The following is a 115,343-nucleotide window of genomic DNA, read 5'->3' as shown; positions in this document are numbered from 1 at the left end:
ATTGGAGCTGCATACTTGGTAGTTAAAAAGATAGATTTCGTATTAACGTCCATAATCCGATCCCATTGTTCTATACTTAAATCCTCTACCTCTGTGAAGACCTGAGGTACACCAGCACAATTCACTACAATGTCTAATCTTCCAAAAATGTCCTCCACTTCCTGGAACAGTGCAGCCACATCTTCGTTATTAGAAACATCGACCTGAACGGCCTTGACATTTTCGCTAGAAAACGAATCGCTTGCTGCTTTTGCTGCCTCGATATTCAAGTCTGCGAAGATTACATTTGCTTTTTGTTCAACAAATAATTGTGCAATGGCTTTCCCCATACCTGACCCTGCTCCCGTTACAATGGCTGTTTTCCCCTGTAATAATTTCTCAATCATAAGTTAATCACCACCATTTTTTCATCTGTCATTTCTTCAATCGTATATCTTGGTCCTTCCTTACCAATTCCACTTTTCTTAACTCCACCATATGGCATCATATCGTTGCGGTAGGTTGATACGTCATTCACGATTACTCCACCATATTCCAGCACCTTGACTGCCTTTAAGGCTAAAGCCAGATCTTGTGTAAAAATGCCTGCTTGAAGACCATAATCCGATTGATTGGCCGACTCTAATGCTTCCAAAATATCCTCGTAAGGGATTATCGCCACTACCGGTGCGAACACTTCCTGACAAACAACTTTCATGTTCGGTGTTGTTTGAGTTAATACAGCTGGATAAAACAGTGAACCTTCTCTAAGAATCGGCGTAAGCGCAACAGCACCTTCTGAAATAGCCTCATTGACCCACTGTTCTACGCGAATCGCCTCTTTTTCATTAATCATTGGACCTATATCCGTGTCCGGTTCTTCCGGATTCCCAACTTTCAGTTGTTGAACATATGAAAGATACTTTTCTGTAAAATCATCCAATACAGAATTATGCACATATAAACGCTGAACAGATATACATGCTTGCCCTGCATTGTGAAAGCTACGGGAAGCCGTAAGCTTGGCCGCTTGGTCCAAATCAGCATCAAAATGAATAATGTTTGGAGAATTGTTTCCTAGCTCCAAGGTTACTGGGCGCATTCCACTTTTCTCTTTAATATATCTTCCAACTCCTGCTGATCCAGTAAAAGAATACATGGCAATCCGTTCATCCTGTAAAAGCCATTCACCAACTTCGGCACCACCATTTACCACATTTACATATCCTTTTGGCAGACCAGCCTCTTCAAACAGTTCTACTAATTGAAATGTGGTCACAGGTGTGTTTGGTGCTGGTTTTACTACCACTGTATTTCCTGATGCTAGTGCTGGGGCGATTTTATGTATCGCTAACAATAATGGGTAATTAAAGGGAGTGATGGCTCCAATGACTCCTTTAGGGACACGGATTGTGAACCCCAATCGATTATCCGCTCCTTCGACAGCCTGTAACGGAATCATTTCACCAGTAATTCTTTTTGCTTCTTCCGCGGACAAACGCAAAGTTTCAATTGTGCGATCCAGTTCACCTTTGGCATCTTTAATGGTCTTACCTACTTCTCTCACCAAGGTGATCTCAAATTCTTCTCTACGTTCTTGGAACAACTCGGAGGCTTTCAATAAAATTTGATACCTTTGAAATGCAGTTAATTGATCTTGTTTAAAGCATTTTCGTGCCTCTGTTATAGCATTATAAACATGTTGCTTTTCTGCCTTAGCAACATGAGTTAATACTTCACCTGTATATTTGTTATATACAGGAATCGTTTCTTCTGTAGGTACTTGCTGTCCACCAATAGATAAATGATAGTCTTTTATAATCATTTTTTCTCCCCCAAATTGGTTTTTAAACTCATTTCCCGTATTTTTGAAACAATTGCATCTCCCATTTCCATGGTATTAGCCGTTCCTCCGAGATCAGGAGTCCTGACAGTACCATCGAATAACACTTCTTCTATGGCGTTCAACACCAATTTTCCTAATTCAGGAAGTCTAAGATGATCCATCATGAGACTAATACTCCAAATTTGTGCAATTGGATTGGCAATCCCTTTTCCTGCTATATCTGGTGCTGAGCCGTGTATTGGTTCAAACATCGAAGGATATTTCCTTTCAGGATTGATGTTTCCAGAAGGTGCCAACCCCAGTCCCCCAACTATAGCGGCTCCCAAATCTGTTAATATATCCCCAAACAGATTGCTTCCCGCAACGACATCAAAACTTTCAGGCTTTGAGATAAAATAAGCAGCAAGTGCATCTATATGATAGAGTTGAACATCTATCTGAGGGTACTCATTTCCAATTTCTTTAACGATTTCATCCCAAAATGGCATGGTATGATTAATCGCATTGGACTTTGTTGCGACCGTCAGCCTTTTCTTTGGTCTACTTTCAGCCACTGAATAGGCATACTTGAGAATCCTTTCACTTCCATATCGGGTAAATACATTGTTTTGTATCGCTGTTTCATAAGGTGTGCCTTCGTGAAGGCGACCACCTATATTCGAATACTCCCCTTCCGTATTTTCTCTAATTACGACAAAGTCTAAATCATCATGTGATTTATATCTCAATGGGCTTTCCAACCCTTTAAGCAGTTTGACCGGTCTCAAGTTAACATATTGCTGAAAATGCCTGCGGATTGGAAGAATAAGTTCCCATACCGAAACATGATCTGGAACAGTAGGAGCTCCAACGGCTCCAAATAAAATCGTGTCGTAATCCTCTAATAAATTTAGTCCATTCGTTGGCATCATCCTTCCATGTTTTAGATAATACTCACAATTCCAATCATAGAAATCGTAAACAAATCTTACATCTGAATGTACTTCTTCAAGCACTTTTAAAACCTTCAACCCTTCATTAACTACTTCTGGACCAATTCCGTCCCCAGGAATAATTGCGATGGAAAAGTGTTTTTGCAATTTCTTCACCTCATTATGTTTCATAATAATGTGCTACAATTTCATAACTTGCAAAAACCGTGCCAATAAAATCAAAATACTGAAAATTCAGATATATTAAGCGACAAAAGGGTTTTCTATTTTATTAACCCTTCGATAAGTGTTTTAAATTACAACAAGGTGTTGAATTTTGAAACACTACAGATTATATTCTTTTAGTTTTCTCCATAGAGTAGATCGGTCTACTCCAAGTGCTTGTGCAGTCTTAGTTTTGTTATTGAAATATTTTTTTAATGCCTCCTCAATCAGTTCTCGTTCCTTCACTTTAATGCTTAAATCAGAAAGATCTTTCTGACTTTTGTTCCTATTAAGCTTTTGTAAAAGGAATTCGCCGCTTTGCACTGTTAAGGTTGTTCCCTCTTCAAGCAGTACCATTCGTTCAACTATATTTCTGAGCTCCCTTATATTTCCTGGCCAGTCATATGCCTTAAATAATGTATATACCTCTTGGTCAATACTAACGATTTTCGATTCGCGTTTTTCGTTGAATTGATTAACAATTGCCTCCAATAGGTCAGGAATATCGATTAATCGATCGCGCAAAGGTGGTAACTCAACATTCAAAACGTTAATTCGGTAATAAAGGTCAGTTCGAAACTTTTTTTCTCTAATTTCTTCCTCTAATTTTCGATTTGTTGCAGCAATAATTCGAACATCTACTGGCACAACACGTTCTCCCCCGACCCTTCGCACTGTTCTTTCCTGAAGAACACGCAATAATAGAGCTTGGATATGAAGAGGCATTTCACCGATTTCATCTAAAAATAAAGTACCACCGTGAGCAAGTTCAAATAGACCTACTTTTCCTCCCTTATTCGCCCCTGTAAATGCACCCTCTTCATAGCCAAATAATTCACTTTCCAACAGGCTTTCTGGTAATGCAGAACAGTTTACAGCAACAAAAGGACCCAGAACACGTGGACTTGCCAAATGAATACCTTGTGCGAATAGTTCTTTTCCGGTTCCAGATTCACCTGTAATTAATACAGTTGCTTCAGTTTGAGCAAATCTTTGGGCTAATTCCTTAGCCTTTATCAATTCCTTGGATTGACCAACAATATCACTCAGTCTATGTTTTGCTTCAAGTCCACTTTGATGTAACATCTTTCTAAGTTTAAGCTCCATTTTTTGAATATTAGTGATTTCTTTAAAACTTGAAACTACCCCAACAATTTTACCTTTGACAATCACTGGGAATCGGTTAATGACAATTTGCCTCCCCTTGACTGTTGCAATATCCCCCATTTCAATTTTTCCAGTTGCAAGAATGCGCATCAAATCGGAATGAGGGATAAATTCCGTAATCTTATGTCCTTTTACTCCATCTTGTAGACCTAATAATTTTTTCGCATGTTCGTTAGCTACTGTAATTCTTCCCTCATGGTCTACTGCCACAACTCCATCATGAGCAGATTTAACAATAGCTTCTACCTGATACCTTTCCATGGCTATACTTGCTGTTAATTTGTCTATGGAAATTGCCATTTGTATACTAGAAATCAAAGAAGATAGGGAGGGTTTGATAAGATGTACGGTTCCTGAATGTGAATGAGTGAGTAAGTCTTTCATCCAAACGGGAGCTACATACACCCTATCCGGTTGAATACCAGCTGAAAAAAACTCTTCTTTACTGACAAAATGTAATGGGATTCGTGGATTCTCATCATATTCTTTTTTTAGCCATTTAATTTCTTCTTCTGATGCAACAACACAACATATTTTGTTAGAATCATTCATTAGACCTTCTTTTTCTTTCGTTTTCTCAATATCATCCAGACGAATGGAAAGCGGTAGAATTGGAACTTGAAGAGCTGCTAATTCTTTTTGATAGATTGCGGGCGTTATAATGACCATCGGGTTCATAATCTGCTCTAACAAAGCATTCACAGAATAAAAACGAGCAGTTTTGTATCCTACTCCTCGAAACAGCTTTCCAATTTGATTTTCCAATGAGTCACTCATTTTATATAAGGCAATCATTACACTTCTCCTTGCTACACAGATTTGGGATTCAAATCTATCATTTCCATTACAATTATACACTTTACATACAATTTATGGCACGATAACTTCATGCCTAAATATATATATCAAAGGTTTTCATGTTTGCAATTCTTCCTCCATAAAGCAGCCTGAAGTGAAAAAAGTATTAAAATTAACATTCAATTTCTATAGATGCCCTGAAAAATCAAGAATGTGAACTGTTTATAAGAGTACTATCACCCTCTGGCTCTCTTGCTTTAACGCTTCGTCTTCAGGTTTATTGAAAAAATTCCGGTTTCAAGTGAAGAGAAAATCCCCTTTATTTTTTTGTACCTTTTTTCATCTAGATTATTTCCACTAATATGACATTCCGCGAAACAAAATAAAAAAACCTGAATCTATTTTTCAGGTTTTTTAGTGTTCTATTTTATTTTACTACCAAAGAAATGCAAGAAAGATTAAGGACGAAATAGCCCCAAAGGCAAATCCATTAGCAGCCCCCCGACCAAATCCTGAATTAAAACCAAAACCATAACCAAATCCTCCAATGTTACCACCATCATCAATTGGGCGAATATAAACACGGTTAGGAGTAACCCGATGTATAATTCCACGATGAACCGTCCCTCTATTTGTACGAATTTCTACTGGTCTTCCAACACCTTGCCTGCACTTATGATAATAATTGTGGTTTCCCATTTTAACACTCCCCTTGTTAATCGTTCTACATCGTATGCATCCGGGGACTAGCCTGCATAGATTAAACACCCAATACAAATGAAAAGTCTGTTTCAAATTTACCTTTTTGTTGAATTCAATCACGCATTGATTCAGCTGCATAAAATAAATGAATTACTTTTTAAAGGAGACAATGCAATGAATCATTCATACCAAGACGCCTTAGCATTCTTAGGAATTGAAGGGGCTCATCCTGGAGGATTTGAACTAACTAAACAACTCTTAAAGAATGAAAAAATAGACCAATCCACAATAATCCTTGATGCTGGATGCGGAACAGGGCAAACATCTCAATTCTTGGCTCAACACTTTCTTTGCCAAGTTTACGCATTGGATAATCACCCTGAGATGGTAAAACATGCAAACCAACGATTTCAACAAGCTAACATACCCAGTAATGTTTATATGAATTCCATAGAAGATTTACCTTTTACTAATAATTATTTTGATTTTATCATGGCTGAATCCACAACAGCATTCACTAATATTCAACAATCGCTTTGTGAATATTACAGAGTCCTAAAACCTGGTGGTACTTTGATTTCTATAGATATGACGGCAGAGACTGAACTTAACCTTAATCAAAAAAAGGAAATAATGAAATTCTATAATTTAACGAATGTCTTGACACAATCGGAATGGTTAAAAGCATTCAAAAAGGAGGGATTTAAAAATCTAAAAATTCTAAAGTCGAATACAGTTTTAGAAGAATTAAAAAATTCATCAGCTGTCGATAACCTCATTCTTCCTTTAAATGAATCTTTGGAACAAATCATAGAGGAACATTATCGGCTTGTCCTAAGTTGTGGAAACAGTTTGGGATATAGAGTATTTAGGGCAAATAAGGAATAGCCCACTAAAACTCTAATATATATATGCAAATATTTTTATGGAACAAATCTGATAAAGGAGTTGTTTTCTCCATTCATCTCTATCAATTATACATTCCACTTGAATTCGTAACTAACAAACTGTGCAAAGTTAAATCGGCTTCATATTTTCATCTTTAAATTAATTAATAAAAAAATTTAAAGAGGCTGTCCGAATTTTGAAACAACCTCTTTTTCATTTTAAATTCCTTAATTTTCTTATTACATCTAAGGACTCCGCTTCATTTAGAAATAGCTTAAATAAAATTTGTGTTAGCTAAATTAGTGTTTTTGTCCTGTGGAAGAATTATGCCCTTCAAAATCCTAATTTAGGTTATACAATTATTATTTGGTAATTTATAATAGTTTCATAACCTTTGTAGCTTCGGAGGTGTCCCAAACAGGAATTTTAGTTTATGCTTTCTCTTTTGAACGAACGAATTGATTAAAGAATGAAAGTATCTTTTGATAGACGGCAATTTCATTTTCTTTCTTGGAAAAGCCATGCCCTTCATCTTCTAATAGCATATACTCAACATCTCTTCCTTTATCCTTTAATGCTTGCACAATTTGGTCTGATTCTTCTTTGACCACACGAGGATCGTTTGCGCCTTGAATAACAAGCATTGGCTTTGTCATAGAGTCTAAATAAGTGATTGGAGAATATTCAGTAAGCTTTTCTTTATCTTTTTCCGGATTCCCTACCCATTGATCCATAACTGGCTTCCAATCTTCAGGAACCGAATTGATAAAAGAAAATAGATTAGATGGACCGAAAATATCAACAACCGCTTTAAAGTAATCAGCATGACGACCGTGTAGAAGAAGAGCCATATAACCACCATAGCTTCCACCCATTAATAAAATATTTCCTTTATGCGCATATCCTTGTTTTATCAACCAGTCGAGACCAGCGACATTATCTAAGCGTGGCCCATATCCCCAGTCTCCTTCTACCATTTTCATGAATTCCAAACCATAACCAGAAGAACCACGAAAGTTTGGAGCGAAAATACTGTACCCATGATTTAAAAAGAACTGAAATGAAGCTCTAAAAAATTTCCGTTCTGCCGCTTGTGGACCTCCGTGAGGCCAGAAAATAACTTCACCATTATCATTTTCCTTTTTTGCCCTAAAAAATAACGCTTCAATCTCCATACCATCAAATGATGGGTATGTTATGACATCCGGTTCAACTAAGTCATTTGAATCTACTCCAGGAACAGAATACTGAGTTAATGATATCCACTCATTTCCCAATCGTTTATAAATATTATGAGGATTAGTTGCACTCCTTCCTAATAAGTACAGAGTGCCTGATTTAGCGACTTCAAGCTTTTCAATGACACTGCAAGGGGACGAAAGCTTTTTCCAATCGGTACTTTGGAGATTGTATTCATATAAATGATCCTCTACACCCTTTTGACTAGTTACATATAATAATTGATGCTCTTTACTATATTTTAAGCCATCAAAACTCTCATTTTCCAATTCTTTAACTTTACTGAATTGGTCTGTTTCAAGGTTGTATGAAGCCAAATAGGTAAAATCTGAATCATAATCAGTCAATAAATATACCATTGAATCTGAAACAAAAACACCATCATTAACTGTGTGTTGTTTCTCAGTAGGAGGCGTAAGCAGGATATTTTCATTGCCGCGTTTCGCATATAGAAGAGTATATGTATTAGCAAAGTGTTTATAGTAAAGTAAGGTTTCTTCATCTGGGCTTAAGCCATATAAATACGTTGCTGCATCCTTTCCTTCTAGAACCTTTGTTTCACGCCCCGATTCTAAATCTAAACAATAGGCATTCAAATAGGACGGATTTCCTTTCGATGAAGTGTAATATAGTTTATTGCTGTCTTCCGATAACATCGGCATAAAATTACGAGTATCTTCATGATAGACAATTTCCTTCATCGCCCCACCTTGCAAAGGAATCCCGTAAAATTGAGTATTTTCATTGCCGTCTTGGTCAAATCCAGCAATAATAAACCTGCTTTGCTTATCATATAAAAGACCTTGGCAGCTTTGATCCACAAATGTGAGCGGATAAGGGAAGGTGTTTGGCAGATTCATCCCCCATAAATTATACTTACCACTCAAATTCGTACTAAAAACCAGCTGCTTTTCATCTGGACTAAGTGCAAAATCACCAATAGAAAAAGTTCGCAAAAACTGCTCAACATCAGGCTTAGGAAATGAAATCATCGTTTGCAACTCCTTATATTTTTAATATAATGAAAAATCTGTAATTAATATACCATATTTTACCTTATATTTAAAAATAAAACTACTATTTTTACGATCATTGCTCCGATCTAAAGTACCAATCAATTTATTCGGATGATTCGTAATTATATAATCACCATTACAAGATAAAATACTTCTCAACAAACCATTATAATTGAATTAGTTAATACGAAGATTTCATGGAACTCTTTGTACACATCCCAATAACGAATCAATTACAAGACATAAAAGCGACACTTGTTATCATAGGGTATTAAGCCAGATCCAGATGGAAAGGGACGGCATTCAGAAAAAGTAAAAAGAGAGCGACTCCGCAATGGAATGGCTCTCGGTTGACAAATCCACAAAAAAAGAGCTAGGCTTGTTCTGAAGAAATATATATCATCTAATCATTATATGATGATAAAAGACCACTTCTAATACCAAATAGTTACCGCTTTCTTATAGGCGTCACTATTAGGGATTGCATGTATCCCCTGGGCCTGTGCCTTGCGCGGGTCTAAGTCATATACCATTGGTGTATAACATGAGGTCTGCCCTTTATTTACAACTCCATTTCCTCCTGTGCTGTTACACGTATAAGCTTTACCATCTGTGCTTCTAACGATTCTAGCATCCGCTTCATGATTGTATACAGCCGGACGCGTAACAGTAACTTTCGCCCAGGCAGTTTTACAGGTAGTGCTGAATTTCAATTCTACATACGAAACGGAATCAATCCATTTTGTATCCTTCGTAACAGCCGAGCTTGCACAACTATTATAGTTAGGGCTTTTTCCATCATAATTATGATTTTCGGCTAGTGCTTGATTATTCCCAAATATAAAAAAATCAATAACGAACATCGACAACATCATTACTAACGATAAACCTATCATTTTAAGTTTATGATTCAAGTCATTCATCCTTTCTTTACATAAAAGTAGAAGAAGGCTTTTGCTTTATCATTAATACCAGCCGGTTTCACCTGCCGTATATGGCCAAAATGCAACTGCTTTCGCCTTTCGCGGATCTAAATCATATACCATAGGTGTATAACATGTTGTTTGACCTTTATTAATCTCCCCATTTCCTCCAGGAGATGCACAACTAAATTGTTTATTATCAGTGTTCCGGACGACTAATGCCGTTGCCTCTCCGTCAGTTTTAGCTGGCCTGCTTAGAGTAATCTTTGCCCAAGCGGTTTTGCAAGTTGTACTGAATTTCAACTCTAAATTTGCAGAAGCACCGTTTGCATAAATTTTCAAATTCTTCTTCGTAACCGCACTAGCCGCACAACTATTGTAGTAAGGGCTTTTTCCATCATAGGCGTGGGTTTCTGCAGATGCCTTGTTGGTAAAGAAATCAAGGGAGCCAAAAAGGACAAAAAAAGCTACAAAAGTCAATGAAATACATAAAACCATTCTATTCATTGCATCAATCATTCCCTTCATGAAATTCATTCACCCTTTATATTACAATTATGGGATATTTCTGTAAGTGTAAAATTCCCTAAATTTATGAAATACTTTACGGACGGTTTTTGTTACTGCTCTTACAGTCTGATATGTCTCGTTTTTTCATCTGTAAAACAGACGTAAAACTAACTGTCCTCATGAGCTTTTGATTATAATTAGTTGTAAAACTAAGAAAATATACACGGACCTTTCGTATAAAGTTATCCATCTGGTTACCGTTAGCGGGGTATTTGGCACGGACCCAAAGACATAATGGTTTTGGGTCGTTCTTTGTTTGTTGAAAACGGGACAGGAACCAATTGAATGTAGGCAAGATCATTAAAGAAAAACGAGCATTTGTAAGCATTCTTTTCCGTTTTTTTATAAACCATAGAGGGAATTTTTCTGATAAAAATCGAGTCTTTAGTTAGCGTCGTCTTAACACTCCAACTCTATTAGGTGATAAGATGATTAACTTTTATTTTTGGGGGAATTTAAAACGTTGATATTCGGTATTCAGCACAGATGTTGAAATTTACAACAACTTTTACGGTCCTTATCTAAAGAATTCTAAAAAAAATTTTCTTAGCAAGTATTAGCACTAGAAAATTGGGAAAGAGATCTCTTTCATCGCTAGCCAAACATGTCATTTAATCAGCTACCACAAGAACATCGAGATGTCTAGCCTCTCTTAGTAGACGTGCAACAATGGAACCTTGTTTAATTTCTTGCCATCTCGATCTTGCTGAATGCCCTATGATAACTTGTGTCGCTTTTTTATCTTGTAATTGTTTAGTTATTTCACCAACCACTAATCGTCTGTCTGCAGTTGAATATAATTCGAAATTACCACCTAATCGATTCGTAAGACTTATGATTTTATCGAGTATATTCTGCTCATCATTTGACAGAGATGGTTGATCTTTAACGTACACAACAAACCACTTAGCTTTAAGACGATAGGCAATACGAAATCCCCTTCTAATTAAGCGCTCAGAATCTGGTCTAAGATTTACACAGACAAAGATTACTTCTTCTTTTCTCCACGGCCCTCTTACTCCCTCTTTTCGTTTTAATGACTCTAATCTGTCATCCACATCATCTGCTAATTCACGGAGCGTAAGTTCTCTCAATGCTATAAGGTTTCGTGTCTTAAAGAAATTGCTAAGTGACTGTTCTACTTTATCTCTAGCATATATATATCCTTCCTGCATCCGTTGTCTGAGTGCCTTTGGGGAGATATCAATTAACTCTAGTTCGTCTGCTAAATGAAGAAAACTGTCTGGAACAGTTTCTCTTACACACACTCCTGTTATTTGCTTTACACTATCATTTAAACTTTCTACATGTTGAATATTCATTGTAGAAATAACCGAAATTCCGGCATCCAGAATGGCAATTACATCTTGATACCGTTTTTGGTTGTTACTTCCGGGTACATTCGTATGTGCTAATTCATCTACCAGCACTACTTCAGGATTGCGAATAATTATGGCCTTAAGGTCCATTTCCTCAAGTACTACGTTTTTATATGTAATATGTTTTCGAGGTATGATTTCTAAAGTTCCAATTTGCGCTCGCTGTCTCTTTACGCCCGTGTGTTTCCAATAATCCAATCACAACATCAATTTCGTTTTGATTCAATTGATTTGCTTCCCTCAGCATGGTATATGTTTTTCCTACACCAGGTGCAGCCCCAATATAAATTTTTAACGTACCTCTTTTTACTCCTTGTATTTTTTCTTTTATTTCATCAGGAGAAAGCCTTTGATATGGATTTTTTTTCCTTGTTTTTGACTGAATAGCGGGTATTACTCTTTCTCCATGTACTTCTGCACGGTCTGCTACAATAAACACATCAATATTTTTCGTTTTTCTCAATATTCTATTTACTATTGAACCGTGAATAATCTCTTCCCATCTCGTCCTTTTAGAATGACCAAGGATAATTCGAGTTACATAATGTTGCATGGCATATTCAACTATTTCTTCAGCGATTTCTTCCCCTTTTATTGTCATTTCCTCAAATTTTCCATTTAATTTATTAATGAGTTTTTGCATGGATCTTTTAAACATTTCTTCTTCTTTAGATAATTTTCTTTGAGTTGGAACAAAGCTAACAATCAATAGCTCCCCACCTAAACGCTTGGCTATTTGATCCCCTCTTCGTATTAAGATGGATCCATTCCAATGATATTGTACACATACCAAAATCCGTTCAGAAGCACCTGAAGGTCCCAATAACCCTTCCTCTTCTCGATATTCAGTTAGATCCTCTTCCACTTCTCCAGCCAAAAACCGGAGTGACAGTTCCCTAAGTACCGCTAGGTTATCCTTATTGTATAATTGCACAAGTCCTTTGGCTTGTTCGTCTTTTTCTTCAATTTCCCCTTCCTGGAGACGTTTTAAAATTGCTTCAGGAGTAACATCTAAAAGACGTACTTCATCTGCCTGCGTCAATGTATCTTCGGGTACAGTATCATTTACATGAAGTGGCAGTTGTAGTAATTGCTCTGCAACTTTTTTCACTCCTTTCAACTCGTAAATATTTATTGTTGTTATGACACTAATCTCATTGTTTATTAATTCCTTAACATCTTCTAATCTAGTTGGGTTTTTAGCAGATGAATGATTTTTATGAGCTAATTGGTCAACTAAAATTACTTCCGGGTTTCGTTTGTAAATTTCCTTCATATTCAAATCTTGTCTAACATGACCGTTTTGCTCCCATTCGATAGAAGGTATAATTTCTAGGCAGCCTAATTGCTCAAGTGTTTTAGGACTACTCGATGTGCAAACTACCCCGACAACTACGTCAATCCCACGTTTTTTTAACTCATTTCCTTCAAGGAGCAAATGATAGGTTTTCCCTGAACCATATACAGCCCCAAGTATGATCTTCAGCCTGCCTTTTTTAATATTAGAGATCGACTGTAGAATTTCATCTGGTGTTTTTCTACGAAATAGATCTGGCATATTACTACCTCCAGTTTCATTCTAAGGTAAAAGGAGAGTAGAAAAACTCTCCTAATTAAAATTATTCTAGTTCGTCCAATGCTATATTTAACTTCAAAACATTAATTCGAGGTTCACCAAAAAGTCCAAATGAACGACTTTCCGTGTATTCGTCAACAAGATTATATAAACTTTTTTCAGATAATCCTCTCTCATTTGCAATACGGGGAACCTGAACAATCGCTCCTTGAGGAGAAACATTTGGATCAAGTCCTGAAGCCGAATTTGTCATTAAGTCAGAAGGTACATCTGCTTTATCTACTGTAGGATTTTCATTTAAAAATTCTTCAATATCATTTAATGTCCGTTCAATCATTTCTTTATTTGATGGAGAATAGTTTGGCGTACCTGAGCCAGTTGCGTCGTAATTAATGGAAGAAATACGACCATGGAAGTAACCCGGATCTTTATAAGATTGACCAATCATTTCGGAGCCTATAATTTCACCCGATTCATTTTTAATTAAGCTACCCTCTGCTTTTACAGGCATTATCACCTGAGCTAGCATTGTCATCAGTAACGGATACGCAATTCCACAAATAAATAGTAGTACGAAAACTGTACGTATATTCTTTAACATGAATTCTCACCCTTATTTTTAATTTTAAGCTACTCTAAACATCACAAGAATTAAATCAATAAATTTAATTCCGATAAAAGGAACTAGCACTCCTCCTAATCCATATAGAGACAAATTCTTTGTTAATAATCTTGTGGCGCTCATAGGAACATATTTGACACCTTTCATAGCTAATGGTATTAGCAATGGAATGATAATGGCGTTAAATATCAAAGCTGATAATATAGCACTTTGAGGTGTTGCTAATCCCATAATATTTAGAGCTTTCATTTGAGGAATAGCCAACATGAACATAGCAGGGATTATCGCAAAATATTTAGCCACGTCATTCGCAATACTAAAGGTGGTTAAAGCACCTCGGGTCATGAGCAACTGTTTTCCAATGGCTACCACTTCAATGATTTTTGTAGGATCTGAATCCAAATCCACCATATTAGCTGCTTCCTTTGCTGCATTTGTTCCTGTATTCATTGCCAATCCAACATCAGCCTGTGCTAACGCAGGCGCATCATTTGTACCATCACCAGTCATTGCTACAAGTTTACCTTCCGCTTGTTCCCTCTTAATAACAGAAATTTTATCTTCAGGCTTTGCTTCGGCAATAAAATCATCTACTCCGGCTTCTTTAGCAATAGTCGCAGCTGTTAACGGGTTATCACCAGTACACATCACGCTTTTAATGCCCATTTTTCGTAATTCATCAAAACGTTCCTTCATACCTGGTTTTACTGTATCTTTCAAGTAAATAACACCTAGTACACGATTTCCTTCTATAACAACAAGTGGCGTCCCGCCTTGCATGGCTACTTTATCACTAATGTCTTTTAAATCACTTGGGAATTTTCCCCCCTGATACAGGATGTTTTCGATTATTGCATCAACTGCACCTTTTCTGACCTTTTTCCCATCAGTAAAGTCAGTTCCGCTCATCCTGGTTTCAGCTGTAAACTCTATTCCTTCCGTACCATTTTTATTTAATTCTTTTTCAGACAAGCCGGATTTTTTTGCAAATTCTATGACAGAACGGCCTTCTGGAGTTTCATCATGTAAAGATGAATATACCGCAAATTTGTTAAGCTCTTCTTGACTTATACCACTAACCGGTAAAAGGGCAGCAGCCATGCGGTTCCCATGTGTGATGGTTCCCGTTTTATCAAGGATGATCGTATTAATATCACCAGCTGCTTCTACCGATTTTCCAGACTTCGCAATTACATTATATTGTGTTACTCTGTCCATTCCCGCTATTCCAATAGCAGAGAGTAGACCTCCGATTGTTGTAGGAATCAAGCATACCAGTAATGCTATTAAGGTAGCGATTGGCAATGTCACTTTGATATATGAAGCAATAGGTACTAGCGTAGTACATACAAGCAAAAAGATAAGTGTCAAACTAACAAGCAGAGTACTAAGGGCAATTTCATTAGGTGTTTTTTGTCTTTTAGCTCCTTCTACCAAGTTAATCATACGATCAAGGAAAGATTCCCCAGGATCAGTACTTACTTTGACTTTGATATAGTCACTAATAACTTTTGTTCCACCTGTTACCGAACTAAAATCCCCACCAGACTCTTTTATTACAGCAGCTGATTCACCAGTAATTGCTGATTCGTCTACAGCAGCCACTCCTTCGATTACATCACCATCCGTTGGAATTATATCATTGGCTTTCACTAAAACTGTATCGCCCTTGCGTAGTTCTGTGGCATCGACTATTTTTATGCTGCCATCTTTCTGGATTAACCTTGCTTTAGTATCCTGCTTTGTCTTTTTAAGACTATTAGCTTGTGCTTTTCCGCGTCCTTCTGCCAGAGCTTCAGCAAAATTAGCAAAAATAATGGTCACAAATAAAATGATGGTCACTGCAATGTTATATCCTCTTTCTGATATTCCACCAAAAAGTGCAGGGTATATTGAAAGGAGAAGGGTAATAACAAACCCTATTTCAACTACAAACATAACTGGATTACGAGCCATTACTTTTGGATTTAATTTTTTGAACGCATCTTTAATCGCCTCTAAAACAATTTTCTTACTTACGTTTGCTTTACGCTTTGTACTCATTTGGAATACTCCTTTTCAACATTTATCTAATCGTTAGCCACTCAGCGACTGGCCCAAGTGCAATTACTGGGAAGAAAGTCAATGCTCCAATAATTAAAACAGTAGCTAAAAGAATAACAAGGAACGTACTATTATCTGTTTTAAATGTTCCGATTGTTTCTGGAACACGTTTCTTAGCGAGTAATGATCCAGCGACAGCAATCATTGCAATCATTGAGAAGTAACGGCCAAACAACATGACTAAACCAGTGGAAATATTCCAAAATGGTGTATTGTCACCTAAACCTTCAAAACCAGAACCATTATTGGCTGCAGAAGAAGTAAACTCATAGACTACTTGAGAAATACCATGAAAACCAGGGTTTGAAATAGCCGATGAACCCAACTGTGTTGCTAAAGCTATGGCAGAGGGTACTAAGATGATTAATGGATGCAGAAGAATTGCTATTGCTATTAATTTCATCTCCTTTCCTTCAATTTTCTTACCTAAAAACTCAGGTGTACGGCCAACCATAAGTCCGGCAAGAAATACAGCCATTACTGAATACATAAGGATATTTACCGTTCCTACTCCATCACCGCCAAACACACAGTTCAACATCATCATGGCCAGTGGTGCTATGCCTCCGAGTGGAGTAAGGGTATCATGCATATTGTTAACAGAGCCTGTAGTAGCAGCTGTTGTCACACTTGTAAATAATGCACTCTGAGCAATACCAAAACGAACCTCTTTTCCTTCCATACTCCCATTCTCTTGTGAAAGACCTATTTTCTCTAATGCTGGATTACCATTTTTTTCATTGATATAAGTAATACTTAAGAAGACAAGCAACATTAATCCCATCGCTGAAAAAAGGATCCAGCCTTGTTTCTTATTTCTCGCCATATATCCAAAAGTGAATGGAAGAGCTGCAGGTATCAGAAACATAGATAATATTTCCAAGACATTTGTAAAACCGTTAGGATTTTCAAATGGATGGGCTGAGTTGACCCCAAAGAAACCTCCTCCATTTGTACCAATGTGCTTGATAGACTCCAATGCAGCTACAGGCCCTCTTGCAATATTTTGCGTGGCTCCTTCTAATGTGGTAGCAATTGCCGTAGGATTAAGTGTTTGCGGCACCCCCTGTGACACTAGAACTAAACCAATCAAAATAGATAATGGAAGTAGCACCCGAGTAATTGAACGAATTAAATCCACATAAAAGTTTCCTATACTCCGCTGATTCGTTAACCCTCTAAAAAATGCCATACATAATGAAAGACCAGTAGCGGGTGTCGTAAACATCAAGAATATAATTACTGCCATTTGAGATAAATAAGAGAGACCCGATTCTCCACTATAGTGCTGTAAATTGGTATTTGTAAGAAAACTTGCAGCAGTATTAAATGCCAACAATGGCTCCATGCTGTCTATCTTACTAGGGTTACCTGGTAAAACACCTTGAAAGCGAATGATAATGTACGAGATAATAAACATTACTAAGTTACTCAATAGCAGTGCCTTGGCATACTGCTGCCATCTCATATCATTTGTATCAATGCCAGATAGTTTGAAAATAACTCGTTCTATTTTTCCAAACATGCTATCTTGTTTGGTTATTTCAAGAGAATAAACATTCGTTAAATATTTGGCCATTGGTATGGAGAATATAACGACAAGTGCCAATACCACGCCGATTTGTAAAAAATCCATTTACTTTTCCTCCGTTAGTAACTATTAATATTTTTCTGGATAAATTAGAGCATGAATTAAATACAATGTAATCGCTCCGACGATAAGAAATAAAAACATTTTCTACTCTCCCTCTTTTTCTATAACTTTGTTACAAAAAAGAATAAATCCTAAAAAGAGAAAAAAGTTATAGCTATAAGTAATATCGATACAAAATCCATGTAAATTTCTCCCTTCTTCTTCCAAACAACCATTAATAATAATTTTCTTTTTTCCACCGCTTAATAATTACTGGCAATTAAACTAAAGAACATTGTTTGTTAAAAGCCGATGACACAATCAGCTCCCCTTCTTTAACACATGCTAATATATTGGTTATGACAAGTGACAACTATTAGTCTGAAAGGTTTGAACTCTGAAAAAATTCTAACAAAGTTATTTCCATCAATAAGAGAATTAGGAAAGAGATATAGTTATAAAAAGCTAGTGCATTCGGGCAAATTGATAGTGGTCTTAAACCACTTTTTGTCATAGTCAAATATTTGCAGATTATTTGTGTGCATATGGCTTGCCAAGATGCTTATCTTTTCTAAATTTGAATAATTTCTAATCAGTACTTTTCCCATACAATCGCTCCATTTACTTTTTTTGTTTTCCACGCTTAATTTTTTCTTGGTTAGATAATCCTAACTACTAAAACATAAAAAATAGACCAATGCTTACTCTCTCTCCAGTATGCAGCCATGCAAATTCTATTCAGATTCCAGCAGCGTAAAAAACATTCACGCAGCGGAAAAAAGAATGACTTGCACAAACAAACATATTGTTGGAGAAAAAGTACTCATTGGTCTACTTAACGCCTAGCAAGCTATACAGCTCTCTCTGCGATCAGTCTTCCAAGAAACCTTTTCATTTATAGGCATAATAAAAAGACCTACTGAAATGACAGGTTGCTTTTTTGCTTTAATCACAACAAAAAAAGCCTCCTGAATTAAGGTGGTCTAATGACCTCCTTCGCTTTAGCCGACGAAGTTAGCTGACGGGTAGGATGGCGAAAGAGTGTCTCATCCCTTCTGCAAATGCAGAATTAACCCCAATAATAGTGGGTCCTCCGTTCTCAATTACTTGAGATTTGGCCGATATCAAATTGTTATTTATGAGGATTATTCTACGCTCACCATTAAAGGTTTGTAAACCTCATTAAATCTCGAAAAAACTTCAAATTCATTCATATAAGTCCATTTCAATCAAATTTATCCATAAAAACCTTTATTTACTCTTAAATCCTATATATTACGGATTTTTCTAAAGTTTTACAAACTCATATTGACAAGAACTTAGATTGGGCATTATGATAAACCCCATAAATTCCTGAGATAAAATGGAGGCAATATGTTAAATTCTAAAAAGAAACTTGAGGCTGAAATAAGTGAAGCATTTATTAAATTCCAGCGTGATCTTATTGGCAGAGGACCACAGGAAGCCAAAACATATTTAATTAATGACATGTTGATTACTCGTTTTAAAGGTGTTCTGACAGTGGAAGAAAAGCACCTTGTCAGTCACAATTCCGGCAAAAAACTTGTAAAAAAAATGCGTTCGCTTCTTCGTGAAATGTACACCAAGGATTACGAAAAAATAGTTGAAGATCATACTGGATGCAAGGTTCTTTCCTCCCATAGTGATATTAGCACTAAAACAGGTGAAAGAATCGAAGTTTTTATTATGGATAAGGATTTAGAGAGGTACTTAGAAACTATCAAATAAATAATAGTACTTGATTTGAAATTATGAAGATAAAAAGTATTGAAGTTTTTGAACGAACTTGTTTAGTATTAGTACAAAATATATCCTTAAAGGCTCAAGATTACGATTATAATAAATTACTATATTAAGATTATTTTTATTTGAGAATTTGTCGGATGTTTATCCTATTCATCAATAACATCCTGTAACCTATACGGTCAAAATCCGGATTATTTTTATTGAGCTTTTTTAATAAAAACATCAGTAGGATGACTATGAATGTTGTCATCTTAACCGATGTTTTTTACGTTTTCGTTAAATCAAAAGACCGTAATTTGTACTTATTATGTTTCTGCATTTTAAATTCCAGCAATTTAATACTTTTTATAGGTGTAAGGATTGTCAGAATCTTCAAGTGTATTCCAATCTTGGGCTATGAGATACGAAATAGTTGCTTTGAATGGCTGGTAATAAATTGAGGATAATTCCCCCTAAATCAGCGATATAATGTATAACTCGGAATCATATTACAGAGAGCAGTTTAGCACTCACTGCTTCTCCATAAAATGTAATACCATAAAACTCAATAGTTTTGTCCATAAAGTTACCTGGGAAATTATATAGGATATCTAATCCTTATAGGTAGTTTTTATCATTTAAAACCATACTCTCTTTTTTTGTGGAGAGTGCCTTAAATTCTTCCTCCCTTAACTCTTAATAATCTTCATCTCCGTAATAACTACTGTATTAGGTTGTCTTCGGCACTACTTTCCCAACCATTTCTTCACTAACAAACATCTTTATTTTTTCAGCCACAAAAACATCGATTAACACAAACGGAAATGCTTATATTAAGATATTAATAAATAGTGTATTCAATTGTAAAAAGGTTGACATAGCAAGTATCCTCACCTTAACTTTGTTTATAATTTGAGGAATATATTATTATGATAAAATTAATCTTATGACATTGAATATAAAAACTTAACAACATCAAATTACTATATCATTGTGAAAGCAGGTATATTTATTGCTGAGTAAGCCATTAATAAGCCACGTACTTCCATCATTTCAACTTCATTACGATAGCTCAATTCGTACCGCGTGGGTATCATCTCACTGTTAGCAATCCATGTTTGGGTGATAATGTTACTATAAACAATTTTGGTTTTCCATACAGATCCAACACATTTTGTACAGTAGTAGTATCATTATGTCTAAGATTTAGAGAATACTTGCATTTGTCCTGAATTTTTTTGCATCAGAACTCAATAGAGTATATAATTACATTATATACAAAATATGTAAAAAGGAAACAAGGGTTATACCTGTGTTATGTTTACCATTTTAATATTTAAGGAGGAAATGGGTATGAGCATGAAAAAATCCTTAATAGGAGTGTCTACAGCTGGATTCATAGCACTTCAAATTTTACTCCCTACAATGACTGAAGCCTCAACGGCTGTCAAATCCAACATCACTCATTATGTAAATGCAAGTGATCCTTACCCGGGTCATGTCATAAAATACGGGGATCAAGGACCTGAAGTGAGGAAAGTACAGAACCAATTAAACAAGAACAACGTCCCAATCTCAGTGGATGGCATTTTTGGTTCGATTACGCTTAAGAAGGTCAAAGAATTTCAAATGCGAAGACATTTGAACACAGATGGGATAGTTGGACCGTCCACTTGGACTGCACTTTATCAAACCGAGTTTCCTTATCCAGGTCATGTTATTAAAATTGGAGATCGAGGTATGAATGTGACTAGAATTCAAGCGCGGCTTAATGACGCAGGGGGATCAATTAAAGTGGATGGTATTTTCGGACTAAAAACTCAAGTCAAAGTGAAGGAATTCCAGAAAAAATTCGGTTTGCAAGTAGACGGAATTGTTGGTCCAGAAACCTGGGACATTCTCTTTAATTATCAAGAATAGGCTGTGTGAATAAATAAGCCATCATGTGAATCAACTCAACAAATAGATAAGGCTGTCGAGGGTTTCTCGACAGCCTTACATTACCATAACAATAGAGTCTATTTAACAAAATATGTTGTACATTATTTCAGCAGCATATAAGGCTCATACTTTGTATAAACATCTTTACGGCGCTTTCTATCTTTAAATGTTGTTGCTGCACCACTTTTCCGATTCTCATAGAGTTCGTCAATATCCACTGTACCGGTAATTACTGTATGTTTATTAACTTCTGCTTCAGCTACTACCCCATTGGCTAGCCAAGCTTTGTCACAAGGACTTAATATGCTTGCACGCCCATATCCATTAGGTAGGGGGTCTCCTGGTTCACCAACAGTAGGACAATGAACAAAATATACTTGGTTTTCAATCGCACGTGCATGAGCACAATGGCGTACTCTCCAAAAACCAGCCTCAGTAAAAGTGTATGATGGACAGAAAATAATGTCTGCTCCGTTTACACTTAGTATTCTTGATATTTCTGGTATCTCAGCTTCATAACACACAGCTATGCCAATCTTAACCGGACCCATAGAATACACTTCAAGTGTATTCCCTTCAGAGGTTTGCCAATTTGCTTCAGCAGGAAAGATATGAGTTTTTTTATGTTCAACATAAGATCCATCTTTATCAAAAATGTATGCAATATTAAAGTACTCATCTTCACGACATTCAAGATGTGAGCCTGCAATGATAACCTGCTTTCTTTTTCTTGAAATCGAACTAAAAAGTTCTTTATATTGAGTGGTATATTCGTCGATCTTGATTAATGACGAAGCATTCTGATCCGGAAAAGTCGCTAATAACCCGATAGTTAACAGTTCAGGAAAAATAATATAATCTGAGTTTTCGGGAACTTGATTGATTAAGTCTTCTACTTGTTTCTGGAATTCATTAAACGATGCTACTTTTTCTACACGAAATTGACAAGCAGTAATTTTGACTTTCACAGAACCCCTCCCAATTTATTTCTTTTTGTAGCAATGATATAATCATTAATTTCATTTATATGCCCAAAGCCCTCCTTGGTCTAGTTAACCATTTCAACGATAGTGTATGACATGACAACTTCAAACTAGAGTAGGAATTAGGAAATATTACTTTTATTCATATTATTCATTTGCTTACCATGAATAGTGATGTTTTTAGTTAGTCCACTTACAATAAACGTTACTATTATATTTATTAACAACGCTATTACACCTGTACTGATGTCATTAATTACGTGTGGTATATTCGGCAGAAATGTAGCTATTTTCACACCTGAAATTGTCGCATATAAAACAATAAGCACTCCAGCAAATATCCCAGCAATTGCTCCATATTTATTAATTATATTGCTTTTTGGTAAACTGCAAAATAATGCAGGTGCTAATTGAGTAATTAAACTATATGACATGATATTCAAGATGGCTAGCGCTTCGCCACCTGTTACCGTTACGATTAAGGCAATGATTGAGATACCTATTATTATTAATCTTGAGACAATTAATTGTTGTTTCTCATTAGCTGCCGGAACCAAAACTTTGTAAAAACTATTTGTTAGCCCTACCGATGCAGCCATTAGCATAACGGAAGCCGGAACTAGAGCGGTCAATAAGCCTGCAGCTCCGATTAATCCGATTACCCATGGATCAAATGTTTGTATCGCTAATCTTAAAAGCGAAAGATCTCCATCAGCCCCTTGCAAACCCGGGATTTCCATAATAGCTGCAAAGCCTATGAAAAAAACAAAGAGCAATAACAAGGTGTATAGTGGTAAAGCAATTGCATTTTTACGAAGCGTTCTTTCTCCATTTGACGAAAGAACAACCATGAATGTTTGTGGTAATAAATAAAACCCTAAAGCATTTAACAAAACCGTGGAGATAAACCAGGATTGACTCAACCCTTGATCAGCTAAGATTAGCATTTCAGGTTTAGCAGACTGAACCGTCTCAAACATTGGCTGAATTCCTCCAAAGTAATGGAACGGAATATAAATACCTAAAAATATTACAACTACCAATATCATAAAATCTTTAAGTATAGCGGTCCATGCTGAGCCATGAATACCTGATATCATTACATAAGTTGTTACAACGATAGCACCTATTATACTAGCTGCAACTGGTGAAATTGCTCCATAAGAAGCTTCTGAAACAATTATCCCTAACCCTTTGAGTTGTATAACTATATAAGGTACAAGTGCCAAACTTCCCAAAACAGCCACTAACATCCCCATTGAACGACTGCTGTATTTTGATGCAAAATAATCTGGCTGAGAAATAATTGAATGTTGCTTTGAATATCTCCATATTTTGGGCACTAACCAATAAGATAGTACATAGGCTAAGAATATATATGCAGGAACGTAATAAGCCGCTGCTCCTTTTGAGTAAGCCCATCCACTTCCACCAAGAAACGTAAATGTTGTATAAATTTCACCTGCAATTAGTAGAAAAATAAAGAATGTACCGAAGCCCCTGCCGCCTACGGCAAATTGCTCCATATCCATATCCTTTCCTTTTCTTGCTTTTATCCCTAAATAAAGTGCTAGAACTAAGAAGATAGCAATAATAAATAATGAGATATTCATTCTAGATCACTTCCTTTATTATCAGGATCGAACTTATATACAATCATTAAAATAACCGAAGCCATCACCATCCAAAACGCAACCCAAAATAACAAAAAAGGCATTCCTAATATGTAAGGTTCTATTTTATTTGCATAGGGCAGAAAAACTAAAAACCCTATGAATGGTACCCAGAGCAATAGCTTAATAGCATTCAAATTATACCCTCCCTGTAATTCGTAGGTTCAATAGTTAATCTTTAGATTATGAATCACCATCAGTAAGGATTCTTTTATCCATTACTGATGGTATGATGGATAAACATTAGTCACCCTTTTATGTTCTTAAATCCATACAACAAACAAATTACAAATCAATTCTATTTTAATTATTCTTACTAAGAATTCTTATTTAGACAGTATGGCAAGTACAGTTTCTAAAATCACATTTACTCCTTTTTCACAATCTTCCCATGTGGTAAGCTCTTCTTCACAATGACTTTTACCGTTAATACTTGGGACAAAAACCATAGCAGTTGGAATGTAACTAGCTATGAACTGGGCGTCATGACCAGCTCCACTTACCATTCTTTTATATGAAAGACCTAATGAATTAGTAGATTGTTCTAACAAATCACAGATTGACTTATCGAACCAAACGGTATCCCGGTCCCATAATTTTGTTACTTGGATTTCACATCCATCTTTTGAACCTGGTGTTGTAAGTCCTTCAATTATTTCCTCTACCTGCCTAATAGTTTTTGGATCCTTATGTCTAGCTTCTAACGAGAAAATAACTTTATTTGGAATAACCGTATGAATATTAGGAAACACATTTACCCTTCCCATCGTAAAAACTAAATCGTCGTCAAGCATACCCAGTTTTTGACGAGCCTCTGTGATTAAGCTATTCGTAGTAAAGAAAGCATCTTTTCTCATATTCATAGGAGTGGTTCCGGCATGATCAGATTCCCCTGTTACTTCGATTTCATAGCAAACCATTCCAAGCACACATTCAACAACACCTATGGTTAGTGATTCACGTTCAAGAATAGGTCCTTGTTCAATATGCAACTCTAAAAATGCTGTAGCTTCTTTTAAACGAGACTCTACTTCACCTGCATACCCACTAGCATTTAATGCTTCTTCAAAAGTAGTTCCCTCACTATCTGTTTTTTGCAGCATAATAGTTTTTTCGAATTTTCCTGAAAGAATTCCCGATGACATCATAGAAGGTTCAAATCTAGCTCCTTCTTCATTAGTAAAATTAACAATCATAACCGGAATTTTGGGTTTGATATTATTTTCTACTAGGGTTCGCACAACTTCTAAACCAGCAACTACTCCTAAGATGCCATCAAACCGTCCACCCTTTTTTACTGTATCCATATGTGAACCCATTACAATCGGCGGTTTGTCTTCTATTCCTGCTAAAGTAGCGTAAATATTCCCCAAATCATCAACTTTAATGGTCATTCCCAATTCTTCACAACAAGAGCAAAAGTAATCACGAACTAAACGATCTTCTTCAGTCAGTGATAGGCGAGTGACTCCATTGTTTACTGTTCGTCCAAAATCCGCAAATTTTTCAAGTGTTTTACTTAGCCTTTCACCATTAATTAATAATTTTTGTTTTTTCATAGAGCATATCCCCTTTCAAATAAACTGCTAAATTTCTTAAAGCGATTTTTTCGGCTTTTCACTTTTAAAAAAAATGTAAGCTCTTTGGGAAATCCTTGCAGTGAGAATACTACCCTTGCAGTGAAAAAGTAATGTGAAGGACCCACTACGATAGATTATATTTCCACTAATGATTCTCTATATATAGAATCTCACCATCTATAATCGTTGATTCTACTTGTAAATCTTTAATATGAAGCGGGTTAACTTTTAAAATACTGTCAGTTAAAACCACGAAATCTGCCAACTTGCCTACCTCTATGCTGCCTTTAATATCTTCTTCAAAACTCGTATAGGCGCCATTCCAAGTGTATAGTTTAATGGCTTCCATTACGCTAATCGATTGAGCAACACCTATTTCAGAACCAGATTGGCTTCTTCTATTAACAGCAACGTGAATACCTAATAAAGGGTTATAATCAGTAACTGGAGCATCTGAACCACCTGCTGCAATGATGCCATTATCAATAAAATCACGAACAGCATACATGTGGTTGACTCGATTACCATAGTGTTGGATATATATATCCCCGAATTCATAAGGAAATGGAGGGTTTGGGATAGGGATGAGTTCGAGATTTTTCATTCTCTCTTGTAAATCTGGCGATGAGATCCCCGCATGCTCAATTCTGTGGCGATGATCTTTTCTTGGTGATTCCTCCAACGCCTTTTCTACACAATTTAAATACATTTCAATCGCTCTATCCCCTTGAGCATGCACAGTGATTTGATAGCCTTTTTTATGTGCTTGTCCTAAAACTTGATAGATTTCTTCTTCACTATAATAAAGAATGCCAAAATTGTCAGGGTCACTGGAGTATGTCTCACGAGTGGCAATCGTAGGACCAGTACTACTTCCATCTGTAAATAATTTAGCCGGTCCAATTTTGAATCTTTCGTCCCCGGTACCGGTTACTACACCTGCTTCTACCATTTTATTAACAAATTCATGAGAATTATTTAATGAACCAATCATTGCATATATACGAACACGAATATCCTTACTTTTAACAGCTTGTTGAAGTAAACGGAAACTCTCAGGACCATAAGCACCTGCTTCATGAATACTTGTTATGCCTGCTGCAACGAAATGCTCTGACGCAATTTTCACTGCTTTCATAAGTTCACTTTCTGTATAACTTGCAATCTCAGTCATTATCATATTTGCTGTTTCAATTAATCTGCCTGTAAACCTTCCCGTCTTATCCTTTTCAATAATCCCTCCTGTAGGATTTTCAGATTTTTCATTAATTTTGGCAATCTCTAACGCCTTGCTATTAACCACGCTTATATGACTGCATGTACGGGATACTATAATTGGATGTTCGACTGAAATTGCATCCAACTCGGCTATTGTTGGATAACGCTTTTCTTTCACAACCGTCTCATTGAATCCCCAAGCACGTATCCATTCACCTTTTGGGATGGTTGATGCTTTCTCCTTCAAATCATTTAACAAATCCTCTATAGATTTGATATGCTCATCTTTACAACTTACTGCCAACTGATTAACCCCGTATAAAATAAGGTGAATATGAGCATCAATAAATCCTGGAAGTAGTGTCTTTCCTTGCAAATCAATCACTTTCGTTTCTTCTCCGATAAAGTCCTTAACTTCTCGGTTTGAACCAACTGCTGAGATACGATTCCCTTTCACCGCTACCGCTTCGACTACTTTATTCCTTTGATCAACTGTAATAACTTCTCCGTTAATGAACACAATATCAGCTTGCATAAACACACCCCTTATTGAACTTCGCTTTTAAAGAGACAGTATTTAAAACCTTATTTCTGATCTGTAAATCCCTTTTTCATAACCAAAATAATGCTGACTAGTATTCTCACAATACTTACACTCGTCCGATACCTCCAAGGACCTCAATTTTGAATATTCAGTTTTCAGTAGTTTCATTATATCTACATTAGGAATTATATACATTAGACAAAAAGTTAAAAATTTCATCGATTTTTTATACTTTTCATATGATTATGTCTTATTCGCAAATTATCCAGTGGTAAAATTACCTATTAGTTGAGGCATAATAAAGGAGGATATAGAGAAAGCAAGCATTGATATCCACCTACATGTAACCTCTATTGAACAGGAATATTCTAACTCGCAATACGAATTATAGAATTCAATTCACACAAAACTAAATCTCCTGCAGAGTGGTATTCCTTTTTACTTTGAAATGTTTGAAGGAAGACTTTTTCTTACTAGAAAAGGATAGATAAAGCCTATGAGATGGCTTTATCTATCCTTTTAAATTTCTTCTTTTTATTTCAACTATTAAATCTGTTGAAACCTCCCAATAAGCCCCATAGTCAAATACTGTTTATTTTCATTAAAGTCCCATGGCCAATATCTAAGGGATAGTTCACTTTTATCCACTTTTTCCATAAAATCTTTTATTCCAATCAGGGCTGCACCATACCCTACATTAGAAGCTAAAGCAAAGATGGCATTAAGCCCTTTATTAAAAGTATCCATATACTCAGGCTCTATCTTTAAAATATCAGACCATGTAATATAAAACCCATTTTCAACGCAACATTTAGAAATTGAGTGATGTAAGGTAAGTACAATCTGATCTCTTAAGTCAAGAAAGCCATCCTTAATCTTTTCTATTTCTTCCCTCTCATATTGGTGCTCATATTCAGAAAGTGTATCTATTGCCCAATTATAAAATAATTGGGTATAAATTGCGGATGTTGCAACGATATCAAAATGATTAATATAATCAGCGAAAACTCCATCCGCTATCTGACCTAACTGACTCTCAGTATCTTTCAGAAATCTTACAATATCATCGGCTTTTTCCCCGCGCTCTAGCAAAAAAGAAAGCTTATGTTCAAAATCTATTTTATTCAACCCTGTTACATCGAATTCAATCAGTTTGATTTTATTACGAGTACTTTCTGAAAAATGCTTCGTACCTTTTTTCATACTTTCTATATCTATATCGAATAAATAAATGGAGTTACATTTAGTCGCAAGATGGTCAAGATCTAGATCATCGCAATTGCCTGCACCAAATATTGCTACGTTATCAACTAAACCTTTTTTCAAAAAAACAGCATCGAATAATCCTGTAACTTGTTCACGATGCATTGTCCATCTAGTTCTTCTGAATTCATCTCGATTATGATTCATTTCTCTTTGAAAAGTATCCAAGAAAATCGCTCCCTTTGAGGTCCTCTTTACTAAAATATTGTATCAAAATATTTCTATTATGTAGAGGGATTCAAATAGTTTCACAAAGCACAGAAAACAAAACTGCTAATATTCATGAGGTCTCTCAAATTTCTTAGACTTTCAAGTTCATATATTCTAATATTTTTAGGATCTTTATATGCTACACAAACGTTAGGATAATATGGAAAATAATGAAATTAGGTGTTAAAGAAAGGGGGATTTATGAGTAAAACTAAGAAGATTTTGCTAAGTTTACTCGGAATTTTTCTTATAATCTTGGCCGGTGCTTCGCAATACTAATGGTTTCGTTTACGCAAAGAATGAAAGCATTTGTCCATAAAATCATCGCGAAAGAGATAAAGAATCCTTTCATTATCAAAAAACCTACCTCCTTTAAGGAAGTAGGCGTATTCAAATTCATTTTCAAAAAAGCTTCGAAATAGCTTAGAGTGTTAATCATTGCAATGATTAACACAACTAACTAACAATCCTTCAGGACTATCTTTGATAAACAGATGAGATAAGCTGTCCTAGTCTTCGAATTCCCTTGATTATTTCTTTCTCATTGGCATAACTGAACGAGAGCCTGAGAAACTCGATTCCATCCTTTTGATCCAAGAAAAAGTATTTCCCTGGAACATATGAAACACCCTCAGCTAAAGCTTGTGATAATAAATGCGACGTATCAACACCTGGAATCCTCACCCATACAAAGTAACCACCATCTGGTACATACCAGGAAACGGATTCTGGAAGAAATTGTTCCATCGAACGGATTAACGCAGTACATTTAGTACGATACACATCTTTTAAAAGGTCGAGTCGTTTCTCAAGATCGGTGTTTTCTAAGTATACAGCCATTGTACTTTGAGCAAATGGATGGTCTAAATCTTTTTTAAACCACTCTAAAGCCTTAATGAATTCACTTTCTCCTGCTATCCATCCAATTCGCATTCCTGGCGCCACAACCTTGGATAATGAACCCACGTGAAGGACTCGTCCGCGTTTATCAAAAGATTTTATTGGCAGCGGACTTTTATCGAAGGATAATTCTCCGTATGCATCATCTTCTAAAATGAGGAAATCAAACTCGATGGAAAGCTCCAATAAATGCTTCCGACGCTCAGTTGTCATAGTCGTCCCAGTTGGATTTTGAAAGGATGGGATGGTATATAGAAAACGCGGGAGGGGGAGACCTGTACGTTTCCTTTCATCCAGCATTTCTTTTAATCGGTATGTTTGGAGTCCGTGTTCATCTATAGGTATACTAATAATTTGCTTCGTATAGTTTTGAAAAATCTCTAAAGCCTCCATGTAGGTGGGAGATTCCACCACTACGACCGCTTTATCATCAAGGAGAATGCGGGCAATAAGATCAATCGCCTGGCAAGCTCCTGATGTAATCAAAAGCTGTTCTTCCAAAACGCAAATTCCACGCTCTGCCAGTCTTATCTGGAGTTGCTGCTTCAGTCTTGCAATACGTGGACTTCCGAGATAATGGAGCGGCAAATCCTGCTCCTCATCAAGAAGTCTTACTACTGCTCCCTTGAGCTCCTCAGCAGGAACGAGAGCAGGATCCGGATAGCCTGAACTCAAGCGAATACAACCATCTGGAAGATCTGGCATCCATGCACCGGGCGGATCATTCTTAAGTGCCGCTTTAATGTTTTCAGATAAAAAAGATTCAACATTCACTTTGACCATACACCCTTCCGTAAAAGTGAAGAAAGGCAGATCATCCGCCTTACTTCACTTTTTATGCAACTCATTCCATTTCTTAACCAAACGCTTCGGTGCCGCCCGTAAATAGGCTTCTTGTATTAGATCGGTCAATTCATCCCAGTCTTCCCTATCCGGATTTTGAATAGAGACCCAACCGTGATGTCCTATATACGGTGTTTTGAAAAAATTCTCATTCTGTAGCAATAACTCTTGAGTGTCCCGATCTGACTTGAAAGATAAGCTGAATCCTTTCTCTCTTTCACCTGAAATCACGAAGGATTTTCCATTGATTTTAAAAGTATTGTGACCGAAACCGTCAATAAGTTCAACAGCTTCGGGCAGCGCAAGACAGATATTGCGTACATTTTCAAGCATGCCTGCCGTGTCTTGTAATTTCATGTTTTAAATCACCTATTATCGAATCTATTTTGCATTCACATCTGGTTGATGAATTCCGAATATATTGCCTTCGGTATCAATATAGTATCCTTGCCACGCCATTCCAGGCAGGGCATATTTGGGCTTTGCGACCTTGCCGCCATTCTCCATAATTTTAGCTTCCGTTAAATCGTAATTTTCCACTCCCATTGTACAAGCAAATGCATTTAAAGCTTGGTTTGTTTCCGGCGGAGCACTTTGACGCTGCATCAAAGCACCATTGATCCCAAGTTCATTCTCATCGCCAGTTACTGCTCCAAAGTAAGGCATTCCTGCATAATCACTCCAATCTTGAAATGACCATCCGAATACCTCTCCATAAAACTTCTTTGCCCGTTCCATGTCATTCACATGAATTTCGAAATGAACTAATCTTCCCATGATTTCCTCCTATTTTTTACAAGAATTAAAATTATACAGTGTGTTCGCTTACAAATTCCTATTTATTATTATAACGGGTGTGGAAATAAATTCAATTTTTATAAGAATATATTATTTTTAGTTGAGATTAAATCAATTTTTAGAGCCTCATCATACATCCTGTCATAAATTTTTAGAAAGACCACAGGAACCGTTCTTCAAATATAGTTAGTTCCGACCAACAGAATCGGTTTGTTTGAAGTGACACCGGACTCTCTTATCCAGCTCAGGACCATATTGATGGACCCACCGCATAATGGTTGTGTAAGCTATGGATAAGCCTCGTTCCTCCATTTTCCACCAAATCACGAAAACTCAGGTTGTACCGTATGTACCATCTTACTGTGAGAAGAATCATTTCTGTTTCATACAGGTACACATCCTTTTTTTAGACTGATAGTATCAGTATGCCCAAGATTTAGAGATTCATTGCAAGTGTCTTAAATTTTTTCACCAGAACCGTTTTGTATAATAGATACATCTTGAAGAAAAAATAAAGGACTAAATAGCTGTGCAATTTAGTCCAGAATCAGTTGATATTAATCTATTCAAGAGCTGATCTAGATTCTGACTTAGCTCTATCGTTTGGAAATCTATAAAGCCATTTTTAAGGGCAGTAGATATCATTCGTTCTCTGATTGTTTCTATTTGTAATAATAAATCACATTGGGGACAACATGTCTTAGTGTGGTTTTTAAATAACTAGATCATCACCTAGCCTATTTTTTAAAAAGTATTATTATAATCGGTTAGGTATTTACAGTGTTTATAATTCATTGGGAATTTTGTCATTTTAGGAAGTTGAAAGATTTTTAGTCTCTCCTAACGGCTTTCATATAAACTAAAAGTTTATACAGTATGCATCATACTGATCATGCACCTATTTTAGAGTAATAGTATCAAAGATTTAGAGATTAATTGTATTTGTCTTGAAGTTTTTGCATCAGAACCCCATATATTATTAAATCTTTTAGGTTAAGGCCCGATTCAGTTCCTGTTTATACCCTACCCCAGCACTCCTTCCTGGTTCTGAAGCAACAGGGTTTTGAATTTGTTCATTTAATTCCATTCAACATCCTCCCCTTTTTAAAATCTATTCAGGTAACAATGCTACATAGCGAAGTTCTAAATACTCTTCAAGTCCCTGATGTCCTCCGACTCTTCCCAATCCGCTTTCTTTTGTTCCTCCAAATGGTGCTTGAGGACACGCTAAAGAAGTGGTATTAACACCAACATTTCCAAAGTCCAAACGGGCCATTAACCTATGCATTCGAGCTGCTTCTTTTGTATAGACATATGCAGCTAGAGCATATGGCGTTTCATTGCAGCCCTGTAAAACTTCGTCCTCCTCTTGAAACGCCATCACCGGAAGAATGGGACCAAAAATTTCGTTCTTTGTGAGGTTCATCTCTGGTGTGATTCTGCTTAATAGGGTGGGCTGATAATAGTATCCGTTACGGTACGGTTCTTCAACTACACAGTTGCCACCAGCCAGAATTGTCGCTCCCTTTGCTAAGGCATCGTCTACTAAATCCTGAATTTTCATTCTATATCCTTCATCAATCATAGGACCTACGTCACCTTCATATTGACCGTCTAACCGGAAAGTTAGTTTACACATTTTTTGTTGAAGGGCATTAATCAATGCATCATGAATGGTTTCGTGAACATAGACGAGATTGATTCCGTTACAAACCTGTCCGCAGTTTTCAAATTTGTTAGCAATAATTGCATCCGCAACTTTTTCAATATCTGTATCTGGGAACACAATAATTGGACAGTTACCGCCTAATTCTAGTGTTAACCGTTTAATATGTGAGGCAGCATTCTCCATAATCAATTTGCCAACTCGTGTAGAACCAGTAAATGCAATCTTCTTCACGCGCTCATCTTTAACTAATTGATCTCCAATCAGCTTACCATTACCTGTCACGATATTGACAACCCCATTAGGGATTTCAGTTTTTATCAATTCTTCTATAAGAGCAATGGCAATGAGCGGCGTCTGATCAGCAGGCTTTAAAATTACCGTACAGCCGGCAGCTAGCGCTGGAGCAACTTTGTTTGCCAAGATAGCAGCTGGAACATTAGATGGCGTAATCAGCCCTACTACTCCTACCGCCTTTTTAAGAACGTATAGCTGTTTACCCGGTTGAGAAGAAGGGACAATCTCCCCATACACCCGTTTGCCTTGCTCGGCAAACCATCGAATAATGAGCTGGGTCCCATATATTTCTCCCATCGCTTCGTTTAGCGGCTTCCCTTGTTCCATAGATAAAAGACGGGCTAGTTTTTCTTGGTTTCTTAAAATCCTATCGGCCCACGCCTGAAGATAAACAGCTCTTTGATCAGCCGGAAGCTCTGCCCATTTTTCAAAGGAATCGGAAGCTGCAGTAATGGCTTGATCCACTTGGCTTTCATCTGCATCTGGAACCTTTCCTATAATCTTGCCTGTGCTTGGATTGATGACATCCATCTCCTTAGATGCCGTTACTTTCTCTCCATTAATCCACATAAAATTCCCATCCGTAGCTCTTAGCATTACTTCCTCTCCCTCTATATTAAATAAACTCAAAATATTTTCTTCGCTCCCAGTCAGTTACTTCAGATAAATAACCCTGAATTTCCATCTTTGCAGCTGTTAGATAGTGATCAACGACATCGTTACCCAGCAAGGCTCTTACTCGTTCACTGTGGTCTAAGCGTTCTACAGCCTCCATAAGGTTAAGCGGCAGAGACCCTATATTGCTTAGGTTATATGCGTTCGTTGTTGTACATGCAGGTGGTTCAATCTTGTTTTCAATTCCATAGAGTCCTGAAGCAATGCATGCTGCTATAACTAGGTAAAAATTAGCATCTGCTCCTGGTACACGGTTTTCAAGGCGCATCGATTTCTCTTTTCCATCACTGCGGAAAGAGGTTGTGCGATTGTCTACTCCCCATGTTAACGTATTGGGTGCTCCCATTCCTGCAATCAGCCTCTTATAAGAGTTGATATAAGGCGCATAAAAAAGCATGAACTCTGAAGCTAATTCCATTACACCGCCTAGGAAATAGCGTCCAGTATTCGAGATGCCGTGCTCTTGCAACGGATCATAGAATAAGTTTTTCCCACTTTGTAAATCCCACAAACTAATATGAGTATGTCCGCTGCTTCCGGAGTCATCAGTTACTGGTTTGGCCATGAAAGTTGCCGTTAAACCATCCATGGCAGCCAATTCTTTCACGGCATTTTTGTATACGGCTGTATGGTCTGCCATCCTAAGTGCATCCGAGTATTTTAAGTTAATTTCGTATTGTCCCTTGCCCCATTCCCCTTTGATGGATTCCACAGGTATGCCTGCCATCGTCAAATGGCGAGTAATCTTGCTTAGAAACCTGTCGTCACGTGTGAGGCGATTAATTGAATAATCAACAGGATAAGGGAACAGCGGTGAAAGCTGATGATAGTTTTTTTCTCGCAATGTATCTTCAGTTTCCTTAAATAAATAGAATTCTAGTTCACTCGCAGCGTTCACTTTATATCCGAAATCCTTTGCGCGCTGAATTTGCCTTTTTAAGATTGTACGGGGAGCAACTGAAATTTCAGTCTGATCCTTATTTTGTAAATCTCCTAAAACAAGGACCGTTTTTTCACACCACGGATAGAGCCTTAGCGTTGACATGTCAGGTTTGATCACCATATCATGGAGTCCATTGTCTAAACTGCAAAATTCATAGTTATCCTGAAAATCGAGGCTGACGTCCCAAACAAGATTAACCGCGCAGGCGTGAATTCCCTTCTGAGCTGACTCTAAAAAATAGTCTGCAGTAACACGCTTTCCGAAAAGCTTCCCTTGCATGTCTGCAGCTGCAATAATAACGGTTTCAATATGTCCCTTGACAACCATATCCTGTAAACGATTGAGATCTATCATGATTTATATGCCTCCTTGTGTTTTAGTTCATCATGGGAGAAGTTGTTCTCCCATGAACTTATTGAATGGTCCAACCGCCATCAACAAACAGTGTCGTTCCTGTTATATAACTGGATTCGTCAAGTGCTAAGAATAGCGCTGAATTGGCAATATCTTCCGGTTGTCCAACTCTTCCAACCGGAAGACGCTCGATGATCCAATCCCTCACTTGTGGGATCTTAAGTCCTTGTTCAGTAAATGGTGTTTGAACTACCCCAGGCGCCAAGCTGTTTACTGTAATGCCATGACGTGCTAACTCAAAAGCAGTTGCTTTTGTCAAAAGATTAAGCCCACCCTTTGAGGTATTATAGTGCGGCTGACAGCTTCCACTGCTGGAGACAATAACATGCGCTTCAACTGAGGTGATATTAATAATTCTACCCTTTGTTCCCTGGTTGATCATTTCCTTGGCGATCGCCTGAGTACAGAAAAACGGACCTTTTAAATTCACATCATGAATACGATCCCATTCTTCTTCACCAAGTTCAAAAAAAGGAGTGAAGCCAACAATTCCAGCATTGTTGACAAGAATATCGATTCTTCCAAACGTCTCCATTGTCTTCGCTACCAGTTGTTCCACATCCGCTTTTTTGGTTACATCCGTTTTAACAATTAATACCTTAGATTCTTGCGGAGCCATTTCTGCTGTTTCCTGAGCCCCTTTTTCATTCACATCTGCGATAACAATATGAGCCCCTTCTTGCATAAAACGAAGAGCAATCCCTCTTCCGTTGCCAGATCCTGCACCTGTAATAATTGCTACTTTATTTTTTAATTTCATATCTTTTACTCCTCCATTTTTACTAGATTAATAGCAAATAGCTTTAAAATTTCCTTAAAGCTATAAAGTGATTCGATTTCAACGTATTCCTCGGGACCGTGATGTCCTGCCCCCACCGGCCCAAATTCAATCGCTGGTATTCCATAGTTGGCGTAAAATCTTGTATCTGCAGTCCCGTCTTGACCAAAGAATTCAATTTTCCGGTTCAAAAAATGTTCAGTGACTTGTTTTAACTGGACTACATAGGGGTGACCTTCATCCGTCAGCACAGGTGCACCTTGAGCGAGAATTTCCAGATTTGCATCGGGAGCAGCACGTTGAATTTGCTCTATGATTTCGCTTACTTCTTCACCTGGTAGATATCGAATATCTAAATGGAACGTGCATTGATCAGGAACCTGATTGATGCCCTTGCCCGCTTCAATCTTCGAGAGATTAAAGGAAGGGCGTGTAAAAAATAAATTGGTCTTTTGGATTTGCTCGATAGCTTCAATAGCCTCACAATATTTCATCGCCTTAAAAATCGCGTTTTCCCCTAGCCACGGTCGACTGCCGTGAGCAGCTATGCCAGAAACCTCCATCTTCAATTGCAGTACACCTTTAGCTTGAACAGCAATTTTATAATTGGTAGGTTCACCGCAAATGGCAATTTCCCCACGATATCCTTGGTCAACTAAGAAGCCTGTTCCATCAAATCCACCACGTTCCTCATCTGGTACTATACAGAGCATGATTTTTACCAGAAGGTCCATTTTAGACAAATCAACCATAGCGTGCATCATTGCAGCAACGGAACCCAGCATATCATAGCTTCCTCGCCCAAATAACTTCCTTTCTTCAATCCGAGGGCTGAAATCTTCCGAGGCAGCTGACACAACATCTACATGTCCGTTTAGTATAATAGTAGGACCCTCTCTCTCTTCATTTACGATACAAACAAGGCTCATTAATCCCTGATTCTCCAACAAAGTTATAGTAAGCCCTCTTTGTCTTAGCCATTCTGCACAATATCCAATGGAGGCATTAATACGTTCTGATGTGGTAGCTTCCATACGAATAAGTTCACAGGCAAGCCCTTCAATAGAATCTTTATGTTTAATGTCGCAAGCCGGCACAACTTCTTTATTCAAATCAAATCTCCCCTTTTTTTTAAAACCGTTCACCTCTTTCTTAATATTACGTCAATTAGGAATACTCTAACTTATAATGCAAAAAGTATGCCAACTTTTATTAAACCATGCAAAGGGATTTTTTCTCTAATTTAATGGGATAAACGGTTTTAAGAGTTCATTAAATCCTGTTTATCCCGTTTACCCCATTTTGTAATTGGTACAATCCTTTCTCTGTTATATGGCATCCTTGTCTTCCCTTACCAACCTTAATCCATTGCTTTTCATGAAGCTCTTTTAGTAGAATACGTATTTCAGTTTCACTGGTAAGCAGCGTCCTCTGTTGGGCTATATTCCATAGGCCTCGCCTGCCAATACTTCTACCTTTTTGTCTTTCACTGAGGATTGACTGGAGAATAAATAGGCTTAAGTCTTCTTTGGACAGTTTAGAAAATTCGCTTAGGGGTTTATCCACATTTGTAGTAGCCATGGGTTTGTAAGCAAGAGAATCAAGAAACGGTAAATCTTTAGTTGTAATATGACCATTATTCATAATCGATAAGTATTCCATAGTATTTTGTAGTTCCCTGATGTTTCCTGGCCAATGATATTGCAGAAACACTTCCGACACGGCTGCTGATAAATTCTTATTCCATCCGTTACGACGAAGAAAAAAGTTAGCTAGTTGAAGGATATCCTTTCCTCTCTCTCGCAAAGGTGGAATGGACAGGGGTAATACCTTCAAGCGGTAATATAGATCAGCTCTAAATTTCCCTTCTTTGACGAAATCTAAGAGGTTACGATTTGTAGCAGAAATAACCCTCACATCAATAGGAATCACTTTTGTTCCCCCTACTCTTAGGACTTCTCTTTGCTGTAGAACCCGAAGGAGCCGTTTCTGAAAAGATAAGGAAATATCTCCGATCTCATCAAGAAAAATGGTTCCTCGATGTGCTTGCTCAAATAGTCCAGGCTTGCCTCCTTTTCTGGCCCCTGTAAATGCCCCTTCTTCATAACCAAATAATTCACTCTCAAGCAGTGATTCTGATAAAGCACTGCAGTTCACTGCAACAAATGGGAATGCTGCACGAGTCGAGTACTGATGAATGGAATGGGCAAACAATTCTTTTCCCGTTCCACTTTCTCCTAGAATAAGTACATTTAGATCGCTCTGAGCCATCTTTTTTGCCATATCGATCAGCATCATCATCTCTTCGGATTCTGTAATAATGTCCTGAAATGTATATTTGGCCTGATGACCGGACGTCTTCAACTTGGTTCTTATTTTTAACTCAAGTTCTTCTAACTTCTTTGCAACTTGAAGGATTAGAACTCCTCCCGAAACGGTTTCTACTTCCCCATTTTCAATACTTATATGGTTCATGATCACCTGTTGGTTTCTTATTATAAAAGGAACTCCTGTAAAAGGAGTGTCTAAAGTCTCTCTTGTTAGTTTTTCGTCGTGAAAAAGAGAAAGAATATCTCTTCCTGCCACCTCCCAAGAGGAAAGAGCAAATATTTCTTCCGCAGCTTTGTTAAATATCGTGATATTCTTTTGGTGGTCATAGGCGATTACTGCATCTTGGACCATGTTAACGGTTTGCTGAAGAACCTTTGTTGTTTTTATCAATCCTTCCATCGTGACATGGAGTCCCTGGCTTCGAGTAATTATTTTTTTCGTGTAATCGGAAACAATATGCTGTGTATCTTCCTGCAATAAGTCAAACCGAGTCAATATATCGACAATGGTGCTTACATCAATTACCCGCTCCCCTATGTTAATAACCTCTGTGATGTTTGGAGGTATAATTTTATATTCATTTGGCGTTATTGCACTTGTAATAGAAGGGATTTTCTCCATAGACGGAAAAGCTGGAATAAGTTCGATATGCCTAGCTCCAAGCTCGTAAAGTAAAGAAACAGTTTCTTCTGCCGATTCTCGTTCATCGTTATAAAGCAGCCATTTGCTACCGGATTGGATCGATAAGACTTTGTCCCAGCTGGATTTTAACAGCGTACGTCTGATAACCATGCTCTCTAAAGATGTTTTTACTTTTAGGAGCGGCTGGTGGGTAAAGATCGTCTGGGTACTTAGTAGTATGAGATCATAATCTGTCTCATTCTTCACCCACTCTTCCTTCGAAAAAGGAACGAAAGATAAATATTTGCCTAAAAGGTCACTCAACTGCCTGGCTAAATATTGACTGGTATTCTGTGAACCTGAAATAATCGCAATATTAATAGAACGCATATTTCCATTCTCCTTTTAATCTGGATGAAATAATATTCTATATAGGGTTCTGGTGCAAAGATGATTTCAAAAAAACATAGGACATGAATTTCCTGCTAACTTACGGATTATGATGCGATGCCAAACAGTTTATCAATGAATTCTTTTCGATTTTGGGCAGACTTCACCCCTTGGTGAACTTGCCCTTTTTTCATCATATGCATGGCTTCAATGCCACGTACTATTGAAGTAGCAGTTTCATACGTTTTGAATCCCAGCATGGAGCGTACTCTTTTCTTAATGAAACGATGATCTTGTTCTACGATATTATTAAGATATTTCACTTGTCTCATTTGGATGCCTTCAGGCACCTTTTACTCGTCTTTTAGCTGTTGAATGGCTACAGGATACGCTGGATTTTTATCGACAGTTACGACACGAGGCTTAGAAACATGAAAAGACCGCAAAGCTTTCTTGAAGAAGTACTTTGCAGCCTTTTGGTCTCTTGTTTTACTCAGGTAAAAGTCAATGGCGTTTCCTTCGGAATCTACTGCACGATACAGATACATCCATTGAAACCTTTTACTTTGATAAACGTTTCGTCTACTCTCGATGAATCATTTGTACGTTTTAGATGACGACGAAGTCGCCTGTCTAATTCAGGACTATACTGATGAACCCAACGCATAATTGTCGTGTGAGCCATCGATAATCCTCGTTCCTCCATCATTTCCACAAGATTACGAAAGCTCAAGTTGTACTGTAGGTACCATCTGACGGTTAGAAGAATAATATCGGGTTGATAATGTTTCCACTTGAATAAATTTTGCTTTTCCATACTGATCACGCACCTTTTTTAGATTAATAGTATCAGTATGTCCAAGATTTAAAGATTAATTGCCATTGTCTTGAAGTTTTTGCACCAGAACCGTTCCTTCTGCAAAAGCATGTGAGTTTGCTATACCCAAGGATAAAGATAAAATTCCAATTGATAATAGATTCTTTGCTGGTTTAATTATAATTTCCTTTTAAAATAGTAAAATATTCACATTATGTAAGTATATTACTTATTATACAATAGTCAACCAGCAAAAAAATATTATAATAATAAGGAGGAAACTATAAAAACTACACTCTATATTATGATGGTGTAATTTAATCTCGCTGGACTTTTTCTTCTAGTAGATTTTCTGTTAAATATACAAAATGAAACATTTAAAAATCATTATCTTATGTTATTATTTCCGTTTTTTAGTTTATTTTAGGCTTGTATCTATCTTTAGCAAATATTGTTGAGTATAACTTCCTTTTATGTAGCTTCTCAATCTTATAAATCATTATCGGAAGATTCAATTTCATATTCTACTCTTTTATCGCTGAAAGAATATACTTATTCGTGGGAAGATGTGGAGAAGATTAATTATTATGAAGGAAATGATGATGAATTTTCAGAATACGTATTCTTTTTTAGCGGTGGAAATAATTTGAATTTAAGTGAAAATGGATATATTAAGAAAATAAAATTCATGATAATTATTAAAGCTGAAGATTTAAATATAAAAATGGAGAATATTGAAGAGGATTAATTGGTTCATTTAAACTACTGGATTTATTATATAGGTTATGAATTACATAAATGAGCTTGGATGCACTTCCAAGCTCATTTTGTGTTGATGTTTCTTATTATTAATATAAGATCAGAGAAACTATGCAAAGAAAATATTAATTAAGTATCAATTTTTTGTAATTAAACTTTGTTCCCTGTTCTGTTGTTAAAACACTTGCTATTGTAGGGTAAATTTCACTTTCAGTTCCGTTAAACTTTTTAGTGAAAACAAAATAGCATGTTGGAAATGAAAGCAATAGATTAATTGGTTAACATTTTCAATTGTCTTTTTTATATCTCCATAAGAATTGAGAACATTAAATTCAGTTCCTTATACCTTCAAAATTTATTTGATAAGTCTTTACTTCTTCCTATTTTTAATGGACGGTGAGTCCGGGTTTTCAAATAAAATGATAGGTACCCTGTTATTAACACGATGACCGTTGAAACAATAAGGACAATACATCCAGTTTTAACCTGTACCATACTATCTGTACTCAACATGTCTTAAACAAGAAGTGCTCCGACGGTTACTCCAGCTGCAAGAACTGCACCCCCGAATATTTGTGATATGAAAACAATCCACAAAGAACGTCGATAAAACTGTTGTTTTTTTCTGGAGAATCAATGTATCTTTGTAACCAACCTAGTCGATTTTCCCTATACTTTTTAATACTTCAGCTTTATTGGACATTATTCTGTCTTCCTATCCAAAGAGCTTATTTATCATCTTAGAGATTATTAACCTAATTATTATAGAAAAAGACAAAGAAAATACGGTCCAAATTACTTGAACCGTTTTCCTGTAACTTCAATAGGTTAGGTTTTTTTCCAGAGTTCCCCTGCTCTATGCAGATCAACCTCTTTGGCTAGTTCAGAAAACTTTAGGTCATACCTAATATATTCCTTTGCAACTAAAACAAGTGCTGTATCTTGTGATTTAATAGCCCGTGCTGCTGTACTTGAAGGAAAGTTGGCAAATAATACTTCTTCATTGTCCCGTGAAATAATGGTTAGACGACCACCCTTCCCGTTCTACAACTAAATCCGGATCCATGTAAAAATGATGGCTGCCGAAGCAACCCTGTATTAAAGTAATGCACCTGTTAGCGAAATAAGGGAGCAATTAGTTATCAATTTCGAACCCCTTTATAAAGCCTTTATGTTCTCTTGGATGATTATTGCGATAGCTTTATAATCATACCTATGGTTAACGACATCTACAACATAATCCTGTTCTTCTTCTATTCCCATTATCCATTGATAATGATTGATCTTCAGAAACATAATAGGGGGGAAGCGAGTGCTGTCCTCTTGTTTGCGTTGTGGAACGCATGATTTTTTGAAATGGATTCGAATAATGCTGCAGCCTTTTTATGAATAGATGGGTAAGCATCATTCTCGAATATAGTTTGTCTGGGTTTGTTCACTGCAGAATCAAGGAGACCGGGATCTTTCACTCCGATTTGTTCAGTAGGAGAATAAAATTTTATTTGAATGGCATTAATAGCAATAATTTGATTAGTGGAAAGATAGATTATAAACGTCATATTATCTATCCATCAATCCCTTGAATGCTTCGTCATGACCTTTAATAACGTCTGAAAATATTTCCATAAATTCTGCATCTACACCTTTAGGTAATTTCACATTTTTATTTTTCCTTAAAATGATTTCTTCACCCTTGAACTCAACCTCTAATTCGTCTCCAAAAGTTAAATTTGCAGTTTTCAACATTTCAACTGCGCCGACTTTAGTTAATTTCCTAATGGTCATTATTCATTCCTCCTTCAAAAGAAAGTTATAATTGTTATTACTACACAAAAAAGCTTGCAGATTTAGACCCTAAAAGGGGACCTTATTCTACAAGCTGAACAACCTCCATCATCTGAAGGTTGTTCTGTTAAACTATTGATTAAAATGATATACATACATATGTCAGGGGTTTCTGAACCAATGTACCAAGCTGATACAACCCCTAAGTGATTTTGTTTTACCAGGTTAAGTCGAAGACCGATCGATTTTTTATCTTCTATCCATATTTGATGACTTTTTCAATTGGTAGTATATTCCATTTAATCCATAATTCCAAAAAATAATGAATCCACTTTGACTAAAGATTGATCAAAATGGCTTCATTTTCAGCGACTTAGTTTTTATAAAAAAGTTTGATCATTTCCTACTTATGTTGTTCCACAATAGTGCAGGTCCTATCTTATATATTTAAATTATGTTAATAATTAAATTTCCTGCCCTTACTCTGCCATTAAATAATATTTCTTTAAAATGTCTATTGTAATGTTTTTAGCGTCTGTACTTGTTCCAGCAATATTCGTAGCAAAGCTATACGCCCGATTGTCCGTTTCTATAAAACCGACAAACCACCCTATGCCTGACCCTTGACCTGTTTTTCCGTAAAGAGTATAGTTATTTCCTTCCTTCTGGATCATCATCCGTTTAACGGTTTTCAATACATCCTTATCAAATGGAAGCTTCTCTTTATACAATGATTCCATAAAATCAACTTGTTCTATTGGAGAAATTTTGAGTGAACTACTTAACCAAAACTGATCAATTCCTCCACTAATATCTTGGTTACCATAAGAAATGTTTTGAACCCATTCCTCCATTCGATTTTCTCCAATGTCACGAGCCATGGCTTGATAATACCAAACGACAGAGTTTCTCATAGCAGACCCAAGCGTGTGATCTTGGTTCCAGACCTCGATTTCTCGCTCAACACCATCCCAATATTTAATGTCGTATTCATCTTCTACAGCTCCTACCTGTAACCCAATGAGTGAATTTGGCACTTTAAAAGTCGATTGCGGTGCAAATCGTTGATTCGCGCGTTCATTGTTATAGACTAATGTTTTTTCTCTTTTCATATCACGTAATATGAACGTTCCGTCATAGTTCGTAAAAAATTCATCGACCTCGAACTTCTTATGATTCAGCTTGCCCTTGGAAGCATTCGCTTCACTTGGTAGTTGCACACTTGTAATTAATAGAACAACTGCACCAATAAGTGCTAAAAGAAATGATAAATTCTTTCGTTTTCTCATATTCGATTTCCCTCACTTAATTTAATCATCTCATAAACATAGAAAACTGAAATGTTCATTATACAATTGAACTCCCTGAAAATTTCAAGCAATAAAAAGACACAAAAGTAGCTGCCCTTTCAGCCTACCTATCCATATACTCATCATTCGTGCTGATCTTGATCATCATCTTCGAAAAATGCTTCCATGATTCCCTGTCCAATCTTCTGGCTAATTGGATGGGAGTTTGTCCTGGCATTTGGGACGACTACTGAAAAAGCGACTTCAGGATTGTCGTAGGGAGCATACCCAACCAGTGTTAGGTTGTTCGTCGGTTTATCTGTATATGTCTTTCGTAATTCAGGATCATAGTAAAAGGATTGTGCTGTCCCCGTTTTACCGGCTATTTTGTAGCTTTTGTATGGCTGTTTATTGAAGTGGGAGGCAGCGCTTCCGCCTTGTTCGTGAAACACCTTGCGGAATCCCTCTTGCACACGTTCAACCTTTTGCTTATCCATGTCGATGCGATTCAGATAAACAGGAGAGACGCTTTGGAAAATGACCGGATCTTGGTCTTCCATTTGCGGCTCGCGGATCTCCTTAAGAAGGTGAGGCTGCACCCTATATCCTCCATTAGCAATTGTCGATATGTATTGAGTCAGTTGAATGGGAGTGTAAGTATCATATTGGCCGATCGTGAAATCTAGCAAATAGCCTGGGGAGCCGCCTTGGCCGCGATATCCGCTCGCTTCATTCGGGAGATCGATTCCTGTCTTTACCCCTAGTCCGAATTGATTGAAATAATAGCGAAACGTTTCAAAGGCATTCGAATCTAGCGGCAGCTTCATGTTTCTATAATAGGTCTTCCCAAGCATACTCATAGCCGTCTTAAACATATAGACATTGGAGGATTGCTTCAATGCAGTCAGGTCATTGACCATCCCCATCGTTCGTACTGACTTCTTGACTGGGGTACTCAGCATATAGATTGGCTCATCCAGGAAAGACTGGCCCGGCTGGATGGCCCCACTCTCATACCCGGAAAGTACTGTCGCCCCCTTAACGGATGATCCCATTTCAAAAGATGAATTGACAGTGCCAAGGGCATAATCGGTCGCTACCCACTTGTCGTTGACTTCTTCAATCTGTTTCCCAGCCATAGCCAGAACTTCTCCCGTTACAGGATTCATCATGACTACAAAGGCCTTATTTAGGAATGCCCCACCTCCGTTCCTCTTGGCATTAATCAGTTCAGCAGTAAGTATCTCTTCCACCTTCTCCTGTAAACCTATATCAATGGTCAGCATAAGATCCTTACCCGGCTCACCGGCGGAGACCTCATGGGTTCTAACAACGTTTCCTTTTCTATCCGTTTCAATTTCTGTCACGGACTTCCTGCCCCTGAGGACATCTTCATATTGGTATTCCAACTGGCTTTTTCCTACCCGGTCATTCCTGCTGTAACCCTTTGATAAGTAACCGTCCAGCTTCTCCTTCGGAATTCCTTCCTCCCGGGATGTCGTGCTTCCCAATACGGAACGGAATAATTCCCCATACCGATAAGTCCTTTCCCAATCGGTCAAAATATCCACTCCAGGAATTTCATTCAGTGCCTCACTCACTCGTGCTAATTCCTGATTTGTTACATGTTCGACCTTGATTGGCTGAGGGCTATAGGCATAGCCTTTCTTCATTTCTCTTAAAATGGCGAGAACCTTCTTTTCACCATTTCCGATTTCTTTTAAATCGGATTCACCAATCCGGTCCAGCTGCCTCTGATAACGTTCCATATTTGTCAGCTCTTGGTTCTGCAGTTCCTTGTCTGTCAGCTTCTTAAGTGCTTTCTTAGGACGGGTCACGATCCAGTAGTCCTTCATGTCTCGTTCTGTAATCTTGTCTGTTTTGATCGATATATACGCGGAGAGTTTCGTAGCAACTTCCAGCAGTTCCTGGTCTGTTTCATTTCCCTTTTTAGTATAGACAATAATGTTTGACGCTTCATTATCGACAATCACTTGATTGTTCCTGTCGTATATTTTTCCTCGTGGTAGGTGATATCTCACTTCCTTCACATTGGTGCTATTCAGTTTCTTCTCGTACATTTCCCCTTCATTGAGCTGTACAAAGGCCAGTCTGAAAACCAGAACGGTAAACAATACAAACACAACTGTCAAGATAATATTCAGCATGGCCGATTTCGTCCGCTTTTTTTTAGTCTTCTTCCTCTCCACCAACGTCCTGTCCCCTCGCTTTTTTCCTATTTTTTTCGTTTAGCGTCGTCAGACTGACACAAGCTATGCCGACGATGCAGAATAAACTGAGTGTAAGAGGCTGAGGAAAAATAGTGTATATCACACTACTGATAATCACCAGTAGAACACGGATGGAGCTCATTCTGTCTCTCCACTTACTCACCTTACACAACTCCTTTTTATTTAGTACCAACTAACCATCAGCTGATGAAAAAATCCCACTGACAGATGTATTCCTTTATTCATTCTCAGCTAAATACTGATCCAGCACAGGTTTTATTTTCGCGGTCACATAATGGCTCCCCCCGCGATTTTTTACATCCTCCACAATGGCTGTAAGCAAGATAGATGGACTCTTTGTATCAAACACGACGACAAAGCCATTCTCCATCCCGTCTTCGCCTTTCTTGCTCTTCAGCTCAGCTGTCCCCGTCTTTGCAGCTAGTACCTCTTTTGCCGTCTTAAGATTATGGGCAGTCCCAGTATCACGCTCCACTACCTGAATCAATGCCTTTTGGACGGTTGAAGCAACCTCACTGGAAATGACGGATTTGCGGATAGGCTCCTTTTCATCCGCTATCAAAACAGGCATCACCATATTTCCGCCATTCACAAACGGTGTAAACGCAGTCCCTAAATGGACCATTGACATCAGAACTTCACCCTGTCCATAGGCAGAATCAGCGAGCAAGACTTCATTCTCGATCCCATCATTGGACAGCTGGCTCTTTTTCAAATAAATCGGCAGCTGGAAATCCTCCTGGAACCCAAATGCCATAGCATTCTTCTCAAAATTGGCAGCTCCCATTTCCAGGGCTTCCTGAGCGAAATAGATATTATCGGAATAGACCAGTGCATCAACCATGTCCACCGGACTTGCTTCCTTTACGCGGGTGACAAAATAGCCTCCCCAGCTGTTGTCCTTCTTCCACTGCAAGCCGGATATTTCCCGTTTCTTCTCCGGGAATGTCGTTCCGACGGTGAGTCCGGAGGCGGCAGTAATTGCCTTGAAGGTCGACCCTGGTGCATACAGGCTGGAGAAACGGTTCAAGAATGGAAGCTTTGGGTTTTCACTGTATGCTTTCCACTGCTCCTCTGTCATCCCGCTCACCATTAAATTCGGATCGAAGGATGGATAGCTGACGAGCGCTAATATTTCCCCGGTCACCGGATGTATCGCTGACACCGCGCCGGCATCTTGCTTCATCGCTTCATACATGTTACTCTGCAATGCAGCATCGATCGTCAGATTTATGTTTTTACCATTGATGGCAGCCACTTTTTTAAGAGTGCTTTTCTGTTTGCCTTCCTCGTTCTTTATTTGAATGATGCCGCCCTTCTTTCCTCTCAACTGCTTCTCATACACTTGTTCCAGTCCGGACTTACCGATGTAATCACCTGACGTGTATTCATGGTCGGCGTCCTTTTCGAGGTCTTCACTCGTTACTTGCTTCACATAGCCAATCAGATGGGCACTGCTTTCTTTTTCGGGATAATACCTTATCCTTTTCATTTGGAAAAATACTCCAGGTAGATCCTCATCGATACTTTCCGGCTGAAACTCTGCAGGCATGGCAGCAATCGGGACGAAGATATCTTCGGTCACCCATTTTTGATCAAGCGCCTTTTGAAAGCTTTCTTCCGGAATCTTGAAATAAGCGCTTAGCTTCTTTATTCCAGCTTCCTTGGACTCTCCAAGCTTCCCTGGGATGATCCCCATTTCATACACATCTTTATCCAGTGCGAGCGGATTTCCATTACGGTCAAGGATTTCGCCCCGATGCGGCAAAAAGGATTGCACGCTGACTTTATCTCCTTTCTCCATCCCAGCGAAGATCAAATCAGGATTCCATTTCACCTTCCATGCCTTCCCGTCATCCGTCTTCTCTTCTATAAAAAAGGTTTGATAGGACGCTGTCACCTCTCCAAGAAATGTATGAATTTTCACCTTGAAGCGTCCTTCATACGTTTCATTATCCTCTTCGTAAAGCAGCTCCTTGGATAAAACGTCGATTGAAGAAGCCTCAATGCCTGAAAAAATCGCATCATATTTATCTGTAAAACTCTTTTTCGTATAATCGTAGGTTTCCAATTCCCCTTCAGAAATAAGTTTCAGCATTTCCTCGTAGTTTTGTTCAGAAAATTGTCTCACATATTCATTAAAAACTTCTTCCGGGGTTGCCTGATTCGCTTTAAGGAAATGCCACAGAAGCAGGCCCCCAGCCGCCAATGCTACAACCAGCACCAATATTGTTACTTTCTTCATTGTTCATCCCTCTTCCTCAAATAGGCCTGATTTGCAGTTTTTCATTTACTGAAGATAATAAAGCAATCAGCCTACCATAATCTTGTTTCGATAACATTTGAGAAAAGCTCTCAAACCTCTCTTTTTGTTTACTCTCTTTTGAGCATCCAGATATAAATATGTAGCAAAAAATCATCATAAACAGTACCATAAACGGTTTAGTCTTTTTCACTACGTTACCTCCTATAAAAACAACTTGTTAAACTCTTTCCATTCCATGAATTTTTTAAATGATAATTTATTATCTTTGTCTACTAAATGCGCTGACTTTGTTAAGTTTTTGAGAGGTTGTTTACTATTTCGACATTATTTAAGGTGTTGTATCTTTTCTTTCACATTAGTTTCTCCACTCTATCTTGCTAAATTTCCCCCTCACATTCCATTTTTCCGGAAAATAGTTGTCTACTGTTATTCCAGAAATACCAAGAAAAAGAGCTATTACCATCATCTATATCCCCTGTTTACCACTTATGAAAATATTACATATGTAGTTTTTGAAAGTATTACACATGTAGGATTTGGAGTCAATACTTTTATTCTTAAAGTGATAGCTATATAAAAAACAAAATATTATAGTCGTAAGTTTTAAGGTAAAGAGTAGTATACAAGAATCTTTTTAAAATAAGAATGTTGATAGGTAGCATGAAGAATAAATAAAAGTAGGTGTTACAATGTTGAAAAAGAAAAAAACAAGTTTCTCCTATCTTTTTTTCATTTAATCTACAGAAATGTAGATCTTAAATATTACGTATGTAATATTTAAGATCAATGTTTTTTCTTTATCCTATCGTTTCATTGACTTCTTAAAATATGAACAATATAATTAAATTATTACAATCGTAAGTTTAAGGATGGTTTATATGAAAAAATTACCTCAAATTTCAGAAGCAGAATTAGAAGTTATGAAAATAATCTGGAAACACCCTAATATCAATACCAATGAGGTTATTGAAAAGTTATCCAAAACTAGTAAATGGAGCCCTAAAACAATTCAAACAATGTTGTTACGGCTAATAAAAAAAGGAGCACTGAATCATTATAAGGAAAGTCGTGTATTTGTTTATACACCAAATGTAGCTGAAAGTGATTATTTAGAAATTGAGAGTCGTAGTTTTTTGAATCGTTTTTATAATGGTACTCTTAATTCTATGGTATTAAACTTTTTGGAAAAAGATAAGCTGTCAGATGATGAAATTAATGAGTTGTATCAAATTTTAGAAGAACGTAAGAACAGAAAGAAGGAATAATATGGGCGACTCTTTCTTTTCTCTCTTTTTCATCAGTAATATTATATTGTCTGTGATTTTTTGCATGATCATATTCATAAAAAAAATATTAAAGATTCAAATAACTGTAAACACCCAATATCATATCAGTGTCATTTCTCTTTTGACATTGATTGCTCCCTTTATCCCCTTTCATTTTCTAAAAATAAACTCTTTTTTTGACTGGATGATAAACTTGGGAAGTAATTCAAAATTATCTGATATCCATTCTACAGGTAAAACGAAAGAAACAATTGTTCAAAATGCAAATTGGCTACAAGATTTTTCTATGTCAATTGAGCAATCGTCTTTCAGAATGATGGATTCTGTCTTTTTCATAGTGTGGATATTAGGAATGATTGTTATGCTTATGGCTACTTTATATAGCAATCTAAGAATTGGCAAAATAAAAAAAAGCCTACAAGTAGTTGAAAACAAAGAGTTATCAGCGCTTTTTTATACATGTAAAGAGGAAATACATTTTCATAAAAAGGTTGTCTTAGGATATTCCTCATTGATAAAATCACCCATTACCTTCGGGATTATCAATCCATATATTGTCATACCAAAAGATATTTCAAGGCTTTCTATTGACGAGATGAAATGTGTATTGCTTCACGAGTTATACCATTGTAAACGTAGAGATATGCTAGTAAACTATTTCATGTGTCTGGCCAGAACTGTTTATTGGTTTAATCCTCTCGTATGGTATTTCTTAAGGGAAATGAAAACAGAGATGGAGATTTCTTGCGATTATGCAGTTTTAAAAACGCTAGATAAGGAATCACATCTCAAATATGGTGAGGTTATTTTAAAATTTGCTTCTCTTTCGCAACGAACATCATCATTGTTAGCTGCTTCGGAAATCAGTAGCTCATACAAACAAGTAAAAAGGCGTATTGTTACAATCGGAAATTTTCAAGTAGAATCACATCTGCTAAAAATGAAAAGTAATCTAGTATTCATCATTCTTCTTGCGATCATTTTGATTAGTATTCCTTCGATATCTGCATTGGCGGCTGTGAACAAAGAAACACATCCTTTTTCTCATACCAATGTAGTGTACAAAGATTACAGTAGCTTTTTTGATGAACTTTCAGGGAGTGCGGTACTGTATGATTCCAAAATGAAACAGTATACTATATACAATAAGAAAGAAAGCACTACTAGATTCCAACCTACTTCCACTTATAAGATATTCAGTGCATTGTTTGCGCTAGAATCTGGGATTATTACAAGGGACAATTCTCAAATGAATTGGGATGGAACCCTATATCCATATGAGGAATGGAATCAAGATCAAGATTTATTCTCAGCTATGGAAAGCTCCTCCACATGGTATTTTCAAAAACTTGATCAACAGATGGGCAAAAAGAAATTGCAGAATTATTTTGAACAGATAAATTATGGAAATGGCGATTTATCTGGCAATATAACTAATTATTGGCTAGATGCCTCTCTAAAAATTTCTCCTGTTGAACAGGTAGATATTTTGAAAAAGTTTTATGATAATGAATTCGCTTTTGAACAATCTAATATTCAAACTGTGAAAGACTCCTTACTTTTAGAAGAATCAAATGGTAATTTGTTATCTGGAAAAACGGGAACCGCAGTTGTAAACGGGGAAAATATTGATGGTTGGTTTGTGGGATATGTAGAAACTGTAGATAATACTTTTTTCTTTGCCTTTCATATTCAAGGTGAAAAGCAAGCAGGTGGAAGTTCTACTGCAAAGATAGCACTTTCCATTTTGGAGAAGGAAGGTATTTATCAATCTGATTTCTGATAGAAATGATTTTACATCTAGTTTTTCTTTTTATTTTATAGATAAATATATACGTATGTGATATAAATAATTGCAAATTTGTGAAAAAGGTAATGTTGTTCGAATTATCTGATGTCACACAATAGGTGGCATAGGTATTACTGGAGAAGAGGAACCGCAAAGTAAAATCTGCGGTTTTTTTATTTTCAAAAAAATAAAGGAGTGATTCCATTGCTTCATCATATTAGTAAGTATTCTTCATCCATTTTCTTTATAGCGATCAGAATAGAAGTCACGGAGAATGAAATTATAAACATCTTTTAGTGAATAGTTATTTGTAGTACGGTAATATTTATTGAACCAATTGTTGTTTTTGCTCACCGGTTTTACCCTTAGCCATCTTTTCTGTGTTAACAGGCATTTTAAGCTACTCCTTCAACCATTCTATTATTAGTATAAAGTTCTATATAAACTTATATATTCCTTTTATTCTCAAGCCTCTGCATTGAAAACGTTCCTCAACAATCTGGCCCTTTGTTTAATAAAAAAATCCTGCTTCACAACAGGACTTTTGATCAAACTTTATTATAAACGATCAGACTTAATTCAAAATCCACACTTTGAAATGCTGTTATCAGAAAGCCTAGAGGAAAAAACACTTTTAAACATTACTACATGGAAAGATGGCTACTTTTCTTCAAGGATCGGATCGGTTACAAAATTAGATCCCTACGAAAAGAAAATCTTCATTCAAGATGAATTGGATTCGGAAATTACGCTCAACTTTTTTAATATTGTTGACGTCAAGAACCATAGCAATTAACCTATGTGAAAACCGATGCGAAAGTAAAAACCCTAACTTTTCATAAAGAAAAAAATACTCTGGAGAATATCTCATCCCCAGAGTATTTTTACACTAAACAACTATTAATTTTATTTAACAGCCTCTTTTAATTCCTTACCTGGTTTAAAAGCAGGAACTTTGGAAGCCGCAATTTGTATTTCTTCTCCTGTTTGTGGGTTTCTACCCGTTCTAGTCTGCTCGCTCGCGCACATCAAATGTGCCAAATCCAACTACTTGGATTTTTTCCTCTTTAGCGAGCGTATTGGCGATCGTTTCAAACAAAGCATCCACTGCTTTTTTCGCGTCTCCCTTTGTAAGTTCTGCTTGTGTTGCTACTTGAACCGATAACCCTAACTGTTTCGCCATTTTTTTGACGAGTTTCTTCTATTATATAAGGTTATTTTTAATATCTCTTTCGTATTTTTTAACCAACTTAAAAAAGTCGTCTTTTTAAGGCCTAAATTCGTTATGGCTTTAACGGCTGTAATCTCTCCTGATTTCCATGGGTTATCGACTTGATTTTGTTCCACTCTATTATTGAGATATCTAAAAAATTGCCTTAGTTGTATGCCTTCAGATTATGTTTCCCTTTTTTAACTCTTGAAGTGCTATAGGGTAAGCAGTGTTCTCATCTACTGTTTACACGAGAGGTTTAGACACGTGCGAAAAAGCCAAGGCTTTCTTAATAAAGCGCTTGGCTGCATGTTTATTTCTTGATTTGCTTAAATACCAATCAATCATATGCCCTTCTGAAAGTACAACATCTATATGCCAAAAGTATTTCCACCATTAACTGATAAACATTGTCCCGTAATAAATTTTGCTTCATTGGATGCCAAAAATACAACAGCATTTCCAATATCTCGAGGCTCACCCATTTTACAAAGAGGAACGCCTTTTTTATATTCACTCGTATCTATTCCCTCGTGTCTTTCTACTGGGATAAAACCTGGATTTATTAAATTGACCGTAATGCCAAAAGGTCCTAATTCACTTGCCCAGGAACGTGTCATTCCAATTTGGGAAGACTTTGCTGTTACGTAGTTTGAAAAATTTGGATTTCCCATCTGAATAACTTCGCTTCCGATATTAATAATTCGACCTTCGTTTTTTTCTTCATTCCAGGTAAAATAGCTTTTGTTAATAATAAAGGTGCTTTTACGAAGAAATTAAGTTGATCTAAATAATCGTCCCATGTACTTTCTTCAATAGATAACTCAGGTTGGGGGCCAGTGGCATTATTAATTAAAATACCAATGCTTTCACCGACTTTTTCCTCAGATTGTTTTACAAGGTGTTTTACTGATTCCTCATCTGTCACGTCCCCTTTGACTAATAGAGCTTTTCCTCCAGTAGATAGTATGAAATCAACGGTTTGTTGTGCTGCTTCTTGGTTAGTTGCATAGTTGACAATAACTGTTGCACCTGAATCGGCTAAAGTTGCACTTATATGTCTTCCAATTCCTCTTGAACCGCCTGTAACTAATGCAATTTTCCCATTTAGATTGTGAGTCATATTACCATTCCCCCTCCAATTTTAGAAATCCTACATTAAATTAAGCAACATGAAAATTTGAAAACAGAGAGTGGATTCTTAAGCTAGTAAGTTAAAGGAAGACATAAACTGTATTTTAGGGATTGTTTTTTCTTACTCACTCTTCTTCCTAACTATCTTTCTAGTAACGGGCTGTGACCATTTTTTTTCTTGTGAAGAATTCAACGCCATCTGTACCATTGGCATGCAGATCCCCATAGAAAGAGTCTTTCCAACCAGAGAATGGGAAGAATGCCATTGGTGCAGGAACCCCTACATTCACACCTAGCATGCCAGATTCGATATTTTCACGGAATTCGCGTACATTTGCACCACTATCTGTATAAATACAAGCACCATTTGCGAATCGAGAATTGTTAGCCACATCAATTGCTTCTTCTAATGTTTTGACACGTACAATAGATAACACTGGTGCAAAAATTTCATCTTGCCATATTTTCATTTCTTGTGTTACGTTATCAAAAATAGTTGGCCCAACAAAGTAGCCTTTCCCGTTCACAGCTGCATCTTCACGGCCATCACGAACTAATTGAGCTCCTTCTTTCACGCCCGAATCAATGTAGCTAAGCGTACGTTCTTTATGATTTTCACGAATAACAGGTCCTAAGAATACATTCTCCTCTAACCCGTTGCCAATCACAATATTGTTCGCTTCTTCTACTAATCTGTCGATCAATTGATCTGCAATTTCTTCTTGCACAGTTACAATCGATGCCGCCATACAACGCTCTCCAGCTGAACCGAAAGCTGCCCCGATAATTTGTTTCGTTGCTATATTTAGATCTGCATCATTTAGCACAATTGAATGATTTTTCGCACCAGCCAACGCTTGAACACGTTTTAAGTTCTCTGTTCCTTTTTTGTACACATACTCAGCTACTGGCTGTGAGCCAACAAATGAAATAGCTTTAACTAATTTATGTTCAAGAAGGCCATTTACCACTTCATGGGCACCATTGACGATGTTTAGTACGCCTTTTGGTAAACCAGCTTCTTCAAATAATTCTACTATTCTTGCAGCTAAAAGTGGTGTTCGCTCTGATGGCTTTAATACAAATGTATTACCACAAGCAATCGCAAGTGGGAACATCCAACACGGCACCATCATTGGGAAGTTAAAAGGTGTAATACCACCAATAACTCCAATTGGATAGCGATACATACCAGACTCAATGCCTGTTGCAATATCAGGAAGCTGTTTCCCCATCATTAATGTAGGAGCTCCTGCTGCAAATTCAACACATTCGATTCCACGTTGTACTTCCCCATACGCCTCGTTAAAGCTTTTCCCATTTTCAATTGTGACTATTTTCGCTAACTCATCCCAATTTTCTACTAATAATTGTTGGTATTTAAACAGGATACGCGCACGTTTTGGCACAGCTGTTTTTGACCATCCTTTAAAGGCTTTGTTAGCTGCTTGTACAGCTTGCTCTACATCTTCTTTTGTTGAAAGTGGTACTTGAGCAATGACTTCACCTGTAGCTGGATTATATACAGATTCCGTTTTGGCCGTAGATGATGCTACCCATTCACCGCCAATATAATTTTTTATTACTTTTGTGTTAGTTGTAGTTGACATTTTGTATTCTCCTTTTTAATAAACTAGTAGACTTTTATGATTTAATTGTATTTTTGTTGGCCTGAAAATCATAATCAAAACAGTAGTAATATAGATCAACTATTTCTTGGTGAGATGGCACTTTTGGGTTATTTGCGGGACTGCCACTTGCTATAGCATCAGTTGCCATCTTATGAACTACTTGTTGAAATTTATTTTTATCGATTCCCCACTTTTTCATATTCGGGATATTCAAATCGTAACAAAGCCGCTTAATCTTATTGATAGTCACATCTGCTAACTCTTCATTTGTCGAAGTTTTCAATTCGGGAGATATAACTCTACCAATTGTTGCTAATGCATCGATGGCAGATTCTTTAGTAAATTCGAGTACTGCTGGAAGCAACATGGCATTTGAAATACCGTGTGGCACGTGAAATAAAGCTCCAATTGGTCGTGACATCCCATGAACTAGCGTGACGGAAGCATTAGTAAAAGCAAGGCCAGCTTGCATAGACGCAATTGCCATTTTTTCTCTTGCATCCAAATTCTCTCGGTCTTCATAAGCTATTCTTAAATGATTCAAAATAGCTTCTATCGCCGAAAGTGCAAAATTTTCTGTTAATGGTTGTGATAAACGTGATATATAGGCTTCAATTGCATGGCAAAGTGCATCAATTCCTGTTGCGGCGGTAACTGGAGGTGGTGTTGAAATTGTAAGAATTGGATCCACAATAGCTACATTTGGAAGGAATGATGGATGTTTAATCATCATTTTAATATCTTCCTTAGTATTGGTGATCACTGTTACGTTTGTTACTTCTGAACCAGTTCCAGCCGTAGTTGGAATTGCAATGAGAGGAATAGGTTGTTCCTTAATTGTAGAATTCTCTCCCATATAATCACCAATATATCCACCATTGGTTGCTACTACTGCTACAGCTTTGGCAGCGTCGATGCAACTGCCTCCTCCTACCGCCACAATGACATCACATTGCTCTCTTAAGCAAAGATTAAGTGCTTCATTGATATGTAAATCCGTCGGTTCAGTGTTAACATCCAAATATGAAACATAAGAAACATCTGAACCTTCTAAATATTTTCCGCATTTTTTTACAAGACCTATTTTCTCCATTATACGATCACTTATCAAAAGTACTTTATTACCATGAGCTACAACTTGTTCCCCAAGCTGAGTTAAAGAATTTTGACCGTATATAACTGAGTTAGGCATACGAAACTCTGAATATTCTCCCATAATTCTCCTCCTTTCATTATCTTTTTTCTTTCAAAATAATGCTCAATTCTCCTTTATTAAATGTCATAACATCAATGTGCTCCCATCCTTTAAAAAAGAAGACTCCTGATGAACTCAGAAGTCATCTCTTGTTTCCTTAAGCCCACTTGTTGTTGTTTAACTCTCTACTTTTAAGAGTCACATTTCATAGTGAAGATTCCTTTTAATTTGAAATATTAATATTATGATTAAAATGCCTCTCTATATCCTCTTTACTTACATCAGCTAAAGAATTTGGCCTCCAATGTGGTTTACGATCCTTCTCAACTAACACAGAACGAACTCCTTCATAGAAATCATGATTCTTCATAAAATTCATACTTAATTTAAGCTCCATATTAAAACATGAAGTAAGTGACTGATTATTTCCCTTCTGTAATTGGCTTAAAGTTACTTTCAATGAAGTTGGAGATTTAGATTGGATTGTAGATTTTGTTTTAGATGCCCAATCGTCTCCTGAATCAGCCGCCATACCCAATGAAGCAACAATTTCTTCCAAAGTTTCATATGCAAAGTGTTTATCTATTTTTAATTGCAAGGCGGATAGAGGAGATTTTTCTACTAGATGAGAACAAAAGGAATCTAGTAACTCACAAATTTGTTTCCTTGCATCGTCCAAATTCCAATTTTTATTTTGAACCTCGTAAATGAATTCCTCCCAACGAGTACTTTCCATATAACGATTCGCAGCTCCTACATAAATTACATCAGCAGACTTTATAGTTGCCCCAGTTAGCGCAAGGTAACGTCCTACATGACCAGGCATTTTATTCAGAAAGTAACTTGCGCCTACATCAGGGAAGAAACCGATATTCATTTCAGGCATGGCCCATTTTGTTTTTTCTGTAACAATCCTTTCACTTGCCCCGACAGATAATCCTACACCACCTCCCATAACAATACCATCCATATAAACAAGAATTGGTTTTGGGTATTGATGTATCATTAGATCCATCCGGTATTCCGTAGTAAAGAAACGGCGGGCATGTACTTCTACGTTAGCGTTCCGTTGATTATAGAAGAATCGCATATCTCCTCCAGCACACAAACCTTTTGTTCCTTCTCCTGAAATACAGATTAACGACACTTTTGGATCTGCTCTCCACGTATCTAAAGTTGTCTTCATACTCTCTACCATTTCTGCAGTAAGAGCATTGAGTGCCTGAGGACGGTTCAGTTTTAACCAACCTACTCCCCGGTCAATATTACATAAAATGTTAGTTTCCATTTAAACCTCCATTGACTTAAGGATTATGTTAATAGCAAGAGGTTAACATCTTTCCAAGTACAGGAATCAATCTATTTCTACTACTCGCATGTGAATTTCCGAAGAATGACTTTTTATACCCCAAGAAGGGGAAGGAGTCCATAGTACCAAAACACCAAGATTGACTTCCTACATTTCTGCATCAAGTTCATTTCTTACTTAGCAAATTGTCTTCATACTCTAGGCGAAGACGTGCAGTGATGGCATGACCCTCCATCCGTTCTGCATCACAAATCGCTGCAACATGTGGAGCCACTACTCTTGTTCCCTCTTCCGATACTTTCTGGTACGTCAGAGTTTTTAGGAATTTTCCAACCCATAACCCGCCAGTATAACGAGCTGCGCCGTCAGTAGGCAACACATGGTTAGTCCCAATCGCTTTATCTCCATATGCAACCGTTGACCGTGCTCCAATAAATAGTGACCCATAGTTGGTTAGTCGATTAAAATACCAGTTATTATCGCTCGTCTGAAGTTCAACATGTTCAGAGGCGATCTCATCAGCTACTTGAAGTACTTCTTCCCGGTTGTCGCATAAAATAATTTCACCTCGATTTTTCCATGCCTGCTCCGATACTTCAGCAGTAGGCCAAGAGGTCTTCAACCACTGTTCCACTTCCTCGATAACCTTCTGTGCAAATAATTCCGAATCAGTGACCAATACCACCTGGGACGTGGGGCCATGTTCAGCTTGTCCCAATAAATCAGCTGCAACAAGCCTAGCATCGGCGCTCTCATCAGCAATCACCAACGCTTCAGTTGGACCTGCTAGTAAATCGATACCTATCGGGCCGAATAGTTGTCGTTTCGCCTCAGCCACATACGCATTGCCTGCGCCTACGATCATATCTACAGGTTTGATACCGTCCACACCATACGCCATTGCTGCAAGTGCTTGAACTCCGCCAAAGCAGTAAATCTCATCCGCACCAGCAGCTGCCATCGCGTAAAGTTGTGGGGCATGAATGCCCCCTTCTCTGGTTGGAGGTGCGCATGCGATAACGCGTGACACACCCGCCGCCTTTGCAGTTGTAATCGTCATAATAGCAGATGAGATGAGAGGATATCTTCCACCTGGTACATAACAGCCGACTGCATTTACAGGGACTAACTTATGCCCAAGGGTGACGCCGGGCATAGTTTCGACCTCTAGGCTACCTATTGTGGATCGTTGACGTCTAGCAAAGTTATCTACCTGTTCACGGGCAAAATCAATACTAGCTCGCAATTCAGGTGGCGTTTCTCGTCTTGCCTTCTCAATCATTTCTTCATCGACACGGAACGATTCAGGGTTCCACATATCAAACTTTTGCGAATATTTTCGTACCGCTTTGATGCCTTGTTCTTTTATATCCTCCAGGATCTGTTTAACTGTCTGACTGATTTCTGGACTAGCAGATTCAGACGCCTGTTCTGCACTTTTTAGATAAGTAATCGCCATAGCTTATTCTATCTCCTTTCGATTTAACAACTTTTATTCAAAATTGGAAGTTCATTTTAAATATATCTTTTGCTTTAAGAGATGAATCATCGAAATTATCAAGATTCATCTCTTAAAGATCAATATTTTTATTTCATGTTTTGCAATATTCTATAGGTTCTTAAGGTGACTGGTTTTAAAAAGTAAGTGCATTTAGTATTATTTTTATATTAATTACCTATTCTCTATCATAAATAACTAGTTTACCTCGTGGCCCAACGGATTCCTCGTATAGTCAGTTCCATTACCTCGGGGATTTCAAACTCCTTGGTACTATGTCCCAATGTGTGATAAAACACTCGACCTTTTCCCCATTGTCTCTTCCATGCTACTGGCATCTGGTTGCCTTTCAACCAAGTAAACTCATCCCCGTCCATCACTGTTGTCGCAATCACATCATTACCGGGATCCGTATGCATATAGTACTGTTCTGAGAACAACTTAAAGCTCGAAAGTCCATCCGTCAAAGGATCATCCTTTGGAAAATCAACTTCATACTCTATAAAATCACCTGGATGTCCGAGAACATGCCCCCCCAAAACCATCTTGAAGAACTTATGGGGATGACTACTGTCGAATGCCCCGGCTAATGCATGCCAACCAACTAGACCCACGCCTCGCTCGATAGCTTTAACCAGCGCCTGTTCTTGCATGATACTGAGTTCATCGGCAGTCCAGATAGGAATAATTACATCAAACTCATGTAAGCGATTTGACTCCAGGATACTTAAGTCATCAGTACACTCCACCACATACCCCTCAAGCAAACGATTAACTGTCAAGTCAGCCAATTCGGTTGGATAATGCCATTTCCATCCGCCATGTAATACCAATGCTTTTTTTCTATTCATTTGATTTCCCTCCCAAAAAAATCAAATTTTGCTTATAGATGTTGCTGAAGAGATCGGTGCTTCGCGTAATCATCTCGTCGTTCTTTATCCATGTAGTCCGCCACTGGGAAGTCCCACCAACCTGGAGTAAACGGCCCTGCTGCATCCCTTGAAGTCATTGCTTCTATTAATGTAGGTCCATCTGTTTCTAAGGCTTCTGCGAGAGCTTTAGCCACTTCATTTGGCGTTTCTGTTCTCCAAGACTTAAGTCCGAAATTTTTAGCTACTTCAGAGAAATTTGGTGTGTACGGCTCTCCATTTTTCAAACTAAATTCAGCTCCAATATGCCGATTGGTCAGTTTGCGCTGGCCACCGCGAATAGACATATAACCCATGTTGTTTAAAATCAAGAAAACTACAGGAATATTGTGCATCACTGCCACCGCAATCTCAGGTAATGACTGCATAAAATCCCCATCACCAACAACACATACAACTTTTTTATCTGGCTTTGCCAATTTTGCTCCGAGAGACGCTGGAACAGCCCACCCCATTGGTGACCAGCTTCCTGAGTGAATATAAGTCCGTGGCTCATATAAAGGAAATCCTTGTTTAATTACACTTTCACAATTCCCTGAACCTGCAGCCACAATTCCGTCACGAGGAAGTACTTTACGTAATTCAGCCAATACACGTTGTTGGGTCATTGGTGAGCTATCACTCTCTCGGCGCGGAGCAAGCTTTTGTTCCCACTCTTCCTTTTTCTGTTCAATCTCAAGATGATAACTCCCGCGACGTTCATTCATTTCCTCTGCCTGCTCTGGCGTTATGATCTCCAACAGATCCTGTAGGGCAAACTTTGCATCGGCTACAATTCCCACTTCTGTTGGATAGTTCTTTCCAATCTCCTGTGGATCAATATCAATGTGAATGAGCTTGGCTGGAGGGAAAGAGTACGTCACTCCCTTTACATAACTTGAAGAAGAACTATCCGTGAATCGACAACCAACTGAGATGACTACGTCTGCATTCGCTGCTAGAAAATTGCCGCTAGTTGTTCCCGTATGACCAATTGCCCCTGCAAATAGAGGGTGATCCTCAGGCATAGCACTTTTTCCATTCCATGTTGTTACTACAGCTGCCCCAACTACTTCCGCCAGTTGACGCAATTCAGGTGAAGCTTCTGCCGTGATGGCGCCACCTCCGACAACAATCACTGGTCGTTCAGAGGACAACAGTAATTTTGCTGCGGCTTCGATTGCCTCTGGGTCAGGACGAAGTCTTCCCATCGGCATTCTTTTCTTAAGATCATGAATTTCAACATCTGCACTTTCAGCTTGTACGTCCATTGGAACTTCTACATGTACGGGACCTGGTCTTCCACTCATCATAGAGTTAAAGGCACGGTGCATAATGAACGGAAGCTCATCAACTCGGCTGACTTCCCAATTTCGCTTAGTTACTCCTTCAGTGACGCGATTAAAATCGTTAGAGTGGTAACGATCTAATTCCTGCATGCATCCGTGACCACGCATATGGGTTCCAACCCCACCAGTAAGAAGAAGAGTGGCTGTCGAGTCGGCATAGGCTGCGGCTAATCCAATTATCGTATTTGCTGCACCAGGACCCACGGAAGTCATAGCAGCCATCGGTTTTCCAGAAGCACGGTAATATCCGTCTGCGAGATGAACAGCACTTTGCTCGTGCATCATCTGGATAAAGGGAATTTCACAGCCTTCCTGATGGAAAGCATCCATTAGTGTCCAGCTTCCGTGACCAGGAATACCTGCAACATAAGGAACTCCATAATTTTTTAAAGCCTTCGCAATAATTTGACTACCTGTTAATGTCTTACGACTACTTGCATCATTACCCAATTTTTCGACTTCATTTTTCACGGTATCGATTGATTTGCTCATAATTTTTCTCCTTTTCTCGTTTTGTTGACCGGTTCACCTATACGATAGACCCCAAAATTGAATCACTCTTATCAGGATTACCTGTTATATTTAGTTTTTTGTTGACCGGTCAACTTAACATATTGAATCAATTTTTTTCTTTGTTGACCGGTTCACTAACAAAACTAACATTTTAATAATTTTTTGTAAAGAACATTTTTTATATAATTTAATATATTCAGATAAATAGCTCTACTATCACACATGACAATTCCTTCTTAAACTTGTCTCATAGCAGTTATCTTTTTTTCATAACAAAGTGCTTGGAGGCTCCACCATTACGGTCTTCTATCATTTAACTCGTTAAGAATTTGTCCATGGTATCTGTCTAGCTTATAGAACAGGAGTGGAAGAATCTGAAGTGCTGTGAATAAAATGCCACTAGTAAACAGTATAATGGAGATGGCGTTTCGAGCTCCATCCGTAACTGCGTTTGGGTCATACCCCGCCCATCCTAATGCATACCCTACGAGTGCAGAACCTATCGCAATACCGAATAAGGTAGCGAAGCTATATGAAGAATATAGCAAACTTTCACTTTTCTTCCCAAATTTCCACTCTTGATAATCAACTGTATCACTCAACATCGCATAGATCGCTGCAAAACTCACTCCCATTAAAATGTAGGTGATTAGCATCAAAATAGTAAAAAGGATAGTTTGTTCACCTAGAAAGATTAGAAGAATAAATGATAATAAAGCTCCGGCAAGGGCGATGAGATTTCCATTTCTATTACCAAATCGTTTTAAAATAGGGCTTGCAATTAGGCCACCGACGAAGTTGCCTCCATTGACCACTACCAATAAAATTGTAGCCATTGCAGGTACGTTTAGAACATACGCTGCATAATAGATAATGATACCAGACACCGCTCCTAGTCCTAAGTATTGCATTAAACAACTAATAGTAAGCAATATCCAAGGTTTATTTTTAAACATATTGATTACTTGTTTCCTAGTTTCATCTTTATCTCCTATTTCTGTATACTCTGCAAATCGTTCTTTACAGTTTTTAAAAACAAGGAAAAACATTATTGTACCAAGGATAGAATATAAGGCCATCACAATTGGGAACCCCAACTGCTGATTTCCATTCCCGAAAAGGCTGACTAATGGCAAGGTACAAAAAGCTACAATAGTAGCACCCATCCCCATTCCCATCGTACGATAACTACCTAATTGTTGCCTTTCATGCTTATCCTGTGTCATCATTGTTAGCATTGAACCATAAGGAAGATTGACCGCTGTATAACAGAGTCCTAGTAAAAAATATGTTATATATGCATATATTAGTTTCCCGGTATCTGAAAAATCTGGTGTAATAAAGGTTAATACACTTAGAACCCCAAGAGGTATGGATAGGTAAAGCAAATAAGGCCTGGCTTTTCCATGTTTACTTTTAGTTCTATCAACTATAATGCCCATCACTGGATTAGCAACGGCATCGCATATTCTTGTAATTAAAAACAAGGTGCCAACTGCTGCTGCTGAAATACCATAAACATTGGTATAGAAAAAGAGTAAATAACTCGCGGTCATGCCCCAAATAAAATTTGAAGCCATATCTCCTAATCCAAAGCTCACTTTCTCCATTACTCCTATCTTATTTGATCTGTCATTCAAACTTGTACTCGTTTTTAATGTATCCGCTTTCAATAATTCACTCATTCTTCTCACTTCCCTTCTTTTAATTACATACCTTACTCAGTTTTCGTACATTTAGTAATGCATCTAGTTTTAACCTTCATTGATTTCCATAATCAGGCCATTTTTACAATTTCACTTTGACAAATGCATACTTTCACCAGCTGGTAATATGGTCTTTTGCTTAAGTAGATGATTCCCAACACGCAACGCTTGTGCAACGATAGTTAGAACTGGATTAAGTGCTGCTGATGATGGGAAAAACGATGCATCCATGACATATAAGTTTTGAACCGTATGGGCTCGACAGTATTGATCAAGGACTGAGGTAGCAGGGTCATTACCAAAACGAATCGTACCGCACTGATGGGAATTTGTTTCTATTCCCCCCATCGGCTGAGCCACTAAGATTGGATATCCAGCCCTCTTAAGCATTTTTTTTGTCTCTTTAATTAATTCTTTATGAGCATTCAGGTTATTCACTTTATATTGAACCTGAATCTTACCGTCTTCGGTTAAAGTCACGCGATTTTCATTATCTGGGAGATCTTCGGACATAAGTAAGAAATCTATACTTCGCTTTGCAACACCGTTCAGAATTGGGTAAGGGATGAACGGCTTTTTATCTTTCATCATAGATCCTTGCAGTTTCCCAAGCATTTGTACATTTCCCATAGGGTAAGGGAAAGTAGAGCTACCAAAGTAAAAGTCATTAAGTGCAAATGTTTTTTGGAAGACAGTCGGATTTTCCTTAGGCTCCAAAGCAATGACCGCAGTGTTAATATGCATCATATAATTACGTCCAACTAAGCCCGATTGGTTTGCTAATCCTTCAGGATGCTTGGCATTCGCCGAACGTAAAAGTAAAGCAGCTGAATTTACAGCACCACATGAAGCCACAATAGTGTCAGCCACTGCTATATAAATTTTTCCATCCTTCTCAAATTCGACTGCAGTAGCACGACTTCCACTTTCATCAGTCAAAATTCGATGAGCATAAGCATTTGTAATCATAGTTACATTCTGAGATTTAAGTGCTGGCTGTATACAGCACACATCCGCATCGCCCTTCGCATGGATATTACATGGGAATCCATCACATGTTTTACAGCGTATACATTTCCCGCCCTCGTGTAAGTCAACAGCCATAGGAAGATGAAGAGGGTTCAGACCTTGTTTCTTCAACCTAGCTGCAATTTTTTCTAATGTCGGTTCATGAGGAACTTCTGGAAAAGGAAAAGGTGAAGACCGCGGTGGATCCGTTAAATCTTCTCCTGATTTACCATGTACAAGATAAAGTTCTTCAGCACGAGCATAGTAAGGTTCTAAGTCTTCATAGTCTATCGGCCAAGCTGGCGAAATACCGCCCTCATGTTTAATCTCCTTAAAGTCTTCTTTTCGTAATCGGTACATAACAGCACCATAAACTTTTGTATTACCTCCCACACAATAATTAGTTCCTGGCGAGAAAGGATTTCCCTGTTCGTCGTACCAGTATTCCTTCGTCTTATAGCGTTTTTCTGTGAATACTGCTTTCGTATTCCAATTTTCTGGTTCCTCTGGCAGATAGTCGCCACGCTCTAAAATCAGAATTTTCATTCCGCTTTCTTTTAATGCGTAAGCCAAAGTCCCACCACCAGCACCAGTACCGATTATAATGATGTCATAGTGCTTTTCCATTTCTTTTATCCTCCCATTTTTTTAGGTGGATGCCAATTAGGATAATAAATTTCTGTTATCCTACTAACACTCAATTACTTACGATGTGCAAACCTTAATAGACATCCGGGGATAATTGTTTCCCATCCACCCTTTCAAAATCTTGCTAAAAACATTAACTTCATTTTTGTTGACCGGTTCACTTGATACAAGAGGCTCAAACTTTCCCCATCTGTTATCAGGCTCACCATTTACTTTTTTGTTTGTTAACCGGTTAACCTTTCTTGTTTTTTTGTATTGAAAATATTTCTTAATAAAATTAACATCTAATTACTTTTTTGTAAAGAAAAGATTGAGAAAATTAAATTTATTTAGAAAATTAAATCTAACCAGTTCTTTGTGTTGCATTAGAACCAACCTATCTTTATAATTTATATTAAGTTAACCGGTCAACGGAGGGATTATGGAAAAAAAGTTACTATTCGCGATGTAGCAAAGCATATACAGGCGTATCACGTACAACCGTTTCTAATATAGTTAACGGTATAAACAAAACATCGGAAGAAACAAAAGAAAAAGTATTGAAAGCAATTAAAGAGCTTAATTATCAACCTGATTTCACTGCAATCAGCTTGTCCAAGAAAAAATCAAATATTATAGGTGTCGTAATTCCTACATTTGATGATTCTCTTGCCCCTATTTTTAGAGAAAACCATTACTATACTGAAATTTTGGGTGGAATGGAGTATGTCTTTAAGAACCATAACTATGACCTTTTCATCTCTGGTATGATGAATCCTATTGAATTCAAAAATTGGATTCAAAAACGAAATTTAGATGGTCTCATTTTTTTAGGGTTATTTCCTGAGAGTGTTTATAACGAAATAAAAACGTTAGATATACCGATTGTTTTAATAGATAATTATGAAAAACATGGAGTAAACTATCCTAATATAAGAATTGATGATGAACTGGGCGGGTATATTGCTACAAAACATTTAATTGGTATGGGTCATAAACGTATTAGTTTTATGGGACACGATTTAAAAACGATCTCAGTAGATGAAAAACGACTTAGTGGGTATATTAAAGCACTACAGGAAGCTAATCTTTCTTTGAATGAGGACCTATTATTTGATGGTACAGGTAGTTTTTATGAGGTTGGCTTTCAAATGGGGTTAAAGCTATTAGAATTAGGAGATAAGGCAACAGCTATTTTTGCAACTTCAGATATTTTAGCGGTTGGTATAATTAAAGCACTACTAGAACATGGAAAGAAGGTTCCAAAAGATTATTCTATCGTTGGATTTGATGATCTAGTAATTAGTCGTTATTCAATACCCAGTTTGACGACAATTAGCCAGAATGTATTTAATAAAGGAGTCCTTTCAGCTCAAACTATTTTAAATATAATTGAACATGGAACGTCTGATCCAGTAAGTATTAACCTTCCTATTGAACTTATAGTAAGAAAGTCTACATCATTTTTATAAATATTCATATATATGTTTCTTGTCACCTATGTAGTTTATAATCGACTTTTTATGCAAAACAATCCACCTCTATGTTAATAGAGGTGGATTGTTTTAGATCGATTTATATATTTTTATACCTTTTCTTAACATTTAAAAAATCCTTATAGACTAAAACAGCAACAACAATAAAACTTAGACTAACAACCCGGAAGATCATCTCTAAACTAATCCATTCAGCTAAAATACCTAATACAAAGGAGCTTACTCCAACACCAACGTCAAAACTGGAAAAGAAGGTTGCATTGGCTGCGCCACTTTTTTCTTCACTTACCTTTTGAACCGTCCATGTTTGTAAACATGGCATAACAGTTCCATAACCTGCCCCAAATAAAATCGCAGCAATTATAAGATGAAGATCATTTGTCGCATATGACAGCATAACAAGTGACAAAAATCCTAACACAGCTGACATAATGATGATAGACCAAGGTCCTTTTTTGTCATACCATTTTCCGGTAAACGGACGTAGTAAAGTTGCTACTGTTGCATTGATAAGGAAGAATAGAAAAATATGATCTAATCCCTTTTGTTTCCCAAAAAGAACTAAAAATGTAATAATCGCTCCAAAACCAAGTGTTGTAATAACCGTCAGTAAAGCTGGGAACCATACGTCTTTTTCAAAAATCATATCTAAAAATCGAAATGGTTGCTTCTCACGCTTTACAGTAGTAGGTGAATATACAAATTGAAGCGCAATTACTGCCAATAGGCTGAGTACTACTGATGACCAAATTAAAATATCGAAGGAAAAAGAGTCATAGATAAGGATACCTATACTCGGTGCAATGATAGCCCCGACCGTTGTTGAAATAGAAAAATACCCCATTCCTTCTCCTAACCGTGTCTTAGGAATTAAGTCGACTACTATTGTACTATTCGCTGTGGTTGATACCCCCCACGCTGCGCCATGGAAAAGTCGTAACAATAGAAAAAGCCATATAATATTAAGAAAAGGATACAGCATTGTAATAATCATTAAAGCTGCACTTGCACTAATAGCTAGACTTTTCCGTTGGTTATCAATTAAATAGTACCCTACAAAAGGTCTGATTAGAACAGCGCCTATCGTAAATAATGATGTCACTAAACCTACTTGAATGGAAGATGCATTCATACTTAACAAATAGGCTGGCAAAATAGGGAGCAACATTTCAAACCCTATAAAAACTAAAAAGTTGCTTATAAATAAAAAAAGAAATGATTTATTAAAGATTCTTTGATTTTTCATATAATTATTCCTCGCTTCTAAATTATTTTTTCTAAGTTAGAAGCGTTTGGAACACTGAAACGTTTTTCAATTGCCTAAGTTTTTTAGTCAATTGCCTCACCCTCTCTAAAACTCCTTAAAAATTTATCAAATCATTATATCAGACTTCCCCATTATAAACAAACGACTTTTTTAAACAACTATAATATAACTTAAATGAATTTATTGTAAATGTAACAACTTTATTGTCACTCTACACGATAGTTGAATAAAGAAAAAGTCAGCCTTAAAGACAGCTCCGATCTTTAGCTAACGCACCCGTTAGTTGAAGTATTTTGCGAATATTATTTCAGATGCAAACTACATTTCATTTATTTGTTCCCATTCACTTAAATACATACGTTGCTTAATTTTTTTCGGGTTTTCTAGTTTACAAATTAATTCTAAACTGTTTCCGTCTAGGTCATTAAAATGAATTTTAGCGTGTGCATATTCTTCGTGCGGCATTACAAAAGGCTCAATAGGTTCAAACCCAAAACCCTCTCTTGGCTTATAACCTTTATTTTCAAGCCAAACAACTGAGTTTTTTAAATCTTCTAACGCTACTTGAAAAGCAATATGTCTTATTGATGGATGATACTCAACTTCTACTTTATCTGTTTCCCATAGTCCCAACCAACTTTTATCTTTTTCAATCCATAGAAAAGCCAATCTGTCTTCAACCTTGTGATCAAATTGCAAACCAAGTCCTTCATAAAATTCAATTGAACGATTTAAATTACTTACTGGTAAATGTGCTTCATATAAACCTTTTATCACTGATATAGCTCCTTTTATTATAATTCTCTTCTATTCTTTTTTTCTTAAACAACTAATCTGTCCCTTTAGTTTTGATTAAAAATGATTTAAAAAAGAGAGTATAGTATATATCAACATGTTATTTTTGGGCTTCTACGATGCTTTGTAGCCTGCTCAAAGGCAAAAGCGAGTTTTATTAAAACCCCTTCGCTAAAAGCAGTACTTGCCAAAGTGACACCAAAAGGTCTTCCACTTTTCATATATCCAGCAGGTATAGCTATGGAAGGATAACCAGCTTTTGCACATATTGTTGAACCTATATACGAAGGGAAAAGTATCGCATCAAGATTATACTTTTTTAAGGCAAAATCAATACCCTGTTCCTGGGAAAAATACAAATCTTCTAATTTTGCATTCAAATATTCAGGATTTCTTAATGTGTTAGGGAAACTTTCTCTTAGCTCCAACTTATTTTGACCGTACTTTAATGCTTTTTCTTCGATATTCTTGTTAAACTGAATTAATTCAGCAATAGAATGCACAGGTGTATTTGATGGTAATTTTGAAAGATAATTATCTAAGCTATGTTTCAATTCATATAATGACACTCCCCAGCTCCATTCCCTATGAAAAGAAGGGATCTCTATATTTTCAAAGACCTGTGCGCCTTCGTTTCTTAGTGTTTGAATGACATTATTAAACAATGCCTCATCGTACTCTTCAGAGTCATAATAATCATTAGAGGCTTTGTTGAATACTCCAATTTTAGCATCCTTAAGACCCATAGAATCTAAATAAACTGTATAATCCTGTTGTAACCTTCCTTCATTTTTATGTGTAGCAGGATCAGCCTTATCAACTCCAGCTAAAGTTCCTAATAAAATTGCTGCGTCTGTAACAGTTCTTGCGAATGGTCCTGCTGTATCTTGAGAATATGTAAAGGGAATAATCCCACTGCGACTAACTAAACCGACAGTAGGTTTAATACCGACCACCGAGTTTGTAACTGCTGGACTAAGAATAGAAGCATCTGTCTCAGTACCTACTGATAATACAGTAAAATTTGTTGCAACCGCCACTGCTGAACCTGAGCTTGAACCACCAACATAAAGATTAGCATCCCCATATGGATTTAATACTTGTCCGCCTCTTGAACTGTAGCCAGCCCACATTTCAAATGACATCCCATTAGCTAATTCTGTCATATTCGTCTTACCTAAGATAACCGCGCCTGCTTTACGGAGTTTTTTAACAAGAAATGCATCTTTACCACTAATATTATTCTCAAGTGCAATTGTTCCTGCACTTGTATGCATTGAATCATTTGTTTCAATATTGTCTTTAATAAAGACAGGAATACCATGTAAGGGTCCTCTAACACCTTTTGTTACTCTTTCATAATCTAATGCTTCAGCAATGAATATTGCGTCAGGGTTTATTTCAAGAATAGAATTTATTTTCGGGCCGTCTTGGTCATACTTTGCTATTCTAGATAGGTAATACATTACCAACTCTTTTGAAGATACTTCTCCATTTCCCATAGCTTTTTGTATGTCATTAATCGGTAACTCTTCTCTGAAAAATTCATTAAAATTAATTCCCATTAAACTCTCCTTGTACTATCAAAGTTAAATTGATTTATATTTAGATCTATAGTTCTATTCTATATATAAATTCAGTAATCCTTCTTCAACTATCTGGCCCCATTTGTTGAACAAAGGTCAAACAGCATTCTTGAACTATCCTACCCCTTTAGCTCTATAAGAAAAGGAGCTGTTGATCAGCTCCTAGTAATGAAGTAAAGCACCTGTTAGCATTCCTGTAGAGCATTAATTATCGGCTTTGAAAAAAACAGAGCCCCTCAGTATGATGAGAGTACACACAAACCAAAACTCATCTTAAGGAGGAAGCCCTACTATGAATTTTAAAATGCAAAACAAACAAAATCAACTGATTGAAAGAATTACGGATCAACATCTAGTTGTTGGTGTGGATATCGCCCAACACGTACACGTGGCCCGTGCTGTAAACTATCGAGGCATTGTGATCGGGAAACCTTTGTCTTTTGAAAATAACGAAGAGGGTTTTACTAGATTACTAAATTGGATCAAGGAACTAAAACACATGAAAAACCTAGACACCACGATAGTCGGAATGGAACCTACCGGTCATTATTGGATAAACCTTTCAAAGTGGCTAGTCAAACAAAACGTTGATGTCGTTACGGTCAATCCTCACCATGTCAAAAGAAACAAAGAAAATCGTGATAATACGCAATCCAAAAGTGATAAAAAAGATGCCCTTGTCATCGCTGATATGGTGAAGAATGGCTATTATGCCTTCGTTCGTTCCACTTCAGAATCATTTGAAAAACTTCGTGTCCTTATGGCCAACCGAGATGTGATCGTTAAGCGCCTTGTTAGCTCCATCAACCAGATTAATCGCTGGGTGGATGTTGTCTTTCCCGAGCTCCGGCAAGTGTTTAAAGACGTATCATGTAAAGGGGCAATCGCAACCCTACGCCTCTTTCCTACCCCAGCTGAAATATGTTCCTTACAGCCTCAAGATATCGTAACCGGGTGGAAATCATGTATGAAGCGACATTCCGGGCATAAAAAAGCCCGTTCCCTGATTACATTGGCCAAGCGTTCAATTGGTACGAAACAAGCCCTTGATGCGTATAAACTTCACTTGGAACAGTTATTAGAGGAATATGATCTCGCTTCATCCCAACTCGAAAGAGTGACGCAAGAAGTCACAAACGTCTTGGAACAGATTCCATTCGTTAAGCAAATACTTGCCATTAAAGGAATCAGCGAAATTTCACTGGCGGGCATCTTAGGAGAAGCTGGAGATCTGAGTGGGTTCGCTCACGGGAATGCGCTCCTTCGTCATGCAGGATTGCATCTCGCTGAGGCAAGCTCTGGGAAGTGGAAAGGCCAAATTGTTCTTTCCAAACGTGGAAGATCACGCCTGCGGCGTTACCTCTTCCTTGCGACCATGAGTCTGGTGATGAATAACCCTGAGTTTAAAGCCCTACACTCGAACAATGTTAAGGTGAAGAAGATTAAGAAAATGAAATCCATCATGAAACTATGTGGAAAACTCGCCCGTGTCCTAGTAGGGATTGCTCGTAATGGCTCTGTCTATAAACCGGAAATGGTATTCCCTCTTGAACAACTAGCGACGTAAATTTACATTCACATTGTTTTTACGAAAGTTGGCTTATTCGTAGGATTTCAAAGAAAGCACGAAGTACTGGATATATAGAACAAAAGGGCAATGACCCGTTCCGTTAGCAAAACCAGCCTCCACCCCTTGGATAGGCATGACGAAGGAATGAAAGGGCATAGGATTATGACCCGTTGAGACATGGGAGGGAAAGCCTCCAGGGGCGACGTGGAAAATGCGTGCGACATATGTAATAATATGGGATTCTCAATGGATCCCCTATTTCAACCTGCCCTCATCTTATCAAAACGGTCCTATCTCTTTCGTTCATCTAAAGCAACCTATACCATGTGGTTTGAAATCCTGCGAATAAGCGAGTATTCGTGAGCATTATCTATTAAACTGAGGGAGTTCTATAAGCTTTAAATGAAATTTTTACTAAGATAGCCCTGCAAACTTATTTTTAAATCCATAAAATCAACTTGATTCACGGTAATTTCAGGTTCGATCCAAGAAAAACCATCACCTTTAAACCTCGGTATTATATGCATATGATAGTGTTCAACATCTTTGTAAATTCCATTTTCTTGCATAATGGTTATTCCATCTGTATTGAGTAAATTTTCAAGTGAAATAGCTACTTTTTGAGATATAAGAATTACTTCATTCAAACTCTTTCCATCAACTTCACTGAATTCTTGGTAATGTGTTTTGGGAACAACTAAAACGTGCCCTTTATTTATTGGGAATTTATCTAAAAAGCAACACACCAACTCATTTTCATATATTATGTAGGCCTCAGCTTTTTTTGGATCCTTTTTCCGTAATAAAAATCATTTCTATTTTCTTAATTTATTAAACTGCCCCATTTGTTGAATAAGAAAAAGGTTGCCGCAGACAACCCTTTGTTAAACTTTCGCACCATTTAGGTTAACACGATTTAAATAGTTACCATAAGGTTTAACTTCTCAAATCATTGTTCTTTTATCAAATCAGAATTATAGTTTCAGGACCATTCTTACTGTTTTAAGGGTATGTCCATCAAAGTTATCATCAAATTCAGATACAACTTCTAATCCTTTTGCCTTGTAAAACGTTGTTCCTATTTGATTATCTTTTTCTACATTGATAAAAATTTCTTTTGCACCTTCTAAGTTCTTAATGCCCTCTTTTAGCAAAGCAGTTCCTATTCCTTTTCCTTGGTATTCTGGGTTTATATAAATCGCTCCAAGTTCCGCCTCCCCGCCTTCTTTTACAGGAGAGAAGTTAGCGAAGCCCACAATTTTCCTATCAACCTCTGAAACGAATATAAAAGAACCCTCTAAACGTTTTTGCATCATCTCATCATTATAAGCATACTTTAAGAAATTTTCCTGAATTTTAAGAGGGATAATGCCTTCATAGGTAGAGTTCCAACTTTTTTTTGCAACTTGTTGAACTTGATGTATGTCCTCCATTTGCATTTTACGGATAGTAAAACTCATTTTCATCACTCTTTCATATGTAATTATAATTCTTGTTATTTGGATTTAATCATTTTAATATAAATTCCACTAATTAGTAAGAAATTCCTTTTATTCTTAATAAACTAAACTGTTCCGTTAGTGCCATAAGAAAAAGGCTGCCGCGGCAACCCTTCCTAAATGAAGTAAAGCACCCTTTAGCTTAATAAGGGATTTTGATGTGGTTAACTTTTATCTTATACCAAGTTGATTTCCAATTCTTTTTTGTTATGCGATCTTCATAAATTTCCACTCGCTCTTTAGTCTCTTTAAAATACGGTGTTGGTTTTACCTCTAAATTAATAACATCACTAATTCCACAAGGGGCTGTTAATATTACATTGTCATTGTCATTTTCATCTAACTTTACTCCTAAAGCTGTTGCTGTTTCTGGAAACTTCGATATAGCATCAACAGACGAAGAATAAGGAGGCATATTACTTTTAACATGCATTCTCGCTTCATTCTTTACCGACCAAGGGATATTGGGTATAAGGGATTTTAGTTTTTTTCGATTTTCTTTTCTTCTAATTTATCAATATTTGTTGGATCAAAATAGATCACATCAATATCTGGAATAGTTGTTCTTACGCTAAAATCGTGTAACACATCCCAGACCTTTGATCGGATAAATCCAGCACATATCCACCAATCAGGCAAATTCAATGATTTGGCAGATTCTAATATTTCCATCATCCATTTATCTTCTCTAATAAGCGAAACGATTTCTTCCTCATTATTACTTTAAAATTACTCCTTGTAAAATGTATTTCATTAGTTATTCTTTAACTTCGGATTCAAATCCTTCTTCAACTAAACTGCCCCGATAGTTCCATAAAGAAAAAGCTGCTTTAAAGACAGCTTTGATCTTCAGCTAACGCTCCTGTAGTTTTATAAGAAACTCCTATGGCGGCGCTCCTCGCCGCCACCATCTACCACGAAAACCTGCTCTTTACCCAAAATAAAGTCTAACCCATTAAGCCCTTGACAATAATGGATGATAACAATACAACCAGGCTGAACTTTTTTTGGTGGATCTTAAGGAAGATACCCTGTATAAGAAACTGGTTGTGACAGTATTGAAGAACCATTTAGTGTACTACAAGTACGTATACAAAAATTTTTGTAACAAATCTCCTGTCATATGTATTGTTAATCTTTTATTGAGGTGATTCTCCTATGGAAGCAATGATTGAACGGTGTGCTGGCCTAGATGTACACCAAGAAACAGTAGTAGCCTGTGTATTATTTGGTCCATTAGATAAAAAGCCAAAAACCTCTATTGAAACGTTTTCAACTACAACAACGGGACTCTTGGCTTTAAGTGATTGGTTAACTACCCTTCAGGTATCCGATGTTGTGATGGAAAGTACCGGAGTCTACTGGAAACCAATATGGAATATTCTCGAAGATTCTTTTCACCTTGTTCTTGCCAATGCCAGGCATGTCAAAAATGTTCCAGGGCGTAAAACTGATGTGAAAGATGCCGAATGGCTTGCCAAGCTTCTAAGATGCGGACTTATTGAAAGCAATTTTGTTCCACCGGAGGATATTCGTGATTTACGGGATCTTACTCGTTATCGAAAAAAATTGATTCATCATCGCACATCCGAGCAGAATCGCATTCACAAAATTCTTCAAGATGCTAATATCAAGCTAACATCCGTACTATCAGACATTTTTGGTGTATCGGGACGCCGTATCCTTGAAGCGATTCTAAACGGTGAAAAAATAGAGACCGATGGTCTTCGAAAAATGGTGGATTGGCGAACAAAAGCTAGTATTACGGACATTGCCAGTGCAATTAATGGACGTATTCGCCGTCATCATCGTGATATGTTGCGTTACCATTGGGAGCATATGAGTTATTTAGAAAAAGCCATAGAAGAATTGGAAAAACAAATCGATCAACTCCTGTCCCCCTATCGTAAGGAAGTAGAATTATTGGATGGAATACCTGGTGTGAACAAAGCTGCCGCAGCTACTTTTATTGCAGAGATGGGCGTGGATATGTCCGTATTTAAGTCAGCTAAACATCTTGCCTCTTGGGCTGGTGTGAGTCCTGGAAATTACGAAAGTGCTGGTAAAAAAAAACGAGTAAAACCACACAAGGTAACAAAGCTTTGAAAACGATGGCTGTAGAATGTGTACTAGCGACATCAAGACAAAATAATCGAATTGCTTCACATCGAAAAAGGATTACCAAACGGCAGGGAAAAATGAAGGGACGAATCGCTTCTGCTCATTTACTACTAACGATTGCTTACAACATCTTAAAAACAGGGGAACCCTATCAAGAACTAGGCTCAAATTATCTTGAAGAAAAACAAAATAACAAAGAATTAAAAATGATCGAATACCTAAAAAAGAAAGGCTATACAATCGATCCATCTGAACAACAAACTGCATAACCAGTTAAAATAACGACATAGTACATTTACGTCCTTCAAAAAAATTAGAATATGGTGGGCTTATTTAAGTATGGCCTTTCACTAAAGTGTTTTCATACAAAAAAGTCCTATTTATAAATTACTTCATAAAAATCCAAAACATCTTTTTCCGCGACTCCATTTGACATAAACCCACCTATTAATTTAACTATTTTACTGTCTTCATCAATTTCAACCTTATATTTTTGCTCTTCGTATATTTCAATACGTGGAGTTACATCAAATATGCTAACCTCTGAAAGCATATTGTTTTCATAGAAGTATTCCTCGTAGTAAAGGTTTTCGTACTCCTGTGTGCCACATACGCTACGTTCATACTTAACAATTTTCCCATTATCATAAGTACGTACATTTGGACACCACATCAATGTGACCCATATTATTAAACTCTACTCCAAGAACAATATCATCGGAGTAAATCAAGAATTCTTCATCAAAACGGCTAACTGGAGTGGTAAACTCATTTACACCTTTTACCCTTATCAATCTATTGTCTGCATCGAAGCCGTATTCATAAGAATATTTCCCAAAATCCGGTTTTCTTTTAAGTAGTTTACCTCTTTTAAAATTTCCTACGATCAAATCAAGTACCAGACTTGGACAATAATATCCTCTGTGAAGTGTTTCTCCACCTTTTGAATACTCAAAAGTGACAATTTCCTTTTCTTTTGAATTCTGTAATTGGGAAAGTTTACTCGCAAACTCATTTCTAATGCTTACTAACTCTGAGATAATATATTTGAACGAGTTTAATTTATTTTTGTCGATTTGAATATTTGAATTTTTCATTTGTTCCATCGCTGATTGTTGCAATTCATTCAGCATACGTTCAAAGTTATCCATTTTATCACCCTACAGTTCATTAATTGCCTTTATTATTATTTATTTACTTTTTGTTTGTTTTGTTGCTTATTAAACTATCCTGCCCCGTTAGTGCCATAAGAAAAAGGTCGCCTCAGCAACCTTACTTATTTTGAAGTAAAGTACCCGTAAACTTAAGAAGATGTTAAGGTAACAAATTCTTCGGCATCTTTAACGCATAATTCAATTACTTTTTCCCAAAAGGCTTCTGATGTAATATCTTCCCCTAAATGCTTCATTACTAAATCTTCTGTGGACATACTTCCTGAATCACGAAGCAAGTCTAAATAATCTTTTTCAAATTCTTTTCCTTTTTCCTTTGCCTTTGCATAAATACTTAGAGAAAATAAGTATCCGAATGTATATGGGAAGTTGTAAAATGGAGATTTGGTCATATAATAATGTGGTGTCCAAATCCACGAATGGATAGAAGCATTATCAAGAGAACCTTCATACCCTTCATCTATTGCTTCTTGCATTAGTTCATTTAAACGTGATGATGAAACAATCCCCTCTTTACGTTCCTCGTAAAATTTCTTTTCAAACAAGAACCTAGAATGTATATTCATGAAATTCATCACACTACGTTTTAATTTTTCATCAAGCAGAAACAATTTTTCTTTAGTGGATTCAGCTTTTTCCATTGCAGCATCTAAGATGATCATTTCGGAAAATGTTGAAGCAGTTTCAGCAATACTCATTGGATATTGTTTATTCATTCCATTAACCGGTTTCATCGCATGGTTATGAAATGCATGACCTAATTCATGTGCCAAGGTTAAAACATTGGTAATTCTACCACCATATGTCATAAAAACTCTTGATTCTCCTGAAAGTGGGAACCCCGCACAAAACGCAACAGTTGATTTATTTGGACGATCTTCAGCCTCTATCCAACCTTTATCAAATGCCTGCCGAGAAAAACTTTCTAATTCCGTTCCAAATTGACTAAAATGCTCCAAAATAAAATCCACAGCATCTTCATATTTTATCTTTTGATTACCTTTTGTAACAGAAGCCCAAAAGTTATACGAATGCATTTTTTCATCGCCATTCATTTTTGCTTTTTGATTTAGGTAATTTGTAAAAGGTTTTTTGTATTTACTAACGGCTTTCCACATTGCATTCAGTGTTTCCTCTTTGATGCGATTTTCAATCAAAGGAACTTTTAGTATATTTTCTAATCCTCGTTTTTTGTACACTTGTAATCGGAAACCTGCGATATGATTCAGTATTTTGGCAAATAGTTCTTCTTGCTCGTTCCATTTATCTTCCAAAGCCCTATGAGACTCTTTGCGAACCTCTTCATCAGGGTGTGAACGTAAATTTATCGCTTGACCAACAGATAATTCACTTTTTTCTCCGTCGATTTGAACATTAACTCTAATACTATTAACAAGTGAATTATAAAACTGCCCCCAAGCATGATAACCATCTACCATCAGATCTGAAACTAAGCTTTCTTCTTCATCTGAAAGATGCATCTCGGCTTTTTTACGCCATTCATTAAGTATGAACTTATAGTTATTTAAAACCTCAGTATCTAGTATACCTTCCAACAAATGTTGATTTGTGTTTACAAGTACTTTTTGTACTTTTTTAAAAGCAGACTCAAAACGAGCATTTATAGAAGATGTTTTTCCTCGTAGTGTTGTAGCAGTTTGATCCTTTGGGTTTTGTGCAAGAAGACAGGTTATAAAAGAATTGGCTTGTGATAGGTTCATTCGAATGTCTATTATGTATTCAATAATATCTACAACTTTTAATGATTCATTTAATTCTTTTGGAGTATGAAAAAATTTTAATTTTTCTTCAAATTTAGAAACTTTGGTTTCCAATTGTTTTAAATGTTCACGAAATTGAGATGATTGGCTCCCATCTGGAAACAATTTATCCAAGTTCCATACTTGCAGATACTCTGTTTCTTTCATTTGTTTGCCCCCTAAAAATTTTAATACTACGGTTCCTTAATAAAACGTACATTCTCAGTTTATCAAACTAAGGAATATTATGGGGGTACTTTAACTAATCTGCCCCGATAGTTGCATAAAGAAAAAGTCGCCTTAAGACAGCCCCAATCTTCAACTAACGCATCCGTTAGTTCTACAAAAAGAAAAATATAGAAAGCTAGTTTACCTTTAACATGCATATTCCGTTAATTAGGCTATCTAGGAACGTTTAACTTTGTCGGTATTTTTGTTTTGATTATTAATCAAGGCTGAACCATAAATGATTCAGCCACTGTTTTATTTTTCTTATTGTCCGTTTTCATCTGTTTGTGAATCGTCTTCAGTACCTTCTGTTTCAGCTCCATCATCAGTTTGATTATCTTCCGTTTCTGTATCTTCTGTCTCTGTACCCGCACTACTGCAACCTTCGACAACACCAACCAACATGAAAGACGCCATCAATACCATAAGCCATTTTTTAAGGTTCTTCATCCTTTTCTGCCTCCATGATTGTTCAAATTTAGTTACAAGACTATCATACAGGCATTTCAGAAAATCAGAATCTTATTTACCATTTTTTAACAAAAATTCGCAATTTCTTTAAAGTCCCTTAACATTTCTACTATTTGGAAATCCATTTATTATAGACACCTTTTTTTCATTTCTTAAAAATGTTTTTTTTCATTTTTTCAAACAGAAAATGGTTGCCTGTATCGATGAGGCATATTCAAGGACGACATTTGACCTGATTAAATTCTGAGACAAGAGTCATCTAGATGACTTGTTTCCACTTTTTTAGAATAAGCACTTATTGTATTCCAAAGCATGAATTTGCTGCATATCTCCATCTTTATATTTTTCCAATGTTATAAAAAAACCAACCTTTGGTAAAGAGCAAATTAGCTTAAATACTCAATGAATCTCGAACCCTTTTATAAAGCCTTTATGTTCTCTTGATCCTATAGACATAAGCGTAACATGTCTTCCCTCTAGTCCACTGTGAGAATAAAGTAGATCAAATTTGAAAATTCCCATGAAATTAGGCTCAACAATCGAGCTTCGATTGAATATCGAAACTCGATGGCTTCCTAAACTTTTTTAGATGCTGTCTACTTGACGGTGTAAGTCCGCTATCTATGTCTTCTTTAACTACCTTACCTTTTCAAACCCCCTTTAATTAATCCATCCTTTTCTTTTTAAAAAAACAAAAACAATCAATGTGATTATGCATATATCAAATAGACTTTCTATTTCTATTCCCAAGTCTTCAAAAAAATCCTTCAACATCCTTTTTCAAACTCCCTTAGTATGATAGCTATATCTCTCGAAAGCTCACTTACTCGCAGGATTTCATAACCCCTGAAATTAATTATAAGTTGTTTGAATCTTGTAGTTTTTTAATCCATTCGAGTAATCTAGTGAATACCCTTTGGCTATTTTCAAAAGTAAGAGAATCACCAACGACGATTCCACGAAAATTTACAGCTCGTGACACTTTTAATAGTTGTGAAATATTCACACCGACAACGAGATGACGATCCGAAATTTGTTCAATAGCTGATTTTATTTTTTTTGCATTTTATACTTCATAGTAGAGCTTCCACCTTATGATGCGTGTTGTGATTATGTATACTTATCGCACTGATGGGCTCTTTTTCGAAGTTAAAATCTAGCGTTCTACAGGAATGCTCCCTGCCCAATAAGTTTTTTCACGTAATCCAAAGCGTGGTTCATCGCCAAGAGATGAACTACTGAAAAACCGGTATCTCCTAGGGGAGTAATGCCAGACATATAGTATTCTTTAATACTTAAAAAGAAGTGGACATGTTGGTATTGATATAGGGAATAGCTAGTCATGGGAGGCACAAACTAGTACTGGCATCGCATTTGTGATAGAACAAAATACTTCCAAGTCTAGTATTCTGTCTGTTCTAATAGTATCAGCAAAAATTTATTTTTGAAATATTGAAAAAATTAAATAAGTTACTCAATTATCTTTAAAATTTTTGTCTATCTCCTATCTTTGCAACGTGTTAATATGAACTTAATCAAACACGATTGTTTTATTACCATGAACAATAACTTTATCTTCAATATGCCAGGAAACAGCTTCGGCAAAAACTTGTCTTTCAACATGACTTCCGGCAACCTTTAATTCTTCTATTGTATGTCTATGATTAACCCGCTTTACATCTTGCTGAATAATGGGTCCTTCATCAAGATCATTCGTAACATAATGGGCAGTTGCTCCAATTAACTTAACACCTCGGTTATAGGCCCTGGCATAAGGGTTTGCTCCGACAAATGCCGGTAAGAAAGAATGATGAATATTAATAATTTGATTGGGAAACTCGGAAATAAATTTAGGGGAAAGGATTTGCATATATCTGGCCAAGGCAATAGAGTCTACTTTCCCTTTCAGTAGTTCTAGAGCTTTCTGTTCAGCTTGTTGTTTTGTTTCATGAGTTATAGGGATATGATAATAAGGGATACCATAACTCTCTACTACTTCTTTTAAATCAGGATGATTACTGATTACCATTGGAATTTCCACTAGAAGTTCATTCGATTTCCAACGCCATATAAGCTCCATTAGACAGTGATCCATTTTAGATACAAAAATGGCCATTCGTTTTCTTTTCTTATTTCCGCTTAAGCTCCAATCCATTGAATAAGCCTGAGCCAGCATATGTATGTCTTCCTCAAGTTTTGCATAGGAAACATCAAAATCATTTAAATCAAATTCGATCCTCATAAAAAACATACCTGTTTGTGGATCCGTCGTATGTTGATCAAAATGAACAACATTTGCTTTGTTTTCTAATAACAGATTAGATACAACCGAGATAATACCTGGCTTCTCTGGGCAAGATATTAATAATTTAGCCCGGTTAACATTCACTTCTTTAATCAAGGTTCTTTCACCATCCTATTGAATTGTAATTAAAGCACTAAAAAGCTGCGGATTCAAAACTGAATATACTACTATCGATGATTGAACAATCCCTGTAACTGCAATAACGAATCCTATCATTCTTGAAATACGGTGAGGATGGGCGAAAGAATTACAAAGAATTTTGCAATCACAACACATTTTTTCAGTTTTCACTAGAATTTTTATCTAGGCATGTATTTCTTTACCATACACAGCCAGGGCTGCTTCCCCAATAGCTTCCGCTAATGTAGGGTGCGGGTGTATTGTATGAGCGATATCCATGGCAGTTGCATTTAATACCTGTGCAAGACCAACCTCTGTGATCATATCGGTTACATGTGGCCCAACCATATGCGCTCCTAATATCTTATTAGATTCTTCTTCAACAACAAGTTTGACAAAACCATCTGATTCACCAAAAACAAGAGCCTTTCCAATCGCACGGAATGAGAATTTGCCTGTTTTTACTTGATATCCTTTCTGCATTGCTTCTTCTTCTGTTAGACCGACACTCGCTACCTCTGGACTGCTATATACGCATTTTGAAACAAGTGTTGGATCAAGAGGCACAGGGTTTTCTCCTGCCATATGTTCGATCGCGATAATTCCTTCATGTGAAGCAACATGAGCAAGCTGCAATCCGCCAATCACATCTCCAATTGCATAAATGTTTGGCTCATTCGTTTGATAATACTCATTTGTTTGAATAAAACGTTCGACTTCAACTTTCGTATTTTCAAGATGAATGCCTTCTACGTTAGGTAATCTTCCGACGGATACTAATAATTTTTCTGCTGTAAATGTCGTTTCTTTCCCCTTATATTCCGCCTTAATAGAGACTCCATCCCCTTTTTCTAACGATTCTGGAAGAACCTTTGCCCCGGTTACAATTTTCACACCTTTTTTCTTCATTAGTCGCTGTACTTCCTTTGAAATATCTTTATCTTCCGTTGGTAAAATGCGCTCGGCATACTCTATCACAGTCACTTCTAATCCAAAGTCAATAAGCATCGATGCCCATTCAATTCCAATAACACCGCCGCCGACAATAATGATGGAATTTGGGAGCTCTTTCATTTGCAGTGCTTCATCCGATGTCATCACATATTCGCTATCCGCTTCTAAACCGGGAAGTGTTCTCGGACGAGATCCTGTTGCTATTAAAATATTTCTGGGGGTTAATATCATTTCCCGTTCTTCATTATTCAATTTCACCAAAACATCTTTTGTCTGTAAAATACTTCCTTTACCCTCGTACACATCTATTTTTCCTTTTTTCATTAAATGTTGTACACCTTTATATAAACGTTCTGTAATTTCTTCTTTCCTGGCCTGTACTTTTGAGAAATCCAGTCCTACTTCCGGGGCAATAACACCGAATTTATCTGCATTCTTTGCATTTGAATATACTTCTGCACTTCTTAATAAGGCTTTACTTGGAATACAACCTGCATGAAGGCATGTTCCACCAAGTTTACCTCGTTCAACTACCGCTGTTTTTAATCCTAATTGAGATGCACGAATGGCCGCAACATATCCACCGGTGCCGCCTCCGATGATAACAATGTCATATTCTTGATTCATCTAATACTTCCCCCTTTTGTTTTCATAAACTTGGATATTTGAATATTGTAAGAAAAAAACCTTTCTAAACACGATCTTCTATATAATAGGTAAGCTGTAACGATTCTATTAATCTATTTCAATGGCACATGCACTGGATGCAAAGCTATCTCCGACAATAAAGCCACGATCTTCTAAATAATCAATTTGTGTCTCCTCATCTAAATAGCGTTTAGTAAAAAGATCTAATCTAAGCTGAACTCCCTCATATTCAATAATTGTATCGTTTCTGCGGGGCTCGTCCAATACGAGGGAGAACTTCACCGACACCCCGCGGCCGCCGGCAATATCGGCATCAATACGAGGAATTTGTGCATCCTTACGAGCCATTTCCTTCAGCTTAATTATGGCTGACACTGTTATTTTGACTACCATCTGATTCTCCCCTTTCTTACTAGGTTTATTTAAAAATGATTACGCATTAGCCTTTGCTGCACGGACTTGTTCATCTGCATGATAGGAGGAGCGAACAAGCGGACCGGCTTCACAATGACTAAACCCTTTTGACAAGGCAATGTTTTTCAGTTCTTCAAACTCTTCTGGACTCCAATATTTTTGGACCTTCAAATGTCGTTTAGTAGGCTGTAAATATTGGCCAATAGTCATAATCTCCACATTGTTAGCACGAAGGTCATCCATCGTCTCCATAATTTCTTCTTTTGTTTCTCCTAGACCAATCATAATGCTTGATTTCGTCGGGATAGTGGCATTCATTAGCTTTGCCCGCTTTAAAAACTCTAGTGAACGTTCGTATGTTGCACGAGCACGAACTTGTGGAGATAATCGTTTTACTGTTTCAATGTTATGATTCAAAATGTCTGGCCTTGTATCCATTAATGTTTTTAAGTTGTCATATTCTCCATTCAAATCGGAGGGGAGAACTTCAATGCTGCAGAATGGATTTCGCCGCCTCACAGCCCTTACAGTTTCTGCAAATACCTTTGCTCCACCGTCTTTTAAATCATCACGAGCAACAGCGGTAATCACGACATGCTTTAAGCCCATTTGCTCTACTGATTCTGCGACACGTTCAGGCTCTTCCCAATCAAGCTCTGAAGGCAGCCCAGTTTGAACTGCACAGAACCTGCAAGCTCGCGTACATACACTTCCTAAAATCATGAAAGTTGCCGTTTTTCTGACCGCCCAGCATTCATGAATGTTAGGACATCTTGCTTCTTCACAAACAGTATGAAGCTTTTTTTCACGCATCATTTTCTTTAAGCCCGTATATTGTTCATTGGTATTTAATTTAATTTTAAGCCATTCTGGTTTACGAAGATTACTGATGGACATTTTATTTCTCACTCCTATGAGCAGATGTAATTTTTGTTTTAAGGTTGTTCAATAGTCTATAAAAAGACCAATTGAATTTCTCCATTGCTCTGTCTTTTTAATTCTAAAGAATATTTCTTCTCGCCCTTCTTGTCTCTTTTTGTCATCCTTTTTACACGCGCTTACATCAAACCACCATGAATGAAATAATGAGACTCTCCTTTTCTCTTTATTTTCATCCCTGGTGGTTCATGTTCAAGCATTTATTTATGACTTTACCGTTTCTTCCTCTACTACTTCCTCTTTGGAATAACGCAAGATTGGTTGTCTAGCTGCTTGGACCTCATCCAATCGCCCTATGACCGTAGTATGTGGTGCGTCTAAAACAACCCCTGGGTTTTCTTCCACTTCTTTGGCAATTTGAATCATTACATCCGCAAAAGCATCGAGTGTTTCCTTCGACTCTGTTTCTGTCGGTTCAATCATCAAACATTCCTCAACATTTAACGGGAAATAGATGGTCGGCGGATGGTAGCCGAAATCTAGCAGACGTTTTGCCATATCAAGCGTTCTTACACCCAGCTTTTTCTGCCTAGAACCGGATAGAACAAATTCATGTTTACAAATTTGTGAAAATGGCGCTTCAAAATATGGCGCTAATCTTTTGCGAAGGTAATTAGCATGAATCACGGCACTTTCAGATACTTGGCGCAGCCCTTCAGGCCCCATCGTGCGAATATAAGTATACGCCCGCAAGAGAATTCCGAAGTTTCCATAATACCCTTTTACCCGTCCTATAGAGTGCGAATGATCAGAGTTCAGCACATATTTATCCCCGGATTTTTCTATTCGCGGCACTGGCAAGTAAGGAGTAAGTTTCTCTTTCACACCGACAGGGCCTGCCCCTGGACCGCCACCTCCATGAGGGGTCGTAAATGTTTTGTGAAGATTTAAGTGCACGATGTCAAAGCCCATTTGGCCTGGTGTTGTTTTACCTAAAATGGCATTGGCATTCGCTCCGTCATAATATAATAGGCCCCCTGCTTCATGGACAACCTGGGCGATTTCCACAATTTCTTTTTCAAAAAGTCCAAGGGTATTCGGATTCGTCAACATTAGCGCAGCTGTATCAGGTCCCACATGTTTCTTTAATTCTTCTAGGTCAACTAATCCATTTTTATCGGATGGGATCGTGATCGTTTGAAAACCAGCAACACTTGCACTTGCAGGATTTGTACCGTGCGCGGAGTCTGGAACAAGTACTTTCGTTCTGGTTTCACCTTTTTGAGCATGATACGCCTTAACCATCATTAAACCTGTCCATTCCCCTTGAGCCCCTGCAGATGGCTGTAAAGTTACAGCATCCATTCCTGTAATGACAGCTAGCTCTTCTTGTAATTCATATAAAACTTCTAATGCACCCTGTACTGTTTCAACCGGCTGATATGGATGAATGCGGCTAAAGCCTTCCAGACGTGCCACATCTTCATTTATTTTCGGATTGTACTTCATGGTACAAGAACCCAGTGGATAGAATCCATTATCGATCCCATGGTTTTTATTAGAAAGCGCTGTGTAATGGCGGACAAGCTGCAACTCTGATACTTCTGGGAGCTCCGCCGGTTCGTCACGAATTAAATGCTTTGGAAATTTGTCATTTATATCAACATAGTCAACGTCACTTTCCGGAAGACTTGAGCCCACACGCCCTGGTCGACTTATTTCAAAAATTAACTCATTATATTCAACCATTTACAATCGCCTCCAAAACATCAATAAATTGATCAATTTCTTCTTTTGTTCGCTGCTCAGTCACAGCTAGCAGCATTTGATTTTCAAAGCCGTAATCACTTTTTAAATCAAATCCACCGATAATACCGGCCTTAAGAAGTTTTTCATTGACTTCCTTTACCGAACGAGTAAGCTCGACAACAAACTCATTGAAGAATGGTGCTTCATTGATAATGGTAAAGCCTTTTTGTTCTAGAGTTTTCGCCATGTAATCAGCTTTCTCAATGTTTAGCTGTGCCATTTGACGAATCCCTTGCTTTCCAAGTGATGTCATACAAATAGAGGAGGCAAGAGCATTTAATGCCTGGTTGGAACAAATATTGGATGAGGCTTTATCACGGCGAATATGCTGTTCACGCGCTTGCAATGTTAACACAAACCCACGTTGTCCTTTTTCATCTGCTGTTTGCCCTACAATACGTCCTGGGATTTTGCGCATGAGTTTCTTACTTACCGCAAAATAGCCGCAGTGTGGACCGCCAAAGGACATTGGGATTCCTAATGGCTGCATATCACCGATCACAATATCTGCCCCAAGTTTCCCAGGAGCCTGCAAGAGTGCTAGTGCAAGAGGATTGGCGCTTACGATTAAAAGGGCACCTTTTTCTTCCGCAATTTTCTTAATTGCTTTTAAATCCTCAATGGAACCGAAGAAATTTGGATATTGAACAATTACGGCAGCAGTGTCCTTATCGATTTGTTCTTGCAGCTTCCCTAAATCTGTAACCTCATCAGCAAGATTTACTTCCTCAGCTGTGTATCCCGGACCTCCAGCTACTGTATGTAAAATAGCACGGGATTCAGGATGTACCGCTTTGGATACAAGTACTTTTGAACGTCTTGTAGATGCAACGGCAAGTGATGCAGCCTCTGCAAGCGATGTAAAACCATCGTACATGGAAGAGTTAGCCACATCCATTCCTGTCAACTCACAAACCATCGTTTGAAATTCAAAAATCGCTTGTAATTCACCTTGACTGATTTCCGGTTGGTAGGGTGTATAAGCTGTGTAAAATTCGGAACGTGAAATCATATGATTTACCACACTTGGAATATAGTGATCATAGGTACCTGCACCTAGAAAAGTTGGGTAATGATTTGCATTTTTGTTTTTTGTAGCAAGCTGATTCATTTTTTTCAAAAGAAGCGGTTCAGGAACCGCCTCTGGAATGTTTAGCTCATCCTGCAGGCTAATTTCAGCTGGAATATCTTCAAATAACTCATCTATAGAAGAAATATTTAGAAATTTGAGCATTTCCTCTTGGTCCTGTTTCGTATCAGGGAGGTATCTATAAGTGGCTGTCATATTATTCCTCTCCTTCATTAGTAAATGCTTGATATTCATCTTCGTTTAGAAGTGAATCTAATTCTTCTGGATTGGACATTTCTACTTCGACTAACCACCCTGCTTCAAATGGATGCTCGTTAATCGTCTCTGGAGCGCCTTCTAACTCTTCATTTACGGTAACTACCGTACCTGAAACAGGTGAATAAAGTTCGGAAACTGCTTTAACTGACTCGATCGTTCCCATCGATTCATTGACAGTTACTTCATCATCAATCGCTGGATTTTCAACAAAGACGATATCACCTAACGCCTTTTGTGCATAATCAGAGATTCCAATACGTACACGATTTCCTTCTAATTGTTGCACCCACTCATGTTCTTTGCTATATCGTAAAATTGATGTTACTTTTGTCATTGTTTTTTCTCCCTCTCTGTTTTTTGATTTTTGTTATAATTCAGATAATAAAAGACCGATTTTACTCATAGCAGGTTGTCGATTTCGGGCTGCATGTAAAGTAGCGGAAATCGACTTAAAAACTACACGATAACTCTATTAAAATATTTCCTCTTATCTTTTGTAGAATGGTGCATTAACAATAACAGCTTCAATCAGTTTATTACGAATTTCCACTTTTATCGGCGTCCCCACTTCAGCTTGGTCGGCTGATACCAAGGCAAGACCTAAGCTTTTCTTCAAAGATGGTGATTGTGTTCCGGATGTAACAATACCTATTTCCTCTCCACCTTGAGAAATTACCTTGTAACCATGACGCGGAATCCCTCTGCCTGTTACTTCAATCCCTACTAATTTTCGTTTTAATCCAGCTTCTTTTTGTTCTGTAAGAGCAGATTTTCCGATAAAGTCACTTTCTTTGTTCGTCTTTACGACAAAGCCGATTCCTGCTTCAAGCGGGCTGATATCGTTACTGAGTTCTTGGCCATAGAGTGCAAGACGTGCTTCAAGTCGAAGCGTGTCCCGTGCACCAAGTCCACATGGTTGTAATCCATTCGTAGTTCCTGCTTCTAAGAGCTTTTCCCAGAGTACTACCGCTTTGTCTGCTGCTAAATAAAGTTCATATCCATTTTCTCCTGTGTAACCTGTACGGGATACAAGTATGTCGGTAATCCCGGAGATGTTGACATGTTGGGCGAATTTAAAAGAGCCAATTTCTGATAAATCTATTTCCGTTAACTTTTGCAAAATGCTTTCTGCCTTTGGACCTTGGATGGCAAGCTGAGCGATGTCTTCCGAAATATTTTGGAGCGCCATCTCTCCTTTTACATGTTGCTTCATCCATTCGTAATCTTTCTCAATGTTTGCGGCATTAATAACGAGTAAATATTTTTCATTCCCTAATTTATAAACTAATAAATCATCGACCGTTCCGCCGTCTGGATAACACATTGCGGTATACTGTGCTTGATTGATGCTAAGCTTTGTTACATCATTTGTAACAAGGTAGTTAATATAACTCTCGGCATCTTTCCCTTCCACAAGTACTTCTCCCATATGAGAAACATCAAAAAGTCCTGCTTCTGTTCGAACAGCTTCATGCTCTTCTAAAATGCTGGAAAACTGAACTGGCAGAGCCCAGCCACCAAAATCAATAACTTTTGCTCCGTATTTTTTATATACTTCAAAAAGCGGTGTTTGCTTTAATGCTGTTTCAGTACCCATGATCTACCCCCGATTATGATTCATGATTTCCTACAAAAAAGACGTTCTTTCACCCGTTTACCGGTTTCTGTCATTGCCAAGCCACCAAGAGCCGTTTCTCGAAGGGTCCTTGGCATATCATTTCCAACCTTATACATGGCTTCAATTACCTCATCACAAGGTATGCGGCTTTCAATCCCAGCTAGAGACATGTCGGCCGCTGAAAATGCAATTGAGGTTCCAATCACATTCCGCTTGATGCAAGGAACTTCCACAAGTCCTGCGACTGGATCACAAACCAATCCTAAAAGTGACTTCATCGCAATGGCTGTCGCATTCACGGCTTGCAGTGGTGTTCCGCCTTTTAACTCAACGATTGTCCCCGCTGCCATGGCCGTTGCGGAGCCCACCTCTGCTTGACAGCCACCAGCAGCCCCCGAAATGAAAGATCGGTTCGCAATGACAAGCCCGAGCATACTTGCCGTGAATAACCCCATGACTAAATCTTTATAAGGCGTGCCATCATTTTTATGAAGCGAAAACAGTACCCCAGGCAAAATCCCTGCTGCACCCGCAGTTGGGGTAGCTACAATGACCCCCATTCGGGCGTTACTTTCAGAAGTTGCCAATGAAAAGCTCATTGCATTGCTTATATAGCTGCCTGACAAAGATTTACCTTGTTGAACGTAATCATTCATTTTCAAAGCATCTCCGCCAGAAATTCCACTCGGTGCGGTTGAGGCATCCTTTATACCGTTATCAACGGCTTCCTTCATTTTAATCAATCGTTCTTCCATCATACTGATAATAACTTGTTGGTCTCTTCCTGACTTTTCTGCTTCCATCATTAGCATGATTTCGCCAATGCTTTTTTCTTCTCTTTGACAAGCTTCATTTAGTTCTTTCATGGTCTGGATTTCCATCATATAGCCTTGTCCATTACTTTCTTTCTTGGTTGATAAGAACTAGCAAGGGCTGAAAAGTCATCACCTGCACTGAGACGAATCGCTACCATATCGTCGTCTATCATGAAAATCTTGGATAAACCACCACCAAGTGATGCTCCGCCTACCTTTACTACACAATCGCCGCGTTTTGCTGTCACGATTGTTGTGTTAGGATGGTCAAAATACTCGCAGCAGCTTTCAAATTCAATTTCGTACTGCATTCCATTCTCTTTTGCCCATTCCAACGAGTTTTTAATGCGTGAATCATCGGTATCCATCCCAAGTAATCCGCCAAGCAGTGCTTTATCTGTTCCATGTCCTTGATAGGTTTCAGCAAATGAATCATAGAATACAATTTTGACTTCTTTTGGATAATCTCCTAACAGTTCATGGATGAATTTACCGATTGACACGACTCCGGCTGTGTGGGAACTTGACGGTCCTACCATGATTGGACCTATTATGTCAAAACAACTTTGAAATTCCATTGAGTCCCCCCCTTTTTTCTTACACAGTAATTGGTTGTTGAAATAACGGATAAATATCACAAATTCCTTTGGTTGTTTCTTTTGCTGTCTCCAGAACGTCTTTATCCCCTTTACTCTTTAGAACAGCTGAAATCACTTTACCGATTTTCACCATTTCATCCTGCTTCATGCCTCGAGTTGTTAATGCTGCTGTTCCCATTCGGATACCACTGGTAACAAATGGCTTTTCTGGATCATATGGAATCGTATTTTTATTAGCGGTGATGCCTGCTTCTTCTAATAATTTCTCTGCTTCTTTTCCTGTTAAATTCCACGGACGTAAATCTAAAAGGACAATATGATTATCTGTTCCGCCAGAAACAAGAGCTGCACCTTCATTTTTTAATGTTTCACTAAGTGTTGCAGCATTTTCAATGACTTGTTTCGCATAGTCCTTAAAGCTTGGTTGTAATGCTTCGTTGAAAGCAACCGCTTTTGCTGCAATAATGTGCATGAGAGGGCCGCCCTGAATTCCTGGGAATACAGATTTATTAATCGATTTGATAATCTCTTCATCGTTTGTTAAAACGATACCCCCGCGAGGCCCTCTCAATGTTTTATGAGTAGTACTTGTCACAACATCTGCATATGGGATTGGGGATGGGTGAAGACCGGCCGCTACCAGCCCTGCAATATGAGCCATATCCACCATAAGTTTTGCTCCAACTTGATCAGCAATTTCTCTAAATCGTGCAAAATTAATGGTTCTTGGGTAGGCACTTGTCCCTGCAATAATCAATTTTGGTTTTTCTTTCATTGCGATAGCTTCCAACTCATCATAATCAATTAATTGGGTATCTTCTCTAACTCCATAAGACACTACTTCAAACCATTTTCCTGAAACACTGACTGGACTTCCATGAGTTAAGTGGCCGCCATGTGAAAGGTTCATTCCCATTACTTTATCACCAGGCTGAAGCAGTGCGAAAAATACTGCGAAATTTGCTTGTGCACCCGAGTGAGGCTGAACATTTGCATATTTGGCACCAAACAGCTTTGTTAAGCGCTCAATAGCTGCTTGTTCTGCCACATCGACAAATTCACATCCGCCATAATAACGTTTTCCTGGATATCCTTCTGCATATTTATTCGTCATTACACTTCCCATTGCTTCTAATACATCTTGGCTGACGAAGTTTTCTGATGCAATCAACTCTAAGGTTTGATGCTGACGATTTTGCTCGTTTCTGATAGCTTGAAAAATGATTGAATCATTTTGCTGTAAACTCATTTGTACTCCCCCTTGAAAATTTTTGAATTAAAGGTTTGTTGCATAGCTAGTGACTACGAAACACTACCCTTTTTTTGCGCACAAAAAAGAACAGAGAAGGGTAGCTTAGTTTAGCTTTCTCTACCCTTCTCTGTCCTTTTACCTGAGAGTTTAACCCTTTTATATTAAAAGGGCCTTTCCCCTTTGGTGGCGTACTACTTTATACGCGCTCTCCAGAGGTGCGTCCAGTTGTGGTTCCATCTACCTGAGAGATTTGTTCCAAGGGTCTTTTTGGAACTTGCTCCTTCGGTGGCGTGTCGCATTGCACTCTCCCACAACCGTCATTCGCTCATATTTAATTTTATTATGTTTAGAATAATTGGTGGAAATAAGAATGTCAAGATTTTCTTGTAAGCGTTAACATTATTTTTTTGAAAATTCTTACTTTATGAATGTCACATATGGTCATCCAGATTACTCACGGTCGCTTGTATCATCGTTTTTTGCAAGTTGACTATTTTGATAAAGTTAATAGTAGGTCCCTTACTTTTGTCCGTAGCCTCTTAATTTTCCGCTACCTCTTTCTGATCCGCATGATTTACCTTCGTTTTCTGCATCTTATAAATCGCAATCAGCGAAATAAACCAAACAGGAGTTACGAACAAGGCAACACGAGTATCTTCCGCAAGTGCAAGCACAACAAGTACGAACGCTAGGAAAGCAAGGATCAAGTAATTAGAAATTGGATAAAGTGGTAATTTAAATTTGTTCATTTTCGCTAGATCTGGCCTTGTTTTGCGGTATTTCAAATGACTGATGACAGTAATTCCCCAAATAAAGATGAAACATACTGTAGAAATACTTGTAATTAACGTAAATACTCCTTCTGGCATTAAATAGTTCAAAACAACGGAAGTTAGAATGACGACAGTTGAAAAGGCCAGTGCATTGGAAGGTACTTTACGGGCATTAAGTTTTGCAAATGGCACAGGTGCATTTTTATCTTTGGCAAGTGAGTATACCATCCGGCTTGTACTGAAGATTGCACTGTTGCATGCCGAAGCAGCCGATGTTAGGACGACAAAATTGACGATACCAGCAGCTGCAGCGATACCAACAGCCACGAATACTTGGACGAATGGGCTTTCCGATGGGATGATTGCGTTCCACGGATAAACACTCATAATGACAATAAGTGCGCCAATGTAGAAAATTATAATCCGAATAGGAATATTATTGATTGCTTTTGGGATAACTTTCTCTGGATCTTCTGTTTCACCTGCTGTAAGTCCTACAAGTTCAATACCAACAAACGCAAACACTACCATCTGGAATGAGAGGATAAATCCATTTATTCCATTTGGGAACATACCTTCGTGGCTCCATAGATTCGTGAAACTGGCTGCGCCTGAATCTGTGGAAAAGCCTTTAATAATCATGAAAATACCGATAACTATTAGTGCTAGAATAGCGATAACTTTAATTAATGCGAACCAGAATTCCATTTCGCCAAAAAGTTTTACGGTTGCTAGATTCATAAATAGCAAAATGACAAGCGCAATTAAACCTGGCATCCACTGTGGTACGGAGGGAAACCAATACTGGGTATAAAGACCAACTGCTGTTAAGTCGGCCATTGCGATTGAAATCCAGCAAAACCAGTAGGTCCAACCGGTGATAAATGCTGCCATATTACCTAAATAGTCTTTTACAAAGTCAACAAAAGAATTATATTCCAAATTGGTTAAGAGTAGTTCTCCAAGTGCGCGCATGATTAAAAAGCAAATTACGCCTGTAATCATGTAAGCAAATAAAATCGATGGTCCTGCTAAGTGAATAGATTTTCCTGCTCCGAGAAATAATCCCGTTCCAATTGCCCCGCCAATAGCGATTAGTTGTACGTGCCTGTTTTTTAGGCCTCTCGACAATTTTTGTTCCTGCATATGATTTCCCACTCCTAATTTCCAGATAATTGAATAATAATATTCCGATAACATTTTGACATATTATTATTCAACCCAACAAAGAAAACGCTTACAATTTTAATATAATATTACTCAATATGTTGCTGATAAATATTCTGGTTCTGGTGCAAACCTCGACATAATCTACCAAGCCTTTGAAAAGATAAAGGTATTGCATTCAACCTATTGCAGATTCTCTCTAAGGTAAAAGTTGTAGTCAGGAAAATTGAAAAGAAAGACTCATTCTTTAATAAATTTCATAGCACAATCCTCCTTTTTTCGTTTGTGCTATCTTTCCCAGCATAAAAAGGGCATAGGAAAGATAGGTGTTCTCCTATCTTTCCTCTGTCCTTTTACCTGAGAGTTTAACTCCTTTGGTGGCTCATAGCTCTCTCCAGAGACGCGTCCTATTGTGGTCCTTTTACCTGAGAGATTCATACCCAATTTTTGGGAATTGCCCCTTCGGTGCTAAACAATGCGTTTAGTCTCTCCCACAATTATCATCCGCTGATATAAAATCGCATTAACAGTTGTATAATAAATGGTTCTAATGGAAATTTCAACAAATATCTGAAAAAACTTTATTTTCAGAATTTTAAATATAGAGATAGGGCTTTCTGACAGTTCATAAATTATATACCCCTAGTACCCCAAGTGAATTGTGAATTGAATAGGAGTAGATTGCTTTTTACAGTCGATAAACACCGTTCATAATAGTGTACTTTTACAAACTACTTATACCTTTCAAATATACACTACAGAGGATGCTTTCTAGATAAAAGCATCCTCTGTTTACGTAATCATTATTATTGGAAATCATAAAGAAAAACCTCCAATTCAATACCGAAGTTATCTTTAATGTGCTAAATAGTTTTAGTCACTTAACTTCCCTTGTTTTGGTGTACAATTCAAACCAGAACAAAAACATTTAAAGTGATAACGTTGGCAACATTCCCTTCTCTGTCCTTTTAACTGAGAGTTTAACTCTATGCTAAAAAGAGTCTTCCTCTTTGGTGGCGTTTTATAAACGCGCTCTCCAGAGTTGCGTCCCATTGTGGTTCTTATACCTGAGAGATTTGTTCCAAGGTTTTTTTTTGGAACTTGCTCCTTCGGTGGCTGTCTACATTGCACTCTCCCACAATCGTCAACCGCTATACGTTTTTTGAAATACTCTAAATATTCTAAATGGATAATTATTTACATAAGTGTTTTTTATGATATCGCCTCTATTTTTATACATATTCAGGAAACTAAGAAAAGATAAAACGGAGGAAAATCACTTTATATCAGCAAACGCTTTCAAATTTAACAGACTAATGCTTCTTTATGAAGTTCTGCTCTTGATGATCGCTGATTGCATCCTGGTTTCTCTCTTTTTCTTTTAAAACATAACTAAGCAAGTCTAATGAGAGGCGCGCTGCCACTTGTCCAGTTATTCCCGTATGATCGTAAGGAGTAGCAACTTCTACCATATCAAAACCGATTACTTCTCCTCTTTTTGCAATTCCATGGAGTAATTCGTTGACTTCATCATAAAGCAGGCCTCCAGGAGAAGGTGTGCCTGTCGCAGGGGCGATCGATGGGTCGAGGCCATCAATGTCCATGGTAATATAATATTTTTCACCTGCTGGAATAAGTTCCAAAACCTGTTCAAATCCCATCTTTCTCATTTGGCGGGGAGACAAGATGACACTTCCGTATTCTCTGGCAGCATCGACATCTTCTTTTTTACTGCTGCTGATTCCACGAATGCCCAATTGGAAAATCTTTTGAACATGATTCATTTCAGATAAGCGGCGGATGCAGCTTCCATGTCCAACCCGCATTCCTGAACGGTGATCTGCCCAGTCTAAATGCGCATCAATCTGGATCACATGAAATGGCCCGAGTTCACCCAAGCCCTTTCCTACTGGAATTGTAATGGAATGATCTCCACCTAAAACAACCGGCATTGCACCTTTTGAAACGATTTTTCGAATGGCTTCTTCCGTATTATCATGGGATTGCATCATATCCCCATGTACTATGTCTACATCGCCGCAATCAACAACTTTCCATTTCGGGCCAAGATACATGATATCATTTTCAATATCATAGGCTCCATCTAACCCGAAACTATATAATGTAGAGCCTTCACGAATTCCTCTTGGACCCATTCTTGCGCCTGACTTCCATTGTGTTCCCATATCATTTGGAACTCCAATGACAGCTACATCTGCATCTAGCTGGTCTAGATCCGGACATACGGGATATTTCCCGAAAGTACAGATTCCGGTAAAAGGTAAATTAAGATGTTGTTTTTCATTATTCGACATGTACTTTGCCTCCCACTTGTATTACGTTCTCGTTAATATATATGCAAGCTTTATGCCAACCTATAAAACTAGGCAAAACGGAATTGTGTAGTCAATAATGACTATCAGGAACCAACATATTTTCTGATTACTCGATTCTCCTTAGTAAACGCCACAGAGAAAGAGCGCGGGAGAATATAATTATATATAGTAAAATATTATTTTTGTTTTATTAGGTCTTAAAAAAGACAAATCTTGATGAACTGGCTTTTTACTCGTAAAATAAAACAATTAGGCTGACAGCTTTCTTTCTATTAAAGCCCATCTTCAGAATTAATATTTGAAAATTTTTAATTTTTAAAATATTGGTGAATTCAAAAAAGTGCATCCTCTATTATTAGTCAAAAATTTCTTCGATGTAAGCATTACTCACTCTCTTTTATCTCTACTTCTCCATTTTTAATGATCAAACCACTTGGTTGGCTCCACTTCTAAATTAATGTTGATTTGTTTTACCTCACTAAACTCATCTAAACCATAAGTTCCTAACCCCCGACCAATCCCGCTCTGCTTGTAGCCTCCCCATGGTGCTTCATTGTAGGCTAGATTGTAGGCATTAATCCATGTAATTCCGGCTCTTATTTTCTTAATCACTCTTAATGCCTTCGCACCGTCTTGGGAAAATACACCTGCTGCGAGGCCGTATGGAGTATCATTGGCAAGCTGGATGGCTTCCGCTTCATCTTTAAACTTTTGTACAGTCAGTACTGGCCCAAATATTTCTTCCTGAACAATTCTCATGTCCGGTTTGGTATCAACAAATATTGTCGGCTCAACAAAATAGCCCTTTTCAAGTCCATTGCTTGTGATACGCTTGCCGCCGCAGGCTAATGTAGCCCCTTCTTCTATGCCATGTTGAATATATTGGAGTACCTCATTCATATGTGCTTCACTGACAAGGGCACCCATTTCTGTAGATGGTTGATCACCAGGGCCGACCCGGATCTTTTTCGCTTTCTCTATCAGTCTATCGATAAACTTGTCGTGAATGCTCTCTTCAAGCAGCAAACGCGATCCTGCATTACAAACTTGGCCGGCGTTGACAAAAATTCCATATAAAGCATAATCCACGGCCGTCTCAAAGTCTGCGTCGGCAAAAACGATGTTAGGTGACTTGCCGCCTAATTCGAGTGCAATGTTTTTAATATTTCCAGCTGCTTTTTGCATGACGTTTCTTCCTGTTGACGTGCTGCCAGTAAACGAAACCATATCAACTTTATCGCTTTCCGCTAGTTCATTTCCTACTGTTCCCCCACCACCCATAACTAGGTTTGCAACACCATCTGGTATGCCAACTTCTTTGATAATCTCGAACAATTTAGTGGTGGTAACCGGAGTTATCCCGGCTGGTTTAAACACGACCGTATTTCCTGCAGCAAGGGCAGGGGCTATTTTCCAAGCTCCCGTCAGTAAAGGAAAATTCCACGGAGCGATCAGTCCACATACCCCTACCGGCTCTCGAACAACCATAGCCTGTACAGGACCAGAAACAGGATACGTTTGGCCGTCAGGTTTAGTGACTAAGCCGGCATAATAACGAAAACAATCCGCTGCGTCAGCAATGTCAAACTCTGACTCTTTAAGAGGTTTTCCGGTATTGGCTGTTTCAAGTTGGCTAAGCTCAGATACATGTTCTTCAATTTTCTCTGCTATTTTAAATAAATAGGAAGCCCGTTCCGAAGCCGGTAAGTCCGACCAAATCCCGGAATCAAATGCGGTTCGTGCCGCATCAATGGCCATCCGGGCATCTTCTGCATTTCCGTTAGGAGCCTCTGCAATGATCTTGCCGTTTGCCGGATTTACAATATTTTTCTTCTGTTTACTTAAAGAATCCATCCACTCACCGTTTATAAACATTTTCAACTTATGCAATTTGAAAAACCTCCAGTTCGTTATTCTTACTTTATAGCAATCTCATATCCATAAATAGCTATTTATGTACCCGCAGCAAGTGGGCATACGCATGTTTTCTGTAAACCATGGCGGCCGCCCAATTAAAACTCCCATTAAGCCGACCGCCGATTCAAAAATTCTAGATCAACATTAATCTAGTTAAATTTTTAAATTAATGTTGTGTTTTTCGCCTCATAAGTCTTTTGAAATAATTCCAAATAATCTGCTGGTGTCACTTTTCGTGAATTAGTCTGTGTACACAAATGAACGGATGCTCCTTCAGCAAGGAATGGGAAATCTTCAGGATTGATATTATTTAAATCTCGAAAATCAGGAATGCCAATTTTACGAGCAAGCTCTTTTAACAAAACAACACCTTCATAGGCAGTTTCCTCAATTGTTTTACCTTCTTTATTTGCTCCAAGTTTTTCAGCTACAATTGCATGCTTTTCAGGGTTTGAAGGAATATTAAATTCAAACACATGTGGAAGAAATATAGAATTTGCTACCCCATGTGGAGTATCATAAAGACCTCCAAGTGGTTCAGCCATAGCATGTACAGCACCAAGATCCGCGTGATTAAATGCCATACCTGCAATTAAACTGGCTACAAGCATATTTTTCCGTCCTTCTAAGTCGTTCCCATTTTCTACAGCTAACGGAAGGTACTTAGCAATTAATTCAATTGAATAAAGACTGAGAGCATCTGAAATTGGTTCAGCAATATTGCTGGTATAAGCTTCGATAGCATGTGTAAGTGCATCCATTCCAGTAGCAGCAGTAATAGATTTAGGCAGAGTTAGAGTTAATTCAGGATCCAAAATTGCTAGTTTCGGAGCCAATCTAATGTCAAGTATAGCCTCTTTCTGTTTTGTAACTGTATCTGTAATGACAGAACCTGTTGTAACCTCACTTCCAGTACCTGAAGTTGTAGGAATACAAATAAGTGGAGTGATTTCTCTCTCTAGTAAATTAAAACCGTAACGATCTCTAAGCTCTCCTCCATGGGTTAAAAGTGTACCAATTGCTTTTGCTGTATCCATCGAACTTCCGCCGCCAAGACCTATCAAAAGATCTATTTCCTCGTCTTTAAATTGTTGATAGGCTCTATGGCAATCTACATCTTTTGGATTAGGAGTAATTTCATCAAAAACAATATAATTGACACCTTCTTGGTCTAACGAATCGGTAACCTTTTGTAAAATTCCAGTTTGCGCCAGTCCTTTATCGGTAATTAGAAGTGCCTTTTTTCCTCCTAGCTCTTTTGCTCTTTTCCCAATATTTTTAACTTTTCCGTTCCCAAACTCTATAGAAGTAGGAAGATTGAAATTAAAATCCCAGATCATCATTAATGTCCCCTTTCAATTTTTCAAACAGTGTAATAGTACAGTGACTCACTCTCTTTTACTCTTTTATATCTACTTATCCATTTTTAATGATCAAACCACTTGGTTGGCTCCACTTCTAAATTAATGTTAATTTGTTTTACCTCACTAAACTCATCTAAACCAAAAGTTCCTAATCCACGGCCAATTCCGCTCTGTTTGTAGCCTCCCCACGGTGCTTCATTGTAGGCTAGATTATAAGCATTAATCCACGTAATTCCTGCTCTTATTTTCTTAGTCACTCTTAAAGCCTTCGCGCCGTCTTGTGAAAATACACCTGCTGCGAGGCCGTATGGAGTATCATTGGCAAGTTGGATGGCTTCCGCTTCATCTTTAAATTTTTGCACGGTAAGTACTGGCCCGAAGATTTCTTCCTGAACAATTCTCATGTCCGGTTTGGTATCAACAAATATCGTCGGCTCAACAAAATAGCCCATTTCAAGTCCATTGCTTGTGATACGCTTGCCGCCGCAGGCTAATGTCGCCCCTTCTTCTATGCCAAGTTTAATATATTGGAGTACCTTATTCATATGCGCTTCACTGACAAGGGCACCCATTTGTGTAGACGGTTGATCACCAGGGCCGACCCGGATCTTTTTCGCTTTCTCTATCAGTCTATCGATAAACTTGTCGTGAATGCTCTCTTCCAGCAGCAAACGCGATCCTGCATTACAAATTTGGCCGGCGTTGACAAAAATTCCATATAAAGCATAATCCACGGCCGTCTCAAAGTCTGCGTCGGCAAAAACGATGTTAGGTGACTTGCCGCCTAATTCGAGTGCAATGTTTTTAATATTTCCAGCTGCTGCTTTCATGATGCTTCTGCCTGTCGATGTACTGCCAGTGAACGAAACCATATCAACTTTATCGCTTTCCGCTAGTTCATTTCCTACTGTTGCACCACCACCCATAACTAGATTTGCAACGCCATCTGGTATGCCAACCTCTTCGATAATCTCAAATAATTTAGTAGTCGTAATCGGAGTGACCTCGGATGTTTTAAATACAATCGTATTTCCTGCAGCAAGGGCAGGGGCTATTTTCCAAGCTCCAGTCAGTAAAGGGAAATTCCACGGAGCGATCAGTCCACATACCCCTACCGGCTCTCGAACAACCATGGCCTGTACAGGACCGGAAACAGGATACGTTTGGCCGTCCGGTTTAGTGACTAAGCCGGCATAATAACGAAAACAATCCGCTGCATCCGCAATGTCAAACTCTGCTTCTTTAAGAGGTTTTCCGGTATTGGCTGTTTCAAGTTGGCTAAGCTCAGATGCATGTTCTTCAATTTTCTCTGCTATTTTAAATAAATAGGAAGCCCGTTCCGAGGCCGGTAAGTCCGACCAAATCCCGGAATCAAATGCGGTTCGTGCCGCATCAATGGCCATCCTGGCATCTTCTGCATTTCCGTTGGGAGCCTCCGCAATGATCTTGCCGTTTGCGGGGTTAACAACATTACTCGTTTGTTTACTCAAAGAATCCATCCACTCACCGTTTATAAACTTTTTCAGCTTCAACAATTTGAAAAAACCTCCTGTTCGTTATTCTTACTTTAACAATCCCGTTTTAAGAATAGGTAACGCTTTCATTTTTCCTTATTTTCAAAATATTCACACCTCCTTTAGTTACATATACTTACTTCAGTGTAAAAAACGGATTAAAAGTCTTCTACCTTTTGGGAAAGAATTTTTTCATTCATATCTTCTACCTCTTGAGGAATGATCTCCTCATCAAAATGAAACTCAGGAAGAGGCTTGCGGAAAAAATTTGTCATATAAAGAAGATATGCTAAGCCACATATCACCCAAATGCCTCCAAGAATCAATGCCTCTATTTCTAAATGTGACCATAACCACATAGTAAATACTGCGCCAATGAACGGTAAAAATAAATACCTTATGCAATCGTTAAAAGATCGTTTCTGATTTTTTATAAAATAATGGGAGATGACAGATAGATTAACAGATGTAAAAGCAATGAGCCCTCCAAAATTGATAAACTTGATGACTTGCTCCAGAGTTAACACGACGCCTAGTAAAGAAATTATTCCTATCACGATAATTCCGTGTGACGGTGTTTTAAATTTGGGATGAATATAACCAAATAGATTTTCAGGCAATACTGAATCCCGGCCCATTGCATATAACACACGTGATGCGCTTGTAATTGAAGCAACTCCTGAAGAAAAGTTACCAATAATTACCGCAGTAATAAATAATGATTTAAATACGTTTCCTCCAACAAGTATAGCGATTTCCATGGCTGCTGAATCAGTGTTTTCAAATGAAAAACCCGGATAGACCAATTGTGCTAAGTAGGAAGAGCCAATATACAAAACCCCTATTAATAGCAACATTATGATAATAGCTCTTGGGATGGTTTTTTCAGGATTGATTGTTTCCTCTGACAAGGTAGTAAGTGAGTCAAAACCAAGGAAACTAAAACAAAGAATTGAAGAGCCTGCTAAGATTACTGACAAGGGAACCTCTGAATTGAATAATGGTTTACTCGAGAAAAGAGTTCCTGTCCCAACTCCATCTAATAAATTTTTGACGGTTAATATCCAGAAAAAACAAACGAAAATGATTTGAGCAATAACGAAAATTTTACTTGCGGATGCTGATGTCTTTACCCCTAGTATGCTTGGTACAACTATGATAGTAGTTAAAAGAATAATCCACACATAATGTGGAATCCCTGGAAACACTGCACTTAAAAAGACAGTGGACATCAAACACGTCACCATAGGTGTTAAAATATAATCAAGCATAATTGTCCAACCTACAAGAAACCCAACTTCAGAATTAATAGACTTTTGAGTAAATGTATAAGCTGAACCTGAGATAGGATATGCTTTTGCCATCTTTCCGTAGCTGAGCGCTGTAAACAGTATCGCTAGAAATGCAATAATGTACGCACCCGTAATTACACCATGTGAGGTTACGGTAGCTATTCCATAGGTATTAAAAAATACCATGGGGTTATTCCAAGCAATCCCTAAAAAAACAACCTGTGACAAAGTAAGTGTTCTAGCAAGTTTCTTCCGTTTCATAATCAGCTCCCTCACATTTATAAAGAATACTCAGAAGATTTAAATTATTGTGTATTTTGATTATAAAGGTTGTTGTAACACAAAGGTCAACACCTGTATTATATTTTTTAAGGGGGCGATTATACTGAAAGAAAAATTAACCATTGGTGAGATGGCAAAGTTACGAGGGATGACTACGGAGACCTTGCGCCATTATGATCGGATTAACTTATTCAAGCCGCAATATATCGATTCACATTCGGGATACCGCTACTATTCTATTTTCCAGTACGAGGTTTTAGGAACCATCAAAGAATTACGACAACTTGGAATGAGTACGGACGAAATAAAGGATTATTTCAATGAACGCAATTTTAGTAAGTCTTTGGACATTCTTAAAGCAAAGCACGCAGATCTTGTTTCAAAGCTGAACGAATTAACTGACTTGGAGGAAAATATCCGGGAAAAAATTGTATATTTGGATCACGTGGCAAGAGAAACGGAACTTCAAACGGTTATGTTTCGTGAATTAGGACGCAGGAAGTTAATTACATTGAATGAAAAAATCAATAATAATTTGGAACTCTGTTATGGTGTTATAAGGCTAGAAAATATGCTTGCTGAGAAGACACCGATTCTGGCCAGTAACAGACTAGGCATTCTCATCCAGGAAGCGGATCTTAGAACTAAACGTTTTGAAGAACCATCAGTCATTTTCGTTGTGGCAAAAAGTAAAGAAAAAATACCAAAACAGTACCAACGGATCGTTCCGGCTGGGTTATTTGCGTGTATCCGATATAACGGAGAATTACTATGGAACCGAAGCGAAAGCTTGAGTAAAATATTTGATTATCTTGATGAAGGTGGTTATCAAATTACCGGCGATGCGCTGCAAATTATGCATGTTGATATTACGATCACAGATAAACCAAACGAGATTACCTTTGAAATTCAAGTTCCCGTTCAAAAGATCTGACCTATTTGCGCAGGACAAATGTTTATTTGTATGGTTTAGACGAAAGATCTACCGAGATACATCACGTTATTCCAATAAAATACGGTGGAACTAACGCATTTCAAAATTTATTTCCGCTTCCTGTAAAAATACACCGTAATGAAGTTAACACTTGGTGGAAAAACTACTAATTAAGGAGATTAACTATATGCCATTTATTAATTAAACTTTAACAAGTTTTAAAAATAGATTAGATGAAGACTTAAGTATGATTATTTCAGGTCCCGAAGTAGAAAATTCGAATATTGTTTGTTCCTTTAATAATCCGGCTACTAGAGAACAAATAGAGGAATTTGAAAAGAAAACAGAGTGGATTTTACCGGAAGACTACAAGGCTTTCTTATTTATTCATAACGGTTGTATGCTTTTTGAACATATAGACGAAGATGGTGACAATGTAGGCGGAGGATTATGGCTTCATTCTTTAGAAGAAATCGAGAGTGCATATAAAGATATGCAAGCGGATGAGCCAGATAATCCCCTACCTTTTATTCCTATAGGTAGCGTACTAGACGGAACTTTGGCTATAAGTATTAAAAAACTCAATGCTAAAGAACCAAATTATTTACTTAATTTCGACATACCTTCTGAAGAATTTTCCGAAGACGAAGACATTCAACTTAACTTCGAATTGTTTCTTGATCGATATATTATTTCTCAGGGGAATGATTTTTGGAACTGGACCACTTATACAGCTGAAAATTATTATAACCTATAGACAAAAAGCGGAGTGTTATTCACACTCTGCCTTTTGTTTAGGCTGTTTTTTCAAATGCTTAAAATAAAGCAACAAAAAAAATAGTAAGTTTAACCCTTACTATCTTTACTTTTTTTAGGCTGTATAGATTGTTGCTCCTTTGAAAATACTGATTATAGTTTAATATAATCTAATACAAGTTCAAGGAGGCGTTTGATAATGTGGAGATATGTGTATGAAGTGGTCAGTGAATTAAAGAAAGCAGATCAACAAGCCTTATTTAAGGCACTAGAACAAGATCTATATCCAAAAGAAGTAAATAAAACAGAGAAGTTACTTACAAAGATTAGGGAGACTCGCTTTTCTGCCGGTTTAGGTTGTATTCATTGTGGAAATATCAGTAAAAAGAAACGGTATGTATCGTTCCAGACAACGTTATTTATGTAAGGATTGCGGACAAACCTTTAATGATATGACAAACACCCCCTTTTCAGGTTCACGTTATCCAGGAAAGTGGTTGAATTACATTGAAATGATGATACACGGTGTTACATTACCTAAAATCGCTGATTATTAAACATTCATATATCTTCCTCATTTTATTGGAGGCACAAGATTTTAAATGCTTTAGGAAGTCACGGGTTCAATCAATTATCTGGTATCGTTGAAAGTGATGAGACTTTCTTTCGTGAGTCATTAAAAGGTCGTAGATTTACACATCGAAAACCGAAAAAACGGGGAGAAAAAGATGAAAAACGAGGGATTTCAAATCAAAAAATTGCTGTAATTGTAGCACAAGTTCGATATCACAATATTATTGCAAGAATCGCGGGAAAGGGTCGTGTAAAAGCAGAAGAAATAGATGCAGCTATTAGGGACCATATAGCCCCCTCATCTTTGTTATGCACTGATGCAGCTACCAATTATAAAAAGTTTGCTGTATCCAAAAATATTAAGCACGAAACAGTTAATCTAAATCAAAATCAACGAGTAAAAAAAGGAATATACCACATACAATACGTTAATAATTTCCATCGTCGGTTGAAAGGATTGATGGAACGGTTTCAAGGCGTTGGTACGTATTATTTAGACAATTAACCCTATTGGTATTATTGGCTTGAATTACATAAAAACTATGCATTTGAAAAGCGAGTAGAGCAAATGCTTATTTCAGCTTGTCAAAAATCAAACTATTGCACACAGTTGAATCATTAAGAGAAAATGAAAAATGTCTATTTGAAGTAAAGATGAAAAAGAAGAAACGGCATAAAATATCACACCAATACCTATGAACATCAACATCATATTATTCTCTCTCAAATCGCCCGATTCTTTTTGCATCTCTTTGTAATATTTTGTCGTCACAAACACACCAGACATCAATAACACGGCACAAGCGATATACGAAACGATGTCCGCTCCATCCATCTTACCTATGTCGATGGCTAGTATCGCTATACAGTTTATAAAAAACACAAATAAATAAAGTGCTTTTTCCTTCAATTGTAATTTTCTACTTTTCTTTTTCGCCACTTTATACCAATGCTTCACATCTTCTCGCGATACATACTGCGCAACAATAGCTTCTACTTGTTCCGCATATTTTTTTCGAACTTCGACTGTATAAAACGCTTCGTATACTTCATCGTTTTTTTTCGAGCGGAATCTTTCAGACGACCGCTTTAAAATATCTTTGATTCCTATTTCAAATGGAACGTTATTTTTCACTAAGTGTTCGATAATTGACAGGACAGCATCTTCTGAATGTCCAATCAATATATTCTTTTTAAACAAACTCAGCACCTCTTACGAAACAAGTTAAATTACGCTTAATTATACTATTTCATTCGACCCCATAATCCAAAATATAACATACTCTTTTAAATATCTGATGCTTTCGTTTAGCAACAATCTTTGAGAAAACAGCCAATTTTTAATATTCATCTTTTACCCTCCACTACGAATTGTATTGGAAAACCTTGCTAGAATCAGGTTTCATCCGGAAGATTAGATCTGAAGAATATCCGAATTTATGTATGGTGTACCGCCAACATTTTGATGTAAACCTACGATAAGAGTTTATATGGAATTAAAAAGACGATTTGTCCTACTCTATGTGAAAAAGTTGTATTTTTGTTTCTTGTTAAACTCCCTCAGTTAATTAAACAGCAATAAAAACTCACAAAATAAAATTAGCACGATTGAGGGCTAAACATAAGTGAATAATACGATGAAAATAAACATTGAAATTTTTAGAGACATGGTTAAAAAATCCAAGGTAACTAAAAAGGTTCAAAATTTTCTACGTGAAAATGGCGACCCTTATAAATTTCTGAATCGAAGTATTCCTTTTGCATCCAATGGATACCTCCTCTATCTACTTGTGAAATCCAAACTTTTTATCAATCATTTCTTCTTTAAATAACCTATCCTTTTAGCTCCATGAGAAAAAGAGCTGCTGAAGCAACTCCCTTTTTGAAGTAAAGCACCCGTTAGCCATCCATGTAGCGCAAAAATCAGCGCTTCACCACAGAGAATGAAAATTGGTTTCTAGGTCGATAATGTTTTAATGGCTGGCGAAGAAGGTCGTTGAATTATGGTGCCTTTGAGCCCATCCGTTAGTCTGACTCCGACGACCACGGTGTACCACCGACTGTCGCGCCCTTTATGGGTAGCACTCATGGGAGATTAATCCTTTTTTGGTCGTCGCGCTAGCCTCTACTTAATTTGCTATAATTGGAGGTTTTTGTTTAACGACTTACCAAACTCAATCAGATCACTCATAAGGTTCAGCCTTTTTTTAAAAAGTCATTTTTGGGTCTATCTTTTGTATGCTCTTTTTTGGTTTTAAGAATATTTTAATTTTCATGGGAGTGAAATAAATCTTAGAGAAAAATCACAATAAATAGTAAGCCTATACCAATAAGAACTCCACCAATCAACTCATAGTTGCCCAACATGAAGAACAATTTACTTTTGTTTTTAAAATCGTATGAAAGAATCCTTATTCTTAACCAAAATCCAAAAATGCCAATAAAAAAAATGCGAAAAGAAGTAACATTGGAGTATTTATCGTTCACTCCCCATTTTTTACACCTATCAGTAATCATCAAATAATAATGATTGATTTATTTGGTTGAGCCTCTTAACCCACAATTCGAAAGAATACTATACTTCTAGTAAATATTTTTGCACTAGAACCAAAATATCTCTATCAATAAAAAATACTTACCTTAATAATTTTTGCAATTGAGTCATTGTGATTGGATAACTTTATATTTAAATTGTTGCATGAATGATCCATGTTTAAGATTACTACGTCACCTTGATCTAAAACAAAAGGCTCTTTTTCATCTATACTCATTTTACTTGTTCCTTTGACACAATAAAAGGCTTCGGATCTATTCGTAGATTCCCTATTTTCCAACACTTCATGTTGGATCCCATTATTAATATGAATCATGTTAAGGTCTCCCTCGCATCCTTCTGCTAACATCAAATTAAAATCCGTAACCCTCCCAATACTTCGGGTTGTCCAGCCGCCATCAAACCGATCCTGTTCAAATGGCTTTAAATGCACATGGTGCTTTCCCTTATGTTGAAGCAACATTTCTCCATCAAGGATCATGATAATTCTCTGAATGCCTGGAAGATGAGTAAATAAGGATTCGTCTACCTCAACATCTGCGGTGCTTAACCGCCATTTGAAATCACGCTTCGAGTAATCTCCATTTTCAGGATAAATAGCAAGTTGAGTTGTTTTACCACCTGACCAAAGGCTTGTTATTTGTTCACTTTTTCTTATTAATTTTAGTAAATATGACAACTAATTTCTCCCCTTTTATTATTACATTACTTAAGTTTAAACCACGCCCAATGTAGTTCAAAATTGGTGTTATGTCAATAGGATGGATACGATAAACAGAGAGGAATAGCTGAGCTTAGCTGGATTAGTTCTATTAAAAAAAGGCTGCCGCAGCAACCCCTGTTTTTGAAGTAATGCACCTGTTAGCGAAATAAGCCCACCTATATAAAGCCTTTATGTGATACCTTTAAAATCATACTTATGGTTGACGACATCTACAACAAAATCCTGTTCTTCTTCTATACCAATTTTTGGTTAATGATTTGGTTCTGGCTCAGTATTGTTCCTGTAATCTATTTTTGTTGCTTTTTCGTTTGTTGTTTTTCCAGTATCTTTTGGTACTAATGCTATTATAGAAATGATTGAAAGTATACCGAAGATTACGTTTGCGATAATACCACCTGTGGCAGCAACTTCGACACTACTAACAGCTGCAATGGCACCATAAACAGTAGCAGAAATCGCAACTCCGAACGCTCCACCTAGTGAGCTTGCCATTTTGTAAACCCCTGCTGCTGCTCCAACTTTATCAGGAGGTGAATTAGATACAGAAGTATCTGTAGAAGGGGTTGCGTATATTCCAAGTCCAAGACCGAATAAAGCAAATCCAATGAATACGGCAACAGTATAGGAAAAACCAGGTAAGAATGTTAAGCCCATTAGTGCACAACCAACTGTCGTTATTATAGCTCCCCAAATCATTGGAGATTTTGCCCCGGATTTTTGTAAAATTTTCTCACCAACACGAATCATTGCAAGTACTGCTATTAAATACCCGATTGATAACAATCCAGATTGGAAAGCCGTAAATCCACGACCAACTTGAACATACGTATTAGCAACCACTAGTGTTCCAGCTACAGCGTTTAACAAGAAATTGGAATATGTGGCTCCTGCGTATGGTTTATTTTTAAATAAAGAGAAGTCAATTAGAGCTATGTCATTATTTCTTTCCACTTTGACGAATACTATAATCCCAATGATTGTGATAACCGCACAGACTAATGTAATAGTACTTGTCCAACCCCAATCTGCTCCGCGAGTAATGAAAAGGTTCAATGCAAGCATCGTAATGATAAAAATAACTAATCCGGTATAGTCAAATTTAAAAGCACCAGTTGATTCTGCTTTACTTTCTGGAGTGTCTTTAATAAGCCACATCGCAAGAAGAGCGAAAATAATCGAAAAGATGAAAATCCATCTCCAGCCCATATATGTTGCTATCGCACCACCAGCTAGCGAACAAACACCTGAGCCGCCCCAAGAACCAATGGACCAGAAACTGAGGGCACGTTGGCGATCAGCCCCCTCATAATAAGCTTTCACTAAAGCAATTGTTGCTGGCATAATACATGCTGCTGAAATCCCTATGAGGATACGTCCGATAATTAATAATGCTGCGCCTTGAGTCAAAACAATAAGCAAGGAACCGATAATGCTTAAAATTAACCCTAAATACGTGATTTTTTTACGTCCAATCTTATCTGCAAGGCCACCAGCTGCAACGATAAACATACCTGAGAACAAAGCAGATAAACTAATTGCTATATTTAATGTTCCAAGTGAAATGCCTAAATCTTTCTGAACGGCCGGAACAATATTGACCATAGACTGGGCAAAGAGCCAAAATGTGATGACCCCAAATACAATTCCTGTAATCATTTTATTTGTGCCTTTATAACTTGTTGTTTCCATAATTACACCTCCATTATTAGCGTTTGTAAAGGACGATTGCATGGCCTTTCCACCCAATAAATAGAAAAGACCCTACACGCTCAGTTAGTTTTCATAGAACTTTTTACACTACCATTTTTATCCGACTAAAAACGTGATTGATTATTTATATGTTCCTGTTTAAATATTTGCAGATTAATTCTAAAATATTCTGCAAAGGATCATTCATCCATAACTATGCTAAAGTGAGAATTCCCTTTATTCGCAAATTCACTTGCTTTTATTATTGAATAATAAACAAAAAATAAGACACCTTCTTACTTAAGAAGTGCGCCCTTTAATGTATTAACTAAAATATAGCCTCAGTTGTTGGTTTGGAAAAAAGGTTGATTAAAAAGATGTTTCAAACACTGATCTTAATAGAAATAAAAAGAACCTATTTTGAATAAGCCTAACCAAGCACCTACGAAACCATTGATATTACCAATGGAGTATCGCGTCCGATAATCATACCTGCTAACCAGCCAATAATTAATGACCATAAAAATGACATTTTTCTTCCTCCTTTGAATTTCCTTTTTAATGAAATCGATCCGTGATGTACTTTAACCTTTGAACTTTCGTCTAAATAAGTTTTGAAATCACTCCATTGCAATAAATGGTACACGGAATTTACTTTTAAAAGCATAATCGTATAAGCCTTCAAGCATTTTTTAATTATCCTTTTTTGAGTCACTCCCTTTTTTGACGTCACTTTCTATTCGGTGATACCGGTGTTCACAATACGAACCTTCATATCAAATTCAACAGGAACGGTTGGGTAGCGGTTTTTCCATGCTTCTTTATCAAAGTTCCTAAAATGGCTCCGGACTTTTTCGCCGATTCCGAGCGGATCAATCTTTAGCTCCTGAAATTTTCTCATCATCTTTTCCGCTCTTTTCGTCGTTTCTTTGCTCCATTCCTGCTCCACTTCTTTCATGGTGTTCCCTTTCATCAACACGCTGGAAGCATCTTTAACCTCTCCTATCAACGAGACATGAACCGACACCCGCGGATTGTCTTGGCTGCCGGACACTTTATATTTCACTTTGGATCGAATATTTTCAGTAGCTATGTACTTTTTATTTTTGAAGCTTATTTCATACGTGCCTGTTTTAGTCTTTTCGTAAAAGAGTTTAAATACATAACTGTCCTTATTGGAAAGCTCTCCTACGTAGAGATCATCCTTAAAAAGAGCGAGACCTTTATATTGAATATGATCGTCTTTTTTCCCGATAATAGGTAGAAAAGGATCTTGAGCGAACCCGTCATATTGATCCAGGAAAGCATGAACAGTTGGCTGAGGAACAATGTCTTTCAGATTTCTCTCCATGAAATCGGAAAGATATTGAGCAGATGTCGGCGCATTAGGATACTTAAAAGTTAACAGCTCCTCGACGCTGCCGTCGACGACCGCCATGTAAACATCTCTGCCAATATCGGTAGAGCGGCCGAGTGGATCAGTAAGCTCGGCGACTCCGTGTTTTGCCAGATCTTTACTAATCAAAAAATTCTGTAAACGTCCCGTGACGAGTCTTCTTTGGGACTCCATCTGCTGCTTTTGTAAGATGTCTAGAACGGTATGGCCGACCGACGTAAAGAAGGCATTGAGCGGCTGAACATCTAACCCCGCAGGATAAAAAGGAGCGGCGGCTGTTCCCTTCATCCGGTCCTCGTCCACATAGTCATAACCAATGGCGGAAACGTGCTGGATATCTTCAAGTATCTTTGTTTCAATCGAATAATTGAACAGCAGGATGAGCGTAAAAATGCTCCAAAAGAGGTACCTTTTCATGACGTTCGCCTCATTTTACTTTTAATCATTTGGTAAAAGAAGAGAAATGGAATGTAAGCATACATGACATAAAGGCTCACCAAGCCCATTACTGTATTTAGCTGCTCGATCTGCTCGCGGTTTTTCAAGAGAACAGCCACCACAGCTGTCATGATGATAACGAAAATAAGGCTATGTTTTTGCTTCACGGTAAACAGCTGCTTTAGTCCTCTCGTGCCGGCCCAAATAAATATACAAACACTATTAAGAGCGTTAAACAGCCAAAGGGAGAGCCCCATAAACTCAAACCTTTCAAGAAAAGGAAAATCAGCAATTTTCCAAATAGTTAATGTCGGCCAAATCGACTCAAGTAATTGAGCCTTAGTAAAGTACATAAGGGAAACGATCATTATTACTAAATAACTAAAAGTACTGAACGCCGCTCCATAATGCACCCACTTTTGCGAGCTTGGAGCATTTTTTATAAAAGGATAAAAGAAAAAAAGTGTTTCAAATCCCGTTAAACTATACGTCATCTTTTTAGAGGCGGATAAGAACTCAACTGCGGTATGATCCAAAATAGGCAAAAGATGAGAAAAATGCACGTGCCGTAAAGGGAACTCTAACATTATAAAAAATATAGGAGTCGTTAAGATGAAACTGAGGAAGCAAATCCCAACAACGACTCGAAAGCCTCCGATTACATACACATAAACGAGCGAAGAGAGAATCAGGGCCATATACCATGTTTCCAATTGCGGAAAGATCCAGACTTGAATCAATTCGATATAACTACGGAACACAGAGACAGCCAAAGTCAGCAAATAAACAATCAAAGCCAAACTGAGGAGCCCTCCAAGCCCTTTTCCAAACAGTTCCTTGTGGATAACAGTAATATCATTCGTTCCTTTATTTAATATTTGATAAATCATCCACAAGACAATGTGAATCGAGAGACCGGCGATAATAACAGCGATCCAGGCATCATTGCCCACGGCTTTAACAATATACCGTTGAAAGCTGAAAACGCCCAAGCCAAATTGCGCCGCTACTATTAGATAAAAAACAAAGAAAGGAGAGACTTTCCGGCTCTCCGGCGGTAAGGGCAGCGATACAGCACCTCCATATGCAAATTAGTCGTCAATATCCCATTCTTTTTTTTGCGGAGCCTCCTGCTGAAATCTTACACGGTCTTTTGCTCTTATTTGGAGGGGACGGAGTGCTTGCTTACTGAACGGCAGTCGAATAATAGAGTCTTTGAAATCCTTCACGCGCAAAGGATAGATCGGCTCAAGAAAAGGACGACCGAGAGAAGTCAGCTTTAATAAATGAGACATAAGAAAAGCAAAGCAGACGGCGACTCCGACAAGGCCTAGCAGCTGGGCAAGCAGGATAAATGGAAAGCGGATCAGCCGGATCACGTTGCTAAGTTGGTAGATAGGCGTAGTGAAAGAAGCAAGCGCGCCCGTGGCCACGACAATGAGCAGTACATTGCTCGTCAAGCCTGCTTGAACGGCCGCTGTTCCGAGCACTATACCGCCGACAATCCCAATCGTTTGGCCAATCTTTGTCGGCAGCCGGGCGCCTGCTTCTCGCAAAAGCTCAATCGCCAATTCAAGGAGAACAGCTTCCAAAAAAGGTGGAAACGGAATACTTCCCCGTGATGTAATCAGCAAGCTGAGTACATCACGGGGAATCATTTCATAATGATAAGTTAATATGGCTACATAAGTCGATGTGGCTAATACAGAGAAAAGAACCGCAATGAGCCGGAGGAGCCGGAAAGTGGATGCGACATTCCAAATGGAAAGATAGTCTTCAAATGCCGTGAAAAATGTAATGAGTGACACGGGACCTGATATCGCAGTGGGCGATCCGTCCGAAAAGATGGCAACTTTCCCTTCGGCGAGTAAGGCGGCCAGTCGATCAGGCCTCTCTGTGTCGACTAACTGTGGGAATGGCGAGTTTTTATTATCGGTAATCATTTGGCTGAGAAACGAACTGTCGGCAATTTCATCGTATTCAATCCCTTGAATCCGCTGGATGACCGTATTCACGTTGTCCGAGTCAGCGATTCCTTTCACGTAGACGACCGCGATCCGGGTTTTTGATAACTTTCCGACCATCAGTTCTTTAACCTGCAGTTCTGGAATCGGCAGACGTTTGCGCACGAGATTTAAATTTGTATCGAGTGATTCAACAAAGGCTTCCTTAGGACCAACGACTGAGTATTCCGTTTCCGGAGTGGCTACTTGCCGTTTTTCGACGGCTGGTGCCGGAACAGTCAGGCAGGCAGGCTGCCCTTCTTTCTTGTAAAAAATCAAATTTCCGGTCATTAATTTATCTTGAATATCCGGTATATTGTCCGTAATAGAAAGATCCTCGATCAACAGCTTTTCTTTTATTTCTTCTAAAGTAGAAAACTCTTCTTTAACTATAGGGAGAATATCGTGGTGAATAATCTCTGGTTTAACTAAAGTTTTAAAATAGGCAATGAAGAAGGGCGAGTTTTCATAAAGCCTGAAAGTAAGAAAGTCTGCTGACTCTCCGCACGCTGTTAAAAGCTTGGCCAGTTCGCTTCTTTGAAAAGCTGAATCGTTTTTAGGCATTGGAAATTTCACCTCCCTTTACTATTACTCTGGGGAAAAGTAAATTCAATAATTTTAATATGGGTATAGCAAACAAAACTTATACACATTATCAATGTTGAATAACAATAAAATTGTTTTATTTAAATAAAGGGGTTTTACAAAATCCCCATCTAGCTAAGCGTCCATGTGTTAATTTAAAGTGTATTCTCTTTATTTTGCTACATTAATACTAAAATTGCGCATGACAAAAAAACCATTAAATAGAGTTTTTAAATAATATTGGGCAACTTTGAGTTTTTGTGACATCGAATGATCATAGACAATACCTAGATATCAAAGACCGTTTTCTTGTTATAACGATGACATTTCCGTCCGTTTTTCTCCAAAAGGTAATACAGACGAAGAAAAGTCTTTGATATACGTTTTTATAGTTGGATGGAGGAGCTTTACTAGGTTTAGACTTCCAATTTTTTAATTTATTTTTCAAGTAATCCTTTAAAATGGTAGAAAACGCCTTTCAATCTGCTAAACAACCACTTCTTGATAAGAATCGTCCTTCAGCGGTTTTTGCAACAGATGATTTAAAATAATGAGTATTTAAATAGCAGTTGCTGAGATAATTGTTCAAGACTCAGTA

At 37.5% G+C, this 115,343-nt stretch carries 86 protein-coding genes, 11 pseudogenes and 6 riboswitches (1 of these 103 running past the window's edge); of the genes and pseudogenes, 15 read left to right on the top strand and 82 right to left on the bottom strand.

The features are described 5' to 3' along the window. The 5 genes from JFU50_RS23765 to JFU50_RS23745 form a co-directional block, all read right to left on the bottom strand. A protein-coding gene (locus tag JFU50_RS23765) for an SDR family NAD(P)-dependent oxidoreductase (protein WP_201224435.1) crosses the window boundary here: on the bottom strand, positions 1-386 show its 5' portion. It extends 385 nt beyond the left edge of the window; the window shows 386 of its 771 coding nt (coding positions 1-386); its start codon is at positions 384-386; the stop codon falls past the left edge of the window. Then, positions 383-1,804, bottom strand: coding sequence for an aldehyde dehydrogenase family protein (locus JFU50_RS23760; protein WP_201224433.1), 1,422 nt, complete (start codon positions 1,802-1,804; stop codon positions 383-385). The genes JFU50_RS23765 and JFU50_RS23760 overlap by 4 nt, the downstream gene beginning before the upstream one ends. Next, a complete protein-coding gene (locus JFU50_RS23755; protein WP_201224431.1) occupies positions 1,801-2,928 on the bottom strand; it encodes a tartrate dehydrogenase in 1,128 nt (375 codons plus the stop codon). The genes JFU50_RS23760 and JFU50_RS23755 overlap by 4 nt, the downstream gene beginning before the upstream one ends. Positions 2,929-3,081: 153 nt before the next feature. Further along, positions 3,082-4,923, bottom strand: a complete 1,842-nt coding sequence (locus JFU50_RS23750) for a sigma-54 interaction domain-containing protein (protein ID WP_201224429.1) — start codon at positions 4,921-4,923, stop codon at positions 3,082-3,084. Between the two features lie 438 nt (positions 4,924-5,361). Next, entirely contained in the window at positions 5,362-5,625 is a 264-nt protein-coding gene (locus JFU50_RS23745; protein WP_201184814.1) for a hypothetical protein, read from the bottom strand. 177 nt (positions 5,626-5,802) lie between these two features. Here JFU50_RS23745 and JFU50_RS23740 point away from each other — a divergent pair, with 177 nt between their 5' ends. Then, on the top strand, positions 5,803-6,516 hold the full coding sequence (locus tag JFU50_RS23740) for a class I SAM-dependent methyltransferase (RefSeq protein WP_201224427.1): 714 nt from the start codon (positions 5,803-5,805) through the stop codon (positions 6,514-6,516). 431 nt (positions 6,517-6,947) lie between these two features. On the opposite strand, the gene JFU50_RS23735 is transcribed toward JFU50_RS23740, so the two are convergent. The 7 genes and pseudogenes from JFU50_RS23735 to kdpA form a co-directional block, all read right to left on the bottom strand. Continuing rightward, complete coding sequence (locus tag JFU50_RS23735; RefSeq protein WP_201224425.1) at positions 6,948-8,747, bottom strand: S9 family peptidase; 1,800 nt, start codon at positions 8,745-8,747, stop codon at positions 6,948-6,950. Between the two features lie 458 nt (positions 8,748-9,205). Beyond that, positions 9,206-9,646 carry a YjfA family protein gene (locus tag JFU50_RS23730; protein WP_376109738.1) on the bottom strand — a complete coding sequence of 147 codons (441 nt, stop codon included), beginning with the start codon at positions 9,644-9,646 and terminating at the stop codon, positions 9,206-9,208. A gap of 90 nt (positions 9,647-9,736) precedes the next feature. Then, positions 9,737-10,213, bottom strand: a complete 477-nt coding sequence (locus tag JFU50_RS23725) for a DUF2690 domain-containing protein (RefSeq protein ID WP_446728190.1) — start codon at positions 10,211-10,213, stop codon at positions 9,737-9,739. Positions 10,214-10,875: 662 nt separating this feature from the next. Then, positions 10,876-13,201: pseudogene (locus JFU50_RS23720) on the bottom strand (universal stress protein). Positions 13,202-13,262: 61 nt separating this feature from the next. Then, entirely contained in the window at positions 13,263-13,820 is a 558-nt protein-coding gene (gene kdpC, locus JFU50_RS23715; protein WP_201224423.1) for a potassium-transporting ATPase subunit KdpC, read from the bottom strand. Between the two features lie 24 nt (positions 13,821-13,844). Then, positions 13,845-15,884: a potassium-transporting ATPase subunit KdpB gene (kdpB, locus tag JFU50_RS23710; RefSeq protein ID WP_201224421.1), complete on the bottom strand. Its 2,040-nt coding sequence runs from the start codon at positions 15,882-15,884 to the stop codon at positions 13,845-13,847. A gap of 22 nt (positions 15,885-15,906) precedes the next feature. Next, a complete protein-coding gene (gene kdpA, locus JFU50_RS23705) occupies positions 15,907-17,580 on the bottom strand; it encodes a potassium-transporting ATPase subunit KdpA (protein ID WP_201224419.1) in 1,674 nt (557 codons plus the stop codon). Between the two features lie 985 nt (positions 17,581-18,565). After that, positions 18,566-18,707, bottom strand: a riboswitch (cyclic di-AMP (ydaO/yuaA leader). Positions 18,708-18,951: 244 nt separating this feature from the next. Between kdpA and JFU50_RS23695 the strand changes: the two genes are divergently transcribed. Then, positions 18,952-19,326: a DUF2294 domain-containing protein gene (locus JFU50_RS23695; protein WP_056523721.1), complete on the top strand. Its 375-nt coding sequence runs from the start codon at positions 18,952-18,954 to the stop codon at positions 19,324-19,326. A 735-nt stretch (positions 19,327-20,061) separates the two neighbouring features. Here JFU50_RS23695 and JFU50_RS32045 read toward each other — a convergent pair. Then, positions 20,062-20,202, bottom strand: a pseudogene (locus tag JFU50_RS32045) (permease); the annotation flags it as partial. Positions 20,203-20,676: 474 nt separating this feature from the next. On the opposite strand from JFU50_RS32045, the gene JFU50_RS23690 reads away from it, so the two are divergent. Next, entirely contained in the window at positions 20,677-21,243 is a 567-nt protein-coding gene (locus JFU50_RS23690; RefSeq protein ID WP_201224417.1) for a peptidoglycan-binding domain-containing protein, read from the top strand. 122 nt (positions 21,244-21,365) lie between these two features. Here the strand turns inward: JFU50_RS23690 and JFU50_RS23685 are convergent, their stop codons facing one another. The 17 genes and pseudogenes from JFU50_RS23685 to JFU50_RS23605 all read right to left on the bottom strand — a co-directional run bounded on the left by JFU50_RS23685 (position 21,366) and on the right by JFU50_RS23605 (position 40,208). Continuing rightward, positions 21,366-22,232, bottom strand: coding sequence for a nitrilase-related carbon-nitrogen hydrolase (locus tag JFU50_RS23685; RefSeq protein WP_201224415.1), 867 nt, complete (start codon positions 22,230-22,232; stop codon positions 21,366-21,368). A gap of 137 nt (positions 22,233-22,369) precedes the next feature. Then, entirely contained in the window at positions 22,370-23,860 is a 1,491-nt protein-coding gene (locus JFU50_RS23680; RefSeq protein WP_053346152.1) for a sodium:solute symporter family protein, read from the bottom strand. Next, positions 23,857-24,057, bottom strand: a complete 201-nt coding sequence (locus tag JFU50_RS23675; protein WP_053346153.1) for a DUF3311 domain-containing protein — start codon at positions 24,055-24,057, stop codon at positions 23,857-23,859. The genes JFU50_RS23680 and JFU50_RS23675 overlap by 4 nt, the downstream gene beginning before the upstream one ends. 189 nt (positions 24,058-24,246) lie before the next feature. Beyond that, positions 24,247-25,479 carry a Zn-dependent hydrolase gene (locus JFU50_RS23670; protein ID WP_201224413.1) on the bottom strand — a complete coding sequence of 411 codons (1,233 nt, stop codon included), beginning with the start codon at positions 25,477-25,479 and terminating at the stop codon, positions 24,247-24,249. 166 nt (positions 25,480-25,645) lie between these two features. Next, the gene (locus JFU50_RS23665; RefSeq protein WP_201224411.1) at positions 25,646-27,253 is read right to left on the bottom strand and encodes an amidohydrolase; all 1,608 of its coding nucleotides are present in this window, start codon (positions 27,251-27,253) and stop codon (positions 25,646-25,648) included. Positions 27,254-27,808: 555 nt separating this feature from the next. Next, complete coding sequence (locus JFU50_RS23660) at positions 27,809-28,693, bottom strand: hypothetical protein (protein ID WP_201224409.1); 885 nt, start codon at positions 28,691-28,693, stop codon at positions 27,809-27,811. Between the two features lie 519 nt (positions 28,694-29,212). After that, the gene (locus tag JFU50_RS23655) at positions 29,213-30,409 is read right to left on the bottom strand and encodes an aminotransferase class I/II-fold pyridoxal phosphate-dependent enzyme (protein WP_201225169.1); all 1,197 of its coding nucleotides are present in this window, start codon (positions 30,407-30,409) and stop codon (positions 29,213-29,215) included. 54 nt (positions 30,410-30,463) lie between these two features. Next, entirely contained in the window at positions 30,464-30,835 is a 372-nt protein-coding gene (locus JFU50_RS23650) for an MmcQ/YjbR family DNA-binding protein (RefSeq protein ID WP_201224408.1), read from the bottom strand. A gap of 24 nt (positions 30,836-30,859) precedes the next feature. Further along, complete coding sequence (locus JFU50_RS23645) at positions 30,860-31,255, bottom strand: VOC family protein (RefSeq protein WP_053346158.1); 396 nt, start codon at positions 31,253-31,255, stop codon at positions 30,860-30,862. 213 nt (positions 31,256-31,468) lie between these two features. Then, positions 31,469-31,652, bottom strand: a pseudogene (locus JFU50_RS23640) (IS6 family transposase); the annotation flags it as partial. Positions 31,653-31,795: 143 nt separating this feature from the next. After that, positions 31,796-31,942, bottom strand: coding sequence for a Spo0E family sporulation regulatory protein-aspartic acid phosphatase (locus tag JFU50_RS23635; protein ID WP_201187843.1), 147 nt, complete (start codon positions 31,940-31,942; stop codon positions 31,796-31,798). A gap of 445 nt (positions 31,943-32,387) precedes the next feature. Continuing rightward, entirely contained in the window at positions 32,388-33,836 is a 1,449-nt protein-coding gene (locus tag JFU50_RS23630; RefSeq protein ID WP_201224407.1) for an NAD-dependent succinate-semialdehyde dehydrogenase, read from the bottom strand. 19 nt (positions 33,837-33,855) lie between these two features. Further along, positions 33,856-35,211 carry a glutamine synthetase family protein gene (locus JFU50_RS23625; RefSeq protein WP_201224406.1) on the bottom strand — a complete coding sequence of 452 codons (1,356 nt, stop codon included), beginning with the start codon at positions 35,209-35,211 and terminating at the stop codon, positions 33,856-33,858. 58 nt (positions 35,212-35,269) lie between these two features. Next, positions 35,270-36,031, bottom strand: coding sequence for an SDR family NAD(P)-dependent oxidoreductase (locus tag JFU50_RS23620; RefSeq protein ID WP_201224405.1), 762 nt, complete (start codon positions 36,029-36,031; stop codon positions 35,270-35,272). Between the two features lie 5 nt (positions 36,032-36,036). Further along, positions 36,037-37,161 (bottom strand): M20 family metallopeptidase, encoded by a 1,125-nt coding sequence (locus tag JFU50_RS23615; RefSeq protein ID WP_201224404.1) that lies wholly within the window; start codon positions 37,159-37,161, stop codon positions 36,037-36,039. 160 nt (positions 37,162-37,321) lie between these two features. Beyond that, on the bottom strand, positions 37,322-39,391 hold the full coding sequence (locus tag JFU50_RS23610) for a sigma-54 interaction domain-containing protein (protein ID WP_201224403.1): 2,070 nt from the start codon (positions 39,389-39,391) through the stop codon (positions 37,322-37,324). Positions 39,392-39,498: 107 nt separating this feature from the next. Then, a pseudogene (locus JFU50_RS23605) lies at positions 39,499-40,208 on the bottom strand (IS6 family transposase). A gap of 454 nt (positions 40,209-40,662) precedes the next feature. Between JFU50_RS23605 and JFU50_RS30455 the strand changes: the two are divergent. Then, entirely contained in the window at positions 40,663-40,956 is a 294-nt protein-coding gene (locus tag JFU50_RS30455; RefSeq protein ID WP_207198823.1) for a hypothetical protein, read from the top strand. 1,297 nt (positions 40,957-42,253) lie between these two features. On the opposite strand, the gene JFU50_RS23590 is transcribed toward JFU50_RS30455, so the two are convergent. From JFU50_RS23590 to JFU50_RS23560, 7 genes are all read right to left on the bottom strand, one after another. Further along, on the bottom strand, positions 42,254-42,526 hold the full coding sequence (locus tag JFU50_RS23590) for a type II toxin-antitoxin system death-on-curing family toxin (protein ID WP_309557721.1): 273 nt from the start codon (positions 42,524-42,526) through the stop codon (positions 42,254-42,256). A 1-nt stretch (position 42,527) separates the two neighbouring features. Next, on the bottom strand, positions 42,528-42,752 hold the full coding sequence (locus JFU50_RS23585; protein WP_201224399.1) for an AbrB family transcriptional regulator: 225 nt from the start codon (positions 42,750-42,752) through the stop codon (positions 42,528-42,530). 479 nt (positions 42,753-43,231) lie between these two features. Then, a complete protein-coding gene (gene blaOXA, locus JFU50_RS23580; RefSeq protein ID WP_201224397.1) occupies positions 43,232-44,041 on the bottom strand; it encodes a class D beta-lactamase in 810 nt (269 codons plus the stop codon). Between the two features lie 143 nt (positions 44,042-44,184). Beyond that, complete coding sequence (locus JFU50_RS23575) at positions 44,185-46,251, bottom strand: penicillin-binding protein 2 (protein ID WP_313889271.1); 2,067 nt, start codon at positions 46,249-46,251, stop codon at positions 44,185-44,187. Further along, positions 46,232-46,435 (bottom strand): hypothetical protein, encoded by a 204-nt coding sequence (locus tag JFU50_RS23570; protein ID WP_201224395.1) that lies wholly within the window; start codon positions 46,433-46,435, stop codon positions 46,232-46,234. The genes JFU50_RS23575 and JFU50_RS23570 overlap by 20 nt, the downstream gene beginning before the upstream one ends. Positions 46,436-46,510: 75 nt before the next feature. After that, on the bottom strand, positions 46,511-48,538 hold the full coding sequence (pbp4, locus tag JFU50_RS23565; RefSeq protein WP_201249416.1) for a penicillin-binding protein PBP4(5): 2,028 nt from the start codon (positions 48,536-48,538) through the stop codon (positions 46,511-46,513). Positions 48,539-48,554: 16 nt separating this feature from the next. Further along, positions 48,555-48,749 (bottom strand): hypothetical protein, encoded by a 195-nt coding sequence (locus JFU50_RS23560; RefSeq protein ID WP_201224391.1) that lies wholly within the window; start codon positions 48,747-48,749, stop codon positions 48,555-48,557. Between the two features lie 688 nt (positions 48,750-49,437). Between JFU50_RS23560 and JFU50_RS23555 the strand changes: the two genes are divergently transcribed. The 3 genes from JFU50_RS23555 to JFU50_RS23545 all read left to right on the top strand — a co-directional run bounded on the left by JFU50_RS23555 (position 49,438) and on the right by JFU50_RS23545 (position 52,430). Further along, positions 49,438-49,824, top strand: coding sequence for a BlaI/MecI/CopY family transcriptional regulator (locus JFU50_RS23555; RefSeq protein WP_201184882.1), 387 nt, complete (start codon positions 49,438-49,440; stop codon positions 49,822-49,824). 1 nt (position 49,825) lies between these two features. Then, entirely contained in the window at positions 49,826-51,628 is a 1,803-nt protein-coding gene (locus tag JFU50_RS23550) for a BlaR1 family beta-lactam sensor/signal transducer (RefSeq protein ID WP_201224389.1), read from the top strand. Positions 51,629-52,232: 604 nt separating this feature from the next. Beyond that, positions 52,233-52,430, top strand: a complete 198-nt coding sequence (locus tag JFU50_RS23545; RefSeq protein WP_201253570.1) for a YolD-like family protein — start codon at positions 52,233-52,235, stop codon at positions 52,428-52,430. 110 nt (positions 52,431-52,540) lie between these two features. On the opposite strand, the pseudogene JFU50_RS23540 reads toward JFU50_RS23545, so the two are convergent. The 11 genes and pseudogenes from JFU50_RS23540 to JFU50_RS23490 form a co-directional block, all read right to left on the bottom strand. Next, positions 52,541-52,817 (bottom strand): annotated as a pseudogene (locus tag JFU50_RS23540) (HU family DNA-binding protein). A gap of 152 nt (positions 52,818-52,969) precedes the next feature. Further along, positions 52,970-53,210 (bottom strand): annotated as a pseudogene (locus JFU50_RS23535) (DDE-type integrase/transposase/recombinase); the annotation flags it as partial. 5 nt (positions 53,211-53,215) lie between these two features. Then, positions 53,216-53,967 (bottom strand): annotated as a pseudogene (locus JFU50_RS23530) (SDR family NAD(P)-dependent oxidoreductase). A 160-nt stretch (positions 53,968-54,127) separates the two neighbouring features. Then, positions 54,128-55,588: a CoA-acylating methylmalonate-semialdehyde dehydrogenase gene (locus tag JFU50_RS23525; RefSeq protein WP_201224385.1), complete on the bottom strand. Its 1,461-nt coding sequence runs from the start codon at positions 55,586-55,588 to the stop codon at positions 54,128-54,130. Positions 55,589-55,622: 34 nt separating this feature from the next. Then, positions 55,623-56,825, bottom strand: coding sequence for an iron-containing alcohol dehydrogenase (locus JFU50_RS23520; RefSeq protein WP_201224383.1), 1,203 nt, complete (start codon positions 56,823-56,825; stop codon positions 55,623-55,625). 202 nt (positions 56,826-57,027) lie between these two features. After that, on the bottom strand, positions 57,028-58,092 hold the full coding sequence (locus JFU50_RS23515; protein WP_201224381.1) for an enoyl-CoA hydratase/isomerase family protein: 1,065 nt from the start codon (positions 58,090-58,092) through the stop codon (positions 57,028-57,030). 187 nt (positions 58,093-58,279) lie between these two features. Continuing rightward, positions 58,280-59,572 (bottom strand): histidinol dehydrogenase, encoded by a 1,293-nt coding sequence (gene hisD / locus JFU50_RS23510; RefSeq protein ID WP_201224379.1) that lies wholly within the window; start codon positions 59,570-59,572, stop codon positions 58,280-58,282. 242 nt (positions 59,573-59,814) lie between these two features. After that, positions 59,815-60,462 (bottom strand): ThuA domain-containing protein, encoded by a 648-nt coding sequence (locus tag JFU50_RS23505; RefSeq protein ID WP_201224377.1) that lies wholly within the window; start codon positions 60,460-60,462, stop codon positions 59,815-59,817. Positions 60,463-60,494: 32 nt separating this feature from the next. Then, the gene (locus JFU50_RS23500) at positions 60,495-62,360 is read right to left on the bottom strand and encodes a thiamine pyrophosphate-binding protein (RefSeq protein WP_201224375.1); all 1,866 of its coding nucleotides are present in this window, start codon (positions 62,358-62,360) and stop codon (positions 60,495-60,497) included. 317 nt (positions 62,361-62,677) lie between these two features. Beyond that, entirely contained in the window at positions 62,678-64,066 is a 1,389-nt protein-coding gene (locus tag JFU50_RS23495) for an MFS transporter (protein ID WP_201224373.1), read from the bottom strand. Between the two features lie 111 nt (positions 64,067-64,177). Further along, the gene (locus tag JFU50_RS23490) at positions 64,178-65,722 is read right to left on the bottom strand and encodes a GMC oxidoreductase (RefSeq protein ID WP_201224371.1); all 1,545 of its coding nucleotides are present in this window, start codon (positions 65,720-65,722) and stop codon (positions 64,178-64,180) included. 560 nt (positions 65,723-66,282) lie between these two features. Between JFU50_RS23490 and JFU50_RS23485 the strand changes: the two genes are divergently transcribed. Continuing rightward, entirely contained in the window at positions 66,283-67,194 is a 912-nt protein-coding gene (locus JFU50_RS23485) for a LacI family DNA-binding transcriptional regulator (protein WP_242489092.1), read from the top strand. Positions 67,195-67,297: 103 nt separating this feature from the next. Here the strand turns inward: JFU50_RS23485 and JFU50_RS23480 are convergent, their stop codons facing one another. The 3 genes from JFU50_RS23480 to JFU50_RS23470 all read right to left on the bottom strand — a co-directional run bounded on the left by JFU50_RS23480 (position 67,298) and on the right by JFU50_RS23470 (position 70,845). Continuing rightward, positions 67,298-68,464 (bottom strand): MFS transporter, encoded by a 1,167-nt coding sequence (locus JFU50_RS23480; protein WP_201224369.1) that lies wholly within the window; start codon positions 68,462-68,464, stop codon positions 67,298-67,300. Positions 68,465-68,803: 339 nt separating this feature from the next. Beyond that, entirely contained in the window at positions 68,804-69,262 is a 459-nt protein-coding gene (locus JFU50_RS23475) for a VOC family protein (RefSeq protein ID WP_201224367.1), read from the bottom strand. 110 nt (positions 69,263-69,372) lie between these two features. Next, positions 69,373-70,845, bottom strand: coding sequence for an amidase family protein (locus tag JFU50_RS23470; protein WP_201224366.1), 1,473 nt, complete (start codon positions 70,843-70,845; stop codon positions 69,373-69,375). Positions 70,846-71,158: 313 nt separating this feature from the next. On the opposite strand from JFU50_RS23470, the gene JFU50_RS23465 reads away from it, so the two are divergent. After that, positions 71,159-72,433, top strand: coding sequence for an IS110 family transposase (locus JFU50_RS23465; protein ID WP_201224364.1), 1,275 nt, complete (start codon positions 71,159-71,161; stop codon positions 72,431-72,433). 401 nt (positions 72,434-72,834) lie between these two features. On the opposite strand, the pseudogene JFU50_RS23460 reads toward JFU50_RS23465, so the two are convergent. The 3 genes and pseudogenes from JFU50_RS23460 to JFU50_RS23450 form a co-directional block, all read right to left on the bottom strand. Then, a pseudogene (locus JFU50_RS23460) lies at positions 72,835-73,209 on the bottom strand (HIT family protein); the annotation flags it as partial. Between the two features lie 201 nt (positions 73,210-73,410). Beyond that, positions 73,411-73,896 (bottom strand): GNAT family N-acetyltransferase, encoded by a 486-nt coding sequence (locus tag JFU50_RS23455; RefSeq protein WP_201224362.1) that lies wholly within the window; start codon positions 73,894-73,896, stop codon positions 73,411-73,413. 181 nt (positions 73,897-74,077) lie between these two features. Beyond that, positions 74,078-74,610, bottom strand: a pseudogene (locus tag JFU50_RS23450) (nucleotidyltransferase family protein). 483 nt (positions 74,611-75,093) lie between these two features. On the opposite strand from JFU50_RS23450, the gene JFU50_RS23445 reads away from it, so the two are divergent. Both JFU50_RS23445 and JFU50_RS31000 read left to right on the top strand, forming a co-directional pair. Further along, positions 75,094-76,041: an IS110 family transposase gene (locus JFU50_RS23445; RefSeq protein ID WP_242485239.1), complete on the top strand. Its 948-nt coding sequence runs from the start codon at positions 75,094-75,096 to the stop codon at positions 76,039-76,041. A 5-nt stretch (positions 76,042-76,046) separates the two neighbouring features. Next, positions 76,047-76,325, top strand: a complete 279-nt coding sequence (locus tag JFU50_RS31000) for a hypothetical protein (protein ID WP_242486030.1) — start codon at positions 76,047-76,049, stop codon at positions 76,323-76,325. A 107-nt stretch (positions 76,326-76,432) separates the two neighbouring features. Here the strand turns inward: JFU50_RS31000 and JFU50_RS23440 are convergent, their stop codons facing one another. From JFU50_RS23440 to JFU50_RS23340, 21 genes are all read right to left on the bottom strand, one after another. Beyond that, positions 76,433-76,609 (bottom strand): hypothetical protein, encoded by a 177-nt coding sequence (locus JFU50_RS23440; RefSeq protein ID WP_201224360.1) that lies wholly within the window; start codon positions 76,607-76,609, stop codon positions 76,433-76,435. 91 nt (positions 76,610-76,700) lie between these two features. Then, positions 76,701-77,207: a hypothetical protein gene (locus JFU50_RS23435; RefSeq protein WP_201224359.1), complete on the bottom strand. Its 507-nt coding sequence runs from the start codon at positions 77,205-77,207 to the stop codon at positions 76,701-76,703. A 152-nt stretch (positions 77,208-77,359) separates the two neighbouring features. Further along, entirely contained in the window at positions 77,360-79,156 is a 1,797-nt protein-coding gene (locus tag JFU50_RS23430) for a M3 family oligoendopeptidase (RefSeq protein ID WP_201224358.1), read from the bottom strand. Positions 79,157-79,480: 324 nt separating this feature from the next. Beyond that, positions 79,481-79,666 carry a hypothetical protein gene (locus JFU50_RS23425; protein WP_201224357.1) on the bottom strand — a complete coding sequence of 62 codons (186 nt, stop codon included), beginning with the start codon at positions 79,664-79,666 and terminating at the stop codon, positions 79,481-79,483. A gap of 1,552 nt (positions 79,667-81,218) precedes the next feature. Then, complete coding sequence (gene purU / locus JFU50_RS23420; protein WP_201224356.1) at positions 81,219-82,088, bottom strand: formyltetrahydrofolate deformylase; 870 nt, start codon at positions 82,086-82,088, stop codon at positions 81,219-81,221. A gap of 207 nt (positions 82,089-82,295) precedes the next feature. Then, positions 82,296-83,693 (bottom strand): dihydrolipoyl dehydrogenase, encoded by a 1,398-nt coding sequence (lpdA, locus tag JFU50_RS23415; RefSeq protein ID WP_201224355.1) that lies wholly within the window; start codon positions 83,691-83,693, stop codon positions 82,296-82,298. Between the two features lie 108 nt (positions 83,694-83,801). Next, positions 83,802-84,107: an iron-sulfur cluster biosynthesis family protein gene (locus JFU50_RS23410; protein ID WP_201224354.1), complete on the bottom strand. Its 306-nt coding sequence runs from the start codon at positions 84,105-84,107 to the stop codon at positions 83,802-83,804. A gap of 39 nt (positions 84,108-84,146) precedes the next feature. Continuing rightward, positions 84,147-85,025: a lipoyl synthase gene (lipA, locus tag JFU50_RS23405; protein WP_201224353.1), complete on the bottom strand. Its 879-nt coding sequence runs from the start codon at positions 85,023-85,025 to the stop codon at positions 84,147-84,149. 246 nt (positions 85,026-85,271) lie between these two features. Continuing rightward, positions 85,272-86,756: an aminomethyl-transferring glycine dehydrogenase subunit GcvPB gene (gene gcvPB / locus JFU50_RS23400; RefSeq protein WP_201224352.1), complete on the bottom strand. Its 1,485-nt coding sequence runs from the start codon at positions 86,754-86,756 to the stop codon at positions 85,272-85,274. Next, entirely contained in the window at positions 86,749-88,101 is a 1,353-nt protein-coding gene (gene gcvPA / locus JFU50_RS23395) for an aminomethyl-transferring glycine dehydrogenase subunit GcvPA (RefSeq protein WP_201224350.1), read from the bottom strand. Before gcvPA ends, gcvPB begins: the two co-directional genes overlap by 8 nt. Position 88,102: 1 nt before the next feature. After that, positions 88,103-88,498 carry a glycine cleavage system protein GcvH gene (gene gcvH, locus JFU50_RS23390; protein WP_201224349.1) on the bottom strand — a complete coding sequence of 132 codons (396 nt, stop codon included), beginning with the start codon at positions 88,496-88,498 and terminating at the stop codon, positions 88,103-88,105. A gap of 153 nt (positions 88,499-88,651) precedes the next feature. After that, positions 88,652-89,761, bottom strand: coding sequence for a glycine cleavage system aminomethyltransferase GcvT (gene gcvT, locus JFU50_RS23385; RefSeq protein WP_053346222.1), 1,110 nt, complete (start codon positions 89,759-89,761; stop codon positions 88,652-88,654). 20 nt (positions 89,762-89,781) lie between these two features. After that, on the bottom strand, positions 89,782-90,663 hold the full coding sequence (gene sdaAA / locus JFU50_RS23380; RefSeq protein ID WP_201187856.1) for an L-serine ammonia-lyase, iron-sulfur-dependent, subunit alpha: 882 nt from the start codon (positions 90,661-90,663) through the stop codon (positions 89,782-89,784). Further along, on the bottom strand, positions 90,663-91,175 hold the full coding sequence (locus JFU50_RS23375; protein WP_201224348.1) for a serine dehydratase beta chain: 513 nt from the start codon (positions 91,173-91,175) through the stop codon (positions 90,663-90,665). The genes sdaAA and JFU50_RS23375 overlap by 1 nt, the downstream gene beginning before the upstream one ends. A 19-nt stretch (positions 91,176-91,194) precedes the next feature. After that, positions 91,195-92,445: a serine hydroxymethyltransferase gene (gene glyA / locus JFU50_RS23370; RefSeq protein WP_201184933.1), complete on the bottom strand. Its 1,251-nt coding sequence runs from the start codon at positions 92,443-92,445 to the stop codon at positions 91,195-91,197. A 120-nt stretch (positions 92,446-92,565) separates the two neighbouring features. Next, positions 92,566-92,671: riboswitch (glycine riboswitch) on the bottom strand. A gap of 316 nt (positions 92,672-92,987) precedes the next feature. Further along, positions 92,988-94,367, bottom strand: coding sequence for an amino acid permease (locus JFU50_RS23365; RefSeq protein WP_201224347.1), 1,380 nt, complete (start codon positions 94,365-94,367; stop codon positions 92,988-92,990). A gap of 364 nt (positions 94,368-94,731) precedes the next feature. Then, a riboswitch (glycine riboswitch) is annotated at positions 94,732-94,788 on the bottom strand. Between the two features lie 3 nt (positions 94,789-94,791). Further along, a riboswitch (glycine riboswitch) is annotated at positions 94,792-94,892 on the bottom strand. Between the two features lie 447 nt (positions 94,893-95,339). After that, positions 95,340-95,433, bottom strand: a riboswitch (glycine riboswitch). After that, positions 95,434-95,536: riboswitch (glycine riboswitch) on the bottom strand. 165 nt (positions 95,537-95,701) lie between these two features. Then, the gene (gene speB, locus JFU50_RS23360; RefSeq protein WP_053346235.1) at positions 95,702-96,703 is read right to left on the bottom strand and encodes an agmatinase; all 1,002 of its coding nucleotides are present in this window, start codon (positions 96,701-96,703) and stop codon (positions 95,702-95,704) included. A gap of 438 nt (positions 96,704-97,141) precedes the next feature. Then, positions 97,142-98,614: an aldehyde dehydrogenase family protein gene (locus tag JFU50_RS23355; protein WP_201224346.1), complete on the bottom strand. Its 1,473-nt coding sequence runs from the start codon at positions 98,612-98,614 to the stop codon at positions 97,142-97,144. A gap of 188 nt (positions 98,615-98,802) precedes the next feature. Beyond that, complete coding sequence (locus tag JFU50_RS23350) at positions 98,803-99,984, bottom strand: iron-containing alcohol dehydrogenase (protein ID WP_242489091.1); 1,182 nt, start codon at positions 99,982-99,984, stop codon at positions 98,803-98,805. 83 nt (positions 99,985-100,067) lie between these two features. Beyond that, positions 100,068-101,540, bottom strand: a complete 1,473-nt coding sequence (locus JFU50_RS23345; RefSeq protein WP_201224344.1) for an aldehyde dehydrogenase family protein — start codon at positions 101,538-101,540, stop codon at positions 100,068-100,070. Positions 101,541-101,677: 137 nt separating this feature from the next. Next, positions 101,678-103,072 carry an APC family permease gene (locus JFU50_RS23340; protein ID WP_201224343.1) on the bottom strand — a complete coding sequence of 465 codons (1,395 nt, stop codon included), beginning with the start codon at positions 103,070-103,072 and terminating at the stop codon, positions 101,678-101,680. A gap of 151 nt (positions 103,073-103,223) precedes the next feature. Here JFU50_RS23340 and JFU50_RS23335 point away from each other — a divergent pair, with 151 nt between their 5' ends. The 4 genes and pseudogenes from JFU50_RS23335 to JFU50_RS23325 all read left to right on the top strand — a co-directional run bounded on the left by JFU50_RS23335 (position 103,224) and on the right by JFU50_RS23325 (position 105,978). After that, positions 103,224-104,027 (top strand): MerR family transcriptional regulator, encoded by an 804-nt coding sequence (locus tag JFU50_RS23335; RefSeq protein ID WP_201184942.1) that lies wholly within the window; start codon positions 103,224-103,226, stop codon positions 104,025-104,027. A gap of 5 nt (positions 104,028-104,032) precedes the next feature. After that, positions 104,033-104,197 carry an HNH endonuclease signature motif containing protein gene (locus JFU50_RS31805; RefSeq protein ID WP_342366305.1) on the top strand — a complete coding sequence of 55 codons (165 nt, stop codon included), beginning with the start codon at positions 104,033-104,035 and terminating at the stop codon, positions 104,195-104,197. A gap of 77 nt (positions 104,198-104,274) precedes the next feature. Then, positions 104,275-104,784: an SMI1/KNR4 family protein gene (locus JFU50_RS23330; protein ID WP_201224342.1), complete on the top strand. Its 510-nt coding sequence runs from the start codon at positions 104,275-104,277 to the stop codon at positions 104,782-104,784. A gap of 198 nt (positions 104,785-104,982) precedes the next feature. Beyond that, positions 104,983-105,978, top strand: a pseudogene (locus JFU50_RS23325) (IS1595 family transposase). On the opposite strand, the gene JFU50_RS23320 reads toward JFU50_RS23325, so the two are convergent. From JFU50_RS23320 to JFU50_RS23290, 7 genes and pseudogenes are all read right to left on the bottom strand, one after another. Next, positions 105,949-106,557: a hypothetical protein gene (locus JFU50_RS23320; protein WP_201224341.1), complete on the bottom strand. Its 609-nt coding sequence runs from the start codon at positions 106,555-106,557 to the stop codon at positions 105,949-105,951. The pseudogene JFU50_RS23325 and the gene JFU50_RS23320 overlap by 30 nt on opposite strands. A gap of 1,420 nt (positions 106,558-107,977) precedes the next feature. Further along, positions 107,978-108,589, bottom strand: a complete 612-nt coding sequence (locus JFU50_RS23315; RefSeq protein WP_201224340.1) for a HutD/Ves family protein — start codon at positions 108,587-108,589, stop codon at positions 107,978-107,980. A 294-nt stretch (positions 108,590-108,883) separates the two neighbouring features. Beyond that, positions 108,884-110,323: an MFS transporter gene (locus JFU50_RS23310; protein ID WP_201224339.1), complete on the bottom strand. Its 1,440-nt coding sequence runs from the start codon at positions 110,321-110,323 to the stop codon at positions 108,884-108,886. Between the two features lie 407 nt (positions 110,324-110,730). Then, a pseudogene (locus JFU50_RS23305) lies at positions 110,731-110,855 on the bottom strand (GlsB/YeaQ/YmgE family stress response membrane protein); the annotation flags it as partial. A 204-nt stretch (positions 110,856-111,059) separates the two neighbouring features. Then, positions 111,060-112,136, bottom strand: coding sequence for a Ger(x)C family spore germination protein (locus tag JFU50_RS23300; protein ID WP_201224338.1), 1,077 nt, complete (start codon positions 112,134-112,136; stop codon positions 111,060-111,062). Then, positions 112,133-113,224: a GerAB/ArcD/ProY family transporter gene (locus JFU50_RS23295; protein WP_201225166.1), complete on the bottom strand. Its 1,092-nt coding sequence runs from the start codon at positions 113,222-113,224 to the stop codon at positions 112,133-112,135. The genes JFU50_RS23300 and JFU50_RS23295 overlap by 4 nt, the downstream gene beginning before the upstream one ends. 24 nt (positions 113,225-113,248) lie before the next feature. After that, on the bottom strand, positions 113,249-114,724 hold the full coding sequence (locus JFU50_RS23290; RefSeq protein ID WP_201224337.1) for a spore germination protein: 1,476 nt from the start codon (positions 114,722-114,724) through the stop codon (positions 113,249-113,251). Between the last annotated feature and the right edge of the window lie 619 nt (positions 114,725-115,343).

Source organism: Peribacillus sp. TH14, from assembly GCF_016651145.1.
Taxonomy (GTDB): domain Bacteria; phylum Bacillota; class Bacilli; order Bacillales; family DSM-1321; genus Peribacillus; species Peribacillus butanolivorans.
The sequence above is the reverse complement of the archived record's forward strand: the minus strand, read 5'-3'. Positions and strand labels throughout refer to the sequence as shown.

What these genes read in the sequence shown, in the direction of transcription:
- JFU50_RS23750 (WP_201224429.1), bottom strand. Translation starts at nt 4,923, where the DNA reads ATGATTGCCTTATATAAAATGAGTGACTCATTGGAAAATCAAATTGGA.
- JFU50_RS23740 (WP_201224427.1), top strand. Translation starts at nt 5,803, where the DNA reads ATGAATCATTCATACCAAGACGCCTTAGCATTCTTAGGAATTGAAGGG.
- kdpB (WP_201224421.1), bottom strand. Translation starts at nt 15,884, where the DNA reads ATGAGTACAAAGCGTAAAGCAAACGTAAGTAAGAAAATTGTTTTAGAG.
- JFU50_RS23500 (WP_201224375.1), bottom strand. Translation starts at nt 62,360, where the DNA reads ATGAGCAAATCAATCGATACCGTGAAAAATGAAGTCGAAAAATTGGGT.
- JFU50_RS23545 (WP_201253570.1), top strand. Translation starts at nt 52,233, where the DNA reads ATGCTGTTATCAGAAAGCCTAGAGGAAAAAACACTTTTAAACATTACT.
- gcvH (WP_201224349.1), bottom strand. Translation starts at nt 88,498, where the DNA reads ATGACAAAAGTAACATCAATTTTACGATATAGCAAAGAACATGAGTGG.
- kdpA (WP_201224419.1), bottom strand. Translation starts at nt 17,580, where the DNA reads ATGGATTTTTTACAAATCGGCGTGGTATTGGCACTTGTCGTTATATTC.
- JFU50_RS23330 (WP_201224342.1), top strand. Translation starts at nt 104,275, where the DNA reads ATGATTATTTCAGGTCCCGAAGTAGAAAATTCGAATATTGTTTGTTCC.
- JFU50_RS23435 (WP_201224359.1), bottom strand. Translation starts at nt 77,207, where the DNA reads ATGGATAACTTTGAACGTATGCTGAATGAATTGCAACAATCAGCGATG.
- JFU50_RS23375 (WP_201224348.1), bottom strand. Translation starts at nt 91,175, where the DNA reads ATGGAATTTCAAAGTTGTTTTGACATAATAGGTCCAATCATGGTAGGA.
- JFU50_RS23495 (WP_201224373.1), bottom strand. Translation starts at nt 64,066, where the DNA reads ATGAGTGAATTATTGAAAGCGGATACATTAAAAACGAGTACAAGTTTG.
- gcvPA (WP_201224350.1), bottom strand. Translation starts at nt 88,101, where the DNA reads ATGACAGCCACTTATAGATACCTCCCTGATACGAAACAGGACCAAGAG.
- JFU50_RS23550 (WP_201224389.1), top strand. Translation starts at nt 49,826, where the DNA reads ATGGGCGACTCTTTCTTTTCTCTCTTTTTCATCAGTAATATTATATTG.
- sdaAA (WP_201187856.1), bottom strand. Translation starts at nt 90,663, where the DNA reads ATGGAAATCCAGACCATGAAAGAACTAAATGAAGCTTGTCAAAGAGAA.
- JFU50_RS23760 (WP_201224433.1), bottom strand. Translation starts at nt 1,804, where the DNA reads ATGATTATAAAAGACTATCATTTATCTATTGGTGGACAGCAAGTACCT.
- JFU50_RS23290 (WP_201224337.1), bottom strand. Translation starts at nt 114,724, where the DNA reads ATGCCTAAAAACGATTCAGCTTTTCAAAGAAGCGAACTGGCCAAGCTT.
- kdpC (WP_201224423.1), bottom strand. Translation starts at nt 13,820, where the DNA reads ATGTTAAAGAATATACGTACAGTTTTCGTACTACTATTTATTTGTGGA.
- JFU50_RS23690 (WP_201224417.1), top strand. Translation starts at nt 20,677, where the DNA reads ATGAGCATGAAAAAATCCTTAATAGGAGTGTCTACAGCTGGATTCATA.
- gcvT (WP_053346222.1), bottom strand. Translation starts at nt 89,761, where the DNA reads ATGGGTACTGAAACAGCATTAAAGCAAACACCGCTTTTTGAAGTATAT.
- hisD (WP_201224379.1), bottom strand. Translation starts at nt 59,572, where the DNA reads ATGGCGATTACTTATCTAAAAAGTGCAGAACAGGCGTCTGAATCTGCT.
- JFU50_RS23590 (WP_309557721.1), bottom strand. Translation starts at nt 42,526, where the DNA reads ATGACGTTTATAATCTATCTTTCCACTAATCAAATTATTGCTATTAAT.
- JFU50_RS23410 (WP_201224354.1), bottom strand. Translation starts at nt 84,107, where the DNA reads ATGGTAGTCAAAATAACAGTGTCAGCCATAATTAAGCTGAAGGAAATG.
- JFU50_RS23425 (WP_201224357.1), bottom strand. Translation starts at nt 79,666, where the DNA reads ATGAAGAACCTTAAAAAATGGCTTATGGTATTGATGGCGTCTTTCATG.
- gcvPB (WP_201224352.1), bottom strand. Translation starts at nt 86,756, where the DNA reads ATGGTTGAATATAATGAGTTAATTTTTGAAATAAGTCGACCAGGGCGT.
- JFU50_RS23505 (WP_201224377.1), bottom strand. Translation starts at nt 60,462, where the DNA reads ATGAATAGAAAAAAAGCATTGGTATTACATGGCGGATGGAAATGGCAT.
- JFU50_RS23745 (WP_201184814.1), bottom strand. Translation starts at nt 5,625, where the DNA reads ATGGGAAACCACAATTATTATCATAAGTGCAGGCAAGGTGTTGGAAGA.
- JFU50_RS23365 (WP_201224347.1), bottom strand. Translation starts at nt 94,367, where the DNA reads ATGCAGGAACAAAAATTGTCGAGAGGCCTAAAAAACAGGCACGTACAA.
- JFU50_RS23625 (WP_201224406.1), bottom strand. Translation starts at nt 35,211, where the DNA reads ATGATAGATCTCAATCGTTTACAGGATATGGTTGTCAAGGGACATATT.
- JFU50_RS23665 (WP_201224411.1), bottom strand. Translation starts at nt 27,253, where the DNA reads ATGCAAGCTGATATTGTGTTCATTAACGGAGAAGTTATTACAGTTGAT.
- JFU50_RS23445 (WP_242485239.1), top strand. Translation starts at nt 75,094, where the DNA reads ATGGAAGCAATGATTGAACGGTGTGCTGGCCTAGATGTACACCAAGAA.
- JFU50_RS23300 (WP_201224338.1), bottom strand. Translation starts at nt 112,136, where the DNA reads ATGAAAAGGTACCTCTTTTGGAGCATTTTTACGCTCATCCTGCTGTTC.
- JFU50_RS23470 (WP_201224366.1), bottom strand. Translation starts at nt 70,845, where the DNA reads ATGGGAATTAATTTTAATGAATTTTTCAGAGAAGAGTTACCGATTAAT.
- JFU50_RS23350 (WP_242489091.1), bottom strand. Translation starts at nt 99,984, where the DNA reads ATGATGATCTGGGATTTTAATTTCAATCTTCCTACTTCTATAGAGTTT.
- JFU50_RS31000 (WP_242486030.1), top strand. Translation starts at nt 76,047, where the DNA reads ATGGCTGTAGAATGTGTACTAGCGACATCAAGACAAAATAATCGAATT.
- JFU50_RS23730 (WP_376109738.1), bottom strand. Translation starts at nt 9,646, where the DNA reads ATGATGTTGTCGATGTTCGTTATTGATTTTTTTATATTTGGGAATAAT.
- JFU50_RS23525 (WP_201224385.1), bottom strand. Translation starts at nt 55,588, where the DNA reads ATGTCAACTACAACTAACACAAAAGTAATAAAAAATTATATTGGCGGT.
- JFU50_RS23490 (WP_201224371.1), bottom strand. Translation starts at nt 65,722, where the DNA reads ATGGAAAAGCACTATGACATCATTATAATCGGTACTGGTGCTGGTGGT.
- lipA (WP_201224353.1), bottom strand. Translation starts at nt 85,025, where the DNA reads ATGTCCATCAGTAATCTTCGTAAACCAGAATGGCTTAAAATTAAATTA.
- JFU50_RS23440 (WP_201224360.1), bottom strand. Translation starts at nt 76,609, where the DNA reads ATGCTTTCAGAGGTTAGCATATTTGATGTAACTCCACGTATTGAAATA.
- JFU50_RS23620 (WP_201224405.1), bottom strand. Translation starts at nt 36,031, where the DNA reads ATGAAATTAAAAAATAAAGTAGCAATTATTACAGGTGCAGGATCTGGC.
- JFU50_RS23555 (WP_201184882.1), top strand. Translation starts at nt 49,438, where the DNA reads ATGAAAAAATTACCTCAAATTTCAGAAGCAGAATTAGAAGTTATGAAA.
- JFU50_RS23610 (WP_201224403.1), bottom strand. Translation starts at nt 39,391, where the DNA reads ATGCGTTCTATTAATATTGCGATTATTTCAGGTTCACAGAATACCAGT.
- glyA (WP_201184933.1), bottom strand. Translation starts at nt 92,445, where the DNA reads ATGAGTTTACAGCAAAATGATTCAATCATTTTTCAAGCTATCAGAAAC.
- JFU50_RS23335 (WP_201184942.1), top strand. Translation starts at nt 103,224, where the DNA reads ATGGCAAAGTTACGAGGGATGACTACGGAGACCTTGCGCCATTATGAT.
- pbp4 (WP_201249416.1), bottom strand. Translation starts at nt 48,538, where the DNA reads ATGAAGAAAGTAACAATATTGGTGCTGGTTGTAGCATTGGCGGCTGGG.
- JFU50_RS23455 (WP_201224362.1), bottom strand. Translation starts at nt 73,896, where the DNA reads ATGAGTTTTACTATCCGTAAAATGCAAATGGAGGACATACATCAAGTT.
- JFU50_RS23650 (WP_201224408.1), bottom strand. Translation starts at nt 30,835, where the DNA reads ATGAAATTACAAGACACGGCAGGCATGCTTGAAAATGTACGCAATATC.
- JFU50_RS23430 (WP_201224358.1), bottom strand. Translation starts at nt 79,156, where the DNA reads ATGAAAGAAACAGAGTATCTGCAAGTATGGAACTTGGATAAATTGTTT.
- JFU50_RS23340 (WP_201224343.1), bottom strand. Translation starts at nt 103,072, where the DNA reads ATGAAACGGAAGAAACTTGCTAGAACACTTACTTTGTCACAGGTTGTT.
- JFU50_RS23645 (WP_053346158.1), bottom strand. Translation starts at nt 31,255, where the DNA reads ATGGGAAGATTAGTTCATTTCGAAATTCATGTGAATGACATGGAACGG.
- JFU50_RS23520 (WP_201224383.1), bottom strand. Translation starts at nt 56,825, where the DNA reads ATGGGAGAATATTCAGAGTTTCGTATGCCTAACTCAGTTATATACGGT.
- JFU50_RS23465 (WP_201224364.1), top strand. Translation starts at nt 71,159, where the DNA reads ATGAATTTTAAAATGCAAAACAAACAAAATCAACTGATTGAAAGAATT.
- blaOXA (WP_201224397.1), bottom strand. Translation starts at nt 44,041, where the DNA reads ATGAGAAAACGAAAGAATTTATCATTTCTTTTAGCACTTATTGGTGCA.
- lpdA (WP_201224355.1), bottom strand. Translation starts at nt 83,693, where the DNA reads ATGAATCAAGAATATGACATTGTTATCATCGGAGGCGGCACCGGTGGA.
- JFU50_RS23310 (WP_201224339.1), bottom strand. Translation starts at nt 110,323, where the DNA reads ATGGAAACAACAAGTTATAAAGGCACAAATAAAATGATTACAGGAATT.
- JFU50_RS23630 (WP_201224407.1), bottom strand. Translation starts at nt 33,836, where the DNA reads ATGCTAAGAGCTACGGATGGGAATTTTATGTGGATTAATGGAGAGAAA.
- JFU50_RS23695 (WP_056523721.1), top strand. Translation starts at nt 18,952, where the DNA reads ATGTTAAATTCTAAAAAGAAACTTGAGGCTGAAATAAGTGAAGCATTT.
- JFU50_RS23480 (WP_201224369.1), bottom strand. Translation starts at nt 68,464, where the DNA reads ATGAAAAATCAAAGAATCTTTAATAAATCATTTCTTTTTTTATTTATA.
- JFU50_RS23670 (WP_201224413.1), bottom strand. Translation starts at nt 25,479, where the DNA reads ATGAAAAAACAAAAATTATTAATTAATGGTGAAAGGCTAAGTAAAACA.
- speB (WP_053346235.1), bottom strand. Translation starts at nt 96,703, where the DNA reads ATGTCGAATAATGAAAAACAACATCTTAATTTACCTTTTACCGGAATC.
- JFU50_RS23725 (WP_446728190.1), bottom strand. Translation starts at nt 10,213, where the DNA reads ATGATTGATGCAATGAATAGAATGGTTTTATGTATTTCATTGACTTTT.
- JFU50_RS23515 (WP_201224381.1), bottom strand. Translation starts at nt 58,092, where the DNA reads ATGGAAACTAACATTTTATGTAATATTGACCGGGGAGTAGGTTGGTTA.
- JFU50_RS23735 (WP_201224425.1), bottom strand. Translation starts at nt 8,747, where the DNA reads ATGATTTCATTTCCTAAGCCTGATGTTGAGCAGTTTTTGCGAACTTTT.
- JFU50_RS23585 (WP_201224399.1), bottom strand. Translation starts at nt 42,752, where the DNA reads ATGACCATTAGGAAATTAACTAAAGTCGGCGCAGTTGAAATGTTGAAA.
- JFU50_RS23680 (WP_053346152.1), bottom strand. Translation starts at nt 23,860, where the DNA reads ATGAATATCTCATTATTTATTATTGCTATCTTCTTAGTTCTAGCACTT.
- JFU50_RS23755 (WP_201224431.1), bottom strand. Translation starts at nt 2,928, where the DNA reads ATGAAACATAATGAGGTGAAGAAATTGCAAAAACACTTTTCCATCGCA.